The sequence below is a fragment of the Caproiciproducens faecalis genome (genome assembly GCF_019448085.1).
In the GTDB taxonomy this organism is placed as follows: domain Bacteria; phylum Bacillota; class Clostridia; order Oscillospirales; family Acutalibacteraceae; genus Caproiciproducens; species Caproiciproducens faecalis.
Map to the genome: position 1 here is coordinate 115,343 of NZ_JAGFNZ010000002.1, position 115,343 is coordinate 230,685.

Consider the following 115,343-nt stretch of genomic DNA (forward strand, 5'->3'; position numbering starts at 1 on the left):
CAGATAGCTCATTTCTTTAAAGAGCATCGTGCGGATGGGGTCCTCACCGATAAAGGCCACACTTCCCTCCAGCGCGTGCTGAGCCGCTTCCTGTGTAAAAACGGCATCCTCCAGGAAAACGGCACCGCTGTACGGATGCAGTTTTCCGTTCATGATCTGCAGAATATCTGACAAAACGGTATTGTCCATGTCGAACAGAACCGTACATTCCCCCCTGTCCACAGAAAACGTCATATTCTTCAAATTGTCCGTACAGACATTGCGAAAAGCGAGGATTTTTTCTTTCCCCTGACCGCCCGCCTCAGGAGCGGCAAGATCGGAAAATTCCCCTATATAATACGGAACCAGATTGTCGTTCTGAAATTCATTGCGGCCAAACACCCTCAATATTTTCCCGTCTTTCATCAGCGACATTCTGGTGCAAATCTTAAATGCTTCCTCATGATGGTTGCAAATATACAGGAAAGAAAAACCCTTTCGGCAGTAATACCGGAGCAGCTCATGAAATTTGACAAGGTCGGCCGCACCGATACAGTTGCTGATGTCCATGATGACAATGAGCTTCGCGCCCATAATCACGGCGCGAAGAAGCTCCACAACACATTTTTGGTAGGAGCTCAAGTGCGCCACCAGGTCATTCCCATCAATATCCGCGTCGATTTCTTCCGCAAACTGCCGGAACTGTTCGTTCAGAACACGGGGGCTGATTACATATTTCCGGAACCCCCTGCGCAGGACGAACACATTGTCCGCGACGCTCAGATCCTCGATCAGCCGGCTCTTCTGTTCAATGACGGCCACCTTGTTCATGGTCAGCGGGCTGTGCTGGTAATTGTTTACCAGCACCTCGTTGAAATAGACACGGCCGTAATGAATGGGCACATTCTGGCTGATGAGCTGAATGAGAGGTTCCTTTCCGTTTGCGTTGATGCACACCAGCCCCATAATCTCGCCCTGAAAAATATGCAGGTTAAAATTATCCAGCAGGGTCACCTCATCCCGGATGACGGTGACTCTTTCCAGCCTTAAAATTTCATTCTTCATTTTGTTTCCCCGTATCCTTTTTCAGCGGCAGAGTGATTTCCACATCTGTTCCCACGTTCAGCGTACTGTACATGCAGATTCCGTATTCTTCACCGAAAAGAAGCTTGATTCTGTTGTTGACATTGACCACGGCAATGCCGCCGTGTGCTTCGCTGTCCGGCTTGATGTAATCGAGAATCGTACGGCTCAGCTTGTCGTCAATTTCCCTGAGCCGTTCCTCCGTCATTCCGATTCCGTTGTCGGAGATGGTGATAATCAGCCGGTTGGCGGTGGTTTCGATTTTAACATGCACATTTCCGTTCCCGATTTTCCGCTCAATGCCGTGATAGATCGCGTTTTCCACAATCGGCTGAAGAGTCAGCTTCGGCAGCTTGCAGGACATGATCTCCGCTTCACTTTCGGGGTCGTATTCCACGTTGAGGCTCAGCCTTTCGCCGAAGCGGTAGCGCTGAATAATGTAGTAATTGTTGACGTTGGTGAGTTCTTCCTCCAGCGTCACCAGATTTTCCACATTGGAAATGGTATAGCGGAAGAAGGTGGCCAGTGCCTCCGTCATTTTGGACACATTTTCAAGACCTGCGTTCAGAGTTTCCCCGCGGATCCCCTCCAGGGTATTGTAAAGAAAGTGGGGGTTGATCTGGTTCTGCAGGGCAAGGTACTGCGCCTGTTTTTTGGTCGCGTTGACCAGCTCGTCCGTATTCATGATCTGCTCCACTTTTTTGGTGATCTCTTCAATTTCCGGGCTCAGGAGCACCTTCTGGTCAAAAAGGGCGTCAATCGTATAACCTGTTAAGAACAGGCGGAGAACCTTCGCGCTTTCCAGATACGGCTGATAAATCCAGCGGTAAAAGACATAAGCCATCGCGCCCAGCGCGGTATATCCGCAAACAACAAAAACCACATGTTCCCCTTCCCGCACGGCGTTCACCGTAAAAGCGGTCAGAAAGACCAGCAGAAACGCAAACGAGATCAGAAACATCCAGCCAACACGACTGGAAAGATACCTTATTTTTTTGATCTTCATATCATCAGCCCCGGATTAAGAGTAGAGTTTTCGGTATTCGTTGGGCTTTAATCCAACACTTTTTGTAAAGCTCTTGGTGAAATTCTTCAGGTCGCAGTATCCCACCTGTTCACAGATGGCCGCAACAGTCGAATTGGTTTCGCGCAGAAGTTCCTTCGCCCGGTTCATGCGGATCTCAGAAAGATAATTCACAAAATTATTGCCGGTTTCCTTTTTGAACAGCGTGCTGAAATAGGTGGGATTAAACCCGACAATTCCACTGACTTCCTCCAGGGTAATCGGCTTGCTGTAGTTTTCCTGAATATATTCCTTTGCCACACGGATCGGTTTGGTATCCGCCTGCTTTTTCTCTTCAATAATTACTTCCATGGATTCACCCACCATGACGGACAGGTACTCAAACAGGCGGTCAACGGAGCTGCAGCGGTTCGCGTGAATGCAGAACTTCTCATAAAACTCCTGTCCGTACTGAATCTGAATCTGGTTGTTGCGGAGATGAAGCAGATACATTTCACAGACGTGCTTGACCAAAGAAAAAATTTCGGCTCCGCTCAGGTTTTCCGTCTCCAACTGCTTTTTCAGCCCGGTAATGCAGTTCAGAACGGCGTCTTTTTTCAGAACCTCCACCGCCGCGCCCATTGTTTTGTTCAGCTCCGCCAGCAGCACGCCAACCCGCTGGGGATCCTTATGTATGGTTACGTCTTCAATCAGCCTGCCCGGTCCCTCAATCAGTCTTTGTCCCACGGCGTACCGAGCAACGCGGAAAGTTTCTTTCAGTTCGCCTGCGTCTTCCACCACGCTGCCCGCGCCCATTGTAAAATCGTGCTGTTCAAACGAGATTTTCTGCACCATCAGCTCGTCAAAAACTGCTTTGATCTGCTTGCGCACGGCCTTTCTGTTTTCCTCACTATAATTTAAAACGCAGTAGGTAATACTGTCGTCCAGATAGATTTCCATATCAAAGCACAGCTCTCTGAGCTGGCTGTTCAATATTCTGACGATTTTCTCTTCCAGAATATGAATGGTGTTGTTATACTCATCCTCGAACCCGCAGTCGATTTTCACAGCGCAAATCTGGAACAAGCCCGGCTGAAAGTTGTAGTGATCGTTTTCATTGATCGCTTCCACCGTCAGGTCCTGCGTTGTCATTCCTTTTTTCAGCAGCCGTTCCGTAAACAGGCTTGCTCTGAGCTTATTCACGTCGTTTTTCAGACGGCGTTTCAGCTGTTCCTCATTGTTCAGCTGTTCGGTACGTTTCAGATACCGTTCGCGCATTTTATTGAGCGCGGCCAAAAAGTCATCTTTTTTAATCGGTTTTAAAAGGTAGTCGCTCACCCCGTATTTAATTGCGTTCTGCGCATATTCAAAATGATGGTAGCCGCTGATAATAATAAAGTCCAGATCCTGATTGATGATTGTTGCGCGGCGGATCATCTCCAGTCCGTCGTAACCCGGCATCCGGATGTCCGTAATCATCAAATCCGGCAGAAGCTTCTCGATCATGTCCAGTGCTTCCACGCCATTGTGGGCGATTCCCACGATTTCCATGTCAAGCGAATCCCAGTCGATCAGCCCGCGGATTAACTGGCACACATTTTCCTCATCGTCCGCTATAATAACCTTTATCATCTCTTCCTCCTTCTGTCTGCGTGAAAAACGAATTCAGCAAGCAAAAATTTCCGACTCGATCACCGCACATATAAAATGGTAAACAATCAAATGATATTCCTGAATACGGTAGGTTTCCTGCGCGGGAACAATCAGGCTGTAATCGGCAATCCGGGCAATTTCGCCGCCGTCGCGCCCGGTCAGGGCAACGGATACCGCGCCCGCGGTTTTCGCCGCCATCAGCGCGTAGCCGACATTGGCCGCATTGCCGGAGGTGCTGATTCCGATAACCGCGTCCCCCTTTTTTGCGTAGCCCATTACCTGCTGGGCATAGATCAGCTCCGGATCCACGTCATTGCTGAAAGCCGACAGCAGCGCGGCATGAGCGTTCAGCGAAATAGCGGGAAGACCGCACTGCAGCTTTTCGGCCAGCAGTGCCCCCGCATCCCCAAAGCTTTTTTTCAGCTGATCCTGCGTTTCCGGATTCAGCGGCCTTTTCAATAGAAAACCCTTCATCAGTTCGCCGACGATATGATCCCCGTCCGCGCAGCTTCCCCCGTTGCCGCAGACCAGAAGTTTGCCGCCGTTCCGATATCCCTTCACAAGAGTCTCACAAACCTGCAGCATGGTTTCTTTCAAAGGCTGCAAATCCTGATGCAAGTTGAAAAATTCCTTACAAAATTGCTCTGTACGTTCTTTCATATCAATACTCCCATCCCAAATGATAACCGGCAACCATCAGACCGGCAATGTCCCCAACCGATTCGGAAAGCTGGCTGGGCAGGATTCTGCACGCTTTTCGGGCAGCGGGAAGCGTTTCCCGCTCGATTACTTTCCTTGTACTGGGCCAGATTTCCTCGTAGTTCCGTACAAAAATGCTTCCGATCACAATGCACTCCGGGTTAAGGATGTCCATCAGAACGGACAAACCTTTTCCGAGCTGCAGACCAACCCGCTTTAAAACTTCCAGCGCCAGCGGATCGCCGTTTTTCGCCGCTGCTCCGACCTTTGCTGCCGTTATTTCGCCGAGCTCCCCGATGCTGCCGCAAAGAGCGGGTCTATGCCCCATCTGAAATTCTTCCCGCAGCATGGACTGTGCCAGCTGGGCAATTCCCCCGCCGCTGCAGAAGCCCTCAAACGACCCCATTTTCCCATAGCCCGCCGGACCGTAGTCAGACAGCCGAATATGGCCGATTTCCCCCGCCATGTCACCGGCGCCTGCATACAGGCGGTTGTCGAGAATCAGGCCCGCCCCCAGCCCGGTGCCAAAGGTGATAAAGACCATATTGGACGTCCCTTTTCCCGCGCCCAGCTTCCATTCCGCTAGGGCACAGGCGTTGGCGTCGTTGCAAAGCCACGCGGGAATCCCGGTTTCCCGCTGAAAATACTCGGTAACGGGAATCCTGTCCCAGCCCGGCAAATTCGGAGGGGAAAGGATGATCCCTTTTCCGCTGTCCAAAGGTCCCCCGCAGCTGATTCCGATTCCCGCTATTTTCTGTCCGTTTCCTTTTTCCAGGCAGGATTTTACATCCTGCGCCAAAGCTTCCAGCATTTGGGCCGGGGAATACTCCGCTGTTTTTCTGACCTTGCACTTATGCAGGACAGCGGCGCTGCTTTCCGTTACTTCCCCCAGATTCACGGCGCATTTTGTTCCTCCGATATCGATGCCTATCGCCAGCATTCTGTTTCCTCCCGTTCGATTAACATCCTCCTCCGGCACATTTTTACCGGAGGGATTTTCCCTGTTTCATTCCGGAATGATCCCTCATTCACAGCCCTTTTCATACTCTCCTAGTATATTCTCATATAATATCATTTTCAAGAAACAAAGTTGCAGCGCCCCACTGAAACGGCGCAGTACTCCAGCGCGGTTCCTATCCGGAAAAGGCTGTGTCAAATCTTGCAAAGCGGCTTTCCCCGGAAAGTCAAGCCTTGTATCGTACGAATATTTCAGGTATAATTATTTTTCGTGTCACATAGCGGAAAGGATTGATTCGATGGACGAAATTAAAGAAATTTTTTGTGGTGACAGCTATAACCCGTTTCTCGATTACTGTGAACTTCACAACTACAAGCAGATGTCCGACCTGATAAACTGCCGGTTTGAAGAATTGCCGGAACTGATCGGCATTTCCTCCATTCTGCTCAGCCGCATCAAGGCGATCTGCATCCTTTATTTTAAAAAGCACCCGGAATGCCGTACCTTATTGAGGTCCTCAAAAGCAAAGACGAAGGCAAAAACCGCTCCCAAAACGGATGACCTGCCGGACCGTCTGCTTGTGGTTTTTCAGCAAAACGCCAACAAGCTCATCCACATTTCCGAAATTACCAAAGATCTTGGTAAAGGAGTAAAACGCAACGATATTATTCATGTGCTGGAACATCAGAGCTGGTGTAAAATTGTGGACGGCAGTACCTTTTTTTACTCCCCTACCGATTGATTCCCCGACGCAGAGTGCTTTTTGCCCTCTGCTTTTTTCTTGCACAGATGCGGAAAGAAAAAAAGCTCTCTCAGGTTGAGAGGGCTTTCTTTGTCTAAAAAATTATATTCTTCTATTTGCTGGAGGTTATTGCGGAAACAGCGCCGGAAGCCTGGCTTACAAGCTCTTTTCCGCCTGATGCCACTCCGGATACAGTTCCGGTAATCTCGCTGCCCAGGTTTTTCGTGTCAGATTCCACTTTTGACACGACGCCGGAGACGGTACTATTTAAATTGGCTCCGCTGGACGCGCCCGGCAGATACCGGCAACCGGCAAATACACTTATGATGAGAATGGTTATTGCCAATAAGAAAAATATCTGTTTTTTCATTTTGCCCCCTCCTTTCCTATTGCTATTTTCTCCATTTTTTCAAAAAAATTCAAATTGACAAAATAAGAAAAGCTTGGTATGGTTATTTTGCGAAAATGAAAATATTTTGTCACATTTTGTTACTTTAAAAAAACAATTTTTCTACCGAATATATATACATATGGGGGAGGAATGGGTTATGACACTGGAAGAAATGAAAAAATTCGACAAGAAGATCAGTTCTATTCCGGAGCCGTTCGGGAAAGGCTTTCCTTCTCTTCAGCGCGTCTTCTATGAAATGTCCGTCAAAAAAGACATTGCGGAAGACGCAGTACTGCGCGAATACCTGATCTGGAAGAAAAGTAAAAGATAATCCGCCGGCAAGCCTTCCCGACGGGACCACCTCATTAGGTCGGCAATTTCCCCTTCAACTTGGCGTTTTCAGTATCGTCGGAATTTTCACCTTCGTTCAAACTATGGGCATGTTCCATAGCTTCAGCTGCGCTGTTCCATTTACTCTCCTGTTGCCATGTTCCGGAAAGCGTATAGTATCCCACCGACCAAACTCCCGGTTCGGATTTTTGGTAAATATACATCTTATTTTCTCCTTTGTTATCTTAAAATGCAGACAATGCGTTATCAGTTTTTCCATATAGCCTTTGATTATTGATCGATTCTTCACCCATATTTTGTTCTCTAAAATTTCCCGCTTCAGCAAAATTTTATATTCTGATTAAAAGCACGGATAAGACGCCAGTTGGTGTCTTATTTTTATTTTACAGGTAATTTTTTACAATTTGAAAGTCAGAAATTCATTCTTGGGTGAGTCCGCAGCAAGCCCTCTGAAAATGCTCTTAAAAAATTGAGGAAAACGAAGAAATCCAGAGGATTTCCAACATTTTTCAGCAGCCAATTTGACCTATTCCATTATTTCAAGATTTTTTACGAAATACATTGACATTTCGAAGAATTTATCGTATTATTTATTTCACTTTGAAAAGGAAAGGTTGTGATGGTAAGGTTGGAAAATAAGCTGAAATTATACGGCTTTAACAACCTCACAAAAACACTTAGCTTCAACATCTATGATGTTTGCTATGCAAAAGGTGAGCGAGAGCAACGGAATTATATTGACTACATTGATGAGCAGTATAATTCAGAGAGATTGACCAATATTCTCTGTGACGTAACAGAGATGATTGGGGCGCATGTACTGAATGTCAGCAAACAGGACTATGATCCGCAGGGCGCCAGCGTGACGATTCTGATTACGGAAGAAGCCATGCCGGAGCATCTGGTGGATCTTTCCTGCAACCGCGGTGAAATTGACATTCTGAAAACACGGGAAACGGTGGTCGCCCATCTGGACAAAAGCCACGTTACCGTACACACCTATCCGGAATACCATCCGGACAATTCCATTGCCACTTTCCGGGTTGACATTGACGTTTCAACCTGCGGCAAAATATCCCCGCTTAACGCACTGAAATACCTGATCGGCAGTTTCGACTCGGACATTATTACTGCCGACTACCGTGTGCGCGGGTTTACAAGAGATGTTGACGGCAAAAAGCTGTTTCTTGACCACACGATCACTTCGATACAGGACTACATCGATGACGAAACACTGCAGAAATACGACGCCATCGATGTGAACGTATATCAATCCAATATTTTCCACACCAAACTGCTGATTAAGGAAATTGAACTGCAGAATTATTTGTTCAACACGGACGTGCATGAAATTCCGCCGAAAGAAAGGCTGCGGATTACCAACAGCCTTCGCCGTGAAATGATAGAAATTTTCAGCGGGGAAAATATTTATTGAGGGCAGAAGGGAAAAATACGATGGATCAACTTTCACAGAACAGTGCGCCCATTTATGAGGCACTGGAACGGTACAAGGCGATGCGCGTGCTCCCTTTTGATGTTCCCGGACACAAACGCGGCAAAGGCAATCCCGAACTGACTTCTTTTCTGGGGCAGCAGTGCCTGACGGTGGACGTCAACTCCATGAAGCCGCTGGACAACCTGTGCCACCCGGTTTCCGTCATACGGGACGCGGAGCGGCTGGCCGCTGAAGCTTTCGGCGCCCGGGACGCTTTCTTTATGGTAAACGGAACAACCTCCGCCGTACAAAGCATGATTATGAGCGTCTGTAGGGCGGGGGATAAAATCATCATGCCGAGGAATGTTCACCGCAGCGCGATCAACGCATTGGTCATCAGCGGTGCGGTTCCGGTTTATGTAAACCCCGGCATCAACAAAGAGCTGGGAATCCCGCTGGGAATGTCCCTTGAGGATGTTGAAAAGGCCATACTGGAAAACCCCGACGCCAAGGCGGTGCTGGTGAACAACCCGACCTACTACGGAATCTGTTCCGATCTTCGCGCGATTACAGAACTGGCGCACCGGCACAACATGGCGGTGCTCGCCGACGAAGCGCACGGCACCCATTTCTATTTCAACGAGGGCTCCCCTGTTTCCGCTATGGCGGCAGGAGCGGACATGGCCGCCGTGAGTATGCATAAAACCGGAGGGTCTCTGACCCAGAGCTCCCTTCTGCTGTCCAACGGCAGAATCAGCGGAGGACGCGTCCGCCAGATCATCAATCTGACGCAGACAACCAGCGGTTCCTATCTGCTGTTGTCGTCTCTGGATCTTTCACGCCGCAATCTGGCGCTGAGAGGAAAAGAAATGTTCCGGGAAGTCTGTTCTCTTGCGGAATACGCGCGCACGGAAATCAATAAAATCGGCGGATACTACGCCTTTTCCAAAGAACTTATCAACGGCGGCACGGTTTATGATTTCGACATCACCAAGCTTTCGGTGCATACGCGCAACATTGGCCGCGCGGGCATTGAAGTTTACGACATTCTTCGGGATGAATACAGCATCCAGATTGAGTTTGGGGACATCGGGAACATTCTTGCCATCATCTCTGTCGGGGACAATCTGTTCGCGATCGAGCGGCTGGTCTCGTCCCTTTCCGAAATTAAAAGGCTCTGTTCCAAGGATCGCGCCGGCATGTTTGACCACGAATATATCAATCCGGAGGTTATGATGACGCCCCAGGAGGCGTTTTACGCAGACAAAAGCACTCTTCCCATCCGGGAGAGCGCGGGCCGTATCTGCAGCGAGTTTGTCATGTGCTATCCGCCGGGCATCCCCATTCTTGCTCCGGGCGAACGGATTACTGCCGAAATACTCGATTATATTGCCTACGCCAAGGAAAAAGGGTGCATATTAACCGGAACGGAAGATTTGCAAATGGAGACCATTCGGGTGGTAAAGGAGTAATCGTATGGAATTATGGTACACGGAAGAACCTTCCGAAAACACGCGCTTTTCGGTCAGGGTAAACCGGCAGCTCTGTTCGGTGCAGACTCCGTTCCAAAGAATCGATATTCTGGAATCAGGCGAAGTCGGCCGCTTTTTAACCCTGGACGGACAGATCATGCTGACCGAAAAGGATGAATTTATTTATCACGAGATGATGGTTCATGTACCGATGGCGGTCAATCCGGGCATTCAAAACGTGCTGGTCATCGGCGGCGGCGACGGCGGCTCCGTGCGGGAGCTGACCCGCTACGGCGGCGTGAAACACATTGACCTTGTGGAAATCGACAAAATGGTGGTGGACGCCTGCCGAGAATATCTGCCGCAGACCGCCTGCAAGCTGGACGACCCCCGGGTCACCCTGCACTTTGAGGAAGGACTGCGGTTTGTGCGGACAGAAGAAAACGCCTATGACCTGATTCTGGTAGATTCCACCGACTCTTTCGGGCCGGGAGAAGAACTTTTCACCAAGGAATTTTACGGAAACTGTTACAAGGCGCTGACTGAAAACGGCATTCTGGTCAATCAGCACGAAAATCCCTATCACGAAAAATACGTTCATTCCATGAAGAGCGCCAATCAGCACCTGACCGATTTTTTCCCCGTCTGCAGAACCTATCTGGCGCATGCTCCGACTTACCCCTTCGAGCATCTGCTCTTCGGGTTTGCCTCTAAAAAATACGACCCGCTGGACTTTGACGCGGCGGGCTGGAACCGCCTTGGACTGCGGACAAAATACTACAATACTGATATTCACACCGGCAGTTTTGCGCTCCCCAACGATATCCGGGAGCTTCTAGCCGGCAATGACCGATAAAAGCCTAAAACGCGGCGGACAATTTTCGCTGTAAAACAAACTGTAAAGGAGAACAAAAAATGGATCAGCCTTTTGTAGATATTCTTTATACCCAAAACTGGGACAGCAGCACAAAATTTTCAATCAAGGTGACAAAACCGCTTCACTCGGAGGTTACCCCTTACCAGAGAATTGATTTTTTTGAGTCCGACACCTACGGCACCTTCTTCACACTGGACGGACTGATGATGGTTACCCAGAAGGACGAATTCGCGTATCACGATATGATTGCGCACGTCCCAATGGCAACAAACCCCGACATTAAGCGTGTTTTGATTATCGGCGGCGGCGACGGCGGCACCTCCCGCGAAATCTGCCGGTACAAGCATATTGAAAAAGTCGATCTGGTCGAGATTGACGAAAGGGTTATGCAGCTCTGCCAGCAGTATCTGCCGCAGACGGCGGGCCATATTGCAACGGAAACGCGCCTGCATCCGCACTTTGAGGACGGGTTGAAATATGTGAAAAACACTCCGGACGGCTCTTATGATCTGATTCTGGTGGATTCCACCGATCCCATCGGTTCCGGCGAAGGCCTGTTTACCACAGATTTTTACAGGGAATGCTTCCGTGTTCTTTCGGGCGACGGAATCCTGATTAATCAGCACGAATCACCTTATTACAATTTCCATGTAAGGGAAATGCGCAAAGCGCACCGGAAAATCAAAGAGGTTTTCCCGATTGTAAAAGTGTATCAGTATAATATTGCCACCTATCCGTCCGGTCACTGGCTGTTTGGCTTTGCGTCCAAACGGTACGACCCGATTCTCGACCATCAGGCAAAGCGCTGGGAAGAATTCGGTTTGAAAACCATGTATTACAATTCACAGATCCACGAAGGCGCGTTTGCGCTGCCCACTTTTGTGAATGAAATGCTGGCGGGCACAGACCCGAATACCCTGCCCATTTTCCCGCACAAGGACTATGTCGGATAAGAGATCTCAATGGGCCGGTAGCAATACCGGCCCATGCTTTTTCATTGATTGGAGGAATGATTGATTTGCATCCCAACAAGACGGACGCCAAAGAAATGCTTCGGTTTTTAGTGGATTTCTGCGGCGTGAGCACCATTAACGGCAGTGAGCACGGTGAAAACGACGGTGCCCGGTTCCTATACGACGGCCTGAAAGATGTGGAATACTTCAAAAACAACCCCGACTGTCTGTTCCTGCAGCCTGTGGAGAATGATCCGCTGGGCCGGTGCAATCTGGTCGCGTTTCTGAAAGCCCCCCTGCCCACCGCTAGAACAATCATTTTAAGCGGACATATCGACACGGTGGACACGGAAGTCTGCGGCAGCCTGAAGCACCTTGCTTTTTCTCCTGCCGAATACACCGCCGCCCTGCTCAAAACCGATTTAAAGGAAGAAATCCGTCGGGAGCTCCAAAGCGGCGACTACCTTGCCGGACGGGGAATCGCCGATATGAAATCGGGGCTTGCGGCACAGTGGGCCGTTCTGAAGCACTATGCCGAAAACAGGGAACTGCTCAAAGTCAACCTGCTTTGGGTACCGGTGATCGACGAAGAAAACAACGCAAACGGAATCCATGAGGCGGTACGGTATTTTAGCTCCCTGCAGCAGGAAGGATATGAACTGCTCTGCTGTATTGACAGCGAGCCGACCATCACCCCGGAAAGCAAGGAGTGCGGACGCATTTACCTTGGCACCATCGGCATGGTGACGCCGTTTGTGCTGGCGGTGGGAAAAGAAAGCCATGTGGGCGAATACGGCGAGGGGATCAGCGCGGCGCTGATGGCCTTTCATCTGGGCGTTGCGGTGGAAAACAATCCCGCTTTTACAGAGACCTTCAAAGGGAAGGACTATCCCCCCATCTGCTGTCTGAGAACCATGGATTTCCGCAAAAGCTACTCCGTTACCATCCCGAGCAGATTTGCCATGTATTTTAATTATCTGTTCGTTAAAAAAAGGCCGCGGGAAATTCTGGAGCTGATTTCCTCTTTGGCGCTGTCCTCTTCCCGTAAAGCGTTTGAACAAATCGGAAAACCCGGCGCACAGGCAAAAATCATCCCGTTTGAAGCGCTCTGCGCGGAATATGAAACGGCAACCGGGAAAAACGCGGAAGAATCCCTGCGTGAATTCCTGCTCCAGTGCCCGCGGGAAATGGACATTCAGGACTGCTGCCTGAATTTTGTCAACGAGCTGTGCGGGATTCTGCATCTGGAGGACCCCGCGTTTATCGTCGGATTTTTGCCCCCGTACTGCCCCTCCCGCGTAAATCAGCGCGAAAGCGCGGCGGAGCTGAAAATAGAATCCATTGTCCGAAAGCTGATTATGAGCCGTCAGAAAGAGCATATCTCTATTGAACTGTCGGAGGTTTACGAAGGAATATCCGATTTAAGCGAACTCGGTTTTCAGGGAGACAGCGAAGACATTACCCTGCTGGAAAAAAATCTGGTCGGTCTGAACGCCGGTGCTTCCTACAATTTTGAAGAAATGCAGAAGTTGGACATCCCCGTGGTCAATATCGGCGCTATCGGCAAGGACGCGCACAAAATGCACGAGCGCCTGTACCTGCCGTACTTCAAGGAAGTGCTGCCGCAGCTCCTTCTGGACTTTATAGAGGAGCTGCAGGCGTAAGCCGTCGCAATATTTCCGCGCGCAGCGTATTGAAAACCGCATTCAGATAATATAAAATGATTTTAATGTGATTTTAATATTTGATAAATTCCCTTTAAAGTTTTATTTGTTAGAATTTAAACATGCTCAACTGAGACGGAACCAATCTGAAAATCAACAATTGTGCAAAAAGATTCAAACAAATAATAAAGGAGAAATTTGTATGACTACACTGGAGCAGGTAGAGAAACTGCGTGAAAAGGCAAACGTAAGCTATGACGAGGCAAAAGCGGCACTGGACGCGACAAACGGCGACCTGCTGGAAGCGCTGATCTATTTGGAGAAGCAGGGAAAGGTATCGGCGCCGGCCGGCGGCGGATACTACAGCAGCGCCAGAGAAGAGGAACAGAACCCAGCTATGGGAGCGGAGCCGGTGCGGGCATACGCTGACCCAAGATATAACGGAGGAGAAACCTTTTCTTCCCTGATGAAAAAATTCGGAAGATTTCTGATGAAGATTATCCGCCTTGGCAACACCAACTACTTTGAAGTCCTGAAAGGGCCGGAAAGCAAAGCGTGCATCCCGGTTTCCGTTCTGGTACTTCTTCTGATATTCGCGTTCTGGGTCACCATCCCGCTGATGATCGTAGGGCTGTTCTTCGGTCTGCGCTACCGCTTCAGCGGCCCGAATTTCACCGGTGATACCGTAAACAACGCGATGGACAGCGCCGCAGACGCCGCGGAGAGCATTAAAAACTCCATCAATCAAAAATAACGGGAAACGGCAGGACTGACAATGGGTGCGAACATACTGATTGTTGAGGACGAAGAAAAAATTGCCCGCTTTGTCGAGCTGGAGCTTGGCTACGAGGGTTATCACACAGCAAAAGCGTTTGACGGAAGAACAGGGCTCGAACTTGCGGAAACAGGCAGGTTCGACCTTGTTCTTCTGGACATTATGCTGCCAAAGCTGAGCGGTATGGAGGTGCTGCGCAGGCTGCGCCGGACGTCCTCCGTACCGGTCATCATGCTGACCGCCCGCGACAGCGTTATGGATAAGGTCTCCGGGCTGGACAGCGGGGCAAGCGATTATATCACAAAGCCCTTTGCCATTGAAGAGCTCCTCGCAAGGATTCGCACCGCGCTGAGAAAGTCCGCCCCGCAGCCGGAAAGCACGGCGCTGGCCTGCTGCGGCGTTACACTGGACACCGCGAGCCGCACCGTTACGGTGAACGGCACACCCGTGGAACTGACCAAACGGGAGTTTGACCTTCTCCACTACCTGATGAAAAACAAAGGGCTGGTGATTTCCCGCGAAACACTGCTGGAAAATGTCTGGGGCTTTGATTTTACGGGAGAAACCAACGCCGTCGACGTCTATGTGCGGTATCTGCGCGGGAAAATCGACGACGTGTTCGGCCTGAAACTGATTCAGACCGTCCGAGGAGTGGGGTATGTGATAAAAGATGAACAGTGAACCGGTCAGCAGCCCCGCCAGCCGTCTCGGTGATAAATTTAAATTTTCCATCGTCCTGAAGCTCAACGCACGGCTTTTCCTGCGCACTTTCAGCCTGTTTCTCACCCTGAATATTGTTTTATTCATTCTCTGCGCAACAGGGCTTGCTGTGCGCAGTGAGCAAGCGGCGGTGCATACCGCCGAAATCCTAAGCAAAAGCGGGCTGCCCTCGCAGTTAGAACAGACGTGGCTGGAGGAGACCGGAATCCGTATTTCCGACCGCTTGGAAGAACCGAAAGGAATCCGTTTCGGCGTTCCCGGGTTTCTGCAGGAGCGCTTTCCAAAACTGACCGCGTCGGGTGTACGGAGCATCGTGTTTCCGGAAACCCCGGGCCTCCCCTTTGGAAAATATTTAGAAGGAATTACTTATAAAGTTACGGCTGATATTCATGGGAAAACCTACCTGATTTCCGTCACCAACGCCGTTTCCATCCGGATTATGGAATCTGCTTTCTGGGTTCTGCTCGGGCTGGAGCTGCTTCTGCTTTTGGGAGGATTATCCCGGGGAGCCAGAGTGATCCGGCAAACCCTGCGGCCGATTGAAGAATTGGCGCAAACCGCAAAGAACCTCAACACCGGTGAAGCGTTAACGCCCGAACAGCTGGAAACACTCGCGGGCAAACTGGACGGAATCAACGCCGCCAAGCTGGACACCCGGATTTCGGTGGGTGAAACGCAGAACGAACTGAAAACACTTGCGTCCGCTATTAATGGGATGCTGGACCGGATTAACGAATCCTACCGGTCGCAGGTGCGCTTTGTTTCAGACGCGTCCCACGAGTTAAGAACGCCGATTTCCGTCATTCAGGGATACGCAAACCTGCTGGACCGCTGGGGGAAAAACGATGCGAAAACTTTGCAGGAATCCATTGACGCCATCAAAGAAGAAACCGCGAACATGAAGGCGCTGGTGGAACAGCTTCTGTTTCTTGCCCGGGGCGACAACAACACCATGGCGCTTCAAATCGAACGGTTCGACCTGTCCGCCCTTGCCGCGGAGGTGCTGCGCGAAACGCAGATGATTGACGCGGGGCACGAATTTGAATCCCATCTTGTCCCTGTTTTTGTCAACGCGGACGAGGGATTAATCAAGCAGGCGCTGCGAATTCTTACGGACAACGCCATCAAATATTCTCCTGCCGGAAAGCGGATCACCCTTTCCGTTTCCGGTGAAGAAGGCCGTGCCAGGCTGACGGTACAGGATGAAGGCATCGGAATCCCGTCCGATGCGGTGCCTCGTATTTTCGACCGTTTTTACCGCGCAGACGAATCCCGCGCAAGGGCCACGGGCGGAACGGGGCTGGGCCTGTCCATTGCAAAATGGATTGCGGAACGGCACGGAGGGCATATGGAAGTTTTGAGCCGGGAGGACATCGGTACCCGAATTTCCATTGTGCTCCACGCCGCCGCAGAAAAACAAGCAACATAAAGGCAGGGGCCTCCCATCGGAGGTCCCTGCCTTTTCAACAATATCGGTTTAAGCCAATAATTTTATTATAGAATGCCGAAGAAGGAAAAGCAAGAGCCGAATAACAATATTAATAACTATTATCATTTTATACAAAAGAAATTGATTTTTAAGCTCTAAAATCTACCTTTTCAGGATAGATTAAACCGAGAAAACAGGCTATACTATAACCATAAAAAAGAAATAAATCAACAGGAGGTTCTTATTATGAATGAAAAAGATTTCAATAAAAAATTAAATTTTGCAAATGAAGAATACGAAATACCGGATGAGGCCAGCTGCTCCATGGAGTTCCCCAGTGGCTGCATTTTCAGCGAATAAGCGAAATTTCTTTTCCGCAGCATAACAGTGTATTAAGAAAGGCGGAGTGTATCATGGAAAATAAATTTATGGATGCTGTTAAAAAGCGCAGATCCTTTTACTCAATCAGCAAAGAAAAAGTGCTCTCTGATGAAGAAATTGTCGGCCTGATTCAGGACGCGGTCAAATACGCCCCCACCGCTTTCAACTCGCAAAGCGCCCGTGCGGTTGTTCTTTTAGGCAAGGAGCACGACAAGCTTTGGGAGGAGACACTGCAAATCTTGAGAGACATTGTCCCCGAGAAAAATTTCGCATCTACACAAGAGAAAATCAACTCCTTCCGTGACGGATACGGCACCATTCTTTACTTTGAGGATCAGCGTATTGTGACCGGGCTGCAGGAGCAATTCCCTCTTTACAAAGACAATTTTCCGGTCTGGTCGCTGGAATCCTCGGGTATGCTGCAATTCATCATCTGGACAGCGCTTGAGTCCAACGGTTACGGCGCAAGCCTTCAGCATTACAACCCTCTGATTGACGAAAAAGTCGCAGCCAACTGGAATATTCCGAAGGAGTGGAAGCTCCTCGGCCAGATGCCGTTCGGCAAACCAACCACATCCCCGGATGAAAAAACTTTCCTTCCCCTTGAAGACAGAGTGAAAATATACAGATAATAAAAGAAACATGGCGTCCGCTAAGCGGGCGCCATGTCTGTTTAACAGGGAATTTCCTGCTTTCTTTATCATTTCGCGGCCAATTCACGTCCGCTTTGAAAAACACGCCCAACCGGTTCGCCGATATCGAAGTACCGGGCAGCCATCATAATGGTCGGCTTGACCCGCGCGGCATCCGGCGTACCGTTCTCCAGGCACTGATCTTTCGCGTAAGCAGCGACGATCTCTCCCAAAAACATTGTGAAATCAAAGACCGGAATGGTCTGGATAACCTTACAAAGATAATTGACCGGGCATTCTTCAATCATCGGGGCATCCCCGGCTTCGTCATAAAAAGCGGAAAAAACCTGGGACTTATCCTTGGAATTTCCGGATACTATCCCGCACAGGTCGGTTTTTTCGATCAGGCCGACATCCGGGATATTCACACTGAAAAAACCGTTTTCACGGATTCCCTGTGTGATGTAATGCGTGTTTTTCAGCGATACATACAGAACGGGGCGCTGACTGACGACCCCGTATGCGCCGATGGTCGTATAACTTGGCTTTCCCTTGACAGTCGCACCAGCGATCACGGCAATATAGGGTCCGTATGGAATATTGGAAATCTTTGTTTTATTCATGCAAATCACCTTTCAAATAAAATTAACTGCGCAGTGTGGAACAGTATAGCAGATAAAATCGAAAAAGAATAGACTTTTTCTTTTGGATATGTTATCGTATTGTATAGTTATGCCCACCGGGCGGCAATTCATCGGGATGGATTGCCGCCTTTTTCATTTTCCGTCCACGCTTTCGCACCGCGGCTGACGGCGACACCTGTTTGGGCTGTCCGTGCCCGCGTGTATCTGATGATTACCGTGATATTAGGAAAGACCCGCTGATCAAGCGGGTCTTTCCTAAACTATTCTTCTGTATTTTTCAAATTGCCGACATGCTGCGCTGCGGCAGCCAGCAGAAAGTAACTTAAGCCGATTTGCTGATCTTCCATCATTTTACGGTGAAACTGATCCTGAGACAAAAATTGAGAGGTATGATAGAATTGCCCTGCATCCATTTTGGTGCCATGGTCATTTAAAAACTTCAAATGATCTCTTACAAGGTTCTGTACTCTTTCATCGGCGGCAGATATTTGGTTTCTCAATGCCTCAGACATAGCATCCATAAACCGTTTTGCTTCGGCGGCTTTCTCATTCAGCTCCCCGGGATTGATCTCCGCCGTTTTCAGGTCAATCTGATAATTTTCTTTTAGATAGTCACTTTGCGGTTTCAGTGCTTTTTCCCAGCCCTGTTGGTCGAATCCCTGAAACAAGTCCTGTTCGCTCATGGTTTCTCCTTTCAGCGCAGAACGAATGGATTTCCGGATCGTGTCGAGCAGAGAGTCGGTTCGCTGCCTTTGTGCATAAAGCAGTTTCTGCTGCCGCTTCAGGCATGTAATCCGATCGGACTCGCTCTGCAATGCTGTCTGAATTTCTCTGAGGGAAAATTCCAGTTCTCGGTAAAAAAGAATTTGCTGCAGTCGTTCCAGTTCTTTTTTCCCATAGAGACGGTAGCCGGCTTCCGTCACCCGGCATGGGAGAAGCAAACCAATTTTGTGATAATAGTGAAGAGCTTTAATTGTTACGCCCGTCATGGCAGATACTTCTTTTACCGTGTATTCCATCTTTTCACCCCGCAAACTGATAGTACTCTATGACCCAAGGGGAGAGTCAACAGGTTTTTAATCATTTTAAAAGCTTTTTTATAATCTTATTATCTCCGCCGTGCAGTCAGATGTCAAACAACCAAAATTCCTTTTATTTTTTTGGCTCCACGGGTCGGCGGCGACAGGTCAGTGAAAGACAGATTGAAATACGGCTAATTTCCTCAGAACGCAAAAACAACGCCGGTTACTCCGGCGTTGTTTTTGTGTAAACCGTTATTGGATTTTTCCGCCCTCAATCACCACGTCATCCGCAGAGACGGAGTCGCCGTATGCCGGCTTCAGTGCGGCGTCATAGGCTTCATGAATAAATTTCTCTTTTTCCAGAGCGGTCAGTTCGTTGTTGACCCAGTCAAGAAGCTCCTTGTCGCCCTTTTTCACCGCCGGTGCAATCGTGTCCTGTTCGCCTAAGGAGGAAACGCCGACCGTGTAACCGCTGTTTTCTCTGGCCCAGGCAAACAGCAGGGTGTTGTCGTGCGCGAGAGCGGCGCCGCGTCCGTCCTTCAACGCCTGAAACGCCTCGGTATTCTGGTCATATTTCAGCAGTTCAATGTCCGGATAGTTCTTCGTAAAATAAGTTTCCGCCGTTGTTCCCTTGTTGACGATCAGCTTTTTGCCCTTGAGCTGGGAGACATCGGTGATCTGGCTGCCGTCCGGGGAAACGATGCCAAGTGCAACCTTCATGTAGGGATTTGCAAAGTCAACCTTCTCTTTTCTTTCATCCGTCACGGTAAAGTTGGCCATAATCAGATCCACCTTGCCGGACTGCAGGTACTCTACACGGCTCGCGGCCTCTACAAGAACAAATTCGACCTTGCTTTCGTCACCTAAAAGGTCTTTTGCAAACCGTTTCGCAATGTAAACGTCAAAGCCCTGATTTTTCCCCTGAGCATCCACATAGCCGAAAGGAGGCTTGTCGCTGAACACCCCGACTTTGATTTTTCCATTCTTCTTAATGGTCTCCAGTGAGGACTGCTGGGCGCTCTTCTGGGAGCATCCCGCAAGTGTTCCCAATGCCAGTACAACCGCCAGCACGGCGGCAAGAATTCTGCCTGTCTTTTTCATAATTAACCCTTCTCTTCATTAAAATTAAAAATATTCAGAAACTGCTTTGCACGGTCGGTTTTCGGGTCGGTAAAAAAGAGCTCCGCGTCGGATTCCTCCACGATTTTCCCTTCATCGATAAATACCACTTTATCCGCAACCGCCTTGGCAAAACCCATTTCATGGGTAACAATCACCATGGTCATACCCTGCTTCGCAAGGCCAAGCATTACGTCGAGCACTTCACGCACCATTTCGGGGTCGAGCGCCGCCGTAACCTCATCAAACAGCATTACTTCCGGATTCATACACAAAGCACGCACAATCGCCACGCGCTGTTTCTGCCCGCCGGAAAGCTGGCGGGGAAAAGCGTCTTTTCTGTCCAGAAGCCCAATGCGCTCCAGCAGCGCTTCCGCCTGCCGGGTGGCTTCTTCCTGGCTTCTCTTCTGCACCTTCAGAGGGCCGAGCAAAATATTTTCCAGAATCGTCATATGCGGGAAAAGATCATAGCTCTGAAAAACCATCCCGATTTTCTGGCGAACCAGATGCCAGTCGGTCCCGGCAGCGGAAATGGATTGGCCGTCCAGACTGATGTCTCCCGACTGTATCGGCTCAAGGCCGTTAATACATCGCAGCAGCGTGCTTTTTCCGCAGCCGGAAGGCCCGAGAATGACGACGACCTCTCCCTTGTGGACTTTCAGGTTTACCCCGTTCAGAACGGTTCTGTCGTCATAATTTTTGTGAAGCTGATTGATTTCAAGAAGAATATCCTGTTCCATGTTCTACCTCCTCAGGACTGCCATTTTCGTTCCAGCCGCTTGGACAGGAGCGAAACCGGGTAACAGATTGCAAAATAAAGCAGGAATATGAAACCATAAATCCAGAAGGACGCCGTAGGCACCTCCAGAATGGACCTTTCTATGATCTGCTGACCCACCTTCAAGACCTCCACCACGCCGATCAATACAACCAGTGATGTGGTTTTAATCATGCGCGTGGCAAGGTTGATGGCGGCGGGCAGCAGCCGCCGTACGGTCTGCGGAATAATGATGTATTGGTAAATCTGCACATAGGTAAGGCCGAGGGCCGCACCGGATTCCTTTTGATGCTTTGGCAGGGATTCCACCGCACCGCGGACAATGTCGCCCATTTCCGCCGTCCCCCAAAGGGAAAAGACAATGATGGATACTAACTCTCCCCCCAGTTCCAGATTCAGTGTAAAGTAGAAGATAAACAGCCACACAAGGATGGGGATAATCCGTACCGCTTCCAGATAGATTCGGCACACGGAACGGACCGCTTTCCACTTCGAGGTCATCACAATCCCCAGAACAATGCCGAGAACGCCGGAAATGAAAACGGAGATCAGGGCAATCCGCGCCGTAACCAGCAAGCCGTTCAGCAGGCGGAGAAGATTGAAACCTTCAAAAACAACACTAATTCCCGAACTGTCCATAGCGCACCTTCCTTTCCAGAGCAGTCAAAAGCAGCGACACCGGCAGCAGTAAAATCAGGTAAAAAAGGACAAGCAGGGTAAGCGCTTCCTTGGTCGAATAGTACATACCGATCAGGTCTTTGGCAATAAACATCAAATCCGGCAGCGCTACCGCGCTTACAATCGACGTCTCTTTAATCAAAAAAATCGCGTTGGCTTCCAGCGCGGGCATGGAAACGGAAAAAGCCTGCGGAAAAATTACATAACGCACCAGCTGCGAACGGGAAAGCCCAATGCTGAGTCCCGATTCAATCTGTGTTTTCCCCACCGCCTCCAAGCCGCTGCGGAACGCTTCCGCCATATAGCTGCCGCCCAGAAAGGTCAGTCCGGCAACCGCGCAAAGCTCCGCTTCCAGCTTCAGACCGATCTGTGTCAACCCGTAATACAAAAAGAACAGCTGAATCAGCGACGGGGTGTTTCTGGAAATCTCAATATAAATTTTAACAATAAGGCTTAATACCGGAACCTGAAAATAAAGAATCAGGCTGCAAAAAAAACCTAAAAGGAGCGACAAGCCGATCGCCCAAACGGAAATGGTCAGCGTCAGCTGCGCCGCTTTCCAATAGAGCGGCAGGCTCTGTATGATAAAGCCAAAATCCAATGAAATCCGCCTTCCTTTTGTAGCTTAACCGAAAAGCTTTAGCAATAAAAAAAATATTAAACATATATTTTTAGTAGTTATTATATGCCCTCTTGTTGTTTTTGTCAACAGAAAAACAAAACTTCGCGGAAAAACGCCTTTAGGAAACCACTGCACCCGGCGCTTTATTTCCTGGATGACATAAACTGTTAACGAATTTTTAACAGAATACAGACCGAAATGGGATATAATACTGTTTAATCGTATTCTTGCAGCAGGCGGCTTCAGAAAGCAAGACCGCTTCATGATCGTATGGAAGGAGATCAATTCATGAATATCAGCAGAAAATCGAAAGTGCAAAAGAGGATCGTTTCCGCGGCAGTAATTTGTCTGGCTGCTATGCAGATTACAGCGGCAAACCCGGTACAGGCTCTCGGCGCACCGGATATTACCGTCAGCACGGCGTCCTCGCTGGTGGATGAAATCAAAACGACTATCGCGCCCGGACTTACCCAAAAAGAATTCATATACACCGATCAGGCAGGCAAACGGCTGACCTGCTTTACCATGGAATATAACCCCCAAATGGCCAGCGTAACCCTTTCGGCCGGTACCCCGCACGACGGGACAAAAATCGGACTCGCAACCGTGCGGGATCAGGCAAGCGCCTCGGTTCACAGCGGGAAGCAGGTCGTCGCCGCCATCAACGCGGATATGTACAATATGAGCACGGGCGACCCGTGGGGCGTAGTTGTCAAGGACGGAACAGAGATCCATTCCTATGCGCCCGTGCGCACCTGGTGGAAATTCTTCGGCGTTAAGAAAGACGGCTCACCGATCTACGGCGACCGGCAGACCTATGAGGCCAACAAGGGCATGATTCAGCAGGCGCTGGGAATTCACAGCGTTCTGGTTGACGGCGGTGCCGTTGTCAATACGGATCTGACCGCTACGCTCGCCCCCCGCAACGCCGTGGGCGTGCGCAGTGACAACTCGATTTTCTTTCTTTTGGCGGACGGCAGAAAGGATCCGTATTCCCACGGACTGACGCTGGAGCAGACCGCGCAGCTGATGAAGGATCTGGGCGCGGTATGGGCTGGAAATCTGGACGGCGGCGGCTCGTCCACCCTGATGACCAGAACGCCCGGAGAGACCGCTCTGACCGTAAAGAACCACCCCTCCGACGGATGGGAGCGCGCCGTGGCCAATTCCTGGCTCTTTATCGCGAACCCGAAACCGGACGGCGTGTTTGACTCCGCCGCGCTGACCCCTTACGACAAAACCTATTCCCCGAAATCCATTGTCCCGATTACCGCGAAAGGGCTGGATTTTTCCGGAGCCCCGACCGCTCTGCCCAAAAGCGGGCTGAGCTGGGCGCTTTCCGATTACAGCTTTGGGTCCATTGACCAGAACGGCGTCTTTTCCTCTAACGGACAGGAGGGACAGGTGCAGGCGCAGCTTTGGTACAGTGGCAGGATCGTCGGTTCCACCTATGTGGAAATCGCCACGCCGGACAATTATGTTTCTGTCGGTACCGTCACGCCGACCGCCGGAAAAAACGCGGGGCTGACGGCAACCTATCAGGGACGCGAGGTCATCCTGACCATGAACAAATCAGACTGGTAAGCTTCACACACAAAAGCGCTGCTCCGGCTTTACGCCGGAACAGCGCTTTTTCATTTGGGAACAACTGTCAGTTGCCGTACTCGCTCTGCCCATCCTTGCCGAATTTTGCACGGGCGCTTTCGGCCTGCGGATCGTGGCTGATGTGTTTCTTATCCGTTTTTGCCTGTTTTTTATCGTTGCCGCTCTTTTTGTCCTTCTGCGTATTATTCATAAAAAACCGCCTTTCATTCGTACTCAATTTTAAAGCCGGTGTGTTCTATGCAGTCTTTGATTTCCGTTTCTGTGGCCGGTTCGTTGTACTCCACCTTAACCGTTCCGGTCGTCAGGTTCACGCCGATTTCCTGGACTCCTTTAATTTTGTCCAGTGCGTTTTTGATCTGCGTTTTGCACTCTTTGTTCTGAATACCCGATACGCTGCAAAGTACTGTGTTCATTATTCTCCCCCTTATTTATGAATTACCGTTTTTTTCATGCTTGCCGTCATGCATACCCAGCTTGCGGCCGTCAACAATTCCGACATCCGCATTTTCCCCGGGTTTCATCCTTCTGAGTTCCGGGGCGTTCTTTTCCCGGTCTTTCATTCTGTTTTTATTGTTATCCATATCATAATGTTCCTCCGTTACGGTATTGCGCCGCAACTTTAGTATTGATGAAATGAAAAAATTTATACGGAACGCCTTTTCTGCTATAAACGCGAAAATGCCGCGCCGGCTCTCGCCGGTGCGGCATTTTTTCATAACGTATACTTCCTTATTTGACGGTGATTAACTCGTATTCCGAGCTGCCCAAACCAATTTTTACCGCATGCTCAATGCAGCTTTTCCAGTTGGTTTCCGGATGGGTGTCCGTAAAGTGGTCGTGATGATCGTGCGGCTTCTTCGACAGGATGCTCCCGCTGATGACCGGCTGGCGGTTGACCGCGTCGGCGCAGGCGACATCCAGCGCCACCGGATCAAAGGAAGCGAACATTCCGACATCCGGGACAATCGGAATATCATTTTCGGCGTGACAGTCGCAGTAGGGGGAAACGTCTACCACCAGACTGATATGGAACTGAGGGCGATCCTTTAAAACAGCGTACGCGTATTCCGCAATCTTGCAGTTCAGAATATCGTTTGTCTCGTCGCCCGTGGGACTCACCGCGTCAAAATTACACGCGCCGATGCACCGACCGCAGCCAACGCACTTCTGATGGTCGATCTGCGCTTTTTTGTTTTCATCGAAAGAAATCGCGTCATGCGCGCAGTTTTTGCGGCACATTCCGCAGCTTCTGCAAAGCTCTTTATCCACAATTGGTTTGCCCGCGCTGTGCATTTCCATTTTTCCCGCACGGGAACCGCAGCCCATTCCCACATTTTTCAGCGTGCCGCCAAAGCCGGTGGATTCGTGACCTTTAAAATGAGTCAAGGTAAGAAAAATATCGGCGTCCATGATTGCGCGCCCAATTTTAGCCTCTTTTACATATTCACCGTCAATCGGAACCAGAACCTCGTCCGTCCCCTTCAGTCCGTCCGCAATAATGGCCTGGCAGCCGGTCGCAAAAGGATTGAAGCCGTTTTCGTAGGCCGCGTCAAGGTGGTCCAGCGCGTTCTTTCTTCTGCCGACATACAGCGTATTGCAGTCGGTAAGGAACACCTTCCCGCCCTGCTTTTTAATCAGGTCTGCAATGACCTTCGCGTAATTCGGACGCAGGTAGGAAATATTACCCGGCTCGCCGAAATGAATTTTAATTGCCGTGAATTTGTCCTGAAAATCGAGGGTTTCAATCCCCGCTTTTTTCACGAGCTTTTCCAGCTTCTGCAGCAAATTGCAGCTCGGTGTTGCGCTGAAATCCGTAAAATATACTTTCGAAGCTTCCATCCTTTTTTCTCCTTTTCAGCTTAACGCTTCCTCTTTGCTGCCGGCCGGCAGCTGAAGCAAAATCAATTTTAGACTTATTATAACATAAGTGCTATGGAAAGAGAAATATTTTACCGTCGGAATTTTGCGTGCAGCAGAACATTCCAGCCGCCGAGATGCCGCCGCAAGAAGGTCGGTAGCATAATGTATAAAGATTCTATTAAGAAATTCATTTTTCTATATAATATGACAATATTCTGTAATCATTTTTTCCGGGTATCCGATATAAAGCATAAGAGTTTTATTGCAAAGGAGATTTATGATGTTAACACCATATGAATTATCAGAAAATCCAATCAGTGAGCAGTTTCTGCCATTCCGACTGAACAGGGAAATCTTTGCAATTGAAAGCAGATATGTGACGGCCGTTTCCGGTATGCTGAAAATTTCCCCCTTACCCGGCACCCCTGAGTACTGCAGGGGAATTGCGAAGGTGGAAGGCAAAATCATCCCCGTCATCGACATGAGCTTAAAAATGTGCAGAACCGACAGTTCCAGTCAGGATAACAGGAGGATCATTATCGTCAGTCTGGATGGGGTTCAGAGCGGATTCATCGTGGACACGCTGGTCGAAGGAGTTCCCATGAGTTTCGGCGATTCCGATGAAGACAGAATGGACTTCCCCAAAGATACGGGCCCGTATTGTAAAGGATGTATCGAAATCAGCGGAAATCCGGCAATGATTCTGGACTGCAAAAAAATCCTGATGGAAGACAGTATTTTTGATCTGGCACAGCTTGTTTCTTAGTCTTTTTTTCTTCCGTCGTTATCTCGTCTGGATTTCTTGAAGAAATACCACAGTATAAAAGCCAGCAGCAATACGGCCGCAACCGCAACGGCAACAATAGAGTAAGTACCCACATATTGTACCACGGCCTCCCATGAGGCTCCAAAAAACGCGCCCAGACAAACCAGAACAACGTTCCATAGAAATGTTCCCAGCGCGGTCAGCAGTAAGAAGACGCCGATTTTCATCTTTGCCATTCCGGCGGGGATAGAGATCAGGCTGCGCACTACCGGGATAAACCGGCAAAAAAACACCGTGAGTTTTCCTCTTCGGGCAAACCAGGCGCCCGCGTGGTGGACATCCTCTCTTTTCAGGTGAAGAACGGTACCCCATTTTCCGTCCAGCAGGCGTTCCAGCCGCGCAGGACTTACCATCCTGCCCACACTGTAAAGTACTAAGGCGCCCAAAACAGAGCCAACTGTTGCGGACAGCACCACTCCCCATATTTTCAGGTTCGTCACCGTGGTGGCAAATCCGCTGAATGTTAAAATGACCTCCGACGGAATGGGAGGAAATATATTTTCGACCGCAATCAGCAGTGCTATTCCAATATATCCGTATTGGTTTACAATCTGGATAATCCAATCCTGCATGAAATCAAACTCCTCTTTATTTTTACCTCACCTAAATCCCTTTGAAAATGTCCGGAAGCAGATTTTCCGGATGCCTTCTGTTTCATTTAAGGCAGCGCTGTAATCAATCGGATGAATATCTCTTTGCTCCGAAATAAACGAGGATACTTCCCAGAAGAATATTGAGATAATAGGTTGAAAACCGCCAAAGGGTAATGCCCGGAATGATATACGGACCGAAAAACTCCCGGAAGAACAAATAGAAGCCGCCTTCCGCACCACCGGAAGAACCCGGAAGCGGAATAAACGACGCGGCCATTGTCACAAATGTGTCCGCCGCAACCATAATGAATACCGACTCACCCTTCAGGTTAAAACTGCGGTAAACAAAGTAGGAAATCAGGCTGGCAACGGTAATCTGTACCACCGTAAAAAGAACGGCTACCAGATACAGCATATAATTTTTGCCGAAAATTCTGGAACTGTCGTGAAAAACCATGAGCTGACCGTGCACCTGATCGTAAAACTTCTGCGAAAGCTTATGCAGTTTTATTTTATCCATAAAGCGGACAACCACGCGCAGAATGGAATCTGTCAGCCGTTCATTCATCATGAACGTCAGCACAAACACAATAAAAATACTGTTTGTAACCAATCCGAAAACAGCAATAACAGCAAAATTACTCACTTTAGTCCGAAAATAATTCAGTTCAAAGGCAATGAGAAGGAAGGAATATACAAAGGTAACCCCGTGATGGACAAGCGATTTAACCGCCACGATGGAGGTAGCGGCGCCTGTTTCCATTCCCAGCTTGGTCATGCGGTACACTTCCATGGGTTCGCCCATGCCGAAAGGGGCAAGAGCGCTGTAAAAGAGCTCAACCATTCCGATGTAGAACGATTTTCCAAAAGTCCATGTTTGATCCAGATGTCTGCAGAAAAGATGCAGTACATATCCTTCTAAAAACCATCCTGCAAGGACGCCCGCTAAAATCCAGAGGAGCCAAACCGGCTGAAGTTCAGAGACGGCACGTTCCAGACTCTTCATCCCGTCTTCGGTAACCAGAAAAAAGGTCAGTATCCCTATTGAAAGAAAGATGGTTACTGCTGAAAAGAGGTTTTTCGCCATTCTGGATCGATGCTGATTCTGCATAGTATCTCCTTCAAATCTGAAATGCTGTCCCATTCATTATCAGTAACAGGAATCTATATTATACAGCAGGAATCCTTAAAAAAACAGCTAGTAATTATTAAATTTACATTAAGACTTTCTGTGCTGATTCTTAACTTTCGTTTAAAAACCAGCGAATGGCGATAGTTGGAAAACAGGGGCTTCGTAGGTCGCCGCAACGCTTGATCTCAATGATGAAAACAGATCAATGCAGAGCGGAAGACCACTTTACCCGCAGAATCAGGATCACGGCGATGACTGCGGCAGCATAATTGGAAAAGAGGTTTCCCCAGAAAACAGAGTAGAACTGCAGCACATGTTCTGTTGCCAGGATAAAAATATACCGTAAAAACCAGATGCGCAGCACACCGATTACCAGCGGCACACCGGTTCGGCCCAGCCCGATAAACGCACCCTGTACCGCCATGCAGACACCGAAGCCAACCACGGAATAAGTATAAATATGCAGCGCCCTGTTGGCAATATCCAATACGTCCGCCCGGTGGGTAAACAGAACCGTGAGGTAAGGAGACAGCGGCACAATCAGCGCAATTACAAGGACAGCCGTCACCGCGCTGGCCACACAGCCGATCAGGCAGGAGCGCTTTGCTTTTTCCGGCTGGCTTGCTCCGATATTCAGACTGACCATGGTGGTTACCGCAGAACCGAAAGCCGCGGGCAGGTTGAAGCAGACCGCGGTTATATTGTTGGCGATTCCCTGTCCGTTCAGAACCACCGCTCCGTACTTCTGGGTTTCGTTATTAATCAGGAAAAATCCCAGGTTCAGCATCAGGCTGGTGAGCATGGCGGGAACACCCACCCGAAACAGCTGCCCGATCAGCCGTTTGTCAAATCGAAAGCCTTTCAGAGTAAGCTTGTCCTCCCCTTTTCGGACAAACAGCTCGTAGAACATCCAGCCGCAGATCAGGAAATTGGCGCAGAAGGAAGAGAGCACACAACCCACTACCTCCAGTCGGAGCCAAACAACAAACACAATATTGAAAATGATTTTTAAGAACAGCATGAGCAGCATGCGGATAAAGGTAGCCTCCGGTTTTCCGGTCGCGTTTTTGATTGCGTTGTAGATGCTCTCTAAAAAGGAAAACGGCAGTACAAACGCGTACAGGCTGATATACAGCATGACATTGTGCGAAATTTCCGCGTCTACATTGGACGAAATCGGAAACGCCACCAGGGCGGACAAAGGCGCGATGCAAAAGCCGACGGTAAAGGCAAATACAACGATCTGAGCGGAGATACTCCTAACACGGTCAAAATCGCCATGCCCGTTCGCCTGACCGATAATGGCCATTGCCGCCACGCTCAGTCCCTGCGCCAGCGCCGTCATCATATTGATGACGGGTTCGCTGTAGGTAACCGCGCTTGCAACCAGCGTTCCAGCCGCGTTATTGATAAAAATCCCGTCCGTCAGCGGCATCAGGGACTGTATAACGCTCATCATCAGCGTTGGCAGCGACAGCATCATCAAGGTTTTCAAAATATTCCCGTGCAGAATCAGCTCACGCCTCTGTTCTGTACTTTGATGTAAAAATTCTAATTTCAATTCAAACCCGCTTTCTGTCTGTAAGCATTAATTTTATCATGACAAACTCCGGCTTGCAAGACAGAAAACCCTCTTTTCTCCCATTTTCCCTCTAAATTCAGACTGCTTTCCCCTAAAAAACAAATCGCGCCGGGGATGTTCCAAAACGGAATGCAAGCCCGGCGCGATTGTGCCTGAATGATTTAATTCGATTTTATCCTCATAATTTTTCTTGCAACGGTAACAAGCGGCTTATAGAGAACGCCTTCCATCTCATGGCTGACTGTCTTCAGTTCTTTGCGGATGGCGATTTTTTGCGGGCAGTGACTTTCACACTTACCGCACTGCTTACACTGGGACGCAACAGCCGGTTTGGCGGACAGCGCACCCAACGACTGAAAATACCGGCGCCGCGCCGATTTGTCCTGCATCAGGTACTTGTCGTTGTAGCAGGAAAAACATCCGGGAATATTGACCCCCGCCGGGCAGGGCATACAGTACCCGCAGCCGGTGCAGGGAATTTTCGTCTTTTCAGTAATTTCCTTTTTGACGGTCTCAAAAACATTCATCTCTTCCTGTGAGAGGGAATTGGGCTCGGCCTCCCCAGCGATGCGGATATTTTCCTCCATCTGTTCTTCGTCGCTCATACCGGACAGCACCACGTTCACTTCGGGATGATTCCACACCCAGCGCAAAGCCCATTCCACCGGAGTACGGCCTTTGTCGCAGCTCTGAAACGCCTTCGTCACCAACTCGGGCAGGTGTGTGACCAGCTTGCCGCCGCGCAGAGGTTCCATGACCATCACGGGAATCCCCATGGCAGCCGCGGTCTGCAGCCCTTTTTTGGTGGCCTGATTGTTTTCATCCATATAGTTATACTGGATCTGGCAGAAATCCCACGGATACGCCTTCAGGATCATCTCAAAATCCGTGCGGCTGCCATGGAAAGAAAACCCGATATTCCGGATCTTGCCCTGCGCTTTCAGCTCTTCCATCCATTCCAAGACGCCGAGCGAAACCAGACGGTCATATCCCGGCTTGTCGGTCAGCATATGCAGCAGATAGTAATCGATATGATCCGTCTGCAGCCGCTCAAGCTCCGTTGCGAAAATCTTCTTTGCATGGTCCAGCTTCCCGACCATAAAGGGGGGCAGCTTGGTGGCGATTTTCACCCGGCCGCGGTAGCCCCCGGCCAGAGCACGACCAAGCAGCAGCTCACTTTTTCCGTTCTGATAGATATAGGCCGTATCAAAATAATTCACGCCCTTTTCAATGGCGTCATGAATCATCTGAACGGATCTTGTTTCGTCAATCGAGCCGTTTTTGGTGGGCAGACGCATGCATCCGAATCCCAGAATGGAAAGCTCATCGCCGTTTTTAGTGTTGGTTCTTGTTTTCAATCGTTTCCCTCCGAAAGTTCCGGGGTACGGCCCCTTCTGACCGTGTTTTCCCGTTACTGCTTATTCAGCAACTCAATAAACGCTTTCATATATTCCGGCAAATCCGGCGGACGGCGGCTGGAAACGATATTGCCGTCCACAACCACCGGCAGATCGTACCAGGTTGCCCCGGCATGAATCATATCGTCCTTAATCCCCGGTGTGCTGGTGACTTTTTTACCCCGCAGAATATCTGCGGAAGCCAGCACCCAGCCCGCGTGGCAGATATGGCCGATGGGCTTCTGTGCGCGGTTCATGGAACGAACCATCTCCAGTACTTCCGGAAAACGCCTTAATTTATCCGGCGCCCAGCCCCCGGGTACCAGAAGCGCGTCATAATCCTCAATATGGATGTTGCCGAACGCATAGTCGGAAACCGCCGGAACCCCGTACTTGCCGACATACTTTTGGTTCGCTTTTTCGCCGACCAGATGCACGGTGACCCCTTCTTCCCTCAGCCTTAACACCGGGTACCACAGCTCCAAATCTTCAAAATCGTCCGAAATCAAACATACGGCCTTTAAATCTTTCTTCATGGAATTTGCCTCCTTTTCATAAATGTCTGTAATCTGCGATGGATGGAACCGACTCTCAGAGCCGGGCAGGCGTTTAAATGGTAATGAGCTTTTGATTTTCTTTCAGAATTTGCGTCAGCCCGTCGCCCCAGTAAATCACTTCTATGCCCAGCTCCAGAAGACGATCCGTAACACCGAGCTGATCGGCACAGGCTTTGCAGGCGGAAAACTTCACTCCCGCGTGGGACGCAAGCCTGATTTTTTCCCGAATGAGTTCATTTTCCGCAACAAGTTTTGCAGTCGCACCCCAAATGATAACCGTCACTTCTTTCCACCACAGATGCAGCGCGCTGTTCTGCGCATACATCAGTACCATCTTTTCAGAAGTGAGCAAATTGTCGTTTGTCCACAGGATATATAGCTTATCAGGTTCTTCCACGCCAAATCCTCCTTGTTTTTCACTATCTGCTGAATAATCTGATTATAGTCTTGCCTTCTGAATTTATCAATAATGAAACAGGGAAACAGAAAAAATTAATAAACAGGCCCCTCTTCCTCCGGAACGCTCTTTGATACACCGGCATATTTATGGTATACTGTAAAAATTAAGCCGTCCTTACGGCGAAAAAATCGGGGCGTTTAATATGGGATGTGTGGGGAATTTCATCTGGCTGATCTTTGGCGGGCTTATCATGGGTTTAAGCTGGCTTTTGGTCGGCATTCTGTGGTGCATTACCATCGTGGGGATTCCCGTTGGAATCCAGTGTTTTAAATTCGCGGAACTTGCGTTCTTCCCGTTCGGGAAAACGGTTTCTTACGGTGGAGGGGTCGGTTCGTTCCTAATGAACATCCTTTGGCTGATTTTCGGCGGTTTTGCGCTGGCGGTGGAAGCCGCCGTTATCGGCGGGCTGTTCTGCCTGACAATCATCGGTATTCCTTTCGGGCTGCAGTGTTTTAAGATTTCAAAGCTGGCGCTGATGCCCTTCGGCGCATCCGTCTGTAACTGAACAGCAAAAGAACCGGATTGCTCCGGTTCTTTTTTAATTGCTCATTCTTTTTTTCTTTCCGACAACCATGGAGACCGCAAAAAACGCCACGGCGAAACCTGCTTCAATTATCATATTGCAGTAGATGGGGGAAAGAGCGGAAAGGCTGAAACTGGATAGAGAGGCAATCTGGTTGTTCGTTTTGACATACCAGTAAGTCGGGGTAAAGCTGGCAATCTTCAAAACGGTTGGACTCAGAAGCTCCTGCGGCACAAAGACTCCGCTTATAAAACAAGGCCCCAGCGTCACAACGTTACAGACAGCGGAAATCGCGCTGCGTTCCTTCATCAGATTCCCAATGAGGAAGCTGATACTGGACATGCTGAGCGTAAACACAAAAGAGTTCAGAATCAGATAAGCCGTGTTTCCGATCATCATGTTGCGGTAATCGAACAAAAAGCAGAAACCGACCATAACCGCCCAGCAAACAAAGGTAAAAACCAGATTTGCAAGGATGAACTGCGCGTTGATTTTTCCCGCACTCAGCGGAGAACAGAAATTTCTGCGGCTGAGATTTTTGTCGTTGAACACCAGCATGATCGCGGAAATTCCCAGAACCAGTACGGAGGAAAGCGCATAAGAGAGGTAATTGAAGTAATAAACGGAAAAATCCTGATTTGCGTTTGCTTTCGTGTCTGCCGCCATAGCGACAGAGGTACTGTTTTCCAGATCGGTTTTCAAGTGCTGTACCAAATTTTCCTGCGTGATGCCGGGCACCGTTTTTACATAGAGCGCAGCCGTATTGAAATACTGATTGACCGTTAAATCAACATAGGCGTTACTGGTGGAATTCGGCACAACCGTTTTTTCAATCTGCACATTTTTGCCGCTCATAAAGCTCTGAGTAAATCCTTTGGGAATACGGATGATATAGGTGACGGAGCGGAAGTAAAGCGCGTCCTGAAGTTTTTCCGTCTCATCCGGTACTTCTACGAAATTGGCTGTTTTGGAAAGTTCCGACCGGAAGCCGTCGATCAGAGGGCTGTTTTCCTCGCTGAAAAAGGCAATATTCGTTTTGACCTGAGAAAAGCCGGTTTCCTGTGTCTTCGTGCCGTTGAGGGACAGCAGTGTGGCAAGGATTAAAAAAACGGCTATATAGATCATCATGGAAGACAGATTTTTGCGGATGATTTTCATACAGAGTCTAAAGACTGGCATATTTCTGCCTCCTTATTATGAAATAGGTTCCTGTACAGAACAGCAGCGCATACGCGCCGATCATAGCCATATTCCACCCGTACCGGGTCATAACATCATAGTAGTACAGTGAATAGAACGCGTCCGTAAGAAGGTTTACCGGGTTCAGGTAAGACAGAATGGGCGCATTCTGCGCTACAGCGTACTTTATCTCCTGAACCATCATTCCGGCTAAAAAAGAGCCGGTCATTGTGACCGCCAGCAAGACCGCAACCTTGACTCCCTCCCCCTTTTTCACCAGCGCACTGACAAAAGCGCCAAGGGAAACACCCAGAATGCTTCCTGCGAAGGTCGTCAAAAGCACTAAGGCGGTTTTTAAGCCGAAATCGATTTTCAGCCCGAAATACAGATAGGCGAGCAGCACCAGCATCTCTGAAAAATGCAGCAGAATTGCCGCGCACATGTTGTAAAGAAAGACTTTTAACTTATGCACCGGAGCAACATTGACGCGTGCCGCGCGTGTGGAAAGGTCGGCCTGAACATCCGCCACTTCCTTCAGCCCCCAGAACCCGCCGTACAGGCAGCTCATGGCAATCAGCGAATAGAAGTAATTGAGCACATTGTTCGGCTCCGCGCTGCTGCCGGAAACCTCTTTGGTGTATTCCTTGCGGTCGGAAACTTCTTTGATTAACCCGTTCCGAAGGGAAGCTGGATTCTCCCTCACAATGGAAGTCACGGCGGAAGACGTCTGGCTGTAGCTGTTGAGGAAAGCCCTGACAATGTTCTGGCTGAGCCCCGATTCCCTAACCGTCATACCGACTTTTGAATTGACCGTAACATACGCCTTGATTTTTCCGTCGGCAAGCAGTTTCTCGGCATTTTGGGGATCGGTTTCCGTAAGGTTGAAAATGCGGTCGTCCCCTTCGGATACTTCCTTCAGAACCGACCGGAACTGCTGATTTTCACGGTATTGGGCATTGTCCGCCACGGCGATATCGATGGGGTGAAAGGCTTCCGTATTGTTCAGATTTCCTAAAGCCATATTGAAAAAGGTGGCCAGTATCAGCGGAAACAGCAGAGTCCAGAACATCATCTGTCTGTCACGGATCAGGCACTTTAACCGTGCCTTAAAGATATGCAGAAACATTTCCACTCCCCCTTAATCCCTGAGCTGTTTTCCGGTGATTTCCAGAAATACATCGTTGAGAGTGGGCAGCTCTGAGTAAATTTTTCCGAAAGTAACCCCGTTCTTTTTCAGGAAATCCAGCACAGTCTCCAGATTATTCTGGCCTTTCCCGGATTTTACGACCAGAAGATGGTCGCGGTACTCCGCGGAAACAATATTCGGAAGCTTTTTCAAATCGGCCAGATTCTCTTTGCTGAAAGAGAAGGTTTCCACCGTGATTTTTTCACCGAGCGTAATCATTGCCTTTAATTCTTCCTTGGTCCCGTCGGCAATCATCCTGCCCTTATCCAGAATCATGATTCTGGTGCAGATTTGTTCCACTTCTTCCATATAATGAGAAGTATAGACAACGGTCGCGCCTTCCCGGTTCAGCCGTTCAATTCCTTCCAGAATCTTGTTCCGGCTCTGGGGGTCGACCGCAACGGTCGGTTCGTCCAGAATAATCAGTTTAGGCCGGTGCGCAATTCCGCAGGCGATGTTCAGACGGCGAAGCAGGCCGCCGCTCAGTTTTTTGGGGTAAAATTTACGGAAATCGTTCAGTCCAACAAAATCAATGGCGCTTTCCACCAGTTTTTTTCTCTCGCCTTTATCAGGGACATACAATCCGCAGAAATAATCAATATTTTCATAAACCGTCAGTTCGTCAAACACGGCGACGTTCTGCATAATGATGCCGATGTCGCGTTTAATATCGTACGCGTCCGGCGCCATAGGACGGCCGAAGATTTCAATTTCCCCTTTGTCGTATTTCAGAAGGGATAAAATACAGTTGATCGCCGTCGTTTTGCCGGAACCGTTGGGGCCGAGCAGCCCGAACACTTCCCCTTCCTTTACTTCCAGAGAAAGATGGTCCAGAGCGACCAGATCTCCGTATCGTTTTACCAGATTGTTCACCTTAATAATCATAGCGGATTCCTCCTTGTTATCATGCTTTTATTGTAGCGCATCCCGCAAAGAATTATCAGTGCTGTCTGTCAGGGCTTCCTGTGACAGATGTCATGTTCTGTATTGACTCGCGTAAATTCCAATTGTGAACCGGGGAAAAAAATGCTACTATAAAGGCACAGAACGTCCAATCATTGAGGGGAGAAAACGGCTGTAATGGATTTAATCGATAAAATCATTCTTTTGATCTGCTGCTTTGTCATCTATCTGTGTGAACCAAGCTTCGGCATGAACGTAATTCCGGTACTGGCCGCTATTGTTGTCGCGTGCTTTCTGAGTTACTTTGAGAAAAAGGCGCTCAAAGCCGCGCTGACCATCGGATTCATCGCGGCAAGTGTGTTTCTTCCCGGCCTGACGGTGTTTTTGCCGCTGATCTGCTACGATCTGCTGTTTGAAAAATTCCAATTTTTCTGCCTGGCGGCGCTGATTCCTCTCCTATTTTTGTGGCAGAATTCCGGAGCCACATTCATCGCGGCGACCGTTCTCCTTTCCCTGCTCTGCATCCTGCTGAAGCACCGCACCGCCCAACTGGAAAAACTGAAATCGGATTATAACAGCATGCGGGACACCGCGAGGGAAATGACACTCCGGCTGAATCAGCAAAACAGCGATCTGATGGAGAAACAGGATTATGAAATCAACATTGCCACCCTGAATGAACGTAACCGCATCGCGCGGGAAATTCATGACAGCGTAGGGCATCTGCTCTCCAGCTCCATCCTGCAGGTGGGCGCCCTGCTGGCAGTGAACAGCGACGAAAAAATGAAAGACAGTCTTTTAACGGTAAAAGATACTCTGACACAGGCAATGGAAAGCATTCGCTCCAGCGTACATAACCTGTACGACGAATCCATCGACCTGTACGAGCAGATGGAAGAACTGGTTCAAAAATTCACCTTCTGTGAACTGAGCTTCGACTATGACATCCACAGCAATCCGGACCTCCGGCTGAAATACGCGTTTCTAGCGATTGTCAAAGAGGCGCTGGCAAATATCATCCGGCACTCCGACGCAAACCGGGCGGGCATTACTTTCCGGGAACACCCCGCGCTTTACCAGCTGATAATAGAGGATAACGGCACCGTGAAAAATTACGACACGGGCAGCGGAATCGGTTTAAAAAACATCACCGACCGGGTGGACGCTTTTCATGGAAACATCAATATCATAACCGATCACGGGTTTAGAATCTTTATCACCATCCCAAAGGAGGCAAAGAATTGATAAGAGTATTGATTGTAGACGACGACAGGCTGGTATCGAGTTCGCTGAAAACAATTCTGGAGGCGGACGGCGGGATTGAGGTGGTCGGTACGGGCAGCAGCGGCAGTCAGGCAATTGCGCTTTACGGCGAATACCGGCCGGACATCCTGCTGATGGATATCCGTATGGACGGCATGACCGGCATAGAGGTGGCGGAAATTCTGCTGAAACAGGACCCAGGGGCAAAGATTCTGTTCTTAACCACTTTTTCCGACGATGATTACATCATCAAGGCTCTGCAGATCGGCGCCAAGGGATATTTGTTAAAACAGAACTTCGAAAGCATTGTTCCTTCCATTAAGACGGTTGCGATCGGTCAGCGGGTCTTCGGAGATGAAATCATCACAAAAATTCCGGCGATGATCGGCGACAGCTCCAAAGAAGACTTTAAGAAATTTGACCTGAGTGAAAAGGAAACGGAAATCATGACTCAGGTGGCAAACGGCCTGTCCAATAAAGAAATTGCGGAAACCCTGTTTTTAAGCGAGGGAACCGTGCGTAATTACATCAGTGTCATCCTCGAAAAACTTGGGCTCCGCGACAGAACGCAGCTTGCCATTTTCTATTATAAACATTCCTGAGCTTTCGTTTCCTCCGAATTACTCCAGGCAGCAGAAACTTCCGCTCTGCTGCTTGGTTTTCTTTTTGACTCTGGCCAGTTCCTCCGTCAGCTCCTGCATGGTTGAAAAACTGCGGGTCCGGTTGCTGACCCCCGCGACAGACAGGGAAATCAGCGGGAATTTTTCCGGCTCTCCCCGTCGGTTTTCCGCCAGAATATAGCCGTTTGCGATATCTCTGGGATTATAGTACTGCAGCACGTTTTTATCAAAATCATGAATGATATTGATGCAGAGATCAATGCCGCTGAAATTGTCCAGCACGGCAACAAAATCGTCACCGCCCACATGGCCGGCAAACTGTTTTACCGGCACATGGCAAACGATCGTCTTTGCAAGCAGCTTAATAATCGCGTCTCCGTTTTCAAAACCGTAAACGTCGTTATAAGCTTTAAAATTATCAATATCAAAATAAATGACGCTGTACGGCGTTTTCCGTTCCATACAGGACTGAATTTTCTGCTCAATCACCAGATTCCCGGGCAGACCGGTCAGGGGATTTTGATATTTCGCGTTGGCCACTTCAATTTCCGTCGTTTTTTCCAGCAAATCCTTAATGGTAACAGTTCCCAGATATTTTTCGTCCCTGGTCACCACAATAAAATCATACAGTTTTTCCGGGGAACGGGACATGGCGATGCGCGAAACGTCGCTGATCGGGGTCTGGTAACTGACCGCCAGAAACTGCCTGTCCATCAGAGAAGCGATCGGCCTTTTCTGATTCAGACTGAACCCGTACCGCCCGCTGAGCTTGAGCACCAGATTGGACTTTGTAACCACCCCCAAGACCGTACCGTTTTCCACCACGCACATGCCGAAAGACGACGGGTCTTTTTTGAGCTCCTCAAAAACATCCTCAACCTTTTTCGTGGGTGGAATGGTTTGTGTGGCTGTGCAGATATTCTGTATATAGATGTTGCTGGCCTGACTGCCCAGAACATGACTTTTTCGGCGGTTGGTTTCCTTGATAAATGCGAGCACGTCGGGCGCAACCTCTTTCATCTGCTCGTCCGGCCTCTGCAGGTAATACCCCTGCGCGTACTGCACTCCCAGATCAATCAGCGTGACCAGTTCCTCCGGAGTCTCCACTCCTTCTGCGACAAGGCTGATATTGGCCACATGAGAAAGTTCCGTCATGCTTTTTACAAGGGCAAATTTAATGCTGTCCTTGTCAATATTTCGAATGAGGTTCATATCCAGCTTGATATAGTGCGGATTGATGTCGCTGATCAGATTGAGACCGGAGTACCCCGCGCCCGCATCATCAATGGCGATTTTGTAGTTTTGATCTTTATAATGAGTGACAGCCCCGTGAAAACTTTCCATATCGGAGGCCGCGTTGCGTTCTGTGATTTCAAAAATAATATCTTCCGGAACAGCGCCGTAATTTTTCAGATATTCTTTCGTAAAGCCCTGGCGGAACTTTGTGTCGTGCATCACGTCGGGGTTTACGTTGAGGAAAAGCTTCTTTTTACTCTCCGGCTCCGTTTTCAAATAAGCCGCCTGAAGCGCCGTTGTCCTGCAGAGGAGCTCCAGATCCCAAAGGCGGCTGCTTTCCCCGGCGAATCTGAACAGATCCTCAGGATTTGCGATGGCACTTTCACAGGTAATTCTGCTTAACGCTTCATACCCCATGACGGAACCGTCGCGCAGGGATACAATGGGCTGAAAAACGGCCTTAATCCATTTCCCGTCTATGATTCTATCAAGCTCGGATTTGATTTTTTCGTCCATATTTTTCTGGATACCTCCAAAACTGAGTGTTGACTTCTGCTGGTTCCACCCGTGACGGTAAAAAGCAGGATGGTGCTTTGGGGGATGCTTGCCTTTTATTGCTATTGTATTGCGTGAAACGGCGTTATTTCATTAAAATTCGACTAAAATTTTCTAAAATTTGCAAATAATACATTAGTCTCAATTTTAACAGTATTTGGGAATAAAATCAATTATAGAGAGCAGAATATAACTGATAATTTTATGGGTTTTGGGGCAATTTTGTTGTACCGAATTTGTACTGCAGGATGTTTGACTTTTTGAAATTCCTGTGCTATGATTAATTTCTAAAAATATGATAAAAACGTTGAAAGAGACAGTAGGATTTAAACAAAAGGCAAAGCGAGCCGGTGGCAGTGAGAGGCCGGTCTGAGTCGTTTATTTTTGAAGATCACTCTTGAGTTTCAGGCTGAAAGATTTTGTCGATTAAGCTTTGGCGGCTTTCCCCCGTTACCGGGAATCCATATGACAGTATGCAGCAATAGGTGGTATAACGAAGCAAATCCTTCGTCCTGTTCGCAGGGCGGAGGTTTTTTTATTTTGGGAGGTTTCAGCAATGTACGACAAAGTACCTGCAAATTTAAATTTTGTAGAACGCGAAAAAAAGGTTGAAAAGTTCTGGGAAGAGAACAAAATTTTTGAAAAGAGCGTTGAAAGCCGCAAGGACGGGCAGACGTATATGTTTTACGACGGCCCGCCGACCGCAAACGGCAAACCGCACATCGGCCATGTTCTGACAAGGGTCATCAAGGATATGATCCCCCGTTACCGGACGATGAAGGGCTACCAGGTGCCCCGAAAAGCCGGATGGGACACACACGGTCTTCCCGTAGAGCTGGAAGTGGAAAAAATGCTTCATCTGGACGGCAAGGAGCAGATCGAACAGTACGGCCTGGAGCCGTTTATCAAGCAGTGCCGGGAAAGCGTCTGGAAGTACAAGGGAATGTGGGAGGATTTCTCCCGTACCGTCGGTTTCTGGGCGGACATGGATCATCCTTACGTCACCTATGAAAATGACTTTATCGAGTCCGAGTGGTGGGCGTTAAAACAGATCTGGGAAAAAGGCCTTTTATATAAGGGCTTTAAGATCGTTCCCTACTGCCCGCGCTGCGGGACTCCCCTGTCCAGCCACGAGGTTGCTCAGGGATATAAGGACGTCAAGGAAAAATCCGCAATTGCAAAGTTCAAGGTAAAGGGCGAGGACGCCTATATTCTGGCGTGGACAACCACCCCATGGACACTGCCGTCCAACGTGGCGCTGTGCGTCAATCCGGATGAAACCTATGTGAAGGTAAAAACCGAAGATGCCGTTTATTATCTGGCAGAAGCCCTTGCCACCACTGTACTTGGGGAAGGGTACACCGTGCTGGAAACGTACGTTGGAAAAGATCTGGAATACAAGGAATACGAGCCGCTCTTTGATTTTGTGAACCCGGACAAAAAATGCTGGTACGTCACCTGCGACCGCTACGTCACCCTGACAGACGGTACCGGCGTGGTTCACATTGCGCCCGCGTTCGGTGAGGACGACGCCAATGTCGGCCGCAAATACGACCTGCCCTTTGTGCAGCTGGTCGACGGAAAAGGTGAAATGACCAAAGAGACCCTCTGGCCGGGCATGTTCTGTAAGGACGCCGACAAAGAGGTTTTGAAAAATCTGAAACAGCGCGGGCTTCTGTTCTCCGCTCCCGCCTTTGAGCACAGCTACCCGTTCTGCTGGCGCTGCGACACCCCGCTGATCTATTACGCCAGAGATTCCTGGTTTATTAAAATGACCGCGGTCAAGGACGACCTGATCCGTAACAACAACACGATTCACTGGATTCCGGAGAGCATTGGCAAAGGCCGTTTCGGCGACTGGCTGGAGAACGTGCAGGACTGGGGCATCAGCCGTAACCGCTACTGGGGCACCCCGCTGAACATTTGGGAATGCGAATGCGGGCATAAACACTCCATCGGCAGTATTGAAGAGCTGAAATCCATGTCCCCCAACTGCCCGGAAGATATTGAGCTGCACCGTCCGTACATCGACGCGGTCACCATCACCTGCCCCAAGTGCGGCAAGCAGATGAAGCGTGTGCCGGAAGTCATCGACTGCTGGTTCGACTCCGGTTCCATGCCGTTTGCGCAGCACCACTATCCGTTTGAAAATCAGGAGCTTTTCCATCAGCAGTTCCCCGCCGACTTCATTTCCGAGGCGGTCGACCAGACCAGAGGATGGTTCTATTCCCTGCTGGCGATTTCCACGCTGATCTTTAACAAGGCTCCGTATAAAAATGTAATTGTTCTCGGCCATGTGCAGGACGAGAACGGACAGAAGATGTCCAAATCCAAAGGCAACGCGGTCGACCCGTTTGACGCGCTGCAAACCTACGGCGCGGACGCCATCCGCTGGTACTTCTACAGCAACTCCGCCCCCTGGCTGCCGAACCGCTTCCACGGCAAGGCCGTGACGGAAGGACAGCGCAAATTCATGGGAACGCTGTGGAACACCTATGCTTTCTTTGTGCTTTACGCGAACATTGACGAATTTGACGCGACCAAATATACGCTGGACAAAAACAGCCTGACGGTAATGGACAAATGGCTGCTGTCCCGCCTGAACACTTTCATCAAGACCATCGACAGCAACCTGGAAAACTACAAAATTCCGGAGGCGGCCCGGGCGCTGCAGGATTTCGTCGACGAGCTGAGCAACTGGTACGTCAGAAGAAGCCGCGAGCGTTTCTGGGAAAAAGGAATGCCGCAGGATAAAATCAACGCTTATATGACGCTGTACACCGCGCTTGTCACCGTGGCGAAGGCGGCCTCTCCCATGATTCCGTTTATGGCGGAGGATATTTACCGCAATCTGGTTTGCAAAATCGACTCTTCCGCGCCGGAAAGCGTACATCTCTGTGACTTCCCCGTAGCCGACGAAGCTCTGATTGACCCCGAGCTGGAGGAAAACATGGAGCTGGTGCTCGACATCGTCGTACTCGGCCGTGCGGCTAGAAACACTGCAAACATCAAAAACCGCCAGCCGATTGCAAAAATGTATGTCCGCTCGGAAAAGCCGCTGAGCGAGTTCTATGAGGCCATTATTCGTGACGAGCTGAACAGTAAGGAAATCCTGTTTACCGAGGATGTTTCGGACTTCACTTCCTACCACTTTAAGCCGCAGCTTAGGATTCTGGGACAGAAATACGGCAAGAAAATCGGCGAAATCCGCACCGCGCTCGCTGAGCTGAACGGAAACGCCGCAAAGAAAGAGCTTGACGCCAACGGCACGCTGACCCTTACCCTTTCGGACGGCCCAATTTCCCTGACGCCGGAAGAGTTGCTGATAGAAACCGCTCAGGCTGATAATTACGTTTCCATGGCGGACAGCGGAATCACGGTGGTCATTGACACCAACCTGACGGAAGAACTGATTGAAGAGGGCTTCGTCCGCGAAGTCACCAGTAAAATCCAGACCATGCGCAAAGACGCAGGTTTTGAAGTAATGGATCACATTGTTGTTTACGAGAAAGGAAACGACAGGATTGCGAAAATCATTTCCGACAATCTTGCCTCCATTCAAAGTGACGTGCTGGCCGACGAAGTCAGGTTCAACGAGATGGACGGCTTTGTCAAGGAATGGGACCTCAATGGCGAAACCGTGGAACTAGGCGTGAAAAAAATCTGACCATCTTAATATCATCTGCTGCCGGATAATCGGCGGCAAAGCATCAGACAGCATCAGAAAGCCGGAAAGCGTAAAACGCTTTCCGGCTTTCTTTGTGGATAGGAAGATTTATCAGGACAGCGCGTAAAGCGCCGCGCGCTTTGCGTGAATCTCCGTCGTGTCAAACAGCGGAATGGACGTATCCTGCTGCTGAATCAGGATACCGATTTCCGTACAGCCAAGAATTACTCCCTGAGCACCCTTTGCCGCCAGCTTGTCTATAATTTTCAGGTACGCGGCTTTTGATTCCTCAGAAACGACGCCGAGACAAAGCTCGTGAAAGATGATATGATTGACAATTTTTCTGTCTTCTTCCTCCGGAACAAGAACCTCTAAGTTCTTTTCCCTCAGCTTTTCCTTGTAAAAATCCTGCTCCATCGTGTAGATGGTTCCAAGAAGCGCAACCTTTCGGATTTTGTTCTGCAGCAGTTCCTCCGCCGTCACTTCAGCGATATGAAGAACCGGGATGGAAACAGCACTTTGAATCTGCCCGAGAACCTTGTGCATGGTATTTGTGCAGATGATGATGAAATCCGCTCCGCCTTTTTCCAGACTCTTCGCGGCTGATGATAGGATTTCCCCGCATTTTTCCCAGTCGCCCGCTTCCTGACATTTCTCTATTTCATGAAAATCCACACTGTAAAGCAAACATTTTGCACTGTGGAATCCGCCCAGCTTTTCCTGAACCGTTCGGTTGATGATCTGATAATAGCTGACGGTGCTTTCCCAGCTCATCCCGCCGATCAAACCGATTGTTTTCATATAGATTCCTCCTGTTTCTATTGAATAAGCCGCCTAAAGCTACTCCTCCACAAACAGCGAAGCAAACTGAAATTTCGTACAGTCCACAAGTCCTCTGTCGGTTAAACGAAGCTCCGGCAGACAGGCCAGCGGGATCAGCGCCATGGTCATAAAAGGTGATACCATGCTGCAGCCGATTTTTTCCCAAGCTTCACTCAGCTTGCCGACGATTTCAGCCATTTCCTCCACCGGCTTGTCGTTCATCAGACCCGCAATCGGGAGCGGAACCGTCCCTAAAACTTCGCCGTTCTGCACAGCGGTCATCCCACCGCCGCAAGAAATCAGCGTATTGGCGGCCAGCGCCATGTCTTCGTCGTTGGTACCGATCACCAGCAGGTTGTGCGCGTCGTGTGCCACAGTGGACGCCATGGCCCCGCATTGAATACCAAAGCCCTTTACAAAACCGAAGCCGACCTTGCCCGTTTCGTGGTGCCGCTCAAAAACCGCTGTTTTGAGCACATCCTGTTCCACGTCGGAACCAACCAGCCCGTTTTCCACCCTGAGCGAAATATGCCGTTCATAGGAACCGACTCTGGAGGGGATTACTTCAATGACACGCGCGGTCACGCAGTCCCCCTTTGCGGGAATCGCAAAGGATTCCGGCGTAATGGGATTTTTAATATGGACGGATTCCGTCGCCCATTGGGGGTAGCGGTACGGAGGAAATTCCGCGATCGGTTTTCCGCTCTCCGCGGCGACCTTGCCATTAATCAGCACCCGTGTAATGTCCAGTTTGTCCAGGCTGCCGATAAAAACAATGTCCGCACACTTGCCCGGCGTGATGGAACCCAGTTCGTGGTCCATCTGAAAGCACTGGGCGCAGTTGATGGTGACCATTTGAATCGCGGTAATTACATCAATGCCCTCTTCCACCGCACGGCGGACAATGTGGTCCAGATGCCCCTGACTGAGCAGCGTTTGCGGGTGGGTATCGTCGGAAATCAGCACCCCGAACCGGCTGTCGATTTTCTTCTCCGTAATGCTCTTTGCCACCTCATGCAGGTCGCGCCACGCGGAGCCTTCCCGCAGCATGGCGTACATTCCGAGCCGCATCTTCGCCAGCGCGTCCTGCGCGCGGGTGGATTCGTGGCAGCAGCGCACGCCGGAGGCAATATACGCGTTCAGCCCCGCTCCCGTCTCCGGCATGGAGTAATGGCCGGTCACGATTTTCCCCGTCTTGAGTGTTTCCGCTACCTCGCCGTGCATCTTCGGGTCCGAACTCAGCACACCCGGAAAATTCATCAGCTCGCCGAGCCCTACCACGCTGTCCCATTTCATAGTTTCGGCAATTTCTTCCGGGCCGATAGAGGAGCCGGTATCTTCAAAACCGGGCACTGCGGGAACACAGGCCGGCGTAGTGACCATTGTTTTTAACGGAGTCCTTTTGGAATCCTCAATCATACAGGAAACCCCGTCCAGGCCAAGAACATTGCAGATCTCATGAGGGTCCATATAGATCCCCACCGTTCCGCGGGGAATGACCGCGCGCGCGTATTCCCCCACGCTCATCATGGAAGATTCCACATGGATGTGCCCGTCCAAAAAACCCGGGGCGATATACTGACCGTCTGCGTCCAGCACCACTGTACTTTCTCCGATGCAATGCTTTGCGTCGCCGACAAGAGCGATTCTGCCGCAGGCAATGGCAACGTCGGTATCCGGCAGAATTTCACCGGTACAGACATTCACCAGTCTGGCGTTGATAATCACGGTATCAGCCGGAACGGCGCCCTGTGCGACCGCGGCAAGCGTTCTGCTCGATTCCCACAGCGGAGAAGTACAAAACTTGTTAATCATCCTAACACCCCTTTGAATGTTTTTCATTCTATATTAAACGCCAGTAAAATTCCTGTCAAGTCTGAAAGACCTATTTTACTGCCAAAAAATAAAAAAAGATGTCCTCAGCGGCCAAAACCGCCGGGACACCTGTTTCATGAATCAATGGTTCAATTGTCTTTGTCACCGAATTTCTCGTTGTAAGCGTCAATGCTTTCCTGTACAATCCGCTTCGCGTCATCCGCGCTGCGGATGTAATCCACAGCGGTCACCTTTCCTTCCAATTCTTTATAAATCGCGAAAAAGTGCATCATTTCATCAAAAATATGGGCGGGCAGCTCGTCAATACCCCGGTATTCATTGAAGGTAGGGTCTCCGAACGGAATCGCAATAATCTTGTCGTCCACAAAACCCCCGTCATCCATGGAAATCACCCCAATGGGGTAGCACTGCACCAAAGAGAGCGGCTGAACATCTTCGGAACAGAGCAGAAGCACATCCAGCGGATCATGGTCCGCCGCGTAGGTACGCGGGATAAAGCCGTAATTTGCCGGATAATGCGCGGAAGTATACAGAATCCGGTCCATGGAGAGAAATCCGGTTTCTTTGTCCATTTCATATTTTGTCTTGCAGCCTTTGGGAATTTCAATCACCGCAAAAAAGCTGTCCGCATGTATTCTGTCCTGAGAAATCTCGTGCCAAATATTCAAAAAAGTCCCTCCTGCATCTCATTTTTTCTGATAAGTAAATAAAAAGCCGATAACCCACTGTGTCAGCCACAGAAGTCATCAGCTTAAAAAGCGATTTTAGCAAACGCTACGGGAGAACTTCATTCCCTGTTTTTATCATAGCACAATCTGGAACATCCTGTCAATAAAGAGAATATAAAAGAACCGGCTGACCGTCACACCACAAAAGGCAGGAATTCCAACTAGAATTCCTGCCTCCCCAAGCTCGTATTTAATTTTTCAAATATGAGAAAATAACCAGTTCAGCTAAACTATCTTAGGGTTTCATAAAGGCATTACTGCACGAATCATTATGGGTTCCCAGACGGATCTGTTCAACTTAACCATCTCCCAATATTCATGATTAAATCTTTGCTTGCTCATGTGACTAAGGGTACTGATTCCTAAGGAATCATTCGCTGTACCCAAGACTTATTATGTGTGCATCAAGCGTTTCTATACAGCGGGACTCAACCTTTTAAAACGGTATTTTTTGTAAATTGTCTTTGAAACGCTTTGACGATTTCGACAATCGGAATGACCGAGAAAGCCAGCAGCAGAGCGACTGAATACTCCAGAAGGGAAATTTCCTCGAACTGGAAAGCAAACGCCAGCGCCGGGATATAGATGACGGCCGTGGTCAGCAGCAGCGACACAAGCATAGCGCCGATCAGGTATCCGTTATGACTCTTCATCGTAAAAATGGAGTTTCGCTGCGAACGCATATTGAAGGAGTGGAAAATCTCCGCCATCGACATGGTCAGGAAAGCCATGGTCATACCGTCGGCGCTGTTGGTAATTTCCCAGACACCGGCCTCCAGAAAATGGCCGATAAAGTAGGCGGCAAGGGTCACCATGGTGACCAGTATGCCCTGATAGGCAACATCCGTACCGAGTCCGCCGGCAAAGATGCCGTCGCGGGAATTTCGCGGGCTGCGCTGCATCAGATCCCGTTCCCCCTTTTCCATTCCAAGCGCGAGAGCCGGGAAACAGTCGGTAATCAGATTGATCCACAGCAGATGCACCGGCTTCAAAATGACAAATCCCAAAAGGGTCGCGACAAAAATAGAAAGCACTTCGCTCAGGTTGGAGGCCAGCAGGAACTGAATGGCTTTTCGGATATTGTCGTAAATCCTTCTGCCTTCTTCCACCGCGGAAACGATAGTGGCAAAGTTATCGTCCGCAAGCACCATGTCGGCAACGTTTTTGGTAACGTCCGTACCGGTAATCCCCATGCCCACGCCGATGTCCGCGCTCTTGATGGACGGGGCGTCGTTGACGCCGTCTCCAGTCATCGCGGTAATCATTCCGTTGGTCTTCCACGCGTTGACAATGCGAACCTTGTGCTCGGGCTGTACTCTGGCGTAAACGGAGTAGCTCCCAATAGAATTTTTAAGCTCGTCGTCGCTGATATCGTCCAGCTGAGCGCCGGTAATTGCCTGTGACTCATCCGTAACAATTCCAAGCTGTGTGGCAATGGCCACCGCGGTGTCCCGGTGGTCGCCCGTAATCATCACCGGCCGGATTCCGGCCGCTTTGCATTCTTTAATCGCGTCTACAACCTCGGGACGAATCGGGTCGATCATACCGGTCAGGCCGATCAGTGTCAAATTGTTTTCCAGATCGGACGGCTCAAAGGAATCGGGCATGCTGTCGTATTTACGGAATGCCGCGCAGAGTACACGCAGAGCCTTGCCCGCCATCGCCTTGTTCTGGGAACGGATTTCCTCGTGGAAGGCATCCGTCAGCGGCACAACCTGCCCGTTTTTCAGAATATGTGTACATTTTTTAATCACTTCATCCGGAGCGCCCTTTGTGTACTGGATAAAGCTTCCGTCCGTATAGGAATGGACGGTGGACATCATTTTGCGCATGGAGTCGAACGGCGCTTCTCCTATGCGAGGGCGGCTTTTTTTCAGTTCGTTTTTATCAAGCTTCAGGCTGGCGGCGTAGTTGACCAGAGCCGCTTCCGTCGGTTCTCCGGTTACTTCGCCGTCTTTGCCCAGTTCGGCGTCGCTGCACAGGGCCATTGCGGCGGCAAGCAGCGGTTCATCCTCCGAATAGTGCTCTACAACCGTCATTTTATTCTGCGTCAGCGTGCCGGTTTTGTCGGAACAAATGACCTGCGCGCAGCCGAGCGTTTCCACAGCCGTCAATTTGCGGATCACGGCGTTTCGCTTGGACATATTGGTAACGCCGATGGAAAGTACGATCGTCACTACGGTGGCGAGTCCTTCCGGAATGGCGGCAACCGCAAGGCTGACCGCAACCATGAAGGTGTTCAGGATGACCTCACCGCTGAAATCGCCGGATTTAATCAGGCTGAACGCAAAGATAAAGATACAGATTCCGACAACCAGATTGCTCAAAATTTTGCTAAGCTGATTCAGCTTGATCTGGAGCGGGGTCACGTTGTCTTTTGCGTTGGCGAGCGCGTCGGCGATCTTGCCCATTTCGGTATCCATCCCGGTTGCGACGACCACCGCTTTGCCGCGGCCGTAGACGACCGTGCTGCCCATGTACGCCATATTTTTGCGGTCGCCGAGCGGAACCTCTTTTTCCTTTTTCAGCGTCAGCGTCTGAATGATCTTATTGACCGGTACGGATTCGCCCGTCAGAGCCGCCTCTTCAATCTTCACGCTTGCACTTTCAATCATCCGGCAATCGGCCGGAACGGCGTCGCCCGCCTCCAGCAGAATCACATCGCCGGCAACCAGATCTTCGCTTTTCATGGTTACGACATTGCCGTCACGCAGCACCTTGGAGGTGGCGGCAGACATTTCCTGCAGCGCTTCAATTGCTTTTTCAGCTTTGCTTTCCTGGTAAACACCGAGCACGGCGTTTATCATAACGACAATCATAATAATAAACACGTCCGCATAGGACTCGTGCGCGTAAGACGCGGTGATACCGGAAATGATTGCGGCTACAATCAGGATGACGGTCATCGGGTCGCCAAGCTGCTGAACAAACCGTTTCAGCACGGAGACTTTCTTACCTTCGGCCAGCTTGTTTTTTCCGTCCCGCTGCAAACGGGAATCCGCGTCAGCCTGCGACAGGCCGTGCGGGCTGCTCTGAACCTGCTCAAAGACCTGTTCCAAATCTGCTAAATAATACTTCATGCGTAGTTTCTCCCTCTCATTCATTCGACTGATGATTATGGTATGTATTATCATAAAAAAAACTCATGTACAGCTTATAAAAAGCTATACATGAGTCTTGTTCATTAAGACAAGCCAGACCGAAACGGCCATGCTGTTGACTTGACACATGCGGAAACCGCATGCAAACTACTCCCTCAAGAGATATTGTTTTTTTGTTTTTTCATCATAGCATCTGAAAGCCGCCCTGTCAACAGATTTTTACAACCTGATACAAGAATTTTACAATTTCCGCCGAAATATGCCGCGAGAAGAAATTTCAAAATTGACAGAATCCGAATTCATGGAGCAGCTTTACTGAATTCTTTCTACCCACTTTTCCAGCGGTTCGCGGGCCTGTTCCGGTTTCAAGGTCGTTTTCATCACGGTCTGTATGAAGAAACAGCCGGCTACCTTCCCGCCGTGTTTCTCCACTCTCTGCGTCAGGGAATGAAAGACGGCCTGCGGCTCATGGTCGTCCGCCTGTGTGACAAACAAATAGACCTTTTTCCCGGAAAAGTCAGCCCGCTCCAAAAAAGCGTTTATAGCGGGCGTTGTCCGGCTTGCCCAGACAGGGCCACAGAGAAAAACGGAGTCGTAGCCGTTCAAGGCAAAATCCAGCGGCTTGATTTTGCTTTTCAGACCAAAAATTGCTGAACACGCAGACCTGCCGAATGAGCTGCGCGGCTTTGCCTCTTCAATTCGCTTGAGATCCCCGCCGATTAATCCGGACAGTTCCTTTGCCGCAATCTCCGTGTTCCCGGTCCAGGAATAGTAAACAACCAGATTTTTCATTTTACAGCACCCTTTCCGCGTTTTCCCCTGTATTGACAGAAACGCCGCTGTGCGTTGCGCAGGCACCTTGTATCACTTATACGAACATGTGCGGCCCTTCTGCTGATTGACATGTTTCCATGAAGATTACTTTGATTCTAGCATATCCGGAAGATTTTAGAAACATAAATTTTTGTTTCCCTGCAGAAATCACAAATCGCCTCTGCATAACAGAGGCGATTTTAAAAGGAATCAGCGTGGTACGTTCATCAGTCCGTAAAGCGCTTCGATTTTCTCCTGCGGACATTCGTCAAAATCACGCAAAGGAAAAGGGATCTTCATCTGATCGTATTTTGCAGCGCAGATTTTATGGAACGGCAGCAATTCCAGCTTTTGAAAATTAGAGTACTTCCGCGCGTCAGCGGCAATTCTCAGAATATGGTCGCGGCCATCCGTCAGCCCCGGCACAACGACATGACGAACCCAGAGCGGAACTCCCATTTCTTCCGTCAGCTCCAGAAAATTTGTCACCCGGTTCCTGTCCGCGCCGCTGTAACGAAGATAATCTTCCTTTGTAGAAAATTTCAGGTCGCACAGAACCAGATCGGTAAATTTCAGCACGGCACGGGCGCCTTCCAGACTGCCGATTCCGGCGGTGTCGAGCGCAGTGTGCACGCCCGCCGCTTTCAGGCGGCGAAACAGCTCCGCGACAAACTCCCACTGTAAAAGCGGCTCCCCGCCGGAAACCGTCACGCCGCCCTCCTTGCCGAAATAAGGACGAAAGCGAGTGACCTTCTCAAAGACCTCCTCCACGCGGAATTCCCGTCCGGAGGTGCTCCAGGTATCCGGGTTGTGGCAGTAGGCACAGCGCAGCGTACACCCCTGAAGGAACACCACGCAGCGCAGCCCCGGCCCGTCCACCGCCCCCAGGCTCTGAAAGGAATGAATGATTCCGCTCATCACATCGCCTCGTGGAACGTTCTGGAAAGGACTTCCCGCTGCTGCTGCTTGGACAGCTTGTGAAAGTTTACCGCGTAGCCGGATACACGGATGGTAAGGTTCGGGTAGCTTTCCGGGTCTTCATAAGCCTTCAGCAAAGTCTCCCTGTTCAGCACATTGACATTGATGTGGTGTGCCTTCTGCAGAAAATATCCGTCCAGAATAGAAACCAAGTTCCCGTACCGCTCCTCTTCCCCGTGCCCGAGCGCCTGCGGAACAATGGAAAATGTGTTGGAAATTCCGTCTTTGCAGACATCATACGAGAGCTTAGCCACCGAATTCAGCGCGGCCAGCGCGCCGTTTTTCTCCCGGTTGTGCATGGGGTTCGCGCCCGGCGCGAACGGCTCCCCCGCCTTTCTGCCGTCCGGGGTGGCTCCGGTCTTTTTGCCGTAGACAACATTGGAGGTAATCGTCAGGATGGAAAGCGTATGCTCGGCGCCGCGGTAAGCCGGAATTTTTTTCAATTCCTCATAGAACAGCCTGACCTGCTCCTGCGCAATAGAATCCACGCGGTCGTCGTCGTTTCCAAAGGCGGGATATTCCCCGACCGTTTCAAAGTCCGTAATCAGTCCGGTATCATCGCGGATGCACTTTACTTTCGCGTATTTGATTGCCGACAGGGAATCCGCAAGCACGGACATACCGGCAATCCCGAACGCCATGAAGCGGTGAACGTCGGTGTCGTGCAGAGCCATCTGTGTTTTTTCATAGGCGTATTTATCATGCATATAGTGAATGATGTTCATGGCGCCGACATAGGTTTTGGCCAGCCACTCGCGATAAACATCCAGCAGCCCAAGTACTTTATCGTATTCAAGATATTCCCCCTCGTAAGGGGCGTGTACAGGCGCGATCTGCTTTCCGCTTTTTTCATCTCTGCCACCGTTCAGGCTCATCAGCAGCAGCTTGGCCAAATTTGCCCGCGCGCCGAAGAACTGCATGTCTTTTCCGACCCGCATGGCGGAAACACAGCAGGCAACGGCGTAGTCGTCACCGAAAACCGGGCGCATCACATCATCGTTTTCGTACTGAATGGCATCCGTGTCACAGGAGACCTTTGCGGCGTAGCGCTTAAAGGCTTCCGGCAGCTGCGCCGACCAAAGCACCGTCAGGTTTGGTTCCGCGGAAGAACCCAGATTGTACAGCGTGTGCAGAATCCGGTATGAGCTTTTAGTAACAAGGGTTCTGCCGTCCTCGCCCATGCCGCCGACCGCTTCGGTAATCCACATCGGGTCGCCCGCAAAAAGCTCGTTGTACTCCGGGGTACGCAGATGACGGGCCATGCGCAGCTTCATGACAAAATCATCGACAATCTCCTGCACCTCTGCTTCCGTCAACAAGCCGTCCCGCAGGTCACGCTCAAAGTAAATATCCAGAAAAGTACTGACGCGTCCCAGACTCATTGCGGCGCCGTTCTGCTCCTTGATGGCGCCCAGATAGGCAAAGTACAGCCACTGCACCGCTTCCTTGGCGTTTTGCGCAGGCTGAGAGATGTCATAGCCGTACAAAGCCGCCATCTCCTTCAGGTACCCCAGGAACGTAATCTGCTGATACAGTTCCTCCAGCAGGCGGACGTTTTCCGCTTCCATGCTTCGGGCGGCTGCGTGCTGCTTGTCCTTTTTCTTTTCCTCAATCAAACGGTCAATTCCATAGAGAGCGACCCGGCGGTAGTCGCCGATGATTCTGCCCCTGCCGTAGGCATCCGGCAGCCCGGTGATGATGCCGCAGTGGCGGGCGGCTTTGATTTCATCACTGTACGCGCGGAAAACGCCTTCATTGTGGGTTGTCCGGTACTGAAACTCCTGCTCTACCTTCTCAGAAAGCCGGTATCCGTAGGCTTCGCACGCCTTGCGGGTCATGTTCAGTCCGCCAAAGGGGTTCACGCCCCGTTTGAGCGGCCGGTCGGTCTGCAGACCCACAATGATTTCCTTTTCTTTGTCCAGATAACCGGGCCGGTAGCTCGTAAGCGAGCTGACCGTCTGCGTGTCGATGTCCAGTACGCCGCCGAATTCCCGTTCCAGTTCCAGCAGATGGTTCAGCTTTTTCATCAATCCCTGTGTGCGTTCCGTAGCGGGCGCCAGAAAGGTTTCGCCGCCTGTATACGGTTTGTAGTTGGTTTGGATAAAGTTGCGGACATCAATGGTTTGCTGCCAGTTTCCGCCGTTGAAATTCTTCCATGCCTGATGGTTCATAGTTGACTCCTTCCGATTAAACAAAGCATTTGGCCGCTCTTTTCAACAAAAAAAGAGCATCACTTGGTAAAACCAAATGCTGCCCAGACGGTCGGCTGAAAGAAGCTTTTATTCCACTGTGGTGAACCCACAATTATCCGTCAGTAATAAAAGCCCTGTGTTTTTGTAATTTAATTATAATATACAGGCGCAAATTCTGTCAACAGGCTTTCTGCGATTTTCGTTTTTTCATGAATGAAATGTTAAATGAGTATAAAATTTTTCAGAAACCCCTTTGCTGTTTGTGAAAATATTGATATAATAAAGTGAAGGATTTTTTGGAAGTTATTTACAGAAAACAAATCCTATTCCGTTGAATCTGCCAAAGAGCCAGAATGCTGACAGCATCCGCGGAGGATCCCGCCGGAAATCGGTTTGCTCAAAATGGAGCGTGTAAAAAACCGCTTGGTGGACATGTTATCAACACGCCGATTTTGGACAGAAAAAATGCGGTTCCCGACAGTACCGAAAGAAACCCATCGCACGGCGTTGACACGCCGTTACCGTTAAATAATAAGAATGGAAATGAGGTTGTAAAAATGTCAAAAGTTGTTTTTTACCGTTGTGAAATTTGCGGCAACATGGTAGCGCTGATTATGAGCGGCGGCGGTACAATGACCTGCTGCGGTCAGAACATGACAAAACTCGAAGCAAACACCACGGACGCGGCGACAGAGAAACACGTTCCGGCGATCACCCGGGAAGACGGAAAAATTAAAGTGCAGATCGGCTCCACCATTCACCCCATGCTCCCGGAGCATCATATTGAATGGATTGCACTGGATACCGGCGACAAACTGGAAATCGTTTACCTGAAACCCGGCATGGACCCGAAAGCGGAGTTCAACGAGGTGGAATCCGGTACGGTTTACGAGTACTGCAATCTTCATGGTCTGTGGAAAGCTGAATTCTAAAATTTCTGATGAAAAATGGCCTTGCGGGTTTTCCGCAAGGCCATTTTTGTTATATCATCTCATTCGGCAGGATAAATCAATCTTTTGGCGGAAACAGTCCTAGAAAATCCAGGGTGGCAAAATAGTCGGCCGGAGTTTCCGCACGGCGGATAAGCTGCACCGTAGCGTCTTCTTTCAGCAGCAATTCCGCGGAACGCAGTCTGCCGTTGTAATTGTAGCCCATGGAGTGCCCGTGCGCGCCCGCGTCGTGAATAACCAGAAGGTCGCCTCTGTCAATTTTCGGGAGCATACGGTCGATCGCAAACTTATCGTTGTTTTCACACAGGCTGCCGACAATGTCGTACTTGTGGTCACAGGGAGCGTTCTCCTTGCCCATCACCGTAATATGATGGTAGGCACCGTACATAGCGGGACGGAGAAGGTTGGCCGCGCAGGCGTCTACTCCGATGTACTCCTTATAAATATGCTTTTCGTGAATCGCCTTCGTTACCAGACAGCCGTACGGCCCAAGCATAAAGCGCCCCAGCTCGGTGAAAATGGCAACGTCATTCAGACCCGCCGGAACCAGAATCTCCTCATAGGCTTTGCGGACTCCTTCACCGATTTTCTCGATGTCGGCCGGTTTTTGTTCGGGACGGTAGGGAATGCCCACGCCGCCGGACAGATTGATAAAGGAAATGCCGATGCCCGTTTTCCGGTAGATTTCAACAGCCGTACGGAACAGAATTCCGGCAAGCGTCGGGTAATAGCCGTCGTCCGTCGTGTTGCTGGCAAGGAAAGCGTGAATTCCAAAGCGCTTTGCGCCCAATTCCTTCAGCTTTACAAAGCCTTCCTCCAGCTGCTCGCGGGTAAAGCCGTATTTGGACTCACCCGGGGTATCCATAATCGCGTTGCTGATCTGGAAGGTTCCGCCCGGATTGAAGCGGCAGCAGATGGTTTCCGGAATACCGGCGGTTTCTTTCAAAAAATCAATGTGCGTAAAATCGTCCAGATTAATCAAAGCGCCCAGCTTCTGAGCCAGCACAAATTCTTCCGGCGGCGTTTCGTTGGACGAGAACATAATGTGGTGCCCGTGAAAGCCCACCGCGTCGGAAAGCATCAGTTCAGTCAGGGAGGAGCAGTCCACCCCACACCCCTCTTCCTTCATAATCCTGAGGATTTCCGGATTAGGGGTCGCCTTTACGGCAAAATATTCACGGAAGCCGCTGTTCCACGCAAACGCCTTCTGCAGTTTGCGCACGTTTTCCCGGATTCCCTTTTCATCATAGAGATAAAAAGGAGTCGGAAATTGGGCCGCAATTTTTTCCAGTTGTTCCTTATGTACAAAGGTGTTTTTCAAAACAGTTTCAGCTTCCTTTCGTTACGGTAATCAGTGTAATTTCATTTTTCAGCGCTTCTTTGAACAGTTCGATCAGATTGCGCTTCTGCGAATACAGGCAGGTGGACTCGGAACCGGCGGCGATGTCGCCGGTCAGAACGCTTCTGGAATCAACAATCAGGCGGATCTGATGCCGCTCGGTCTTTGCGTGATACACCAGTGCGCCTTCCAGTTCAAACGGCGGGTCGGTAATGACAACGACCTTCAGCCCGCGGCGCAGAGCCGAGCAAAGCTGAGGCAGAAGCACAAGGAGCGTCTGTTCGGACACGGCAAGATAAATGCGCTCTTTCGCCGTGTCCATCATATTCTTCATTTTATCCATAATATTGGATTCGCCCTTGACAGTAACGTACCCCTCGCCGGTTTCCCGGCGCTCGGGTGCCGCCTTCACCAGAAGCTCCCGGTATTCCTGCATGCGCCGGATCCGGTTGCTGCAGAATTCCCCGACGGGAACCGGAAGATAATGGGTCGCCGTGTCTTCCTCCACCAGAGCCGCGCCTTTTTCAACCAGACCGGCCAGCGCCGTGTAGGTATTGGAACGGGATATGCCGGACGCTTTCGCAGCCTCATATCCCGTCAGTTTGCCTTCGGAGCAAAGCAAAAGATACAGGGCCGATTCCTGCCGTGTAAGATTGTAATATCCCAGCAGTTCCACCAGATCCATTTTGCCGCCCTCCATATAGTGTTTCTCTATAGGAACACTATACAGCAGTTATTGAATTTTGTCAATTAATATTTCTGACTGACCGTTTCCGTATTTACCCGTAAGACCTCTGCTTCCGGGCTGACTTCCTGATTTACTTGTGCGACAGCAAAACTCCTCTTCTTCAGTTTGAATGCGCCGACCAGCTTACTGAGCATGTCCGCCTGAGCCGACAGTTCCTCGCTCGCCGCCGCGCTTTCCTCCGCCGTGGCGGAATTCGTCTGGACGACCGCAGAGACCTGGTCCACGCCGGTTGTTATCTGTTCAATAGCGGCCGCCTGATCGGACGAGGCGATATCAATTTTCACAATGGTTTCTCCCACCAATCCGACCTTGGCAGCAATTTCATTCAGTTCCTTTGCCGTATGTCCCGCTATGGCGGTACCGTTCTTTACGCTCTGAATGGAACCCTCAATCAGCGCGGTGGTCTGTTTGGCGGCGTTGGCGGATTTGCTGGCCAGATTCCGGACTTCGTCGGCCACCACGGCAAACCCTTTTCCGGCGCTGCCGGCTCTTGCCGCTTCCACGGCGGCGTTCAGCGCAAGAATATTTGTCTGGAACGCGATATCGTCAATCACTTTAATGATCTTTCCGATTTCATTGGAGGTGTTGCTGATTTCTTCCATAGAGGCAAGCATCTCACGCATTCGTTCATTTCCCTGCTCTACCTGAGTCACGGTTTCTTTCACATAGCCCGCCATTACCCTGACATTTTCCGCGGTCTCGCCGACTTTTCCGGAAACCTCGGTGACGGACGCCGCAAGCTCTTCCACGGAGCTTGCCTGCTCCGCGGCTCCCTGCGCGAGTTCCTGGGAACCGTCGGACACCTGCACCGCGCCGCTGTTGACCTGTTCGGCAGAGGTATCAATAGCTGAAAGGGTATCGTTCAGGCCGTCTGAGATTTTCACAAGCGCCTGTTTAATCGGAAGAAAGTCGCCGATATATTCCTGTGTGATTTCAGCGGTCATGTCTCCCTGTGCCATTTGGCTCAGTTTATCCGAAATATCCGCAATATACAGCTTAAAGGTATCCGAAGCGGACTGTAGGGATGTTGCAAGGGAGCCGATTTCGTCTTTGGACGAATATGTAATGTCAACATCCAGTTTTCCTTCCGCGATTCTTTCGGCGGCGTCAGCCATTTCATTGACGGGCTTGCTCAGCTTTCTGGCCAGCCAGAAGCCCCATATAATGGAAACACAGACACCAAAAATAATAACAGCAATCAGTGCAATCATCATGGTGTTGGCAAGTTGATTGTTGGAATCATTGTTCGCCTTTGCATTATTGACCCGGTTCTGCATGCACTGAGTATAATTATCGGTCACCTTAATGTTGATTTCCACCAGTTTTTTGAGACTGGTCATGGCTCCAGCGATATTCTTTTGCTTGGTTTCCTGAACAATGGCTTCAAAGGTGGGCCAGAATTCCTCATCAAACATTGTTTTGGTCTGTGTGAACAACTCTTTCGTTGCCGCTGTCGAAATGGTCGGTTCGTACTGTTTCACCGCATCATCATATTGCTTTTTATATTTTTCGGTATTTTCAGTAACCGTTTTCAGCTCTTCCGGGTTGTCATAATACAATATATAATCTCTGGACAGTCCTCTTAAACGGTCAAGATTCAAAAGGATATCCGACATGACCGGCAGCGGCACAGTCTGCTTTTCGTAAAGTTTGGTGCTGGACGCCTTCATCTGCAGCATACTATAAATTCCTGCCGCACCGACAATGGCTGTTATCAGGGATATTGCCAAAAACGATAGGATCAGCTTGTTTGCGATTTTAAGATTCTTCATGTTTCTCTCCATTTCTCATTTTACTGGATCTTGCTTTCCCACTATTCCGATTTGTCCGGGCCTTTCGCCCGCCGTCATGCTGCCACCCAGGGCGCCGTCTGCGGTTTGTCCCCCGCCGCAGCATGGTTTAATCCATCTGTTTTTTTTGCTGACTGTCCCCCTTTCCCTAAAGACGCAATCGGCCGTTCGGCCCCCTGAATGTCCGAACGGTCACATTTTTTATTCATCTTTTAATTTTTTCAATTTCTACTTCTTTTTCTAATTATCGACCAAAATATCAATTAACTTTATATTTATGTATACCATTTTTTAAAACAGACACAATATATTTGTTTTACTTATATATAGTTTACCTTTTTTTACGGCACAATTAGAATTCATATTGAAAGGGGTTGACTCAGTTGAATCGTATCAGACTACTTAGAATGAAGAATAAATTAAAGCAGCAGGAGCTATCAAAAATCATCAATGTCAGCCAGGCATCGCTTTCCGGATATGAAAACGGAAAGTATGAACCAGACAACCAAACTCTTTTGGATCTGGCCGCTTTTTTCGGGGTGACAACGGACTATCTGCTTGGAAACGATGAAATTCCCGAACTGTCTAAAAGTTCCCGAAAAGTCCCTGTGCTCAAGAGCCTTCGCCCCGAAATCCCCGCCGAATCATCCAGGGAAATCGTCGGTTATGAAGAAATCAGTGAGGAGATGGCAAAACAAGGAGAATTCTTTGCAATCAAGATGCACGGGGACAGCATGGAACCGCGCATACAGGACGGGGACACTGTCATTGTGCAAAACCGCACTGCCGTGGAATCCGGGGATGTTGCGGTTGTTTCCGTCAGCGGAGATGAAGCGACCATTAAAAAAATAGCAAAATTTGGAAGTGGAATTACCCTGATTCCCTATAACCCTAAATACGACCTGGTCTCTTACTCCAAGGAAGATCTGATAAAGCTGCCGGTCGTCATTCTGGGCAAGGCGGTGCAGTTAAGAGGAAAGTGTTAGGCAATGCGGAAAATTCATAAAATAATCGCCGCATTGGCAGCAGCCGGTGCGGTCTTTTATTATTGCTGAAGGTTTCTATTATCAGACGTTCATCGTAACAGTCAGTATTTTGCCATTTATGCTTTTAAATTTAAAGACATCAGACATCCTTCTTGAAATAGGATGTCTTCTGCGGTATAATCATGCTGAAACATCTTGTACGGAGGAATCGGCAATGAAGACAAAAGAAAAAAGCCTTGCGGAAAATATCGCGGACGATATCATCGCAAGGATTACCATTGATAAAAAATATGCGGTTGGAGACAAGCTTCCCAATGAAAACGAACTTTCCGCGGATTTAAAGGTCAGCCGAACCACTTTGCGAGAAGCCATCCGTATTCTGGTCACACACAACATTCTGGAAATCCGGCGCGGAAAGGGCACCTATGTCAAAGACAATCACGCGCTGGACGGAGGAATCGACCTGAACACCCTTTCCGCTTTTCCAATGGACGTAAAGGACTTGTATGAAATGCGCCTGATCTTTGAACCGCAGTCCGCGTATTTTGCCGCGAAGAGAGCCACCGACAAAGAACTGGAACGCATTTTGCACTACGGCAGGTTGGAAGAAGACCTGATCCTGAAAAAGCAGGACCGCACAGAGGTAGAACAGGCCTTTCACAAATCCATTGCCAAGGCGACACACAATGAATTTATGAATCGGCTGATGCCCATCCTGTATCAGGCCATTGGAAAAGGCGTGATTTTATCCAATGCCAAAGAGGAAATTGTTCAGAACACGCTGAACGACCACCGTATGATTATGGAATTTCTTTCAAATCGGGACGCACTGGGCGCCAAAACCGCCATGGAGCTGCACATTATCCACGCCATGCGCGGATTTGGAATTGCAGAAGAATAAAAGCCGCATCACTGCGGCTTTTTTATGAAAAATCCTCGAACCCGCTCCCAAAAGGTAGGCTTGTAGATTCCTATTTCCTTGTGATAGTTCCGTACCGCTTCTTTGGCTGCCTTTTCCGCCTTTTTTTCACCGCCGGATCGGAACATTCCCGGTTCTTTCACCTGCAATTCCAGATTCAAGTTATGGTTGGTATGATCTCCGTAAAACATTTAGAACCTCCTCCCATCACTTTGTTCTATATGAACATTATAATGGATATTTGAAGTTTCTTCAACCTAAAATTATAGTATGATTTGTGAATTGACATAAGACATCATACAATATATAATAAATTATACAACTACAGTAATCGGGGCCACAGGTTCCGGTTTGCTGCTGACAATAAAGAGTGAGGTGCTTGTAAAAATGAACAGTGATGCAGTAACCAAAAGTATCCCGCAGCGCGCGCTGTTTCACGCGCTGGGCCTGACCAATGAGGAATTGGAGCGCCCGATCATTGGAATCGTCAGTTCCCAGAACGAAATTGTTCCGGGGCACATGAATCTGGATAAAATTGTGGATGCCGTCAAAATGGGCGTTTCTATGGCGGGCGGAACCCCGATCGTCTTCCCGGCCATTGCGGTTTGCGACGGAATTGCCATGGGACACCAGGGAATGAAGTATTCACTGATTACAAGGGAGCTGATTGCCGATTCCACAGAGGCAATGGCTCTTGCCCACGCCTTTGACGCGCTGGTAATGGTGCCGAACTGTGATAAAAATGTACCGGGTTTGCTGATGGCGGCGGCCCGCCTCAACATACCCACGATCTTTGTCAGCGGCGGCCCGATGCTCGCCGGGCTGGTGGACGGACAGAAAACCAGCTTCTCCAGCGTTTCAGAAGCTTCCGGAGCGTATCGCGCCGGTAAGATTACAAAGGAAAAGCTGCTGGAATTTGAAAACAAGGTCTGCCCCACCTGCGGTTCCTGCTCCGGCATGTACACAGCAAACAGCATGAACTGTCTGACGGAAGCACTCGGAATGGGTCTGAAGGGCAACGGCACCGTTCCCGCCGTTTACTCCCAGCGCCTGCAGATTGCCAAACACGCGGGCATGCAGATCATGGAGCTGCTGAAAAAGAATATCCGCCCCAGAGACATTATGACGGAAGACGCGTTCCGGAACGCGCTCACAGTGGACATGGCGCTGGGCTGCAGCACCAACAGCATGCTGCACCTTCCGGCTATCGCGCACGAGTGCGGAATTTCCATTGACTTGAGCATTGCCAATGAAATCAGCGACAAAACGCCGAATCTCTGCCATCTTGCGCCCGCCGGACAAACCCACATGGAGGACCTGAACATAGCGGGCGGCGTTTACGCGGTCATGAACGAGATCAGCAAGCTGGGCCTGCTCAGAACCGACCTGATTACCTGCACGGGCAAAACCGTCGGAGAAAACATTGCCGACTGCCCGGTTCTGGACACCAGCGTAATCCGCACCGTAGAAGACCCGTACAGCAAAACCGGCGGCATCGCTGTGCTGAAGGGCAACCTGGCGCCGGACACCTGCGTGGTTAAACGCTCTGCCGTCGGGCCCGAAATGCTGAAGCACGAAGGCCCCGCCAGAGTGTTTGACTGTGAAGAGGACGCAATTGAGGCAATTACCTCCGGCAAAATTACAGCGGGCGACGTCGTTGTCATCCGCTACGAAGGCCCCAAGGGCGGCCCGGGCATGAGAGAAATGCTGAATCCGACCTCCGCCATTATGGGAAGCGGACTGGGCGGAAGCGTTGCCTTAATTACGGACGGCCGTTTCAGCGGAGCAACCAGAGGCGCGGCAATCGGCCATGTTTCCCCGGAAGCCGCCGTGGGCGGTAATATCGCTCTGGTCGAGGAAGGCGACATCATCAAAATTGACATTATGGCCAACACCATTGATTTTGTTGTCAGCGACGAGGAACTAAACAGGCGCAGAGCAAACTGGCAGCCAAGAAAGCCACGGATTACGGGAGGATGCCTGTCCAGATACGCCGCCTTGGTGACTTCTGCCAACAGGGGTGCCGTTTTGGAACTGAAGTAATCGTAAAACAAACAGAAAATGGCCGTCAACAGATTTAATCCGTTGACGGCCGCTTTGTCTTTCAGGCAGGAATCCCGCTCTACCAGAATATGCAGGCAGGAGTGCATCCGTTCCTGATTTTTTTATTTTAAAGAAGATCCAGTGTATTGATGTTCAGGCGGTAAGTAACGTCCTTGCGTTCCACAATCACCGTAAATTTTTCTTTCAGCTGGCTATCGTTCTGAATGTGAGAAAGCAATTCGCGCGTGGGGTTGACCGCAATGGGGTTCCCTACCAGCTGAAGCATGGAATAGTCGCCGTTGGTGTCCCCGTAGGCGTAACTTTGGGACAGGTCGATACCGTGCTTTTCCGCCATTTCCAGTACCGCTTTGCGTTTGCTTTGGGAATCCCACATTGGGATGATTTCCCCGTTATAAATCCCGTTGCTCCCCACCTGATAAACCGTTCCCCGGTAATCGTCCATCCCGTACATTCTGGAAACCTCGCTCACCAGCTCTATCGGCGAGCCGGAAATGGCAATGACGACATGTCCCTGCTTCTTATGCCACCGAATTCGTTCCCGCGAATAAGTATAAACCCGCTCGCCCTTTTGCTCAATCACCTTTTTTGCAATATAGGCAATGTGAAACGCGCTGGTGTTTTTGATTGTCTCCGTGTAAATATCCACCATTTTCTGCAGGTAAATATCGTAATCGCCCACACGCTTGTCCCATCTTGTAAAGGCGGGTTCCACCTCGTTGTACCATTTGCTGTTGTCAATCAGTTCGTATTTAATCATTTTCTTGAACATTTCGCTGATAAGACCTTCACGGGAGATGGTACCGTCAATATCAAAAAAAGCTGCAATTCTTTTCATGATGAATACTCCTGTTCTTATAAAATTTCGACCGGAAGTTTCCGGAGCTTTTTCGGCGACAGCCTTTTTCTATTGCTGATTCTGGTTTTTCGCCGTATTTTTCCCCTGTTTTGCTTTTTTAACCGACATATTGCTGAATTCTCCCGAAAGAACACTGATGTTACCATCCACCTCAAGAACGGCCAGATCCACTTCCTCAATTTTTGAAACACCGTGCTCACGGATTGCTTCCATAATTTCATTATTGGTCAGTTTAGCCTTAACCACATTTTTCCGTATCAGCTTTCCCCTATAAATCAGCATCAGCGTCTCTCCCTGAATCAGCCGGCCGAACCGGGGAAAATGATACAGAAACAATTTAAAAACATAATTTGTGATAAACAGGGAAGCAGCGGCAATCAGTCCGCCGACAAGGGAGGAATCGGTTCCCACCATTGCGTTTTGAACGGAGTTGCTGATTAGCAAAATGAAAACAAGATCCACAACCGAAAGCTGGGAAAGCTCTTTTTTCCCGAACAGCCGGATGCAGATGACGATAAACAGATAAACCGCGACGGTACTGATAATAATCTGAACAGTTCCATTTTGAAAAAATTTCATATGACAGCTCCTTATCCCGGAAGGAACAGAATTCTTTCCGTCACGGTTCAGTCAGTTGCTTTGGTCTTTAGCTAGGGAACGGAGGGAGGAAAAATCCACATGGCAGTAGCCGCCCGGATTCTTTTCCAGATAATCCTGATGATACTCTTCCGCCGAATAATAGTTTTGCAGGCGGCTGATTTCGGTTGCAATGGGCAGTTCGTACTTTTTCTGTTCCTGCGCGACATAGTCCCGGATGACCGGAAGATCCGCCTCATCCTGATAATAGATTCCCGTTCGGTACTGAGTGCCGATATCGTTTGCCTGACGATTGACACTCACAGGGTCTATGATTTTAAAATAGGCATCCAGCAGTGTGGAAAGGCCGACTTTTTCCGGATCATACAGAATACGAACCGTTTCCGCGTGACCCGTCTCCTTCAGATCATGGTAGGAGGGATTGGCTGTCCTGCCGTTTGCGTAGCCTACGTCGGTTTGCGCTACTCCGTAGATACGGGCAAAATAAGCCTGTACCCCCCAGAAGCATCCGCCCGCAAGCCAGATTTCTTTTAAATTGCTATGACTGTAATCCGTTCCGACATTTGGGTTTTCCGGCAGAGCGGATTTATTTTCATGTTCCATATGACCCATCCTTTCCTGTTAGGAATAAATTTCTTCTATTATAGTTAGTATAAACCGTTTTGGCAAGAATTTCATCTTCTAAGCAAAAATTTGCCCTGTTTCCGTCCGGGCAGAAATAGAGCGGACGCCTTGTGAAAGCGCCCGCCCAACGGTTTACCCAACAACCGGAAGATTCCCGGCGCGTCGGGCGATTTCCAGAAAACGTTCCTCTGCATCACCGTATCTTCCGATGATATCTTCGTGATCCATGTCCTGCAGGGTACCGATAAAATTCCATTTTCCTATCTGCGCGGTTCCGTTGTAATTCACGATTTCGTCGGTGGAATTCAGTTTTGGGCCATCCTCTGAAATAGTGTTGACCCAGCCGTCGTTCGGCCACCAGCTGCTGTCGATCACGGCACGCCCCGGTTCATTGCGCTGAAATCTGCCCAGCACCAGAGAATTCGCGCTGAAGAGCGTGTTCATCGTAAGCGGATTGGGAACCTGATGCCCCGTGATCGGGTCTTCAATACTGGCACAGGCCGCGTAAGAGAAATAATAGACATCCGGAGCGGCTTTTACCCAGCCGTTTTCTACAGCGGCACCATCCGTACTGAGATCATAAAAGCTGAAATCCTGATTGCTTCTGTTCCAGACAGAGCTGTTCCAAACCCGGTCGGCGTAATCGAGGTAGCACTCTCCGCTGCCGCGTTTCAAGCCCCACTGGTCAAGCTTGAAGTCAAAGATCAGGTTGTCGCCCAGTCCCGCCGCGGCACCCACCGAAGCAATGGCGTGTTTGGCGTACTGTTTCAGCTCATCCGTGTTAAAATCGGAAACGGTTGTGCCGTCGTGTGGGGCTGTCAAGGTTGTCAGGCTGGCAACCCACGATTTTCCGCCCAGAAAGAGCGGGCTGATGTCGGCAGTGGATACAGAGCGTTCCTCGCTGCTCCCCTGTTCGAGCAGCTGAATCAGCACGCGGGTCGTCTGCCCGCCCTGACTGTGGCCGATGAGATGAATTTTATTAATTCTTCCGCTGACGACATTGCCCCAATTGGTATAAATTCCCGGATAGCTCTTTCCGTACCGGGCGTGGCCGTACTCCTGCGAATGTGCTTTTCCGTAATCGACAGTTCCGCCTTTTATGTACGCGTAAAGTTCACACGCCCGGTCCCAGTTGCTGGAGTAAGGGCCAACCGCCGCCGTGTAAGCCGTATAGCCGGAGTTCGTCATGATTTGCTGAAGGTCGTCCGTTCCTCCCCAGTATTTGTAGCCGAGCATTTCATCCCGGCCCCAGCCGCCGTTGCCGTGACAAAGAACAATCGGGTAAGTATTCTGTCTGGACAAAACGGACGCGGACGCCGCCGGGCAAACCGACAGCACAAAGAGACACGCTAAGAGCAGCGCCCCCCATTTTCTGATTTTCAGTTTCTTTTTCATTGCAAAATCCCCCTTCCAAACATACCGGTCCGGCGGCACTGCCAACAGCTTGCTATAAGAGAATTATAAAAGCCGCCGGATAAAATTCCGAGGGCATTTTGTCAGTTTTTTAAGTGGAGTTTAAGATTCCGCGCAAGAGAGGCAAAAAAAGAGAAACCCATCGGGCCGGCGGCCCGATGGGTTCTCTGAATATGATGATAAAAACAATCAGGTGATAAACCGAAAGATAACCGCGTTAATCAGCACGCCGATGAATCCCCAGAAGGTGCCCAGAATTGCGCCCGCGAGCACATCGCGCGGGTAGTGCATGCCCATATACATGCGCGTGGTTCCGACCAGAGCGGCAAGCACATACAAAATAACGGCGGCAGCAAAGTTGGCTTGAAAATACTGCAGAAGCAGGGTGGCCATGTAAAACGCCTGGCTGGTATGCCCGCTGGGGAAGGATTTTCCCCTTGCGCGGATACCGACCACACGGACGTCTTCCAGGTAAACAAACGGTCTGGGCCGCCTGATAATGGCCTTCATCAGTTCCACGGTCAGCCACAAAGTCAGTGTTCCTAAAACAAACTCATACGCCAGATGTTCATTGACCGCAAAGTAGAGGATCAGGGCAATCGCCAAGGTCACAATCCCGTTTCCAAGCTCGGTCAGAAGAAGCATCGTGCGGTCCAGCCAGCGCGGACGATGCCCGTGCCGGTTGAAAAAAGAGAGCACATAAGCATCGATGCTCTGCCCCGTTGACCAAACCAAAGAGAGCAGCAAAAGGCAAAACACAAACAGCATGCAGATCAGGGCTGTGTTTCCGCGGATGGTGATCCACACATGTCTCCAAAAAGTATGGGGTACAAAAATAACGTAGAGAGACAGCGCGACGACAAGGACGGGCACCCAAAAAACAGGCCGGAGATGACGGATCCTGCCAATTTCCTGTTCACACCGCTTTACCGCTTTGTTATTTCTTAAATTGTCAATGCACTTCATTTTTCACCAGCAGCCGCCCTTTTTAATCTTTTCAGCTCCGGCGCTTTCGTCATCACCGCCAGAGCCCGGCGCTGCAGCTCAATGTGAATCGGCCCTTCGCCCAGCGCAACGCCGTCCGCCATCAGCTGCATGGGGGGAGTGGTTTCAATGTCCACCGTATGGGCATGAAAATGTTCAATGCCGGAATCTTCGAGCTCGCTCATATTCTTCCCCTTGAACGCGCGGCCCAGCAAATTCAGTTTGGATAAATTTGAAAATACCAGAACGTCAAGCAGTCCATCGCGAAAAGCCGCCGTTCCCCCCACCTGATAATTCCGCCCGACATACGGCATATTGGTAACCAGCACCAGATGTCCCATTCTGACAATTTCACGTTTTCCGTCCAGCGTCAGCTTGATTTTTGAAGGATTCAGCGCGACAAGGGTGGACAAAAAATCGCCGACGCGTTCCAAATGACCGTGCTGAATATCATCTCCGGCCGAAAAGAGAGACGACATCAGACCAACGGAACAGATTTCCAAAAAAGTGGAGTGTCCCCGTTCGCAGTCAATCAGACCTGTGTCTATCTTGACCCGCTCCCCTGTACGAAACAGAGCGATGGCGGACGGAATGTCACGCGGAATGTTCAGGCTGAGCGCGATGTTGTTCTGTGTTCCCGTCGGGATAATGCCCAACGTGGCGGGCAGGCCGCGCATCGCCTTTGCCACGGCGGATACGGTACCGTCGCCGCCGCAGACAATAAACAGGTTGATTCCCTGAGCCATGGTGTCCTGCACCACCTGCGCAAAATTACTGTCAGGTTCCGTCAAATATACCTCCGGCAGATACTTCCACTGCTGCAGCATGCTGATGATGTCCAGGAGCTGTACCGATGAAGCGTTTGAAGAGCCGGAAGCCGGGTTAAAGACAAGCTTGACGCGGCGGCGCCGCTTGTCCGTAAGATACGTTTGCTTTTCCATTTTGACCCCGCAAAATCCTTTCTTTCCCTTTAGTGTCTGGGGTGAGCGCGAACCGCCAGAATCGCCTGAATAACTGCCGTGACCACCTGTGCGTTGGTCTGGGGGTCAACATCCGGCGTAAGCTGACCATCCTGCAAAACCATGTATTTCGGAGGAAGCTTGTTCAGCGCCATAGCGACAATGTCCTTTTTACACCGGTCACATTTGCAGCACTGAAAGCGGGCAAGCGCTGATTCCAGTTTTTCAAGGACGACATTTTCCATGGTATTGACAAGGATGGTCGGCTGGGTGTCCATAAACGCGACGCCCACCTCCCGGCGAATGATGGTTTTATGCTGATTCAGCGGTTCCTCCATCGTTTCCCGCGCGTTCTGCTCATCATCCAGCGCATAGGAATGAGCCTCCGCACTCTGGGCTGTTTTGGCTGTTCTGGATCCGGAGGGCATCAGCATTTTATACATCAGGTCTTTATCAATATCCTTCTTTGTCTTTGCCATCAGCATTATGCCTCCTTTTTCAACAGCTCATCCGTAAATTGCAGGTAATCTTTTGCAATATTGTTTTTCGGCGAATAGTCCAGAATATTCTGCTGAATGGACTGTGCCTCGCTGATTACAACACTGCTGCGTATGTAAGAATCGAAAAGCGGAATATTCAGGTCCTGCGCAATCAGTTCCGCGGTTCCGCGGATTTCCCTGCTCAGCAGGGTTCTGGGGTTAAATTTGGTCAAAAGGATTCCGGAAATGGTCAGGGACGGATTACAGTATTTTTTAACGCGCTCAACGGCTTCATACAGCTTGGCGATTCCCTGTAAGGAAAAAATATCCGAAAGCATGGGAACCACAATCGTGTCCGAAGCGGTAAAGGCGTTGATGGTCAGGATGCCCAGTGCGGGGGGCGTGTCCAGAAGAATATAATCGTAAAAGCCGAGGATCGGTTTCAGTGCCTCTTTCAGCAAAAATTCGCGCCCGGTATTGGTAAATTCCAGTTCGATCCCGCTCAGGAGGATGCTGGAAATGATAATATCGGCTGTGTCCGATTTCTGAATGGCAAACTGCGTTTTTACGTCGCCTTTCAGGACATCGTAAATCGTCGCGCAGGTTTCGGTTTCAGCGCCGACGCTGAAGCCAAGGTTTCCCTGCGGATCCAGATCAATCATCAGAACACGAAAACCCTTTTTCTTTAATCCCGCCGCCAGACTGCAAACAGTAGTCGTCTTGCCGACCCCGCCCTTCTGATTGGAAATTGAAATAATCTTGCTCATTTTCATGTCCCCTTCGTATGAATGTCTGCAATGAAACAATTATATACATAATAGTATAGTTTTACAATATTTTCAACAAGATAAGTGTTTCCCTTCACGCCTTTCGTCCGTCATTAAGAAATTCCAGAATGAGCCGGTAAGCTTCTCTGACCTGGGAAAACACCGGCGGCAAGGAAAAGAAGCCGTGCAGCGCGCCGGGAATCCGGTGAACCTCAACAAGGTTCCCGGCTTCTTTCAAACGCAGCCCGTAATCTTCCGCTTCGTCGCGAAGCGGGTCGTATTCCGCCGTGAGAATCAGGGTGCGGGGCTGACGGCTGAAATCCTTGGAAGCCAGCGGAGCGAAATAGGGGTTCTGCAGGTCTTCGTCACTCGCCTTATACAGCTCCAAATAGTCGTGAATCCGCTTGGAAGTCAGCAGATACTTGGTTCCATTGCTCCTCACAGAGGCGTATGGCGACTTTTGCGTGTGGTCAGAGTAAGTGGACGGGTAGATCAGGATTTGGCGTTCCGGCAGAAATTCACCCCTGTCGCGGGCCATCAGCGAAACAGCCGCGGCCAGATTTCCGCCCGCGCTGTCCCCGATCAACGTGATTTTTTCCGTGGGCACCTTTAAATAATCCGTGTGCAGAAAAATTTCCCGGGCCACACGGTAGCAGTCCTCCGGTGCGGCGGGAAAACGATATTCCGGCGCCAGGCGGTAATCGACCGACACCACAGTGCTTCCGGTCATATTGGCCATATTGGCGCAGATCCGGTTATAACCGTCCACGTTTCCGGCAACCCAGCCTCCTCCATGAAAAAAAATAAGAAGGGACTGAGCTCCTTCGTCCGGGGAAAAGATTCTGACGGGGATGTTATGATTTTCATAAGACACGACATGATCCCATTTTTGATACGGAAGTTTTCCGAAATGAAGTCCCCTGACCCGAATAACGGCACGGTGAAGCCTTTTGCTTTCTTTTGCCTCTATATCCGTATAGGAAAGCGCTCTTAAAGCAACGCGCATCATTCTTTTTACCGCCACGGCTCCACAACCTTTCCCCTGTTTTTTCTTTCTTAGCCGTTACTTAGTATTCACAGTTCGGCCCATTTTATTGCCATTGAAATAAAAAGGCTGCATGGAATTGTTTTTCCATGCAGCTTAAAAAGGATGATCTATTTTTCACTATCCGGTATGTCGGAATAAAACGCAAAACGGTCTTTCCCCTGTTCTTTCGCCTTATAAAGCGCGCTGTCCGCTTTTGGGTAAAGCTCCTGATACGTTGTTCCGTCGGAAGGGTACAGCGCAATGCCGATACTGCCGGAAATTCTGTACTCCAAGTGCCCGCCTGCGTGGGTGTGATGGAATATTTCGCACATAGCCTGCGCCTTTTCCGCAATCAGGTCATCCGTGGCAATGTCACGAAGGAAAACAAGAAATTCATCTCCGCCGATACGCCCAACCACATCCGACGTGCGGAACAGTTTTTGAAGCTTTGCAGAAATATCGCAGATAACCCCATCCCCGGCCAGATGGCCGAACTGGTCGTTGATCGCCTTGAAGTTATCCACATCGACCATCATCAGCGCATGGACACCGAAGGAGTTTGAAGCCGAAAGATGATCTTCAATCTGGGACTGTGTTGCCGTCTTGTTGTAAAGGTTCGTCAGCGGGTCGCGCTGCGACTTGTCCATCAGCCTCTGCATTTCCTTTTTCTGGCTGTCGATGTTATAGGCCTTACCGACTGCTTTGCTCGGTTTTCCGTAGGAATCATACATAATCTTGGCTCTCACCCGGTGCCAGACAGGCTGACCCATTTTGGTAATGAAACGGAACTCGATTTCATGCTCCGTGTTGCCCGTACGGAATTCCTTTAACAGCGACCCAAACTGGGACAGGTCATCCTTGCAGATACTCCGATTCTGTCCGATGTCTCTAAGGAAATTAGAAATATGCGGATACTGCCCGGTAAGCGCGGTGAAAAGCGGAGAGAAATCCATGCGGTCGGTCACAATATCATACTCAAACATAATATCGTCCGAGAGATTCTCCGCTATCTGGTAGCGTTCCCGCTCCACTTCCAGCTCTTCCTGTGTCTGCTTGAGCGAGGTGATGTCCGTGTAAACGCACTGGTAAATCACCTGATTGTTCTGATTGACGGTGTGTGTTCCGCTCAGAGAAACCCAGATGACGCCGCCGTCCTTCTTCACCATGCGAAATTCCGCGGTGACGGGCCGGTTGTCTTCGATCTGCTTTTTCAGTAGAATCGCAACAAGTTGAGCATCTTCACTGTGGACGTTGCGGATTCCTTCCTCACCCGGAAGAAGCGCATACTCCTCCTTGGTGTACCCTGTCAGCTTATAGAACCCGTCGCTCGCATAGAGAAGTTTCAAATCGCCATCATACAGATACTGCGCAACGCCGCCCGGAATGCTGTTTGCAAGCGTCTGCAGCTGAGTCATGATGTCATTCGCTTTTTTATGGGCCTGTTTGGATTCGGTAATATCCACCACTACCGCATAGAATTCACGGTATCCGTTCTCGTGGGTAACGATTTTGGCACGGTTCAGCAGCCAGCGGACGGCCCCTTGCGCTGTAACAATCCGGTACTTCACTTCCGCAAAATTTTCTTTGGAAATCTGGTGATGGATGCTGTCAATCACCCGGAGCCGATCTTCCTCATACACCATGTTGTAGAAGGAATGGTCGTAGGTGCTGAGGAACTGTTCCCGGGTATACCCCAGCATCTTCAGCAAGCCGTCGCTCACAAACTGGAATTCCGCGTTTTCATCCGCGCTGAAACGGAACGCGCCGCCGGGCAGGTTGGCAACAAAGGTCTCCAGCTCCACCTTGGTGCTCTTCAACTCGTCGTTTTTTGTGCGCAGTTTTTCCCTATTCTTCCGTTCTGACAGAATAATATAGGCCGCAAGCAGAATCAGTAAAATGGCAAGCCTGACGACCAGCGAAACCGTATAGGTTAGCACTTTATTGGACCTTGACGTAACGGCATTGAGGGAAACCGTTCCGAAAAGATACCAGTCCCCCGCACCCACAGGCAAATAGGAAACATAGTATTCCCCAAGATTCGTATAGTAATGGAAATTTCCCGCCTGCCCGCTTTTCATAGCCTCTTTGATCCGGCTGATCGAAGAAGCATCCTTCAGCGCGGGGCTTGTGAGCGAAAAGATATTGTCACCGATATGCTGGGAATCCGGTGAAAGGATAATCGTACCGTCCCCCTGAATCAGCCAGCTGTTCCCTTTTTCACCGGGAATTTTCGTTTTGATAAACTCGCTGAACGATTTTGCGGGGATGATGGTGCTGACTGTACCGACAATCTTCTCTCCGCTGCGAATGGGTACTGCGGCAGCAATGCTGTTGGTTCCGTCCGTTCCGAGCCCCGGCACGACCGCAACAGCCTCCTTGCCGCTCATCGCCTGCTTAAAACAGGGCCAGCCGCCGATTTGGATTGTCTGCCCGCCCGCAAGATAGCAGGTGCCGTCAGGAAGCCCCACCGCCAGGGTGGAAAAAGAATCCGTGTCTTTCATTTGGGCAAGTAGTTCTTCCGCAGAGGTTTTGTCCAGTGAAGCCTTATCCGCACCGATTGCCTGAGCCGCCAGTTTCACGGATGAAATTGTCTTCTCCAGCTGTGTCTGGATAATCTCAGCGCTATAGCGGGTATTCGAACGCAAATCTTCCTGTACTTCTTCTTCAAAAATTCTATTAAGCAAAAATGAATATCTGCTGAAACACAGAATCATAAGCCCAACAAAAATAGCAATAACGAAAACAGCTGTTATGGGTGTATTGATTCTTCGTTTCACAGAAAACTCCTCCAAGATAACGAAATTTCCATTACTTCCCGAGCAGGTTTGCCAAAGATAATTCCTTACTCCTATTTATAATACCATAAAACAATTACAAATCAAACCATTTATTTCCATTTATCGGTAAATAATCACAATTTTCGGACTTTTTTGCCAAAATAATTTTGCGATAATAACTTTCAAATATTTCTGGTCACAGCCGGCAGACCATCCTGTTTTGCCAGCTCCAAAACGCTTTGATGGCAGGTAAAAAGAATGATTTGGGAACTTCTGCTTTCCCCGGCGTAGTCCGCAAGGAATTTCAGCCCCTGTCTGGTCCGTTCATCGTCGTACTGCAGAAAGACATCGTCCAACATCAGCGGCAGCCTAGTTCCTTCCCCGGACAGCAGCTCGGCAACCGCCAGCCGGAGCGCAAAATACGCCTGATCGACCGTACCGCTGCTCAGGTACTGCCATTCGTGGGAAACCGCGTTTTCCGCATCCTGCACATTAATATCGAAATTCTTGGAAACGATGACATTCTGATATTTTCCACCCGTGATGCTGTTGAAAATCTCCGCGGTTTTTTCGTTCAGCAGAGGGCCGAAGCTCTGGCGGATTTCATTGAATGCCTCTGTAAGCGTCTCTTTCGCAAGGCTGAGGCACTGATACTCCGACTCCTTCTCCGAAATTTCGCGATTCAGATCCTCCGTTTCCTCCTCCAGCTCGCTGACGTTTCTTTTCCCCGCAAACCGGTTTTTGATCTCGGCAGCTGTCTGAACCAGATCTTCCCTTGTTTTCTGAAGGCGGTCAAGGCAGTCAGCGCCAAGGTTCTTCAGCTGTTCCTCCTCCTGCTCGTTCAGAGGCTGAGGCAGGCTGCCCTGACACACACGGAGAATTTCCGCCCGCACTTCCCCCGCTTCCTGCTCAATCTGCCCAGGGGACTTTCCCTGTCTCTGCTCGGCAAGGTACTCCGACTGACTGTTAATTTTCTGCCGTGCGGACCGGATTTCTTCCATTCCGTTTTTCAGTTCCTGTACGCTTCCTGCCGCTTCCTCATAAGAGAAAACCGGACGGTACGCGCTTACGAACGAAAGGAAGGCATCCGTCTGTTCCCTAAGGTTTTCCTGCGCCTGTGCGGCGGCGTCTTTTGCCCGGTTCCGGTTCTCCTGCCGCATTACTTCCCGCGCCTGATAGCTGCGGTACCGCATAAGCTTTTCCTGAAGCTCCTCCGCCGTACGGCAACCCAGAGCCTGCAGCCGTGTCTGCGCCGCGGCGGCAAGGGCTGCTTCGCGCTCCGTTTCCTCCTTCAATTTTGCCTGAAGGCTGGAAAGGTCGTCCTGAAGCTGTGCCCTTTCCTCCGGAAGTTCCGACCCAATTTTCCGGACATCATCGGCAAGACCGGCAAGCTTTTCGCCGGTAAATCCCAGCCTCAGTTCCAGTTCATTTTTTCTGCGCTCCGCCGCAGTCATCTGCTCCATCGCCATACGGCAGAGTTCTTCCGCCTGTAGGGAGGAGCTCTGTGCCTGCTCCACTCTGGCAGACGCCGCCTGCCATTCTCCCGCAGCTTGCTCCCAAGCTTTTTTTGCGGTTTCTGTTTCCTGTTCCGCAGTCCTCCGCACATTTTCCAAATTGGATTGTGCCGCGTCGGTTTCCGCCTGATCCACAACAGTGGTTGCCACGGTTCTGTTTTTTGCTTTTCCAAAAGCCGCAATGGCCATTATTCCGGCAAGAAGAATTCCGGCGAAGCAGACGGGTGTCAAAAGAACGCCCAGTGCGACAGACGCCGCGGCAACCAGAACGGCGCCGACGAGCAACCCCGTCTTTATTTCATGGCCTGCTTTTTCACTGACCATCACCTGACGGGGAACAGAGGCCTGTTTCAGGCGCTCCTGTGCCATTTCTATTTTCTGCGCGGAAAGAGCCTGTACACTCTTCCAGTTCTGTTCCGCGGACTGATGCGCCGCATTTGCGCTTTCTCTGCGCTGTCTGGCAAGCTCAAATTCTTTCTTTTTCCGTTCGGAATCCTCCTGACAGGATAAATAAGACACTCTGGTCTCTTCCAGTTCGCGTGATGCTTCACGGAAATCATTTTCCAGTTCCTGCTTTTGCTGCGTCTGCTCGTTCAGCGTTTTTTCCGCTTCCGCCAGATCCGACTGCTTTTTCTGTGCTTCGGCGGCGGAACGGATGGCTTCTTTCAGGGTAAGAATCACCTGCTGGGCGTGTGCACATTCCTTGCCGTAATTTTTAACTTCTTCCAGCACCTCCGGTGATATTTCCTCAACCGGCTCACCGGCGGAAGGGTCTTCCTGCTCCAGCGCGCGCACGTTCCGGCTCCGCTCTTCCAGAAGCTCGCGCAGGGACTGAATTCGTGCGGTCATTTCTTCCGCATTCTGAATAAACGTGTCGTCAATCGCGGGATTCCCCGCGGTAAGAAGCCGGGCTTTCTCTTCGTACATCTGTATCTGTGCTTCAAATTCTTTCTGTTTCTGAATGGTTCTGTCCAGATTCTGAAGCTGAACCAGCTTCTCCTGCAGAGCGGACTGGGACTGATATTTCCGATATTCCTTCTCCAGCGCTTCTTTCTTCTCATTCAGTTCGGCGTACCGGCGCTGCATCTGTTTTTTCTCTTCCTCGTCCGACAAAGCGGAGGCGCGCTCCTGCGCGAGCTGCTCCAGCTGCTGATAGCCTTTATCCAGTATACCGATTCTGCCGCTTTTGGATTTCAGTTCATTCATAGCGGCCTGCAGGCGGGTTTCCACCCGCTTCTGAGACACGCTTTCATCCCCTGTTGAAACCAGATTCAGAAGCCGCTGGGTGATTTCATCATCCCTGTCCGCGCCGGCCATACTCCCCGCCTGTCCGATAAACACGCTCTTTTCGAACGCTGCGGCACCGATTCCGAAAAAGCGCTGTCCAAGGTCGGCACTGCCGGAGATCTTTTCCTTTTCCCCCGTCGCCGTGTTCCACAGACTGATTTTATCCGTCGCGTTGGAGGCTCCGAAAAGCCTTTCCAGCCGATAAACAATCCCGCCGTCCTCAAACGTGATGTACCCGGACATTTTGGCGCCGTCCCAGGGCTGATACTTTTTGCGCGGATTTTTGGAAAGGTCGCTGCTCCTGCCCTCCGACCCGTAAAACATCATTTTGAGGAAAGCCATAATCGTGCTTTTGCCGTCTTCGTTATTCCCGTATAAAATATGAAAACCGTCCGCCAAATCCAGCGTGTATTCCCTCAGCTTGCCGAAATGTCCGATATGAATCTGATTAATTTTCATTGCGCTTCACCTCGCTGTCAAACGCTTTCAGGCCGATGTCAAGCGCGCGGCGGCACTGTTCCTTTTGCGGTTCTCCTGACGCGGCATTGATTTTTTCCAGCATGCGGCGGACAAAAATTCCCTTTAAGGAGGTTTCCCTGGACAAAGCGCCCAGATCCGCCTGCAGGTGCGTTTCATCCTTAATTTTGACATAATACAGTTCGTTTTCCAGCCTTGCCGCAACCCCGGTGCAGTCCGGCGAATAGGAAACGTCCAGAGCACCCTCCAGAATGATTTTATAAAGATTGTCCGCATACGTTTCCCCGAACTGCTGCTGCAGTGTGTGAAGAACGACGGCCGCCGCCTCATTGTTGGCCGACACCCCGCCGATGTCCACACGCACTTCAAGGTTCTTCCTGCGGCAGACCGGACGGAAAGCAAGTTCCGCCCTGTCCTTCATCACAGTACCGATATATACGCCCTTTTCCCCAAGCTCGTCAAAGCCCCGGCCCTCCGGACAGCCGCAGTAGGCGTAAGCGGTTTTACCGCTGTGCAGGATTTCCGTACGCATATGGATATGGCCGAGCGCGAGGTAGTCCATCCCGCTGAACCGGATGCGGGACGGGGTAACCGGATTGTAATTGCTGGACTGGTTTTCGGCGACCAGATCGCCGTGAAGGACACAGATGTTCAGCAGATCATCCTCTGGCGCACCGCTTTCTCCCAGCAGAGGTTCCGTAACATAAGTCCCGGTAAATCCGGCGCCCCATACCCGCACGCCCTTGCCGGGCAGCTCAAAGCAGTCGAAGCCGGACTGGAAAATATGTACGTTTTCCGGCCAGTCCTGGTCGGCATACGGAGAGTCCAGCGAAACATAGTCGTGATTTCCCGGAGCGATGGCAACCGCTGTTTCCGGAATTTCAGACAGCGCTTTTTTCACCGACCGAACCACCACGGAATCCGGGCCGGTGCTTTCAAAAAAATCCCCGGCAATCAGAAGCAGTTCCACATTTTCTTTTCTGCAGATGGAGACGATCCCGTCAAACGTCATCAGCATTTCTTCTCTGCGCTGCCCCGCCTTGCTCCCCAGTGAGGAAAGCTCCGCGCCAAGATGCAGGTCGGCACAGTGCAGTATTTTTATCTTATTCATTCCTTCACGCCCCCGGAATTTCGTTTCCTTATTATTGTTTTCATTATATCAAAATCAGGGAGGTAAATCAATTGCCGCGCGCAGTCACTAGTGGAACAGCCGCGCCCTTCAAGCAACAGAAAAAAGCCGCCCGGGTCACTTCCCGGACGGCTTTGGCCGTTACTATTATTGGATTTCAATCCTGCGGCTTTCAGGCACTACACTTTCCAGCTTCGGCATACTGAGCTCCAGAATTCCGTCCTTGTACTCCGCGGAGATTTCATTGCACTTGATATTGGAAATATCAAAGCTGCGGGAGAACGAACCGTACCTGCGCTCCCTGCGAATGTAATTATCATTTTTCTCCTCGGTTTCATCCTTGTGCTCCGCGCTGACGGTCAGCCTGTCGCCCTCAATATCAATTTTGATATCTTCTTTCTTAAAGCCCGGCAGCTCCGCTTTCAGCAAATACTTGTCACCATTGTCGATCACATCGGTACGGAAGGAGGAAAGCCCCTGCGATATATCGCCGAAGAAGTTTTTCTCCATGTTATCAAAATAGTTGAACAAGTTGTTTTCCCTGCGTCCAAACGGCATCAAATCAAACATCATAAAAACCTCCAAATATTTATTTGTTTCGGGGAGCCTTTGCTTCCCTTGACAATTATTACTATATCCGAAGATTATGAAAAATCATCATATAAATTATGACGGATTTATTAATTTTAGCACTCCTTAATTTCGAGTGCTAAAAAAATTTTTAAAAACCGCATCGGAATGGCAATATGGCGGCTTCCATCAAAAACAAAATTCGGCCTCCGGACGATGAGGAATCGACCCGGAGACCGGAAAAACGGAATCATTCAGGCTGAGGAAATACGACTGTCAGGAACATTTTGAACGGTTGGGAAGCATAAACCGCATGCGGAACTTTTGCGGGCATGATGATGGTCTGCCCCGCCTTCAGGACATGCTTTTCGGAGCCGATGGTAATTTCGCCTTCGCCGTCCAAAGCAGTGACCATGGCGTCGCCGTTCGACTCATGGGAGCTGATTTCCTCCCCCTGATCGAACGCAAACAGCGTCAGGCTGACCGCGGGATTTTGCGCCAGCGTTTTGCTGACTACCTGACCCTGCTGATAGGTTACCAGCTCCGCCAGATTCAGCGCAGTGGAAAAATCAATATTTTTGATGTAGTTCTTTTGCATATGGCTTTCCTCCTATTTCAGCATAGCCGCCAGATCCTGCTCGGGTGTGGTAATCGGCATGATGTTGAATTTTTCTACCAGAATCTTGTAGACATTCGGGGATACAAACGCGGGAAGCGTCGGGCCCAGGCGGATGTTGGTAATCCCAAGTGACAGCAGGGTCAGCAGGATACAGACCGCTTTCTGCTCATACCAGGAAAGAACGATGGACAGCGGCAGATCGTTGACGCCGCAGCCGAAGGCTTCCGCAAGGGCGACCGCAACCCTGATGGCGGAGTACGCGTCGTTGCACTGGCCCATATCCATGATGTGCGGCAGTCCGCCGAGCGTTCCCATATCCATGTCGTTGAAGCGGTATTTGCCGCAGGCGCAGGTCAGAACAACGCTGTCCGGCGGGGTAAGCTCCACGAGCTTGGTGTAATAGTTTCTTCCCGGCTTTGCGCCGTCGCATCCGCCGATCAGGAAAATATGGCGCAGGGCGCCCGATTTTACCGCGTCAATTACCTTGTCGGCAACCGACAGTACGGTGTTGTGGGCGAAACCGGTCATCAGCTTTTCACCGCCGTTGATACCGGGCATATGCACGTCCTGCTCATATCCGCCCAGCTCCAGCGCCTTTTCAATCACGATGCTGAAGTTCTTTTTCCCGTCGACTTCGCCGATGTGCGGCATTTCGGGGTAACCGACCACCGCGGTCGTGTAAACTCTGTCTGCATAGGACGGCATCGGGCGCATCAGGCAGTTTGTTGTAAACAGGAACGGAGCGGGAACATTGAGAAATTCCTTCTGCTGGTTCTGCCATGCGGTTCCGAAATTTCCCTTCAGATGTGAGTATTTTTTCAGTTCGGGATAGCCGTGCGCGGGCAGCATTTCGCCATGAGTATAAATGTTGATGCCCTTGCCCTCTGTCTGCTCCAATAGCTGCTTTAAGTCGTAAAGGTCATGGCCGGAAACAACAATGAACGGGCCCTTTTCAATCGTATTGGTTACTTCGGTCGGAACAGGGTTGCCATAGGCTTCTGTATTTGCTTTATCAAGCAGCGCCATGCACTTGAGGTTGATCTGGCCGAACTCCATGACAAGCTCCAGAAGGCGGGCTGCGTCCTGCTCGAAATCAATGGCGGTCAGGCCCTTATAGAACCACCCGGTCACCTCGTCATCGGTATAACCCAGCACATAGGCGTGGTAAGCGTAGGCTGCCATTCCTCTCATTCCGAGCAGAAGCAGGGATTTCAGGGAACGAAGGTCCTCGTCACCGCTCCAAAGCTGCGCCATGTCCAGGTCGTCCGTGCCGCCGCAGTGGGAACTGCAGGCAGTGCAGCCGGGTGCAAGGGATGCTTTTTCCGCTTTAATCTCATTGGTGAGGGCTTCAATTGCCTCATTGTCAAAATTCACGTTGGTAATGCACATAAACAGGCCGCTCAGAATCAGTTCATCGGATTTTTTCGTTCTGCCGGAATTCCCCGCCGCTTTGGCAAGGCCGATCAACGCACCGGTCAGTTCATCCTGAAAATCGGCGGTCACGTTGCTTTTTCCGCAGACCCCCATTGTTGTGCAGCCGGTTCCTCCGGCGGTTTGTTCACACTGAAAACAAAACATTTACAAATTCCTCCTTCAATTAGTTATCTAAGATCTCACCGTCGGTAGCAATGGTAACAACGTGCCACGGAATCATTTGACCGGATTTCTGCAGGGCTGTTTTCACATGGTTGACGATTCCTCCGCAGCAGGGCACTTCCATACGCACAACGGTAATGCTTTGAATGTCGTTGAGGTTTAAAATATCCAGAATTTTTTCACTGTAATCTATGTTGTCCAATTTTGGGCAGCCAATTAACGTAATTTTATTTTTCATAAACTGATGAATATTCGCACAGGCATACGCCGTGCAGTCCGCGCAGATAACTATGTGCGCGTTTTGGAGGTACGGCGCGTTGGGCGCGACCAGCTTCAGCTGAACCGGCCATTGGCGCAGCTCCGACCGTGCGGCTGCCGGGGCGGCAGGCTGAACCGCAGCAGGTGCGCGGTCAAATGTTTTCATACGCATGGAAGGGCATCCTCCGAAATGGGGCTGCTGTGTATTCTGTTTCATTTTTTCATCGACCAGCTCCTGATCGTACTCCTCGGCCTCGCGCTCAATGATCTGAATTGCTCCGGTCGGGCACTCCGGCAAACAGTTGCCGAGTCCGTCACAGTAACTGTCACTAACGAGTGTTGCCTTTCCGTTAATCAGCTGCAGGGCGCCTTCCTGACAGGCGCTGACGCACAGACCGCAGCCATTGCATTTATCTGAATCGATATGAACTATATTTCTTTTCATTCATCGTTCCTCCGTTTGATTTGTTGACATCAGTATAGCATCTCTTTTCTGTTAATACGGTATCCGAGGCTACAAACATTTATTTTTCTAAAAATTTTTATACAAAAAAAATCGCCTGACCGAAGCCAGACGATTTTTTCTAAAGATTAGGCTGGGAAGGGAAAAATCAGAACGTAACGTCCTGACCGTAGTAAGCGCAGGTGAGAACCTTGAGCATGTTTTCCGCGTCGGTCGCTCTCGGATTGGAACCGGTGCAGGGGTCGCCGACGGCATTCACCGCAATTTCTTTGCAGTGGGCGTTGAAGTCCTCTTCGCTGACACCGTTTTCCTGATAGGTCGGAGCAATACTGAGCTTTTTATTCAGCTCACGGACAGCATCCACTAGAGAATTGGTCAGCTGCTTGTCCGTAGCGCCCGGCAGGCCGACTTCCCTGGCGATCTGCGCGTATCTTTCCATGCAGACTCTGGAGTTGTACTGGATGACGTTCGGCAGCAGGATGGCGTTGCAGCAGCCGTGAGGAATATGGAACACCGCGCCGGTTTTATGGGCAAGGCTGTGCGCAATGCCCAGCAGCGCGTTGGAAAACGCCATACCGGCAAGGCACTGGGCAATATGCATCTTGCCGCGTGCTTCGGCGTCGCCGTTGTAGGAATCAAGGATGCTGTCGAAGATGCTGGAAATGGCTTTGAGTGCAAGCGCGTCGGAAAAGTCCGAACGGGCGGAGGCAACATACGCTTCAATCGCATGGGTCAGGGCATCCATCCCGGTATGGGCGGTCAGGGTTTTCGGCATGGTCATTGGAATATCGGAATCCAGAACAGCAATGTCCGGAGTGATTTCAAAGTCAGCCAGAGGATATTTGATATCTGTGGAATAGTCCGTGATGACGGAGAATGCCGTTACTTCGGAAGCAGTTCCGCTCGTGGAGGGAATACCGACAAAGATGGCTTTCTTTCTGAGCTTCGGCATAGTAAACGGATTCTTAATATCTTCAAAGGTCTTTTCAGGGTACTCGTAGAACACCCACATTGCCTTTGCAGCGTCCATGGGGGAACCGCCGCCGATGGCAACAATGACGTCAGGTTCAAATTCACGCATCGCTTTGGCTCCGTCGTACACTCTTTCAATGGACGGATCCGGCTCAACGCCGTCATAAATAAAGGTCTGCAGTCCGGCTTCTTTCAAAACATCGTCCAGCTTCTGCAGAAAACCGGTTTTCCTCATGGAATGGCCGCCGGTAACGATGAAAGCTTTCTGATAACCCTTCAGGTTTTTCAGTTCGCTGATTGCATCGGGTCCAAAATAGATATCCCTTGGTAAAGTAAATCGAGCCATTGCGTATTCCTCCTAAATTTTTAATTGCTTAATTGTTAAATTAATAACAATCTTTGTTCGTTTATTATCATACCATGTCATCTCGTCCTTTTCAAGGGCTTTTGGCAATTTTAAATAACAATTTCTAAATGAACAGACCTGTTAGGTTTCCTGTCTGAGAAGGATCTGACAAATCATCATTCTCTTAATTAATTGAATGATGATAGTATTATTTTTTTTATTATGTTTATGTGTTTATAAAAGAGGGAACTTCACCCGGTAAAATTTTAAACCGGAACTAATTTTGCGGCTTTCCTTCTTCCGCAGAGCAGCTGTTAAAATCAGTTTGAATGACTAATTCCGGAAAATGCGGAAACAATACTGATATTTCTTTCTTGAATTCAAGATTGTTAAATTTTAGACTATAATAAATATCGTTAGCAATTTAACAATTTAGAGAAATACACGGATTATTGATGCCTTGAAATTTCTCTGCATTGTTGATTTTTTAAATGATATGATAACGGAGAGATGAAACGATGCTGAAACTGATGAGAGCCCCTTCCAAATATGTACAGGGAAAAGACGCGCTGCTGGAACTGTACGATCATGTAAACGACCTTGGCAAATCCTTTTTATTTATCTGCAGTAAGAGCGGATTTAAGGCCGCAAAGCCCAAGATTGAAAAAAGCTTTGACGGCAAAGATGCAAAAATCATGTTTGAAGTGTTCGGAGGAATCAGTTCCACCGGAGAAATCGCAAAAATGCAGAAAATCGCAAAAGACAACCATATTGACGTCATCTGCGCAATCGGCGGCGGCAGCGCGATCGACACGGCAAAAGCAACCGCGTACTACGAGAAGCTTCCGGTTGTGATTATTCCCACCGTCTGCGCAACGGACGCGCCCTGCACGGGCCTGTCGGTTATTTACCATGACGACGGAACCTTCTCCAATTATATTTTTTACCCCAAAAATCCGGACGCTGTCATTGTGGATTCCTCAATCATCGTAAACGCACCCGTGCGTTTTCTGACCGCCGGCATGGGCGACGCCCTCGGCACCTACTTTGAAGCCAGAATGTGCCTGAAAACCAATTCCCCCAGCCTTGAGAACGGGGGCATTACAAAATCGGCAATGGCGCTTTGCGAGCTTTGCTACGACACCCTTCTGGAAAACGGTTACAAGGCAAAGAAAGCGGCCGAGCAGAAAGTCCTCACCCCGGCTGTGGAAGCAATCATTGAAGCGAACACCTACCTTAGCGGCGTAGGCGCGGACAACGGCGGGCTTGCGACATCCCACTCGGTTTACAACGGCTTTACCGCGCTGGAGGAATGTGAAAAGACCATGCACGGCGAACTGGTCGCCTTTGGCACCCTTGCCCAGCTGGTTCTGGAAAACGCCCCCATGGAGGAAGTTGAGGAAGTCATGGACTTCTGCGTGTCCGTCGGGCTGCCCGTCACACTGGCGGAAGTCGGCGTAACCGATAAGACAAGGGTGATGACCGCAGCGGAAAAAGCCTGCGCGCCCGGCGAATCCATTCACAATATGCTTGGCGACGTCACACCGGAACAGCTTTATCACGCCATCCTCGCGGCGGACGCAATCGGTATGGAATACCTCGGAAAATAAATCACTGTATACGCAAAAACCGGGCTGCTAAAAAGCAGCCCGGTTTCTTTATATATTGCATTATCATGTTTCGTCGTAGAGACGGCAGGACACAAAATGTCCCGGGGACACTTCCCGCAGCTCCGGTATGTACCCGTCGCACGCGTCTGTTTTTTTGAAGCAGCGCGAGCAGAAACGGCAGCCCTCCGGGGGATTGATCGGGCTTGGCACATCGCCGGTCAGGATAATGCGCTGTTTGGATTTTGTCGGGCCAATAAATGGAATCGCAGAAAGCAGAGCCTGTGTGTAAGGATGGAGCGGGTTGGAATACAATTCCTTTTTAGGCGCAATTTCCACCAGTTTTCCCAAATACATAACGCCCACACGATCGCTGATGTGTTTCACCACGTTCAGACCGTGCGCAATAAACAGATAAGTCAGGCCGAATTCTTCCTTCAGTTCATCCAGAAGGTTCAGCACCTGTGCCTGAATCGAAACGTCCAGCGCGGAAACCGGCTCATCGCAGACAATCAGTTTTGGCTGTACGGCGAGCGCGCGGGCAATTCCGACACGCTGGCGCTGTCCGCCGGAAAACTCATGCGGGTAGCGGTTTCTCTGATGATTGGCCAGTCCGACACAGTTTAAAAGATAAGTGACCCTTTTTTCAATCTCATTGCTGGGAAGCAGCTTGTTGATTTTAATCGGCTCCGCAATGATATCACCAACGGTCATTCTCGGATTCAGTGAAGCGTAGGGATCCTGGAAAATCAGCTGAATATCCTTACAAAACCCACGCCGCTTTTCTTCGGACAGTTTCGTCAGGTCGGTACCCTCAAAAACGATCTCTCCGCGCGTGGGGGTGTAAAGATTCACCAGCATTTTTCCGATGGTGGTTTTTCCGCAGCCGGATTCACCGACAAGACCGAATGCTTCCCCCTTGTGAATAGAAAACGATACGTCGTCCACCGCTTTTAGAACGCTGGTCGGACGGCCGAAAAAGTCACTTTCCAGGTTGAAATATTTCGCAAGATTCTTGACCTCTACCAATACTTCACTCATGCTTTTCCGCCTCCTCTGGTTCATTTTCGTAAAGGAAGCAGCGTACCTTGTGACCGTTCCTTTCAATCAGCTCCGGCATTTCCCTGCGGCAGCGATCCATGCACTTATCACAGCGGTCGGAGAAAGCGCAGCCGGTCGGCATTTTCAGCGGGTTCGGCACCATGCCCTTAATCATATAGAGCGGCTCTTCGCTCTCATCCTCCAGCCGGGGAATGGAACGGAGAAGGCCGAGCGTATAGGGATGCATCGTCTCTTCAAACAGAGTTCTTACATCCGCTTCCTCTACAATTTTACCGCAGTACATGACGATGACACGGTCGGCCGCTTCCGACACGACGCCAAGGTCATGAGTGATGAGCAGAACGGCCATGTTGAATTTTTCACGCATATGGTAAAGAAGATCCAGAATCTGAGCCTGAATCGTCACATCCAGCGCGGTGGTGGGTTCGTCCGCAATCAGCAGCTCCGGACGGCACGAAAGCGCCATCGCGGTCATCACTCTCTGGCGCATACCGCCGCTCATCTGGTGCGGGTAATCTTTTGCGCGCTCCGCGGGGGAAGGAATGCCGACGATGTCGAGCATATGGACGGCGCGCTCCCAGGCTTCTTTTTTAGAGAGCTTCATATGTGTCATAATACTCTCCATGATCTGGTCTTTAATCCGGTATACGGGATTCAGAGAAGTCATCGGCTCCTGAAAGATCATGGAAATCTGGTCTCCGCGGATCGCCTGCATCTCCGACTTATTCTTTTTCAGAAGGTCTTCGCCCTTAAACAGGATCTCTCCCCCTGTTACTTCACCGGGTTCCTGTACAAGGCCCATAACCGAAAGGGAGGTCACGCTCTTTCCGGAACCGGACTCGCCCACAATTGCCAGGATTTCGCCTTTATTTAATGAGAAGCTGATATCGTCCACGGCTTTGACGGTGCCATGTTTCAGCTGAAATTCCGTTTTTAAATGGTTTACTTCAAGCAACATAAAACTTCACCGCCCCTAATTCTTTCTAAATTTCGGGTCAAGCGCGTCGCGCAGACCGTCACCAAGCAGATTAAACGCCAGAACCGTCAGGGTAATGGCAATGCCCGGGAAAATGAGCGTGTAGGGCGCGGTGAAGATAAAGCCCCTCGCTCTGCCTAACATATCGCCCCACTCAGCCGCCGGCGGCTGCACGCCAAGGCCCAGAAAGCCCAGAGCGGCGGTGTCAAGTACCGCGGTAGAGATACCCAGTGTTGCCCTGACTACAATGGAGGAAAGCACATTCGGAAGAATATGCTTAAAAATAATGCGGCTGTTTTTGTTTCCGATCACGCGCGCCGCCTGCACATAGTCGTTTTCTTTCACGGACAGAATACATCCGCGTACAATACGCGCGTATTCGGGGATGGAAACCAAACCGATGGCGATAACCGCCTTATCGATGCCCTTGCCCAAAGCCGCCATAAAGGCGATAGCCAGCAAAATAGATGGGATAGCCAGCATCATGTCCATAAAACGCATGATAATGGTATCTGTCTTTCCGCCGCTGTAACCCGCTATGGAACCCAGCACGACGCCAACCGTAAGGGAAATGGCGACCGCGCTCAGACCGACAGTCAAAGAAATCCGCGTACCGGCAATAATTCTGCTGAAAATATCACGGCCAAGCTGATCGGTTCCGAACCAGTGCTCGGCGCCCGGCTGCACAAAGCTCTTTGTCATGTCCGAAAAATTCGGATCATACGGCATAATCAACGGGCCAAAAATTGCGAGCAGCGCCAAAAAAGTGATAACAACCAAACCGGTAATCGCTGCTTTGTCCTCGCTAAGCGATTCCCACATCTCTTTTAACTGGGACTCCGGTTTTTCGAGAACGACGGCTGCCTGTGATGATTCTGTAGGCTGCTCTGCTTTCTTCTTTGTCATACAAGCTAACCTTCTTTCTTGGAAAATTTGATGCGTGGATCAATGAATGCGTAAACAACGTCTACGACAAGATTAATCAGTACGAAAATACAGGCAATCAGCAAAACCACACCCTGTACCACCGGAAAGTCCGATTTCAGGATGCACTCTACCGTATAATTGCCGATACCCGGCCAGGAAAACACCGTTTCCGTAAGAACCGCTCCGCCCAGAAGAGAGCCGAGTTGCAGGCCGATGACGGTGGTGACGGGGATCATCGCGTTGCGCAGCGCGTGGTGAGTAATCACTTTTCCTTCGGAAACACCCTTTGCCCGTGCCGTGCGTATGTAATCCTGATTCAGTGTTTCCAGCATGCTGGAACGGGTCATCCTGGTGATAATGGCCATGGAGTACATGCCAAGTGCCAGAGCCGGCAAAATCAGGTGCCTCAGCGCGTCGACGAAAGCCTCCGTATCCCCAATGGAAAGCGTGTCGTACAGGTAAAAGCCCGACGCCGCCATGGGCTGAAGAAGCGGATCGATTCTTCCTCCGGAAGGCAGGATATGCCATACCCCCGCAAACAGGATAATGAGCAAAATGCCCAGCCAGAAAATCGGCATGGAAACGCCGACCAGCGCGAGCACCATACCCGCATGGTCAAAAAAGGAGTTCTTTTTCACTGCGGAAATCACGCCGATGATGATGCCGAAAAGGGACGCGAAAATGATAGCGGCAATCGCAAGCTCGATCGTCGCCGGGAAACGAGAAAAAATCTCAGTTGTAACAGGAGTCTTTGTGTAGTATGAGGTTCCCAGGTTGCCGGTGACGGCGCCCTTGATAAAGTTAAAAAACTGGATGTAAAGCGGGGCGTTCAGACCGTTTGCCGCGCGCCACGCGTTGGCTGCTTCCACCGTCGCGTGCTGCCCCAGAACAATCGGAGCCGGATCCGGTGAAAATACCCGCATGATTAAGAACACAATGACAGAAACTCCCAGCAACACGGGAATCAGCATCAATATGCGCTTGACGATATACTTGAACATTTAAAACAACCTTTCGTTGCATCATAACAAACAAGGATGCCGGAAGTCGTAATGAACAACCTCCGGCAATTCATAGAATCATTTCAAACAGAAATCTGCGTTTTGTCTATAAACACCAGTTAGCCTTTGGAAACACCGGAAAGGAATACAACACCGGTCATGTGGTAGTAGAAATCTTTCACGTTGCTTCTGTAGCCGCAAAGAGTCTTGCCATGGGAAATCGGGAGCCAAACGGCGTCTTCGGCGGCTTTCTTTTCAAGATCCGTATAAATGTTGTTGCGCTCGTCGCCGGCCTTTGTGGCAAGTCCCTTGGCGATCAGTGCCTTGAAGTCGGCGTTGTCATAACGGGCAACGTTCATGGTCGGGTCTTTGTCAGCCATCAGATTCATAAAGTTATCCGGGTCGCCGTTGTCGCCTGTCCAGCCGTAGAAGCAGATGTCGTAATCACCGGCCTTGACCTTCTCTTTGTAGGTAGCCCAGTCATAAGCGTCGATCGTGGCTTCCACACCCGCGTTGCGCAGGTAGCCCTGAATAGCTTCTGCCAGCGCCTGGCCGTTTGCGGTGTTGTACGGTCTTGGATTGGTGTAGGTAATCATGTGAATGGTCTTTACGCCGGCAGCGGCAAGCGCGGACTTGGCAGCCGCCTGGTCAAAGGAAACCTGCTTGATGCTGTCGCTGTATCCGGGCATAAAGCTGGGCATAACGGAAGTTGCGGGATCCGCATAGCCCTGATACAGGCTCTTGACGAGCTCAGGAACATTGATTGCCTGAGAAACAGCCGAACGGGCTTTTACATCGGTGAAAGGAGCCTTGGTGGTGTTGTAAGCCAAGTAGTTGATGTTCATGCCGGGAGCTTCGTAAATCTTGTTTCCCGCGCTTTCAATCTGGCTTACGACTGTTGCGTCGATTCCGTCGATCATATCGGCTTCACCGTTGCTAAGGGCAACTACTCTTGCGGAGTTGTCTTTAATAAACTTGAAGATTACATTCTTTGTCAGAGCCTTGGTTCCCCAGTACTCATCGTTGCGTGTCAGAACAACGTTCTGGCCCTTGGTCCAGCTTACAAATTTGTACGGGCCGGTGCCGCAGGGATGCTCATTGACGTTGTTGCTGTTGTCCTGCAGGGCTTTGGGGCTGACCATCGGCGCGCCCAGGGACATGGCCAGGTTGTTCAGGAACGGAGTGCAGGCGGCTTTCATGTTGACTTTTACCGTGTTTGCATCCACAACCTCAACATCTTTGACAGAGCCGAACACAAATCCGGCATAGCCCATGTCTTCCGTTACTTTCGGAGGAATCTGGCGGTCAATGTTGAATTTAACGGCTTCCGCGTTAAAATCGGTGCCGTCCTGGAACTTTACGCCCTTTTTCAGGTGGAAAGTGTATGTAAGACCGTCGTCGCTGACATCCCAGGATTCAGCAAGGGAAGGAAGAACCTTTGTGGAGTCTTTGTCGTACTTGAGAAGACCCTCATAGATATTTACCATAATTTTTGCGGATTCACCGTCATCCACGAGTGCCGGATCCAGACCTCTTGGGTCGGAGCCCTGCGCGTAAATCAGGGTATCCTGTGCTCTGCTTTTGCCGGTATCCGCCGCAGATGCCGCGCCGCTCTGTGCCGGTGCGCTGCTCTTGCTGCCGCCCGAGCAAGCCGTCAGGCCAGCGCAGGCAATGACTGCCGCGAGAACCGCAGCCAGCAGTCTTTTACTCTTTTTCATCGTTAAAACCTCTCTTCAATCATTCTTTATCCGATTTTTGCTTTAACAGGGTTGCGCTTTTACAGAGTTGCACTGTTATGCTTTTCTGCCAAAACACTGTAAAGGGGAAAAGCAATAGGATAAAAAGACAGGCGCCTAACCCATTTCCGTCAAGCGCCTTTGCTTTAAACAAATTTATTCTATCATTTTATTTGCAAGTTTGCAAGAGGAAAGTTGCAGAATAATGCTGATAGTTTGTAGAAATAAGAGGTTCCTATGGGGCATTTGCACAAATTGCCGTAAAATATTCCTCTCAGATCGGTTTCGAGGATTTTTTCACAATCAAGCAATCCCGCAATTTTCCTGCATTTTTGGCGGAAAGACGCGGCATTTATTCACAATCAATATACAGAAACACTGATATCCGCCGCGGCTTTGGTCACCGGGTCGATGGCGTAAATCACCGCGGTTCCCCCGCTGACCGCCGTAATCTTGCCGGTGGAAGCGTCAACGGTGGCAACGCCTGTGGAAGAGGATACCCACACGAGGGAGGAAGCCTCCGCCTTACTCCCGTTCAGGGTAATATTGTCCGGCGTATATTCGCCGAATTTTGCGATTTTCACACTGCTCTGGGAAAACACCAGACCGGTCGAAGACACCGCGGGCGCCGCAGAGGTACCGGTTACGGTGACGGGCAGCGTCGCACTTGTCCAATCGCTTTCCGCAAGGGTTCTGTAATAGTACCGTATTTTGGTCGTACCGGCGGCAACGGCGGTGACGACCACATGGCCCTGTGTATCCGTGCTGGCCCGCACAACGCTGTCGTCGTCCACCCGTAAATAGATGACGCCAAAGTAAGCCTCGCTGACATAGCTGGTGTTTTGTACCAGCGAGATTTCGTTGAGTGTAACCGACGCGGCGCTGTTTTCGTCATTCAGCACGGAATCCGCAAAAGCGGCCGCTGAAAAACTCGCAAGCAGGATCGTCAGAATCGGGATCAGCACCGCGATTTTCCTATTTTTAAACATGGCAGTTGCCCTCCATTCTTCTTTTACTGAGCGGCTTCGTCTTCAAAAAGTTCGCCGTCGACAATATTGATTACCCGTTTTGCGTGGGAAGCTACATGCAGGTCGTGGGTAATCATGACAATGGTATTCCCCATCTCATTGAGCTGACTGAACAGCTTCAGCACTTCTTTGCCGGTTGCGGAATCAAGCGCTCCGGTCGGTTCGTCGGCAAGCAGGAGCTTGGGCTTTCCGACCAGCGCCCGGGCAATGGCAACCCGCTGCTGCTGGCCGCCGGACAGCTCATTCGGCTTGTGGTGAATCCTTTTGTCCATTTCCAGCATCTCCAGCTTTTCCATGGAGAGCGCCTCCGCCTTTTTGCGGGTTTCCCCTCGGATCAGAAGCGGGAGCATGGTGTTCTGCAGTACGTCGTACTTTTGTATCAGGTGATATTTTTGAAAGATAAATCCGATTTGCTGGTTTCTCAGGTGTGTCAGCTGCGCGTCGTTCATTTGATGAACCGGCTGTCCCGTCAGAAAATATTCTCCGTCCTGAAAGCTGTCCATGCAGCCGATGATATTCATCAGCGTACTTTTCCCAGAGCCGGAAGGGCCCAAAACGGCAAGATATTCGCCGGACTCCACATCGAGCGAAATATACTTGAGCACATCCAGCGTATCGCTGCCGACCTTATAGGATTTGTGAATTTGATTCATAGTAATGATATTTTCCATTTCAGGTACCCTTTCGGTTATTTTGAAACAACAGCCACCTTGACAACCGTCAGCGTTCCGTTGATTTCCTTCTGGGAAATCCGCAGCACCATTCCCGCGGTAATACTGGAAAACCCGCTGGTTCGTTTCACAGTTGTTCCCGCCGCGGCGGTACCGGCCGTTGTTTTCGTTGTGGAACCGGTTTTTGCCGAACCCGACCGGCTGCCGGCTGTTCCCGTTCCTGCCGCCGCGGCCGTACGCCCGGCTGCAGTTCCACCCGCCTGCGCGGTTCCCTGCTGAGCACCTGCCGTACCCGCTCCCTCTGCGCTTCCGGTTGCTCCCGTGCCACCCGTGCCGGAGCCAGAAAGGGAAAGGCCCACGGGAATCAGCAGCGTTTTTGTTTCGCCGGACGACATGAATTTACCCGAAGCCGTACCGCTTTCCCCCGACATGGTTCCAGTTTCCAGTTCCACTTCGTTCCCTACAATGGAAGTCACCTTCCCGATGATCTGATTCTGCGACTGCGTAGAGGAACCCCCCTGTGCACCGCTGTCTTTTACGCCCCCGCGCGTCCCTTCCTGCCGGTTTTCACGGTTCAGTCCGGATTGCGTTCCTTCTCCTGCGCTCTGTGATGTTTTCCCGGATGAACACCCGGTCAGGGCGGCAGCCGCAATCAGCAGAATCATCAGGAAGCATACTGCTCTTTTTATCATAAATGTCCCCTCCTTTTATTCCTGCTGCAAAGCTTCAATCGGTGTGAGCTGGGCCGCTTTGTAAGCGGGATAAAATCCAAAAGCCGTACCGGTCACCACCGCAAACGCCAGCGCTAAAACGCCGCTCACGGCGAGCGGTTCCACCGTCATGCCGGCCATGCGTACCGCCGGTACAAGGGCAAACCCGGCAATGACCCCGAGTACCCCGCCGAAAGTACTCATAAAGTTCGCCTCCACCAGAAATTCAAGCAGGATTTCCCGTTTGCTGCACCCGAGGGCCTTTAAAATTCCGATTTCCTGCGTGCGCTCTCTGACCGATACAAACAGCACGTTCATAATGCCGATACCGCCCACAATAAATACAATAATCGCCACGGCAATCAGCAGCATGGAAAGCGTGTTCGCCGAAGTGGTCGCCGCTTCCATTTCACTGCCCGCGTCCGTCAGGGTAAATCTTCCGCTCGGGTAATTTTCCGTCAGCACCGCCGTAATATTTGTCATAGCATCGGAAACCTCGTTTACATCCGAGGCGATTGCCGTAATAGAAGGGGTTGCCGTGCTGCCAAGTACGAATTTCTGCGCGGTAGAATAAGGAATGTAAATGGAATCGTCGGGGCTGACGCCGGAAGAGACCGTTCCCATTTCTGAAAGAACCCCGACCACCGTATAGGTTTTCCCCTCAATCGTCAGCACGTCGCCGTAGGCGGCGTAGGCACTGCCGAAAAGAGTTTTTGCCAGACTGTTTCCGATCACCGCGACCTTGCTCTTGCCGTCCTGATCGTCCTGTGTAATAAAATCCCCCTGCAGAAGCTCCAGATTGCTGATGTCCTGGTACTCCGGCAGACAACCGACAACCGTTTCATCCGTTTCCTCATCCAGATTATCCGTCAGAACCGCGCCGGTTCCGCTGATGACGATGGACGCGGAGGAAAGGTCGGGCACATAGCTGAGAATGTCGTCAACATCCGTGGTGGTAAGCGTTACCCCTTTTTGCCGGGTCATTCCGCCGCCGCCCATTTGACCGCCGGGCATCCCGCCGCTGCCGCCTGTGCTGCCGCTTCTCCGATTAGTGCTTCCGTTTCCGCCGAAACCTCCGCCGGCTGTGCCGCCGCCCATATCCCCGGGCGGCATCATGCCGGCCATTGCGTCGGCCATATCGGCCTCGGTGCTGACGGTGACGTTGATCGCGCCGACGTTCAGCGTCTTAAACTGCTCCTGAACATCGACTTCCCCGCCGTGTCCGATGGCGATCACCAGTACAATCGTCGCGGCGCCGACAATAATGCCGAGGGAAGTCAGCATCACCTTTGTTTTGTTTTCCATAATATTAATCCATACCAGATGAAGAATTTCGCTGAATCTCATTTTGTCACCGCACTTTCAACCAGTACAGTTTCTCCTTCTTTCAGGCCGCTCACAATCTCGACATACTGTCCGTTGGAAAACCCGGTTGTCACCGTTGTTTTGGTGGTGGTACCGTCCGCGTTTTTCACAAGCACGCTGGAAACACCGTTCTCAAAGGTAATCGCCTGATCGGAGACATAAAGAACATCTTTTTTCTGCTTTTTTATAAACTCGACTTCGCCGCTCATCCCTACAAAGACTTTCTTCGTGTTGGAGTCGGTCATCTTTGCCGTAACCGCGTAGGTAACGGAAGCAGACCCGCTGCGCGACGGGGAAGCGGCAATGCTCTCCACCGTGGCGGGGAAAGTCTGGCCTTCGTACGAGGTCAGCGTGATCTCCGCGTCCTGACCGATGGACAGGTCGGTGACATCCTCTTCCGAAAGAGAAACGGAAAGGCTGACCGCCGAGGTTTTGGCAATTGTTACAATGGCTTCGCCGGCCTTTACGTCACTCCCGTCGGTGTAGCCGACCGAAACGATGATTCCGTCACAGGGAGAGGTAAGGGTGCCGTCTCCGTTGATGACACTGTTGACATCGTCCAGCTCCCTTTGCAGACTGTCGTAGGTCTCCTGCTGGGTGGAAACCGCCTGCGCAAGCTGATTGACCGTTAATTCATAGGCGGATTCGGCGCCGGAGCCGTCAATCAGACTGCTCTGCAGAGTCTGCTCCGCTTCGCTCAGGCTGCCAGACGCAGATTTCTGTGCCTTTTCCAAGGCGTACTGCGCCGACTTTACCTCGCTTTGAAGCGAGGTTACCTTGGAGTCGATCTCATCGGAGGAAGCCGCTTCACTGTCGTCGTCGCTGGTGGAGCTTGAACCGTATTTGCTCCGGAAGGTTTCATTGAAATCGTCATAGGCAGAGGAATAGTTGTTATACTCCGCCGTATAAAGGGATACTTTCGATTCCAGCGATTCCTTTGCGGAAACCGTAGAGGCTATATAGTCGGCGTAATCGTTATAGGCGTCCTTGGCCGCGTCATATTCTGTTTCCGCCTCGTCCTCCCCGTCGTCCTGCGCCTTGGCCAGAACCCACGCGGAGTAAGCGGAATTCTTTGCGGATTCCAGAGAGCTGAGTCCGTCCAGAGCCGCTTTGTGGTCCTCTTCATACTGCTCCAGCTGATCCTCGTAGCTGCTCTTCGTCGTCTCTGTGTCGTCCCTCCAGGCTTTCAGCTGTTTCAGCTTGGCGTAATCCGCCGGGTAGCTTTTCTGAAGGGCAAGATATTTTGTAAGTTCGTCCTGTTTTTCCTTTAGATCCTCTTTGGCGGTGGCAATGCCGTTCTGAACCTCCGCCTTGGTCAGATATTCCTGCGTATAAGCATTGGCGGCATTTGACCTGCTCTTGTCATAAGTAACTTTAGCGGTTTTCAGTTTGCTTTCCTGATCGGCAACAGCCTGCTCAAGAGAAAGCTTTGCCTCCGCAAGCTTTGTGCGGGAATCCAGCGTCCCGTCGGTCACGCTGTTCTGATTAAGCTTTACCAGCGACTCGCCCGCTTTGACTGAATAACCCACTTTCACAAGGACGCTGTCAATGGTTACGTCCACCGGAAACGAAACCGTTTCCTCATCCAGTGCGACGGTACCGCTTTCGCTGGTTCCCACGGTCACGTCTCCCTTCGCAACCGTATACTCACGGTAGCTGGTAGTGTTTTGCGATGCCTTGATCTGATGCAGATACAGCAGAACCGTCGTCAGAACCGCTGCGCTCAACACAGTGCAGGAAGCAATGATAATGCACATTTTTTTGTGATTTCGAATCAAATCAAGTACTTTGCTTTTTATTTTGAGTACTTTTTCTTTCATAGGTGACCTCCCATTTCACGCCTATTCCCAGGCTCAGAGTCCGACTACATCCAATTATAGGAATTTAAACTTAAATAAAGTTTAAATTTCCTTCGTTTCACATAAATTTAAGCGCTCCTTCACAAGACCATCACATCAGAAAAAAGCGCTGCTGGTATAATATAGGAAAGACGGGCGGAGGTGTTCGGATGAAAATACTGCTTATTGAAAACAATAAAAAAACCGCGGACAAGATCGGAAGGCTGCTGAGCCGGAACCGTTTTGACTATTTTACCGCCTTTCGGGGTGAAAACGGCGCCGATGAAGCAATGAGCGGGATTTACGATGCAGTGATTCTGGACGTCGCCCTTCCGGACTGCAGCGGGCTGGACGTACTCCGACAGGTACGGAAATCGGGACACTCCGTTCCCATTCTGATGATTTCGCCGAAATGCGGCATCAGCGATAAAGTGCGCGGACTGAACAGCGGCGCGGACGACTTTCTGGAACGCCCTTTTGCGGATGCGGAACTGCTGGCGCGGCTCTGCGCCGTATCCCGCAGAAAGGGAGAAATGATTCCGGACAACGCGCTGTCCTTCGGCAAACTAAGCCTGAATCTGAGCACCTATGAGCTGTCCGACGCCGGGGGCCGCGTGCCCCTCTCCAATAAGGAATTTGAACTGATGAAATTTTTTCTGATGCAGGGGCACAACGTCAGCAGCAAGGAAAATTCACTGACAAAGCTGTGGGGATTTGATAACCCGACGGCGGAAAACAGCCTTGAAGTACATATTACCTATCTGCGCCACAAGCTGAAACAAATCCATTCCGGCATTCGGATTCACTGCATTAAAAATGTAGGCTACCAGCTGATACAAGCGGAAAATTAAAAGAGCAAGGCAATTGCCCTGCTCTTTTTGACTGTTTCGCATTTACTCTTTGATGATGTCTTTGACAACCTCGCCTGCCAGAATCAGCCCCGCCACAGAAGGAACAAAGGAAATGCTTCCCGGCACCTGACGGCGGATGGAGCATTTACGTTTTGTGCCCGGCGGGCAGATGCAGTGGTATTTACAGCTCGTGGCGTCGTCTTCAATGGGCGTCATCGGCGGCTCTTTGGAATACACCACCTTCAGCGAAGGGATATTCCGTTTACGCAGCTCGCTGCGCATTACCCTTGCGAGCGGGCAGACAGAGGTCTGGTAAATATCGGCGACCTCAAATTTTGTCGGGTCAAGCTTGTTCCCCGCGCCCATGCAGCTGATGATGGGAACACCGGCGGCTTTGGCCTTTTCAATCAGAATGAGTTTGGACGAAATGGTGTCGATCGCGTCCACCACATAGGAAAATTGGGACAGGTCAACGGTGTCCGCGTTTTCCCCCGTGTAAAACATCGGGAAAACCTCTACTCTGGCGGACGGATTGATTTCCAGTATCCGGTCGCGCATCACTTCCACCTTTGCCTTGCCGACCGTCTTGCGCGTGGCGATCAGCTGGCGGTTGATATTGGTAAGACAGACCTTATCGTCGTCAAAAAGCGCGATTGCGCCGATTCCGCTTCTTGCGAGCGCTTCCGCCGTGAAGGAGCCGACTCCGCCGATTCCGAACACCGCCACCGCGGATTCCTGCAACTTTTTCATTGCGGGCGCCCCCAGCAAAAGCTCCGTCCTTGAAAATTCATTTAACATTTCTTTCCCACCTGTATGTTCCGTAATAATCGATTTTATCATTGATTTCACGGAACAAATTATACCCTATCATCCGCCTGTTATCAATCAATTATTGAAATAAAACCTTTTCCTATTAAAAAAGTAATATATTGACATTTGTTTGCCGTAACAGTATTATGAAAAATAAAACAGAATTATCCGGTTAAATCCCGTTTAGCGGAAACCGGGCGGGAGAAGCGGAACAACCAGCGCATTGCGGAAAGGATGTAGAAAATGGATTTAAACATCACAAGGGATCAGGCCTGGTCCTTACTGACCGAATACAACAAGGACCCGTTTCACTTGAAGCACTCCCTCACCGTGGAGGGAACCATGAGGTATTTCGCGGATCTGCTAGGGTTTAAAGAAGAACAGGACTTTTGGGGAATCGTCGGGCTGCTGCACGATCTGGACTTTGAGCAGTATCCGCAGGAACACTGCATCCGTGAGCAGGCCATCCTGCGTGAAAAAGGCGTCAGCGAAGATATGATCCATGCAACCGCCAGCCACGGGTACCAGCTGACCGTCGATATCAAGCCGGAGCACATGATGGAAAAAGTACTGTACGCCACCGATGAGCTGACCGGTCTGATCGGCGCCGTCGCGCTGATGCGCCCCTCGAAAAGCGTACAGGATTTGGAGCTGAAATCGGTCAAAAAGAAATACAAGACACTGAGTTTTGCGGCGGGCTGCTCCCGGGAAGTAATCGGGCACGGCGCGGAAATGCTCGGCTGGGAGCTGGATTACCTGATTGAACAGACCATTCTGGCTATGCGTTCCTGTGAGGACACGGTGCAAGCCGTTTAAAGCTTTTCGTTTTTGACGACCCACCGCCACAGCACGGGCTGAATCTGCGGATAGGTAAGGTTTTGCGGCAGCGCCGCGCAAAATTGGATTTCGGCCATTTCCATATCGGCAGGCAAATCGGAAAGGGATTCCACCTGTGCGTAAAACAGCATGCCGTAAGTAGGTTTCGCATTATGTATCAGGTCGTCCTCCCCTTCCACCGAATAAATGCAGACGGGCTTGATCTGAAATTTCACCGCGCCTGTTTCTTCATACAGCTCCCGTTTCGCGGTGTCATGGATATCTTCGCCGTTCTCGCGGTGGCCTCCCGGAATCTCCCAGGTTGTCCGTTCTTTGTGGCGGCAAAGAATCCATTTCTCTCCCATGCGTGCCGCAATGACGGCATATTTAAGGCTGTCGTTCTTCACATAGTCCAAATCATGAAATCCTACTTTTACCATAAATCTTTTCCTCTTTTCAAAAATCGCTCCGTGCGGAACCCGCTGGTTCCGCACGGAGTCTTTTATTGCGACAGTTTTTGGTCCAGCTCTTTCAGATCGTAAATTGGGGGCGAGCAGGCGTTGTTTTGACAGATATAATAGGCGCTTTTCCCGTCCCTGAGCGAATATTCCCTCGTAAATTCCGCAAGCTTTGCCAGCTGCTCCGCATTTTCCGCACTTTTTACGAGTACGGTGGTGTTGGGCATTCTTTTTTTATGCAGCAGGGATTTGACCCGTTCAAAATCAGCGCCGTCCTTTACCACGCACACGATTTCCCTGGAAGGGTACAGCGCGGCCGTCATGGCCGTCAGCGCAAAGCTGTGCCCCGCCGGAAATTCCTGCGCGGCGCCCGCCATGAAGCGGAGTTGCTGATCCGCGGCCTCCTGCAGAGCCGGATTTCCGGTCAGCGCCGCCAGCTTAGTAAGGCAGAGGGACGCTGCAGAGTTGCCGGACGGAATCGCGCCGTCATAGGTTTCCTTCGGGCGGTAAATAAGCGCTTCCGCGTCGCTTGCGGAAAGATAAAAGCCGCCGCTTTCTTTATCATGAAACCGGTTCAGCATTTTCTGATTCAGTTCAGATGCCTGCTGAAGATAATCCACATCGTAGGTCGCGTCGTAAATGCTAAGCAAAGCCCATACGGTAAACGCGTAATCGTCCAGCCCGCCCATACCCGCGGCTTCTCCGTCACGGTAACGCACCCTTAGATCACCCTGCTCATCGGTCAGACTACTTTGAAGAAAACTCATTGCCTTTTCCGCCGCGTCAAGATAACGGTTATCCTCCAAAATCCGATAGGCATCGGCAAACGCCGTGATCATCAGCGCGTTCCAGGAGGTCAGGATTTTATCGTCCTTATGCAGCTTCGTACGCGTCAGGCGATATTCATACACCTTCGGAAGCAGCCGTTCGATTTCCTCATTCACACACTCGGCATTCGGGTTTCCGATCAGGTTCAGAATATTTTTTCCTTCAAAATTGCCCCCGGATGTCATACCGAAATACTCGATAAAAATGCGTCCGTCGTTTTCCCCAAAAAGGGAAACGATCTCATCCGGGGTAAAAACGTAGTATTTTCCCTCCTGACCGTCGCTGTCGGCATCCTGCGCGCAGTAAAAGCCGCCGTTTTCGTCGGTCATTTCCCGCAGAATATAGTCCATTGTCTTGACCGCGACCGTTTTATAGAAAACGTTTTGGGTAATTTGATACGCTTCCAGATACACCATAGTCAGAAGAGCATTATCGTACAGCATTTTTTCAAAATGGGGAACCAGCCATTTGTCATCTGTGGAATAACGGGAAAAACCGAAGCCCACATGGTCGAAAATCCCGCCGCGGTACATCTGCAGCAGGGTTTTTTCCGCCATCTGAAGAGTGTCCCCTTCTTTTTCCAGCATAGCATACTGAAGCAGAAACAGCAAGTTGTGCGGAGACGGAAATTTCGGGCTGGCTCCGAACCCGCCGTACTGACGGTCAAAGGTCTGCCGAAACCACGACCGGGCGGAAACCAGAAGGTCCTTTGTGAGCCTGCCCTTTTTTTTCACCGTCTGTCCCCGGAGCGCCATGGCAATGCGTTCGCCGGAACCAAGAAGCTCTTTCCGGTTTTCCCGCCATTGCTGCGCGGCAGAAGCAAGCAGATCCATCAGCCCGGGCATGGAATACCGCGACTCCTTTGGGAAATACGTTCCCGCGTAAAACGGCTTCTGATCCGGAGTCATCAGGATGGTCAGGGGCCACCCGCCGCTGCCGGTAAGCGCCTGACAGACCGTCATATAGACCGCGTCCACATCCGGCCGCTCTTCCTTGTCCACTTTGACTGCGATAAAATCGCGGTTCAGCGCCTGAGCAACCTCGTCGTCTTCAAAGCTTTCCCGCTCCATCACATGACACCAGTGACAGGTGCTGTAACCGATGCTGAGAAAAACCGGCTTATCCTCCGCTTGAGCTTTTGAAAAAGCTTCTTCTCCCCACGGGTACCAGTTCACCGGATTGTAGGCGTGCTGAAGCAGGTACGGGGATTTTTCACCGATTAAATGATTGGGTGTTTCTTTCATGGAGCATCCTCCCTTTAACGAAATGCGAATACGGTTATTGTTAGCCGCTGATTGCCGGATGATACTGTAAGCCTCAAAATTGCTCGCAGCAGATAGAACTGTATATAGCCGCTCCAGAGAATTCGATTCCCTTCTTGAATTTAATAAAAATGCGTTCTACAATAAGTATCAGCTCTAAAACAGTATTTTTGTTATAACTCCGTCATCAAAGTACTAAAGATCAAAGGGGATTTCCCGTATGATAACCGAAGCAAATAAGAAAGCACAGGATGCACCGCAGATCCTTCTTCTGTCAATTATCGTTTCTGTTTTTTGGTTTTGTCAGTATGTCTATATTCCCTATCAGTCAATCTATTTGTCTGGGATTGGCGCTACCCCCACCTTGATTGGCGTTATAACCGGCGCCTACGGATTTACGCAGCTGATGATACGAATGCCGGTGGGCGTCGCCGCAGACCGCAACAGCAGGCACAAGCGCTTCATCATGCTCGGAGTCCTCAGTGCGGGAACCGCCTCTCTGTTTCGCATCTTTCTGCCAAACGCATACGGCTTTTTCTTTGGCAACCTGCTTTCCGGCTTTGCTTCCGCAACGTGGATTTCATTTATGATCCTGTTTTTCAGCCACTTTCCGGAGGGTCAGCTTCAAAAAGCTTCCGGCATTATTATCGGCGCAAACAATCTGGGGATTTTTCTGGGCTTTGCCGCGGGAACCCTGGTCTACCGCAAATTCGGAATGCATCTGCTGTGCGTACTGAGTGCCTCCGCCGCAATCCCCGCGCTTTTGCTTTCCCTGCTGATTACGGAACCCGCTCACGAAAAAGAGATTCTGCCGGTGCGCGAGCTGCTAAAGGTATGTACGGATAAACGCCTGATTGTTTTTTCTCTGCTGGCGTTTATTCAGCAGGGAGTACAGATTTCCAGCTCCATGTCCTTTACGGCGCAGGCGGCACAGGCGCGCGGTGCCAACAGTACGCAAATTGGCCTTTGCTCCGTCATTTACATAGTCGCGGCAGTGCTCAGCTCATATTTCGCCGCTTCTGACGCAGCCAGAAAATCCGGCCCTTCCTTCTGGATTCCTTTGATCTTTGCCTGCCTGACGCTTTACTGTCTGTTAATTCCAAACCTGCCGAAAATAGAGTGGTTTTACCCAACGCAGATTCTGTCGGGGCTTTCTACGGGGATACTGCTTTCATTCTGTACTTCTGAAGCAATGAAAAACATTCCCAAAGAAAAGAATTCCACCGCAATGGGTTTTTATCAGTCGATTTACGCGGTGGGCATGACTGTGCTTCCGATTGTGACCGGCGCTTTGGCCGGTCTTTGCGGGCTGCGCAATGCCTTTTATTTTCTTGCCGGCCTGACCGCAATCGGGCTGGACGGCGCGATTGTTTACTACTATAAAAAGAAAAACACGGCATAATCATTTTGGCATTACAGAGACTCCGGCAATCAATCAAAAGAGCATGGCTGAATTAACGACCATGCTCTTTTAATACAAAAAAGTATTATTGTTTGAGATAATTAGATCGTAAATATACTACGAGTATAATTTAGTTTGTCCGAAGTTCCTTTTTAGACAAATGAGCGCAGGCACAATCATAGAATTCAATTTTATGGTTGACCTTTTCAAGATGCTTTTGCAGCTGCTGAATTTGCTCCAAGACACTTTCTCTCTGCCGGATAAAAATCTGTCGTCTTTCCTCCAGCGTTGAATCCCCTTCGAGCGAAAGATCGATATATTCCTTGATTTGTTTAATCGGCATACCGGTGCCCTTCAGACAGCAGATAACGGACAGCCATTCCAGGTCGGAATCCGTAAAAATCCTGATTCCGTTATCCTTGCGCCCAACCAGCGGCAGCAGGCCTTCTTTTTCGTAGTATCTGAGTGTGTGCGCCGTCAGATTCATTTTTTCCGCGGCCTGTTTAATCGTGTACCCCACTGTTTTTCCCCCGTTCATGATTCCTTTTATTTTTGGCAGTGATAAAATTTTATGGATATCCCCCTTGACTTAGAGTCAACATTAAGGTTTAGAATAGTATAACATATTACGGAAGGGATGAAAATCATGCTGTACAAAAAATACAGAGATACCGACTTATCTGTCTCCGCGCTGGGACTGGGCTGTATGAGACTGCCGAAAGCGGGCCCCGACACGGAAGATATCGACTACGAAAAAGCACAGGAAATTGTGGACTACGCTCTTTCCCACGGCATTAATTACATTGACACCGCGCACATGTACCACGGAGGGAAATCAGAGGAATTTGTGGGACACGCACTGAAAAAGTACGATAGAAGCAGCTATTTCCTCGCTACTAAAATGCCGGTCTGGATGGCCGAGACGCCCGCCGATGTTGAACGCATTTTTAATCTGCAGCTAGAAAGGCTCCAGACCGATTATTTTGATTTTTACCTGATTCATTCTGTTACAAAAAAACACTTTGAACGGTGCAAAGAGTTTGGAGCATATGAATTTCTGCTGCAGAAAAAGAAGGAAGGCGTAATCCGCCACCTCGGTTTTTCGTTCCATGACACACCGGAGTTTCTGGAAGAACTCTGCAGTTCTTACGAATTTGACTTTGCGCAGATTCAGCTGAACTATCTGGACTGGGATATTCAGAGGGCGAAAGAGCAGTATAAAGTTCTGGAGCGTCACCACCTGCCGTGTATTGTCATGGAGCCGGTGCGCGGCGGGGCACTGGCAAATCCCTGTGATACGGCAAACAAGCTGTTTCAAAAAGCAAGACCGGATAAAAGCATCGCTTCGTGGGCCATCCGCTTCGCGGCGTCCCTGCCGAACGTCATGACGGTTTTAAGCGGGATGTCAACCATGGACCAGATCAGGGACAATGTGGACACCATGACCGGATTTGAGCCGCTGACCGAGCTGGATGCCGAAATCGTCCGTCAGGCAGCGGAAGCCTGCAAACAAAAGGATACGATTCTCTGCACGGGCTGCCGCTACTGCATGGACTGCCCGAGCGGTGTGGATATTCCAAAAATCTTTAAAATTTACAATCAATACCAGACTTTGAAGGATATGGACACCTTCAAGGCAAATTACCTTGAAACGGCGGAATCCGAGAGGCCCAACCACTGTGTTGCCTGCGGAAAATGTGCTCGTCACTGCCCACAGTCCATTGCGATTCCGGAAAAGCTGGCCATGATCTCTGCCCTTGCCGCAAGAATTTTATAAGCGCCGATAAAAAACGGCAAAGGTAGCTCCGGTGGAAGCGGTGCCGCCGGAAGATTGGCAGGAATCCTGCTTGCATTTTTCCAAAGTCATGATATAATATTAACAATTAAGTTTTCGGTGCGCCGGATGAGACGGAGACTTCCATCTTACCGCAAACCGGGGAAAACTTTTTGACAAAGTGATCGTGCTGATTGCAGGAGGGTTCGTCCCGAATGAGAAGGCGAGAGAATAGTTGAAATTCAGGGGACACGGCTGTGTGCCTTTGTTTTGATATGCTATCCCTGTGCCTTTTCGGCACAGGGATTTTTTACGCCCGGAAAGGAGGCTATTTTATGGAATCCAGAATCGCTCTGGTCGGAATTGTAGTGGAAAACACCGATTCCGTAGAAAGAATCAACTCCATCCTTCACGAATATGGGGAGTACATTGTAGGAAGGATGGGTATTCCCTACCCTAAACGCCATATCTCGGTCATCAGCATCGTAATGGACGCCCCGGGGGACGTTATCAGCGCCCTTTCCGGAAAATTGGGAATGATTCCCCACGTCAACATCAAAACAGTTTATTCCAAGGTTTCCCCTACTCAAGAGAATGAAAACGGAGATTGTCAATGAAGGCTCTGATCGACAGGCTTTACAAGGAAAGAACGCTCAGCAAGGAAGATTTCGGCCTGCTGCTAACCCATTGCACACCGGAAAACAGCGAATATCTTTTTCAGCTGGCCCAGAGCGTTTCAAAAAAATATTTTGGGAACCGGATTTATGTCCGCGGGCTGATCGAGTTCACCAATTACTGCCGCAACGACTGTTACTACTGCGGAATCCGCCGCGGAAACTCCCGCGCGCAGCGCTACCGACTGACAAAGGAGGAGATCCTTTCCTGCTGTGAAAACGGCTATGAACTGGGCTTTCGTACTTTTGTCCTGCAGGGGGGCGAAGACCCGTTTTATACGGACGAGGACATTGCCGGTCTGGTCAGCTCCATCAAAAAAAGCTATCCCGACTGCGCCGTTACCCTTTCCATCGGTGAAAAAAGCAGAGAAGCCTATCAAAAGTATTTCGAAGCGGGAGCAGACCGCTATCTGCTTCGCCACGAAACGGCCAATGCGGCTCACTACGGAAAACTTCATCCGCAAAACCAGACGCTTCAGAACCGTATGGAATGTCTTTGGCAGCTGAAGGAAATCGGCTATCAGGTGGGTACCGGGTTCATGGTGGGCTCCCCCTTCCAGACAGTGGAAAACCTTGCGGAGGATCTGCTGTTTATCCGGCAGCTGCAGCCTGCCATGGTGGGCATCGGCCCCTATATTCCCCATCACGATACGCCGTTTGCCGATCAGCCCGCTGGAAGTCTGGAACTGACTCTGTTTCTGATCGGCATTCTGCGGCTGATGCTGCCAAATGCACTGATTCCCGCGACGACCGCGCTCGGAACCATTCACCCAAACGGACGGGAAAAAGGAATTTTAGCCGGGGCAAATGTCGTGATGCCAAACCTTTCACCCGTAAAAGTGCGGAAGAAATACGAGCTGTACGACAACAAGATCTGCACAGGCGAAGAAGCGGCTGAGTGCCGGTTCTGCCTGCAGAACCGGATGGAAAGCATTGGCTACCGGATTGTGGTCGACCGGGGAGATTTTTGTCCCGTGAATCTAAACGATTAAGGAGTTTTATGATGTATAACTGCAAATCGAAAACAGCGACTGAATTTATCGACGACGAGGAAATTCTGGACACTCTTGAATATGCGCAGAAAAACAGGCATAACCGTGAACTGATCGACTCTCTGATTGAGCGAGCAAAGGACTGCAAGGGTCTGACCCACCGGGAGGCGGCCGTGTTGCTGGAATGTGATCTTCCGGATGAAAACGAGAAGATGTTCCATCTGGCGAAAGAAATCAAACAGAAATTTTACGGCAACCGTATTGTGATGTTTGCCCCGCTCTATCTTTCCAATTATTGTATCAACGGCTGTGTGTACTGCCCGTATCACTATAAGAACAAAACCATCCACCGTAAAAAACTGACACAGGAGGAGATTGCCCGCGAGGTCGTCGCCCTGCAGGATATGGGCCACAAGCGGCTGGCACTGGAAACCGGCGAAGACCCTATAAACAATCCGATTGAATATGTATTGGAAAGCATTCAGACAATTTACGGCATCAAACATAAAAACGGAGCCATCCGCCGTGTCAACGTCAACATCGCGGCCACGACTGTGGAAAATTACCGCAAACTGAAAGAGGCCGGCATCGGCACCTACATCCTGTTTCAGGAAACCTACAACAAGAAAAGCTATGAGGAGCTGCATCCCACCGGCCCGAAACACGACTACGCCTACCACACCGAGGCAATGGACCGCGCAATGGAAGGCGGCATTGACGACGTGGGAATCGGCGTTTTATTCGGCCTGAACATGTACCGGTATGATTTTGTCGGCCTTTTGATGCACGCGGAGCATCTGGAAGCCGCCATGGGGGTCGGCCCCCACACCATCAGCGTACCGAGAATACGTCCCGCCGACGACATTGACCCAAAAAATTTCTCCAACGCTATTTTGGACGATATTTTTGCAAAAATCGTCGCTGTGCTGCGCATTGCGGTTCCCTATACCGGCATGATTATCTCCACCAGAGAATCCCAGAAAACGAGGGAACGCGTGCTGGAGCTTGGCGTTTCCCAGATCAGCGGCGCTTCCTCCACCAGTGTGGGCGGCTATGTGGAACCCGAAGAAGAGGACGACAACTCCGCGCAGTTTGAGGTCAACGACAAGCGCACGCTCGACGAAATCGTCAACTGGCTGCTGGAGCTCGGCTTCATCCCCAGCTTCTGCACCGCCTGTTACCGTGCGGGGCGTACCGGGGACCGCTTCATGACGCTTGTAAAATCCGGTCAGATTGCAAACTGCTGCCACCCCAATGCGCTGATGACGCTCAAGGAATATCTGGAGGATTACGCTTCTCCTGACACCAGAAAAAAAGGGGAAGCGCTGATTGCCAAAGAAGTGCTCAATATTCCGAACGAAAAAGTCCGTTCCCTTGCCATGGAGCATTTGCAGGAGCTGAAAGCGGGCAAACGCGACTTTAGATTTTAATAAACGAACAAGACGGAAAGGGTGCTGAAAATGAGTTTAACGGATACCCCAAGAGCCAACCGCCTTCATATTTCCATTTTTGGAAAACGCAACAGCGGCAAATCCTCCTTGATTAACGCGCTTACCCGGCAGGAAACCGCACTGGTTTCGGACGTAGCCGGAACAACCGCCGACCCGGTCTATAAATCAATGGAGATCTACGGCATCGGTCCCTGCGTATTCATTGACACCGCCGGTTTTGACGACGTGGGAGAACTTGGACAAATGCGCGTGGACAAAACGAAAAAAGTCATTGATAAAACCGACATTGCTCTTGTCATTTTCAGCGGCGAAGACATTTCGGAGGAAATCAGCTGGACAGAAACCCTGCGCAGGCAGAAAATTCCGGTCATTGCCGTCGTCAACAAGGCTGATATTCTGACCAATACCGCTGAAATTGCCGCAAAGGTTCAGAAAGCCGGCAAATTGAGTCCCATTGTGGTCAGCGCAAAGGAAAAAACGGGGATAGAAAAAATCCGCGAAGAGCTCATCCGCCAGCTGCCCGAGGATTACGAAGCCAAGAGCATTACCGGCGGGCTGGTGAACAACGGCGACCTGATTCTGCTGGTCATGCCGCAGGATATTCAGGCACCGAAGGGCCGCCTGATTTTGCCGCAGGTACAGACGCTGCGAGAGCTACTCGATAAAAAGTGTGTTGTTCTGAGCGCCACCACCGACAAGCTGGACGAAGCGCTTTCCTGCCTGAAAGAGCCGCCCAAGTTGATTATCACCGACTCGCAGGTCTTTAAAACCGTTTATGAAAAAAAGCCAAAGGCGAGCAAGCTGACTTCTTTTTCGGTACTGTTCGCCAACTACAAGGGCGACCTTCCTTATTATGTGGAAAGCGCGAGCGCAATTGACCGCCTGACGGAAAAGTCAAAAGTGCTGATTGCAGAGGCTTGCACCCACGCGCCGCTGGCAGAGGACATCGGACGGGAAAAGCTCCCCCGTATGCTCCGCAAAAAAGTCGGGGAAGCCCTGACGGTCGACATGGTGAGCGGCTCCGATTTCCCAGAAGACCTCTCCCCGTATGATTTGATTATTCAGTGCGGGGCTTGCATGTTTAATCGAAAATATGTCCTGTCCCGTGTGGAGCGCGCCCGCGCGCAGGGCATTCCCATGTCCAATTACGGGGTGGTAATCGCCTATCTGTCCGGAATTTTAGACAAGATCGATTTAAATTGCGCAGACTAAAAAAAGAGAAAGCTCATTTCAAAATGGGCTTTCTCTTTTTTTAATTTGTTCTTATTCCACTGTAATAACTGAAACCGGGCACCCGTCCTGTGCCTGAATGGCCGTGTCCTCTACCTCTGCCGGGACATCCTCCCTGTAAACCTCAGCCACGCCGTCATCGCCCATTCTAAAAACTTCGGGGCAGGTTTCTATACACAGGCCGCAGGAAATGCATCCGCTTCTATCGAGAGTCGCTTGCATAATAACATCCTTCTTTCCGGTCGAAATGACCAAATTTTTTATCGTTTTCCGTTTAAATGAGTATTACAGTATTGTCGCCTGATTGCAAAAGATTATTCTGAATTTTTTGGAATTATTTGCCGTAATATTTTCATTTACCCCATTATACACAAACCATCTGCAAAAGTAAATAAGGAATTATTACCGTTTGGTGTTGGGGCCAAGCGATACTTTTTTTGTGTTGTGCGACTGGTTTTGATTTTCCGGTTTAGTGGAACGCCCCGCGTTTTCCGCGGCAGGAATCCCGTTTGCCCCGGTCAGCCCGTTTTGGCCCTGAATTTCTTTCTCGTCCATATTTTTCCCCTCTACATCACATGGTTTTCGTTTTTTTCGGCCTGTATTTTGTAGCCGAGCCGCTGGAGCTTATCTTCAATCCGGCTCTGCTCCACTCCCGTGGTATCGTAGTCCACGGCGACTCTTCCCGTGTGGGTATTGGTACTGACGGAAATCACCCCGTGCAGGGTATCCAGTTCCTTTTTGATCGTCTCAACATCTTTCTTGTCGGTCATATTTTCCACCTGAAAATAGGCACTCGCTTTTGACATGAATCATCACCTCGCCCATAGTATTGACACTCGGGCGGTGAATATCATATTCCAACCATTTTTATTGCGCGCTTTTCATACAGTCCAAGATCGGTTCGATTGCCTTTTTGTCCGTAAAATCTGCCGGATGATCATAGCAGGCGAGCATTCCTTTTGCGTCTTTGTCGGTCTCGGGGGCTTTTTCCAGCTTCACCTTGAGCAGATTCATCAGCATTTTATCTTTCAGGTTGCATTTACTCAGGTCAAACCCGCCGCGCAAAAGGAAAAAATGAATTTTTTCTCTTGCTTCTCCGGTAAAATTGGCATTGCGAACCTCTTCAGCCGTATTGGGACGGCAGGGCGACGCGCCGACACCGAAAACAATCAGCTTTTTCCCGGCAAGCTCACCGAGATGCCCGGTAATCAGCTTTACGCCATTGATTCCGCCGGCATACAACCCGCCGCCGTAAACGACGGTGCCGTATTGCAGCAAATCTTCAAGCTTTGTTTCGCTCGTCTTCATCAGGTCGGCTCCTGTTTCCTCAGCGATCCACCTGGCGTATTTTTCGGTGAATCCGGATTTTGACCGATAAACAACAACGGTAGTTTTCATAATCTATCTTTTCGCCCCTTCAGTTTTAAATGGATAAGGATTGCTATCAATCATATTATTTTTTCCAATATTTGTCAATTAAAAATTCGGTGAAAGACTTGATTTTTTATTTCATTTCAGCCGTTTAAAACCTAGACTGTCTGAGACAATTTTGTCCTTGGTTATGCGGGACTTTTTTTCATCGTTGTTCCCAAAAATCATTGACAATAAAATAACAATATGTTATCTTTTTTGTAACCTAGAGAAGTTTTTAACAGGTAAACACAAACGAATTGCGAGGAGAAGAATCAATGGATACTCAGTGCGACCACAAGATTCTGGATGAAATACTGAAACGCCATCAGTACAAATCCGGCAACATCATTGCGATCCTGCAGGACACACAGGAGGTGTACCGTTATCTGCCTAAGGCTATTTTCCCTTATTATTCTGACCAGCTTGGCATCAGCCAGGCACAGATTTTCAGCATTGCAACTTTTTACGAGAATTTTTCTTTAGAGCCCAAAGGGAAATACGTGATAAAGGTTTGTGACGGGACAGCCTGCCATGTAAGAAAGTCGACTGCTATTTTGGACCAGCTGCGCAAGGAGCTGGGTCTTTCCGCGTCCAAAAAAACGACGGACGACCTGCTTTTTACCGTTGAAACGGTATCCTGCCTTGGTGCCTGCGGACTTGCGCCCACACTGACGGTAAACGATAAAGTCATGGGACTGATGACTCCGCAGAAAGTAACCGATTTGCTTGTAACACTCAAGGAGGATCAATCAGATGCTGAAATGTAGAGAAGATTTACAGAATATTCGCAGCCTGTACAAGGCCCGTCTTGATAAACAAAAAGTTAAAATTCTGATTTGCGCCGGCACTGCCTGTGTGGCAAACGGATCTCTTGCTTTATATGATACCTTTCTGAAGCTTATTAAGGAAAAAGGAATTAACTGCGTGGTCGATCTGGAGCACGAACCGGAAGGAGATCCGATTGGTGTCAAGAAAAGCGGCTGCCATGGATTCTGCGAAATGGGCCCGCTGGTCCGCATTGAACCGAAGGGCTATCTTTATGTTAAAGTAAAACCCGAAGACTGCGAAGAAATTCTGGAAGCCAGCGCCGTCCACGGCACCTGTGTGGAACGGCTCACCTACCATAAGGGCGGCGAAGTCCACAGGCACCAGGAATCCATTCCTTTCTATAAACAGCAAAAACGCGTGGTACTTGAGCACTGCGGACATATTGACGCCACTTCTATCGGCGAATACATAGCAAACGGAGGGTACTCCGCGCTGGAAAAAGCGCTGTTCGAGATGACCCCGGACGAAGTGCTGCAGGAAGTGGAAATTTCCAACCTGCGCGGCCGCGGCGGCGGCGGATTCCCCACCGCCCGGAAATGGTCCCAGGTAAAGCGCCAGAAGGCGGAGAATAAATACATTGTCTGTAACGGCGACGAGGGCGACCCGGGCGCGTTTATGGACAGAAGCGTTATGGAAAGCGACCCGCACAAGATGCTGGAGGGCATGATCCTCGCCGCTTACACCTGCGGCGCAAAACACGGCTATATTTATGTCCGCGCGGAGTATCCGCTTGCCGTTACGCGTCTTGGCATTGCCATTGACCAGGCGAGGGAGCTTGGACTTCTGGGCGACCATATCCTTGGCACCGACCTGTGCTTTGATCTAAAAATCAGCCGCGGCGCGGGAGCCTTTGTCTGCGGAGAGGGCAGCGCTCTGACCGCGTCCATAGAGGGAAAACGCGGTATGCCGCGCGTAAAACCGCCCAGAACCGTGGAACACGGCCTGTTTGACAGCCCGACCGTCCTGAACAACGTGGAAACCTTTGCAAACGTACCGGCAATTATTGAAAACGGCGGCCAGTGGTTCCGCGGCATCGGCCCGGAAAACAGCCCGGGAACCAAGGCGTTCGCTCTGACCGGCAACATCATGAACACCGGCCTGATCGAGGTCGCCATGGGTACCACTCTGCGCGAAGTTATTTATGATATCGGCGGCGGAATGCGCGACGGCGCGGAATTCAAGGCCGTACAGATCGGCGGCCCGTCCGGCGGATGTCTGACGAAGGAGCACCTCGACCTGCCGCTGGACTTTGACAACCTGAAAAAGGTCGGCGCCATGATCGGCTCCGGCGGACTGGTTGTTATGGACGACCATACCTGTATGGTCGAAGTCGCACGGTTCTTTATGAGCTTCACGCAGAACGAATCCTGCGGAAAATGCGTTCCGTGCCGCGAAGGCACCAAGCGGATGCTGGAAATTCTGGAACGCATCGTAGCCGGAAACGGTGAGCCGGGCGACATTGCCCTTTTGGAAGAGCTGGCGGAAACCATTTCCGCGACCGCACTCTGCGGTCTGGGCAAAACTGCCGCTTCCCCAGTGTTAAGCACGATTAAGTATTTCCGCGATGAATATGAGGCTCATATCATCGACAAACGCTGCCCCACCAAAAACTGCCAGAAACTCAAAAAGATTTATATAGACGCATCCCTGTGCAAGGGCTGTTCCAAGTGCGCGCGGAACTGCCCCGTAGGCGCGATTACCGGCCAGATCAAGTCGCCGTTTGTAATCGACAGTGCAAAATGCATCAAATGCGGCGCTTGTGTGGAAGCCTGTGCTTTCCACGCGGTAAAGGAGGACTAAGTAATGAGCGGAGAATTTATGCTGATTGACAATATCCCGGTGGAAATAGAGGGTGAAAAGAACCTGCTCAGCCTCATCCGCAAAGCGGGAATCGAACTGCCGACCTTTTGCTATCATTCCGAGCTTTCCGTTTACGGAGCCTGCCGCATGTGCATGGTGGAAAACAAGCGCGGCGGTATGGAAGCCGCCTGTTCCACCCCGCCCCGCGCCGGAATGGAGATCTACACCAATACGCCGAAGCTGAGAAAATACCGCAAAATGATTTTGGAACTGCTGCTGTCCGACCACTGCCGCGACTGCACGACCTGTGAAAAAAACGGAGAATGCAAGCTGCAGGAGCTGGCGGAGCGTTTCGGAATTAAACAGATCCGCTTTAAGAATACCGCGGAAAACCCGAAGCTGGACACCTCTTCTCTGTGCATCATCCGCGACACCAACAAATGCATTCTCTGCGGCGACTGCGTGAGAATGTGCAATGAGGTGCAAAACGTAGGCGCCATCGACTTTATGTCCAGAGGCGCGAAAATGACGGTCAGCACCGCGTTCCATGTCCCGATTGCGGACTCCAACTGCGTCGGCTGCGGCCAGTGCGCCGCCGTGTGCCCCACCGGTGCGATTGTGGTGAAAAAAGATACCGACAGCGTGTGGGACGCTCTGAGCGACCCGGACACCAAGGTCGTTGTGCAGATTGCCCCCGCCGTGCGCGTCGGCATCGGCGGCAAAATGGGCCAAAAGGCCGGAGAAGACCTGATGGGCAAAATCGTCGCCGCCCTGAAACGCATGGGTGCGGACGAAGTGTTTGACACCGCCACGGGAGCTGACCTGACCGTAATGGAAGAAGCGAACGAACTGTTGGAGCGCCTTGAAAAAGGCGGAAAACTGCCGCTCTTCACCTCCTGTTGCCCGGCCTGGATTCAGTACGCGGAGAAAAAGCATCCCGAACTTCTGCCCAACATTTCCTCCTGCCGCTCTCCTATGGAGATGTTCGGCGCCGTTCTGAAAGAAGAATACAGGCATTCCAGCCGCCGTGTAGTCAACGTTGCCGTCATGCCCTGCACCGCCAAGAAATTTGAGGCTGCAAGGGAAGAATTCAAAAAAGACGGGGTTCCCTATGTGGATTATGTGATTACGACCCAGGAACTGATTCAGATGATTAAGGAATCCGGCATCTATTTCTCCGAGCTGGAGTCGGAAGCCATTGATATGCCGTTCAGCAACCGGAGCGGCGCCGGCGTGATCTTCGGCGTTACCGGCGGCGTAACAGAGGCGGTCATTCGCCGCCTTGCCGAAAACAAGTCCACGACCCAGCTGCGCGCGATTGCGTTCAACGGAGTCAGAGGGATGGAGGGCACCAAAGAAACCGTGGTTCCCTACGGTGACCGTGAGCTGAAAATTGCAATGGTCAGCGGACTGAAAAATGCGGAAAACCTGATTCAGCGGATCCAGAGCGGCGAAGCAAGCTACGATTTCGTAGAAGTCATGGCGTGCCCCGGCGGCTGTGTCTGCGGAGCAGGACAGCCGATCACCGACCTGCAGGGTAAAAAGAAGCGCAGCAGCGGCCTTTACGCCGCCGATAAGATGTGCAGCATCAAGCGTTCGGAAGAAAACCCGGTCGTCATGTCGCTCTATTCTGATTTACTAAAAGGAAAAGTACACGAGCTTCTCCATGTGGAATACGAAGAGAGGAAGCGGTGATTTCAATGGTTATCAGTGTCTGCATTGGAACGGCGTGTCATCTGGAAGGCAGCTATAACGTGATTGCTGCTTTTCAGCAGATGATTGAAAAATACAGCCTGCATGACAGTGTGAAAATCAAAGCGGCCTTTTGCATGGGACACTGCACCCATCAGGGGGTCTGCGTGAAAATTGATTCCGGAGAAGTACAAAGCGTAACCGGAACAACCGCTAAGGAATTTTTTGAAGAACATGTGGTCGCGGCCCTGAAACCGCAGAACTGATCTGGACATAAAAAAATTGGCCGAAGCCTAAAAGGCTCCGGTCAATTTTGATTTCACCTGGCTTTTTCAAGAAAAACACGAACGTTTTCTTCTTCCCTTTCCCGATTTGCCTTCAGACGGCCAAGCCGGTCGCACAGGCCCAGCAGGGCAATATCCTGCGGAGAGGTCTGCTCCTTCATTTGCTTTAAATCCGCGAAAGGAAGGTTGTTTACCACAAATAGCAGCTGCATATGCCAGCGGACAAGAGCGGTCACTTTCTCAATGAATTTCTCGTCTTTGCTGAACTGCTTGAAAAATTCCGCCGTCATTTTTTCGCCCAGCTTGTCATGGTCATAGGAAGTAATTTTCCCTCTCCGAATTCTGGTCGTGCCCGGTTTGCCGACGTCATGCAGCAGCGCCGCCCACATAAACGCCCTTGCGTCGCTGCTTTTCTCCTTCACCTTCGCGGCTTCGTCCACCACCAGCATCGTGTGGTTCCAGACGTTGCCCTCCGGATGGTGCTCCGGCGACTGCTCAGCATTTTTCAGGTCGTGCAGCATGGCAAACGGATACTCCCGCAGAGCGGAGGTCTTATCCAGCTCATCGAAATACAGCGAAGGCTTTTCGTCTGCAAGCAGATGCTGTTCCATGGATTCAAATAAACTCTGTTTCATTTCCATTTTCTTCTCCGCCTTCCCGGCGTTTTCTACTGTCCGTCCCCCGCCTGTTTCAAGGCGGCGGTAATACGCGGAACTTTTTCAGAGCGCCTGTTTTTCCAGTTCTAAAAGCCGCACTTTCAGTTCCATGCCCCCGCCGTAACCCACAAGCGAACCGTCCGCCCCGATGACACGGTGGCACGGGATGATGATCGGAATCGGGTTCCGGTTGTTGGCCATTCCCACCGCGCGGAATCCTTTCGGGCTTCCGGCGCTTTCGGCAATTTCCTTATAGCTGCGTGTTTCTCCGTAAGGAATGTCGCACAGGCATTTCCACACTCTGCGCTGAAAATCCGTACCGGATGGGAAAACCGCAACGGTAAACTTCTTCCTGCGTCCTGCCAGATATTCCCGCACCTCTTCGGCCGCCTGACGGAGCAGCTGTGTTTCAAGAACCTTCGCATCCCGCGGAACAGGTGCACCTTCAAAACAAAGGTCGGTAATTCCCTCGCCGTTTTCGGCCATCGCGATCCGCCCGATCTCCGTATCATAAAAAAACAAATTTTTCACCGCGCCCATCCTCTCTATTATAACTGCCGTTCCTGATTTTATCCTTATCTTACATAAAATTGCTTTTCAGTATGTTCTCTATTAGAATATATAAATTCCTTTCCTCTTGGAGCGTACGGGAATTTGTGCTATACTAAAACACAGGGAGTGATTTTATGAAAAAATACGTCGGCTACGAAAAGCTGAGCAAAAAAGAAAAACGGGCGATGGATCTTTCGAAAAGAACAACATGGGGCCCGTTAAACCCAGTCACCAGAAAACCGGAAAATCCGAAGGCTTACCGCAGAAAAAAGGTTCAAAAAGGAGTGGATTACGAGCTCCGATTTGAACCTTTTATTTTTTATTTTAATTTTTCCCACTGTTCTTCTTTGAAGCCCACCAAAACGGTGTCTCCGTCCACAAAGATCGGCCGTTTGACCAGCATTCCGTCCGTGGAAAGCAGAGTGAACTGTTCTTCCTCACTCATGGACGATAGCTTTTGAGAAA

111 protein-coding genes and 2 riboswitches (2 of these 113 running past the window's edge) are annotated in these 115,343 nt (G+C 50.3%); of the genes, 34 read left to right on the plus strand and 77 right to left on the minus strand.

Translation table 11 applies throughout. The features are described from left to right. The 5 genes in view from J5W02_RS04900 to J5W02_RS04920 are tightly spaced (at most 33 nt apart) and all read right to left on the minus strand, a layout consistent with a single transcriptional unit that may run on beyond the window. Window positions 1-1,044, minus strand: partial view of an ATP-binding cassette domain-containing protein gene (locus J5W02_RS04900; RefSeq protein WP_219964566.1) — the 5' portion only. Its footprint begins 438 nt before the window's first position; the window shows 1,044 of its 1,482 coding nt (coding positions 1-1,044); it begins with the start codon at window positions 1,042-1,044; the stop codon falls past the left edge of the window. Then, window positions 1,034-2,068: a sensor histidine kinase gene (locus J5W02_RS04905; RefSeq protein ID WP_219964567.1), complete on the minus strand. Its 1,035-nt coding sequence runs from the start codon at window positions 2,066-2,068 to the stop codon at window positions 1,034-1,036. The genes J5W02_RS04900 and J5W02_RS04905 overlap by 11 nt, the downstream gene beginning before the upstream one ends. Window positions 2,069-2,083: 15 nt before the next feature. Next, on the minus strand, window positions 2,084-3,697 hold the full coding sequence (locus tag J5W02_RS04910; protein WP_219964568.1) for a response regulator transcription factor: 1,614 nt from the start codon (window positions 3,695-3,697) through the stop codon (window positions 2,084-2,086). A 33-nt stretch (window positions 3,698-3,730) separates the two neighbouring features. After that, window positions 3,731-4,378, minus strand: coding sequence for a D-sedoheptulose-7-phosphate isomerase (locus tag J5W02_RS04915; RefSeq protein ID WP_219964569.1), 648 nt, complete (start codon window positions 4,376-4,378; stop codon window positions 3,731-3,733). A gap of 1 nt (window position 4,379) precedes the next feature. Further along, on the minus strand, window positions 4,380-5,357 hold the full coding sequence (locus J5W02_RS04920; RefSeq protein ID WP_219964570.1) for an ROK family protein: 978 nt from the start codon (window positions 5,355-5,357) through the stop codon (window positions 4,380-4,382). A gap of 316 nt (window positions 5,358-5,673) precedes the next feature. On the opposite strand from J5W02_RS04920, the gene J5W02_RS04925 reads away from it, so the two are divergent. Then, the gene (locus J5W02_RS04925) at window positions 5,674-6,117 is read left to right on the plus strand and encodes a hypothetical protein (RefSeq protein ID WP_219964571.1); all 444 of its coding nucleotides are present in this window, start codon (window positions 5,674-5,676) and stop codon (window positions 6,115-6,117) included. Between the two features lie 112 nt (window positions 6,118-6,229). Here the strand turns inward: J5W02_RS04925 and J5W02_RS04930 are convergent, their stop codons facing one another. Next, a complete protein-coding gene (locus J5W02_RS04930) occupies window positions 6,230-6,487 on the minus strand; it encodes a hypothetical protein (protein ID WP_219964572.1) in 258 nt (85 codons plus the stop codon). A gap of 178 nt (window positions 6,488-6,665) precedes the next feature. Here J5W02_RS04930 and J5W02_RS04935 point away from each other — a divergent pair, with 178 nt between their 5' ends. Further along, window positions 6,666-6,839: a hypothetical protein gene (locus J5W02_RS04935; RefSeq protein ID WP_219964573.1), complete on the plus strand. Its 174-nt coding sequence runs from the start codon at window positions 6,666-6,668 to the stop codon at window positions 6,837-6,839. Window positions 6,840-6,873: 34 nt separating this feature from the next. On the opposite strand, the gene J5W02_RS04940 is transcribed toward J5W02_RS04935, so the two are convergent. Beyond that, entirely contained in the window at window positions 6,874-7,062 is a 189-nt protein-coding gene (locus tag J5W02_RS04940; RefSeq protein ID WP_219964574.1) for a hypothetical protein, read from the minus strand. A 413-nt stretch (window positions 7,063-7,475) separates the two neighbouring features. Here J5W02_RS04940 and speD point away from each other — a divergent pair, with 413 nt between their 5' ends. From speD to J5W02_RS04985, 9 genes are all read left to right on the plus strand, one after another. After that, window positions 7,476-8,294, plus strand: a complete 819-nt coding sequence (gene speD / locus J5W02_RS04945) for an adenosylmethionine decarboxylase (RefSeq protein ID WP_219964575.1) — start codon at window positions 7,476-7,478, stop codon at window positions 8,292-8,294. Between the two features lie 20 nt (window positions 8,295-8,314). Beyond that, window positions 8,315-9,766 carry an aminotransferase class I/II-fold pyridoxal phosphate-dependent enzyme gene (locus J5W02_RS04950; RefSeq protein WP_219964576.1) on the plus strand — a complete coding sequence of 484 codons (1,452 nt, stop codon included), beginning with the start codon at window positions 8,315-8,317 and terminating at the stop codon, window positions 9,764-9,766. Window positions 9,767-9,770: 4 nt separating this feature from the next. Then, complete coding sequence (speE, locus tag J5W02_RS04955) at window positions 9,771-10,622, plus strand: polyamine aminopropyltransferase (protein ID WP_219964577.1); 852 nt, start codon at window positions 9,771-9,773, stop codon at window positions 10,620-10,622. Window positions 10,623-10,681: 59 nt separating this feature from the next. Beyond that, the gene (speE, locus tag J5W02_RS04960) at window positions 10,682-11,596 is read left to right on the plus strand and encodes a polyamine aminopropyltransferase (RefSeq protein ID WP_219964578.1); all 915 of its coding nucleotides are present in this window, start codon (window positions 10,682-10,684) and stop codon (window positions 11,594-11,596) included. 56 nt (window positions 11,597-11,652) lie between these two features. Further along, entirely contained in the window at window positions 11,653-13,260 is a 1,608-nt protein-coding gene (locus tag J5W02_RS04965) for a M20/M25/M40 family metallo-hydrolase (RefSeq protein ID WP_219964579.1), read from the plus strand. Window positions 13,261-13,462: 202 nt separating this feature from the next. Further along, on the plus strand, window positions 13,463-14,014 hold the full coding sequence (locus J5W02_RS04970) for a UBA domain-containing protein (protein ID WP_219964580.1): 552 nt from the start codon (window positions 13,463-13,465) through the stop codon (window positions 14,012-14,014). A 21-nt stretch (window positions 14,015-14,035) separates the two neighbouring features. Continuing rightward, a complete protein-coding gene (locus J5W02_RS04975; protein WP_219964581.1) occupies window positions 14,036-14,716 on the plus strand; it encodes a response regulator transcription factor in 681 nt (226 codons plus the stop codon). Further along, on the plus strand, window positions 14,706-16,184 hold the full coding sequence (locus J5W02_RS04980; protein ID WP_219964582.1) for a sensor histidine kinase: 1,479 nt from the start codon (window positions 14,706-14,708) through the stop codon (window positions 16,182-16,184). Before J5W02_RS04975 ends, J5W02_RS04980 begins: the two co-directional genes overlap by 11 nt. A 413-nt stretch (window positions 16,185-16,597) precedes the next feature. Further along, window positions 16,598-17,197, plus strand: a complete 600-nt coding sequence (locus J5W02_RS04985; RefSeq protein WP_219964583.1) for a nitroreductase family protein — start codon at window positions 16,598-16,600, stop codon at window positions 17,195-17,197. 68 nt (window positions 17,198-17,265) lie between these two features. On the opposite strand, the gene J5W02_RS04990 is transcribed toward J5W02_RS04985, so the two are convergent. The 6 genes from J5W02_RS04990 to J5W02_RS05015 all read right to left on the minus strand — a co-directional run bounded on the left by J5W02_RS04990 (window position 17,266) and on the right by J5W02_RS05015 (window position 22,045). Further along, window positions 17,266-17,820: a flavin reductase family protein gene (locus J5W02_RS04990; protein WP_219964584.1), complete on the minus strand. Its 555-nt coding sequence runs from the start codon at window positions 17,818-17,820 to the stop codon at window positions 17,266-17,268. A 281-nt stretch (window positions 17,821-18,101) separates the two neighbouring features. After that, window positions 18,102-18,860, minus strand: coding sequence for a MerR family transcriptional regulator (locus J5W02_RS04995; protein ID WP_219964585.1), 759 nt, complete (start codon window positions 18,858-18,860; stop codon window positions 18,102-18,104). 255 nt (window positions 18,861-19,115) lie between these two features. Next, entirely contained in the window at window positions 19,116-19,964 is an 849-nt protein-coding gene (locus J5W02_RS05000) for a cysteine ABC transporter substrate-binding protein (protein WP_219964586.1), read from the minus strand. 2 nt (window positions 19,965-19,966) lie between these two features. After that, window positions 19,967-20,722 carry an amino acid ABC transporter ATP-binding protein gene (locus J5W02_RS05005; protein ID WP_219964587.1) on the minus strand — a complete coding sequence of 252 codons (756 nt, stop codon included), beginning with the start codon at window positions 20,720-20,722 and terminating at the stop codon, window positions 19,967-19,969. Between the two features lie 11 nt (window positions 20,723-20,733). Continuing rightward, window positions 20,734-21,399: an amino acid ABC transporter permease gene (locus J5W02_RS05010; RefSeq protein ID WP_219964588.1), complete on the minus strand. Its 666-nt coding sequence runs from the start codon at window positions 21,397-21,399 to the stop codon at window positions 20,734-20,736. Beyond that, a complete protein-coding gene (locus J5W02_RS05015; RefSeq protein WP_219965270.1) occupies window positions 21,380-22,045 on the minus strand; it encodes an amino acid ABC transporter permease in 666 nt (221 codons plus the stop codon). Before J5W02_RS05015 ends, J5W02_RS05010 begins: the two co-directional genes overlap by 20 nt. 285 nt (window positions 22,046-22,330) lie before the next feature. Here J5W02_RS05015 and J5W02_RS05020 point away from each other — a divergent pair, with 285 nt between their 5' ends. Continuing rightward, entirely contained in the window at window positions 22,331-23,644 is a 1,314-nt protein-coding gene (locus tag J5W02_RS05020; protein ID WP_219964589.1) for a phosphodiester glycosidase family protein, read from the plus strand. Between the two features lie 67 nt (window positions 23,645-23,711). Here J5W02_RS05020 and J5W02_RS05025 read toward each other — a convergent pair whose 3' ends face one another. From J5W02_RS05025 to J5W02_RS05040, 4 genes are all read right to left on the minus strand, one after another. After that, window positions 23,712-23,855 carry a CPC_1213 family protein gene (locus J5W02_RS05025; protein WP_219964590.1) on the minus strand — a complete coding sequence of 48 codons (144 nt, stop codon included), beginning with the start codon at window positions 23,853-23,855 and terminating at the stop codon, window positions 23,712-23,714. Window positions 23,856-23,868: 13 nt separating this feature from the next. Continuing rightward, a complete protein-coding gene (locus J5W02_RS05030; RefSeq protein WP_219964591.1) occupies window positions 23,869-24,078 on the minus strand; it encodes a heavy-metal-associated domain-containing protein in 210 nt (69 codons plus the stop codon). A gap of 15 nt (window positions 24,079-24,093) precedes the next feature. After that, window positions 24,094-24,246, minus strand: coding sequence for a hypothetical protein (locus J5W02_RS05035; protein WP_219964592.1), 153 nt, complete (start codon window positions 24,244-24,246; stop codon window positions 24,094-24,096). Between the two features lie 148 nt (window positions 24,247-24,394). Further along, the gene (locus tag J5W02_RS05040) at window positions 24,395-25,504 is read right to left on the minus strand and encodes a DUF362 domain-containing protein (RefSeq protein ID WP_219964593.1); all 1,110 of its coding nucleotides are present in this window, start codon (window positions 25,502-25,504) and stop codon (window positions 24,395-24,397) included. A gap of 298 nt (window positions 25,505-25,802) precedes the next feature. Here J5W02_RS05040 and J5W02_RS05045 point away from each other — a divergent pair, with 298 nt between their 5' ends. Further along, a complete protein-coding gene (locus tag J5W02_RS05045) occupies window positions 25,803-26,291 on the plus strand; it encodes a chemotaxis protein CheW (protein ID WP_219964594.1) in 489 nt (162 codons plus the stop codon). Here J5W02_RS05045 and J5W02_RS05050 read toward each other — a convergent pair. From J5W02_RS05050 to J5W02_RS05075, 6 genes are all read right to left on the minus strand, one after another. After that, window positions 26,288-26,923: a DedA family protein gene (locus J5W02_RS05050; protein WP_219964595.1), complete on the minus strand. Its 636-nt coding sequence runs from the start codon at window positions 26,921-26,923 to the stop codon at window positions 26,288-26,290. The two genes, J5W02_RS05045 and J5W02_RS05050, sit on opposite strands and share 4 nt — an antisense overlap. Before the next feature lie 103 nt (window positions 26,924-27,026). Continuing rightward, a complete protein-coding gene (locus tag J5W02_RS05055) occupies window positions 27,027-28,031 on the minus strand; it encodes a lysylphosphatidylglycerol synthase transmembrane domain-containing protein (RefSeq protein WP_219964596.1) in 1,005 nt (334 codons plus the stop codon). A gap of 247 nt (window positions 28,032-28,278) precedes the next feature. Further along, window positions 28,279-29,571 carry an MATE family efflux transporter gene (locus J5W02_RS05060; RefSeq protein ID WP_255575577.1) on the minus strand — a complete coding sequence of 431 codons (1,293 nt, stop codon included), beginning with the start codon at window positions 29,569-29,571 and terminating at the stop codon, window positions 28,279-28,281. 248 nt (window positions 29,572-29,819) lie between these two features. Further along, window positions 29,820-31,016, minus strand: coding sequence for an aldo/keto reductase (locus J5W02_RS05065; RefSeq protein ID WP_219964597.1), 1,197 nt, complete (start codon window positions 31,014-31,016; stop codon window positions 29,820-29,822). Between the two features lie 53 nt (window positions 31,017-31,069). Then, window positions 31,070-31,591: a type 1 glutamine amidotransferase domain-containing protein gene (locus tag J5W02_RS05070; RefSeq protein WP_219964598.1), complete on the minus strand. Its 522-nt coding sequence runs from the start codon at window positions 31,589-31,591 to the stop codon at window positions 31,070-31,072. A gap of 73 nt (window positions 31,592-31,664) precedes the next feature. Next, window positions 31,665-32,009, minus strand: coding sequence for a DsrE family protein (locus J5W02_RS05075; RefSeq protein ID WP_330659684.1), 345 nt, complete (start codon window positions 32,007-32,009; stop codon window positions 31,665-31,667). Between the two features lie 205 nt (window positions 32,010-32,214). On the opposite strand from J5W02_RS05075, the gene J5W02_RS05080 reads away from it, so the two are divergent. Further along, a complete protein-coding gene (locus J5W02_RS05080; RefSeq protein WP_219964599.1) occupies window positions 32,215-32,577 on the plus strand; it encodes a YccF domain-containing protein in 363 nt (120 codons plus the stop codon). 33 nt (window positions 32,578-32,610) lie between these two features. Here the strand turns inward: J5W02_RS05080 and J5W02_RS05085 are convergent, their stop codons facing one another. From J5W02_RS05085 to J5W02_RS05095, 3 genes are read right to left on the minus strand one after another with little or no spacing between them, the layout of a single operon-like run. Then, window positions 32,611-33,774: an ABC transporter permease gene (locus J5W02_RS05085; protein ID WP_219964600.1), complete on the minus strand. Its 1,164-nt coding sequence runs from the start codon at window positions 33,772-33,774 to the stop codon at window positions 32,611-32,613. After that, the gene (locus tag J5W02_RS05090; protein ID WP_219964601.1) at window positions 33,761-34,900 is read right to left on the minus strand and encodes an ABC transporter permease; all 1,140 of its coding nucleotides are present in this window, start codon (window positions 34,898-34,900) and stop codon (window positions 33,761-33,763) included. The genes J5W02_RS05085 and J5W02_RS05090 overlap by 14 nt, the downstream gene beginning before the upstream one ends. Before the next feature lie 12 nt (window positions 34,901-34,912). Next, on the minus strand, window positions 34,913-35,845 hold the full coding sequence (locus J5W02_RS05095) for an ABC transporter ATP-binding protein (RefSeq protein WP_219964602.1): 933 nt from the start codon (window positions 35,843-35,845) through the stop codon (window positions 34,913-34,915). Window positions 35,846-36,040: 195 nt separating this feature from the next. Between J5W02_RS05095 and J5W02_RS05100 the strand changes: the two genes are divergently transcribed. Then, window positions 36,041-37,108 carry a sensor histidine kinase gene (locus J5W02_RS05100; protein WP_219964603.1) on the plus strand — a complete coding sequence of 356 codons (1,068 nt, stop codon included), beginning with the start codon at window positions 36,041-36,043 and terminating at the stop codon, window positions 37,106-37,108. Beyond that, window positions 37,108-37,728 carry a response regulator transcription factor gene (locus tag J5W02_RS05105; protein WP_219965273.1) on the plus strand — a complete coding sequence of 207 codons (621 nt, stop codon included), beginning with the start codon at window positions 37,108-37,110 and terminating at the stop codon, window positions 37,726-37,728. Before J5W02_RS05100 ends, J5W02_RS05105 begins: the two co-directional genes overlap by 1 nt. 18 nt (window positions 37,729-37,746) lie before the next feature. Here the strand turns inward: J5W02_RS05105 and J5W02_RS05110 are convergent, their stop codons facing one another. After that, window positions 37,747-39,498 (minus strand): GGDEF domain-containing protein, encoded by a 1,752-nt coding sequence (locus tag J5W02_RS05110; protein WP_219964604.1) that lies wholly within the window; start codon window positions 39,496-39,498, stop codon window positions 37,747-37,749. A 595-nt stretch (window positions 39,499-40,093) separates the two neighbouring features. Between J5W02_RS05110 and ileS the strand changes: the two genes are divergently transcribed. Further along, window positions 40,094-43,204 carry an isoleucine--tRNA ligase gene (ileS, locus tag J5W02_RS05115; RefSeq protein WP_219964605.1) on the plus strand — a complete coding sequence of 1,037 codons (3,111 nt, stop codon included), beginning with the start codon at window positions 40,094-40,096 and terminating at the stop codon, window positions 43,202-43,204. Between the two features lie 111 nt (window positions 43,205-43,315). Here the strand turns inward: ileS and J5W02_RS05120 are convergent, their stop codons facing one another. The 7 genes from J5W02_RS05120 to pflB all read right to left on the minus strand — a co-directional run bounded on the left by J5W02_RS05120 (window position 43,316) and on the right by pflB (window position 53,653). After that, window positions 43,316-44,005: an aspartate/glutamate racemase family protein gene (locus J5W02_RS05120; RefSeq protein ID WP_219964606.1), complete on the minus strand. Its 690-nt coding sequence runs from the start codon at window positions 44,003-44,005 to the stop codon at window positions 43,316-43,318. Between the two features lie 39 nt (window positions 44,006-44,044). Continuing rightward, entirely contained in the window at window positions 44,045-45,841 is a 1,797-nt protein-coding gene (ade, locus tag J5W02_RS05125) for an adenine deaminase (protein ID WP_219964607.1), read from the minus strand. A 149-nt stretch (window positions 45,842-45,990) separates the two neighbouring features. Next, entirely contained in the window at window positions 45,991-46,530 is a 540-nt protein-coding gene (locus J5W02_RS05130; protein ID WP_219964608.1) for an inorganic diphosphatase, read from the minus strand. Between the two features lie 62 nt (window positions 46,531-46,592). Beyond that, window positions 46,593-46,666, minus strand: a riboswitch (Fluoride riboswitch). Between the two features lie 352 nt (window positions 46,667-47,018). Continuing rightward, window positions 47,019-49,670, minus strand: coding sequence for a cation-translocating P-type ATPase (locus J5W02_RS05135; protein WP_219964609.1), 2,652 nt, complete (start codon window positions 49,668-49,670; stop codon window positions 47,019-47,021). A 333-nt stretch (window positions 49,671-50,003) separates the two neighbouring features. Next, window positions 50,004-50,483: a flavodoxin family protein gene (locus J5W02_RS05140; RefSeq protein WP_219964610.1), complete on the minus strand. Its 480-nt coding sequence runs from the start codon at window positions 50,481-50,483 to the stop codon at window positions 50,004-50,006. Window positions 50,484-50,714: 231 nt separating this feature from the next. Then, window positions 50,715-51,422: a pyruvate formate-lyase-activating protein gene (pflA, locus tag J5W02_RS05145; RefSeq protein ID WP_219964611.1), complete on the minus strand. Its 708-nt coding sequence runs from the start codon at window positions 51,420-51,422 to the stop codon at window positions 50,715-50,717. After that, on the minus strand, window positions 51,422-53,653 hold the full coding sequence (gene pflB, locus J5W02_RS05150; protein ID WP_219964612.1) for a formate C-acetyltransferase: 2,232 nt from the start codon (window positions 53,651-53,653) through the stop codon (window positions 51,422-51,424). The genes pflA and pflB overlap by 1 nt, the downstream gene beginning before the upstream one ends. A gap of 74 nt (window positions 53,654-53,727) precedes the next feature. Continuing rightward, window positions 53,728-53,811: riboswitch (ZMP/ZTP riboswitch) on the minus strand. Between the two features lie 420 nt (window positions 53,812-54,231). Here pflB and J5W02_RS05155 point away from each other — a divergent pair. Continuing rightward, the gene (locus tag J5W02_RS05155; RefSeq protein WP_219964613.1) at window positions 54,232-54,606 is read left to right on the plus strand and encodes a desulfoferrodoxin family protein; all 375 of its coding nucleotides are present in this window, start codon (window positions 54,232-54,234) and stop codon (window positions 54,604-54,606) included. 76 nt (window positions 54,607-54,682) lie between these two features. Here the strand turns inward: J5W02_RS05155 and J5W02_RS05160 are convergent, their stop codons facing one another. From J5W02_RS05160 to J5W02_RS05175, 4 genes are all read right to left on the minus strand, one after another. Further along, window positions 54,683-55,945, minus strand: a complete 1,263-nt coding sequence (locus J5W02_RS05160) for a diaminopimelate decarboxylase (protein WP_219964614.1) — start codon at window positions 55,943-55,945, stop codon at window positions 54,683-54,685. A gap of 7 nt (window positions 55,946-55,952) precedes the next feature. Beyond that, window positions 55,953-56,648, minus strand: a complete 696-nt coding sequence (locus tag J5W02_RS05165) for a TrmB family transcriptional regulator (RefSeq protein ID WP_219964615.1) — start codon at window positions 56,646-56,648, stop codon at window positions 55,953-55,955. 65 nt (window positions 56,649-56,713) lie between these two features. Next, complete coding sequence (locus J5W02_RS05170) at window positions 56,714-58,483, minus strand: methyl-accepting chemotaxis protein (RefSeq protein WP_219964616.1); 1,770 nt, start codon at window positions 58,481-58,483, stop codon at window positions 56,714-56,716. A 74-nt stretch (window positions 58,484-58,557) separates the two neighbouring features. Next, window positions 58,558-58,710 (minus strand): hypothetical protein, encoded by a 153-nt coding sequence (locus tag J5W02_RS05175; RefSeq protein ID WP_219964617.1) that lies wholly within the window; start codon window positions 58,708-58,710, stop codon window positions 58,558-58,560. Window positions 58,711-58,884: 174 nt separating this feature from the next. Here J5W02_RS05175 and J5W02_RS05180 point away from each other — a divergent pair, with 174 nt between their 5' ends. After that, a complete protein-coding gene (locus J5W02_RS05180) occupies window positions 58,885-59,487 on the plus strand; it encodes a LexA family protein (RefSeq protein WP_255575579.1) in 603 nt (200 codons plus the stop codon). A gap of 214 nt (window positions 59,488-59,701) precedes the next feature. Then, the gene (locus J5W02_RS05185; RefSeq protein ID WP_219964619.1) at window positions 59,702-60,388 is read left to right on the plus strand and encodes a FadR/GntR family transcriptional regulator; all 687 of its coding nucleotides are present in this window, start codon (window positions 59,702-59,704) and stop codon (window positions 60,386-60,388) included. An 8-nt stretch (window positions 60,389-60,396) separates the two neighbouring features. On the opposite strand, the gene J5W02_RS05190 is transcribed toward J5W02_RS05185, so the two are convergent. Then, window positions 60,397-60,597 (minus strand): hypothetical protein, encoded by a 201-nt coding sequence (locus tag J5W02_RS05190; protein WP_219964620.1) that lies wholly within the window; start codon window positions 60,595-60,597, stop codon window positions 60,397-60,399. 196 nt (window positions 60,598-60,793) lie between these two features. Here J5W02_RS05190 and ilvD point away from each other — a divergent pair, with 196 nt between their 5' ends. Then, entirely contained in the window at window positions 60,794-62,449 is a 1,656-nt protein-coding gene (ilvD, locus tag J5W02_RS05195; protein WP_219964621.1) for a dihydroxy-acid dehydratase, read from the plus strand. Window positions 62,450-62,576: 127 nt separating this feature from the next. On the opposite strand, the gene J5W02_RS05200 is transcribed toward ilvD, so the two are convergent. The 17 genes from J5W02_RS05200 to J5W02_RS05280 all read right to left on the minus strand — a co-directional run bounded on the left by J5W02_RS05200 (window position 62,577) and on the right by J5W02_RS05280 (window position 82,184). After that, window positions 62,577-63,305 carry an HAD family hydrolase gene (locus tag J5W02_RS05200; RefSeq protein WP_219964622.1) on the minus strand — a complete coding sequence of 243 codons (729 nt, stop codon included), beginning with the start codon at window positions 63,303-63,305 and terminating at the stop codon, window positions 62,577-62,579. 69 nt (window positions 63,306-63,374) lie between these two features. Then, window positions 63,375-63,905 (minus strand): DUF421 domain-containing protein, encoded by a 531-nt coding sequence (locus J5W02_RS05205; RefSeq protein ID WP_219964623.1) that lies wholly within the window; start codon window positions 63,903-63,905, stop codon window positions 63,375-63,377. 51 nt (window positions 63,906-63,956) lie between these two features. Next, window positions 63,957-64,526, minus strand: coding sequence for a peptide-methionine (S)-S-oxide reductase MsrA (msrA, locus tag J5W02_RS05210; RefSeq protein ID WP_255575580.1), 570 nt, complete (start codon window positions 64,524-64,526; stop codon window positions 63,957-63,959). Between the two features lie 153 nt (window positions 64,527-64,679). Further along, the gene (locus J5W02_RS05215; protein ID WP_219964625.1) at window positions 64,680-65,942 is read right to left on the minus strand and encodes an esterase/lipase family protein; all 1,263 of its coding nucleotides are present in this window, start codon (window positions 65,940-65,942) and stop codon (window positions 64,680-64,682) included. A gap of 207 nt (window positions 65,943-66,149) precedes the next feature. Continuing rightward, entirely contained in the window at window positions 66,150-66,926 is a 777-nt protein-coding gene (locus J5W02_RS05220) for a phosphatase PAP2 family protein (RefSeq protein WP_219964626.1), read from the minus strand. After that, on the minus strand, window positions 66,923-67,885 hold the full coding sequence (locus tag J5W02_RS05225) for a diacylglycerol/lipid kinase family protein (protein ID WP_219964627.1): 963 nt from the start codon (window positions 67,883-67,885) through the stop codon (window positions 66,923-66,925). The genes J5W02_RS05220 and J5W02_RS05225 overlap by 4 nt, the downstream gene beginning before the upstream one ends. A 29-nt stretch (window positions 67,886-67,914) precedes the next feature. After that, window positions 67,915-68,382, minus strand: a complete 468-nt coding sequence (locus J5W02_RS05230; RefSeq protein ID WP_219964628.1) for a late competence development ComFB family protein — start codon at window positions 68,380-68,382, stop codon at window positions 67,915-67,917. Between the two features lie 5 nt (window positions 68,383-68,387). Further along, the gene (locus J5W02_RS05235; protein ID WP_219964629.1) at window positions 68,388-69,149 is read right to left on the minus strand and encodes a ParA family protein; all 762 of its coding nucleotides are present in this window, start codon (window positions 69,147-69,149) and stop codon (window positions 68,388-68,390) included. A 94-nt stretch (window positions 69,150-69,243) separates the two neighbouring features. Next, entirely contained in the window at window positions 69,244-70,173 is a 930-nt protein-coding gene (locus J5W02_RS05240; RefSeq protein ID WP_219964630.1) for an alpha/beta hydrolase, read from the minus strand. A gap of 131 nt (window positions 70,174-70,304) precedes the next feature. Next, window positions 70,305-72,860, minus strand: a complete 2,556-nt coding sequence (locus J5W02_RS05245; RefSeq protein WP_219964631.1) for a diguanylate cyclase domain-containing protein — start codon at window positions 72,858-72,860, stop codon at window positions 70,305-70,307. Window positions 72,861-73,135: 275 nt separating this feature from the next. Further along, window positions 73,136-76,213: an ATP-binding protein gene (locus tag J5W02_RS05250; protein WP_219964632.1), complete on the minus strand. Its 3,078-nt coding sequence runs from the start codon at window positions 76,211-76,213 to the stop codon at window positions 73,136-73,138. Next, window positions 76,203-77,342, minus strand: coding sequence for a metallophosphoesterase family protein (locus tag J5W02_RS05255; RefSeq protein ID WP_219964633.1), 1,140 nt, complete (start codon window positions 77,340-77,342; stop codon window positions 76,203-76,205). The genes J5W02_RS05250 and J5W02_RS05255 overlap by 11 nt, the downstream gene beginning before the upstream one ends. Window positions 77,343-77,507: 165 nt before the next feature. Next, window positions 77,508-77,933: an Hsp20/alpha crystallin family protein gene (locus tag J5W02_RS05260; RefSeq protein WP_330659686.1), complete on the minus strand. Its 426-nt coding sequence runs from the start codon at window positions 77,931-77,933 to the stop codon at window positions 77,508-77,510. Window positions 77,934-78,180: 247 nt separating this feature from the next. Further along, a complete protein-coding gene (locus J5W02_RS05265) occupies window positions 78,181-78,528 on the minus strand; it encodes a cupin domain-containing protein (protein ID WP_219964634.1) in 348 nt (115 codons plus the stop codon). 12 nt (window positions 78,529-78,540) lie between these two features. Next, entirely contained in the window at window positions 78,541-80,127 is a 1,587-nt protein-coding gene (gene hcp / locus J5W02_RS05270) for a hydroxylamine reductase (RefSeq protein WP_219964635.1), read from the minus strand. A gap of 19 nt (window positions 80,128-80,146) precedes the next feature. Continuing rightward, window positions 80,147-80,848, minus strand: coding sequence for an ATP-binding protein (locus tag J5W02_RS05275; protein ID WP_219964636.1), 702 nt, complete (start codon window positions 80,846-80,848; stop codon window positions 80,147-80,149). Between the two features lie 166 nt (window positions 80,849-81,014). After that, window positions 81,015-82,184 (minus strand): iron-containing alcohol dehydrogenase, encoded by a 1,170-nt coding sequence (locus J5W02_RS05280; protein ID WP_219964637.1) that lies wholly within the window; start codon window positions 82,182-82,184, stop codon window positions 81,015-81,017. A 518-nt stretch (window positions 82,185-82,702) separates the two neighbouring features. Between J5W02_RS05280 and J5W02_RS05285 the strand changes: the two genes are divergently transcribed. Next, a complete protein-coding gene (locus J5W02_RS05285; RefSeq protein ID WP_219964638.1) occupies window positions 82,703-83,794 on the plus strand; it encodes a glycerol dehydrogenase in 1,092 nt (363 codons plus the stop codon). 63 nt (window positions 83,795-83,857) lie between these two features. Here the strand turns inward: J5W02_RS05285 and J5W02_RS05290 are convergent, their stop codons facing one another. The 10 genes from J5W02_RS05290 to J5W02_RS05335 form a co-directional block, all read right to left on the minus strand. Next, complete coding sequence (locus tag J5W02_RS05290; protein ID WP_219964639.1) at window positions 83,858-84,832, minus strand: ABC transporter ATP-binding protein; 975 nt, start codon at window positions 84,830-84,832, stop codon at window positions 83,858-83,860. Further along, window positions 84,825-85,811, minus strand: a complete 987-nt coding sequence (locus J5W02_RS05295; protein ID WP_219964640.1) for an ABC transporter ATP-binding protein — start codon at window positions 85,809-85,811, stop codon at window positions 84,825-84,827. Before J5W02_RS05295 ends, J5W02_RS05290 begins: the two co-directional genes overlap by 8 nt. Before the next feature lie 15 nt (window positions 85,812-85,826). Beyond that, window positions 85,827-86,735, minus strand: coding sequence for a nickel transporter permease (nikC, locus tag J5W02_RS05300; protein WP_219964641.1), 909 nt, complete (start codon window positions 86,733-86,735; stop codon window positions 85,827-85,829). Between the two features lie 5 nt (window positions 86,736-86,740). Beyond that, on the minus strand, window positions 86,741-87,757 hold the full coding sequence (locus J5W02_RS05305) for an ABC transporter permease (protein WP_219964642.1): 1,017 nt from the start codon (window positions 87,755-87,757) through the stop codon (window positions 86,741-86,743). Between the two features lie 119 nt (window positions 87,758-87,876). Further along, window positions 87,877-89,475 (minus strand): ABC transporter substrate-binding protein, encoded by a 1,599-nt coding sequence (locus J5W02_RS05310; protein WP_219964643.1) that lies wholly within the window; start codon window positions 89,473-89,475, stop codon window positions 87,877-87,879. A 380-nt stretch (window positions 89,476-89,855) separates the two neighbouring features. After that, a complete protein-coding gene (locus tag J5W02_RS05315; protein WP_219964644.1) occupies window positions 89,856-90,482 on the minus strand; it encodes a hypothetical protein in 627 nt (208 codons plus the stop codon). Window positions 90,483-90,505: 23 nt separating this feature from the next. Continuing rightward, a complete protein-coding gene (locus J5W02_RS05320; RefSeq protein WP_330659688.1) occupies window positions 90,506-91,174 on the minus strand; it encodes an ABC transporter ATP-binding protein in 669 nt (222 codons plus the stop codon). A gap of 35 nt (window positions 91,175-91,209) precedes the next feature. Continuing rightward, the gene (locus J5W02_RS05325) at window positions 91,210-91,884 is read right to left on the minus strand and encodes a hypothetical protein (protein WP_219964646.1); all 675 of its coding nucleotides are present in this window, start codon (window positions 91,882-91,884) and stop codon (window positions 91,210-91,212) included. A gap of 15 nt (window positions 91,885-91,899) precedes the next feature. Then, window positions 91,900-93,249, minus strand: a complete 1,350-nt coding sequence (locus tag J5W02_RS05330) for an ABC transporter permease (protein WP_219964647.1) — start codon at window positions 93,247-93,249, stop codon at window positions 91,900-91,902. Beyond that, window positions 93,246-95,087: an efflux RND transporter periplasmic adaptor subunit gene (locus J5W02_RS05335; protein WP_219964648.1), complete on the minus strand. Its 1,842-nt coding sequence runs from the start codon at window positions 95,085-95,087 to the stop codon at window positions 93,246-93,248. Before J5W02_RS05335 ends, J5W02_RS05330 begins: the two co-directional genes overlap by 4 nt. A 188-nt stretch (window positions 95,088-95,275) precedes the next feature. Here J5W02_RS05335 and J5W02_RS05340 point away from each other — a divergent pair, with 188 nt between their 5' ends. Then, window positions 95,276-95,956: a response regulator transcription factor gene (locus tag J5W02_RS05340; RefSeq protein ID WP_219964649.1), complete on the plus strand. Its 681-nt coding sequence runs from the start codon at window positions 95,276-95,278 to the stop codon at window positions 95,954-95,956. 42 nt (window positions 95,957-95,998) lie between these two features. Here the strand turns inward: J5W02_RS05340 and J5W02_RS05345 are convergent, their stop codons facing one another. Then, window positions 95,999-96,754 (minus strand): tRNA threonylcarbamoyladenosine dehydratase, encoded by a 756-nt coding sequence (locus J5W02_RS05345; protein WP_219964650.1) that lies wholly within the window; start codon window positions 96,752-96,754, stop codon window positions 95,999-96,001. Window positions 96,755-97,009: 255 nt separating this feature from the next. On the opposite strand from J5W02_RS05345, the gene J5W02_RS05350 reads away from it, so the two are divergent. Continuing rightward, window positions 97,010-97,582, plus strand: coding sequence for a hydrolase (locus J5W02_RS05350; RefSeq protein WP_219964651.1), 573 nt, complete (start codon window positions 97,010-97,012; stop codon window positions 97,580-97,582). Here the strand turns inward: J5W02_RS05350 and J5W02_RS05355 are convergent. Both J5W02_RS05355 and J5W02_RS05360 read right to left on the minus strand, forming a co-directional pair. Further along, on the minus strand, window positions 97,579-98,022 hold the full coding sequence (locus J5W02_RS05355) for an NUDIX hydrolase (protein WP_219964652.1): 444 nt from the start codon (window positions 98,020-98,022) through the stop codon (window positions 97,579-97,581). The two genes, J5W02_RS05350 and J5W02_RS05355, sit on opposite strands and share 4 nt — an antisense overlap. Window positions 98,023-98,084: 62 nt before the next feature. Further along, a complete protein-coding gene (locus tag J5W02_RS05360) occupies window positions 98,085-100,112 on the minus strand; it encodes a thioredoxin domain-containing protein (RefSeq protein WP_219964653.1) in 2,028 nt (675 codons plus the stop codon). Window positions 100,113-100,350: 238 nt separating this feature from the next. On the opposite strand from J5W02_RS05360, the gene J5W02_RS05365 reads away from it, so the two are divergent. After that, entirely contained in the window at window positions 100,351-101,532 is a 1,182-nt protein-coding gene (locus J5W02_RS05365) for an MFS transporter (RefSeq protein ID WP_219964654.1), read from the plus strand. A gap of 130 nt (window positions 101,533-101,662) precedes the next feature. On the opposite strand, the gene J5W02_RS05370 is transcribed toward J5W02_RS05365, so the two are convergent. Next, the gene (locus tag J5W02_RS05370; protein WP_219964655.1) at window positions 101,663-102,052 is read right to left on the minus strand and encodes a MerR family transcriptional regulator; all 390 of its coding nucleotides are present in this window, start codon (window positions 102,050-102,052) and stop codon (window positions 101,663-101,665) included. A 126-nt stretch (window positions 102,053-102,178) separates the two neighbouring features. Between J5W02_RS05370 and J5W02_RS05375 the strand changes: the two genes are divergently transcribed. From J5W02_RS05375 to hydF, 5 genes are all read left to right on the plus strand, one after another. Beyond that, window positions 102,179-103,309: an aldo/keto reductase gene (locus J5W02_RS05375; RefSeq protein ID WP_219964656.1), complete on the plus strand. Its 1,131-nt coding sequence runs from the start codon at window positions 102,179-102,181 to the stop codon at window positions 103,307-103,309. A 332-nt stretch (window positions 103,310-103,641) separates the two neighbouring features. After that, the gene (locus J5W02_RS05380; RefSeq protein ID WP_219964657.1) at window positions 103,642-103,923 is read left to right on the plus strand and encodes a TM1266 family iron-only hydrogenase system putative regulator; all 282 of its coding nucleotides are present in this window, start codon (window positions 103,642-103,644) and stop codon (window positions 103,921-103,923) included. Then, window positions 103,920-104,972: a [FeFe] hydrogenase H-cluster radical SAM maturase HydE gene (gene hydE / locus J5W02_RS05385; protein ID WP_219964658.1), complete on the plus strand. Its 1,053-nt coding sequence runs from the start codon at window positions 103,920-103,922 to the stop codon at window positions 104,970-104,972. The genes J5W02_RS05380 and hydE overlap by 4 nt, the downstream gene beginning before the upstream one ends. Before the next feature lie 11 nt (window positions 104,973-104,983). Then, window positions 104,984-106,402: a [FeFe] hydrogenase H-cluster radical SAM maturase HydG gene (hydG, locus tag J5W02_RS05390; RefSeq protein WP_219965275.1), complete on the plus strand. Its 1,419-nt coding sequence runs from the start codon at window positions 104,984-104,986 to the stop codon at window positions 106,400-106,402. Window positions 106,403-106,432: 30 nt separating this feature from the next. Beyond that, window positions 106,433-107,635: a [FeFe] hydrogenase H-cluster maturation GTPase HydF gene (hydF, locus tag J5W02_RS05395; RefSeq protein ID WP_219964659.1), complete on the plus strand. Its 1,203-nt coding sequence runs from the start codon at window positions 106,433-106,435 to the stop codon at window positions 107,633-107,635. Between the two features lie 51 nt (window positions 107,636-107,686). Here hydF and J5W02_RS05400 read toward each other — a convergent pair whose 3' ends face one another. The 4 genes from J5W02_RS05400 to J5W02_RS05415 form a co-directional block, all read right to left on the minus strand. Continuing rightward, window positions 107,687-107,875, minus strand: coding sequence for a ferredoxin (locus J5W02_RS05400; protein ID WP_219964660.1), 189 nt, complete (start codon window positions 107,873-107,875; stop codon window positions 107,687-107,689). A gap of 180 nt (window positions 107,876-108,055) precedes the next feature. Further along, window positions 108,056-108,208, minus strand: a complete 153-nt coding sequence (locus J5W02_RS05405; RefSeq protein ID WP_219964661.1) for a hypothetical protein — start codon at window positions 108,206-108,208, stop codon at window positions 108,056-108,058. Window positions 108,209-108,219: 11 nt separating this feature from the next. After that, complete coding sequence (locus tag J5W02_RS05410) at window positions 108,220-108,459, minus strand: heavy-metal-associated domain-containing protein (protein ID WP_219964662.1); 240 nt, start codon at window positions 108,457-108,459, stop codon at window positions 108,220-108,222. A 61-nt stretch (window positions 108,460-108,520) separates the two neighbouring features. Then, window positions 108,521-109,051: a flavodoxin domain-containing protein gene (locus J5W02_RS05415; RefSeq protein WP_219964663.1), complete on the minus strand. Its 531-nt coding sequence runs from the start codon at window positions 109,049-109,051 to the stop codon at window positions 108,521-108,523. Between the two features lie 290 nt (window positions 109,052-109,341). Here J5W02_RS05415 and J5W02_RS05420 point away from each other — a divergent pair, with 290 nt between their 5' ends. Genes J5W02_RS05420 through J5W02_RS05435 form a run of 4 tightly spaced genes read left to right on the plus strand, consistent with a single transcriptional unit; the run spans window position 109,342 to window position 113,652 of the window. Then, window positions 109,342-109,833 carry a complex I 24 kDa subunit family protein gene (locus J5W02_RS05420; RefSeq protein ID WP_219964664.1) on the plus strand — a complete coding sequence of 164 codons (492 nt, stop codon included), beginning with the start codon at window positions 109,342-109,344 and terminating at the stop codon, window positions 109,831-109,833. Then, the gene (locus tag J5W02_RS05425) at window positions 109,820-111,694 is read left to right on the plus strand and encodes an NADH-quinone oxidoreductase subunit NuoF (RefSeq protein ID WP_219964665.1); all 1,875 of its coding nucleotides are present in this window, start codon (window positions 109,820-109,822) and stop codon (window positions 111,692-111,694) included. The genes J5W02_RS05420 and J5W02_RS05425 overlap by 14 nt, the downstream gene beginning before the upstream one ends. Before the next feature lie 3 nt (window positions 111,695-111,697). Further along, complete coding sequence (locus tag J5W02_RS05430) at window positions 111,698-113,389, plus strand: [FeFe] hydrogenase, group A (protein WP_219964666.1); 1,692 nt, start codon at window positions 111,698-111,700, stop codon at window positions 113,387-113,389. A 5-nt stretch (window positions 113,390-113,394) separates the two neighbouring features. After that, window positions 113,395-113,652, plus strand: coding sequence for a (2Fe-2S) ferredoxin domain-containing protein (locus J5W02_RS05435; protein ID WP_219965276.1), 258 nt, complete (start codon window positions 113,395-113,397; stop codon window positions 113,650-113,652). 53 nt (window positions 113,653-113,705) lie between these two features. On the opposite strand, the gene J5W02_RS05440 is transcribed toward J5W02_RS05435, so the two are convergent. The 3 genes from J5W02_RS05440 to J5W02_RS05450 all read right to left on the minus strand — a co-directional run. Beyond that, window positions 113,706-114,305 carry an HDIG domain-containing metalloprotein gene (locus J5W02_RS05440; RefSeq protein WP_330659690.1) on the minus strand — a complete coding sequence of 200 codons (600 nt, stop codon included), beginning with the start codon at window positions 114,303-114,305 and terminating at the stop codon, window positions 113,706-113,708. Between the two features lie 84 nt (window positions 114,306-114,389). Continuing rightward, window positions 114,390-114,857 (minus strand): methylated-DNA--[protein]-cysteine S-methyltransferase, encoded by a 468-nt coding sequence (locus J5W02_RS05445; RefSeq protein WP_330659691.1) that lies wholly within the window; start codon window positions 114,855-114,857, stop codon window positions 114,390-114,392. Window positions 114,858-115,197: 340 nt separating this feature from the next. Next, window positions 115,198-115,343, minus strand: the end of a protein-coding gene (locus tag J5W02_RS05450) for an arsenate reductase family protein (protein WP_219964669.1). 205 nt of this gene lie beyond the right edge of the window; 146 of the gene's 351 nt are visible here — the last part of the coding sequence; its start codon lies off the right edge, out of view; its stop codon occupies window positions 115,198-115,200.

Coding starts and splice junctions, on each gene's coding strand:
- J5W02_RS05350 (WP_219964651.1), top strand. CDS start 97,010: ATGGATTTAAACATCACAAGGGATCAGGCCTGGTCCTTACTGACCGAA.
- hydE (WP_219964658.1), top strand. CDS start 103,920: ATGAAGGCTCTGATCGACAGGCTTTACAAGGAAAGAACGCTCAGCAAG.
- J5W02_RS04930 (WP_219964572.1), bottom strand. CDS start 6,487: ATGAAAAAACAGATATTTTTCTTATTGGCAATAACCATTCTCATCATA.
- J5W02_RS05360 (WP_219964653.1), bottom strand. CDS start 100,112: ATGAAAGAAACACCCAATCATTTAATCGGTGAAAAATCCCCGTACCTG.
- J5W02_RS05025 (WP_219964590.1), bottom strand. CDS start 23,855: ATGAATAATACGCAGAAGGACAAAAAGAGCGGCAACGATAAAAAACAG.
- J5W02_RS05330 (WP_219964647.1), bottom strand. CDS start 93,249: ATGAGATTCAGCGAAATTCTTCATCTGGTATGGATTAATATTATGGAA.
- J5W02_RS05140 (WP_219964610.1), bottom strand. CDS start 50,483: ATGAAAAATCTGGTTGTTTACTATTCCTGGACCGGGAACACGGAGATT.
- J5W02_RS04990 (WP_219964584.1), bottom strand. CDS start 17,820: ATGAATAAAACAAAGATTTCCAATATTCCATACGGACCCTATATTGCC.
- J5W02_RS05420 (WP_219964664.1), top strand. CDS start 109,342: ATGGATACTCAGTGCGACCACAAGATTCTGGATGAAATACTGAAACGC.
- J5W02_RS05000 (WP_219964586.1), bottom strand. CDS start 19,964: ATGAAAAAGACAGGCAGAATTCTTGCCGCCGTGCTGGCGGTTGTACTG.
- J5W02_RS05100 (WP_219964603.1), top strand. CDS start 36,041: ATGGATTTAATCGATAAAATCATTCTTTTGATCTGCTGCTTTGTCATC.
- hcp (WP_219964635.1), bottom strand. CDS start 80,127: ATGTTTTGTTTTCAGTGTGAACAAACCGCCGGAGGAACCGGCTGCACA.
- J5W02_RS05320 (WP_330659688.1), bottom strand. CDS start 91,174: ATGAATCAAATTCACAAATCCTATAAGGTCGGCAGCGATACGCTGGAT.
- J5W02_RS05050 (WP_219964595.1), bottom strand. CDS start 26,923: ATGCAGGATTGGATTATCCAGATTGTAAACCAATACGGATATATTGGA.
- J5W02_RS05235 (WP_219964629.1), bottom strand. CDS start 69,149: ATGAGCAAGATTATTTCAATTTCCAATCAGAAGGGCGGGGTCGGCAAG.
- J5W02_RS05205 (WP_219964623.1), bottom strand. CDS start 63,905: ATGAAATTTTTTCAAAATGGAACTGTTCAGATTATTATCAGTACCGTC.
- J5W02_RS05010 (WP_219964588.1), bottom strand. CDS start 21,399: ATGGACAGTTCGGGAATTAGTGTTGTTTTTGAAGGTTTCAATCTTCTC.
- J5W02_RS05045 (WP_219964594.1), top strand. CDS start 25,803: ATGATGTTAACACCATATGAATTATCAGAAAATCCAATCAGTGAGCAG.
- J5W02_RS05295 (WP_219964640.1), bottom strand. CDS start 85,811: ATGTTGCTTGAAGTAAACCATTTAAAAACGGAATTTCAGCTGAAACAT.
- J5W02_RS05155 (WP_219964613.1), top strand. CDS start 54,232: ATGTCAAAAGTTGTTTTTTACCGTTGTGAAATTTGCGGCAACATGGTA.
- J5W02_RS04965 (WP_219964579.1), top strand. CDS start 11,653: ATGATTGATTTGCATCCCAACAAGACGGACGCCAAAGAAATGCTTCGG.
- J5W02_RS05190 (WP_219964620.1), bottom strand. CDS start 60,597: ATGTTTTACGGAGATCATACCAACCATAACTTGAATCTGGAATTGCAG.
- hydF (WP_219964659.1), top strand. CDS start 106,433: ATGAGTTTAACGGATACCCCAAGAGCCAACCGCCTTCATATTTCCATT.
- ade (WP_219964607.1), bottom strand. CDS start 45,841: ATGATTAACAAGTTTTGTACTTCTCCGCTGTGGGAATCGAGCAGAACG.
- speE (WP_219964577.1), top strand. CDS start 9,771: ATGGAATTATGGTACACGGAAGAACCTTCCGAAAACACGCGCTTTTCG.
- pflB (WP_219964612.1), bottom strand. CDS start 53,653: ATGAACCATCAGGCATGGAAGAATTTCAACGGCGGAAACTGGCAGCAA.
- J5W02_RS05055 (WP_219964596.1), bottom strand. CDS start 28,031: ATGGCGAAAAACCTCTTTTCAGCAGTAACCATCTTTCTTTCAATAGGG.
- J5W02_RS05280 (WP_219964637.1), bottom strand. CDS start 82,184: ATGGCTCGATTTACTTTACCAAGGGATATCTATTTTGGACCCGATGCA.
- speE (WP_219964578.1), top strand. CDS start 10,682: ATGGATCAGCCTTTTGTAGATATTCTTTATACCCAAAACTGGGACAGC.
- J5W02_RS05415 (WP_219964663.1), bottom strand. CDS start 109,051: ATGAAAACTACCGTTGTTGTTTATCGGTCAAAATCCGGATTCACCGAA.
- J5W02_RS05030 (WP_219964591.1), bottom strand. CDS start 24,078: ATGAACACAGTACTTTGCAGCGTATCGGGTATTCAGAACAAAGAGTGC.
- J5W02_RS04925 (WP_219964571.1), top strand. CDS start 5,674: ATGGACGAAATTAAAGAAATTTTTTGTGGTGACAGCTATAACCCGTTT.
- J5W02_RS05405 (WP_219964661.1), bottom strand. CDS start 108,208: ATGGACGAGAAAGAAATTCAGGGCCAAAACGGGCTGACCGGGGCAAAC.
- J5W02_RS05005 (WP_219964587.1), bottom strand. CDS start 20,722: ATGGAACAGGATATTCTTCTTGAAATCAATCAGCTTCACAAAAATTAT.
- J5W02_RS05230 (WP_219964628.1), bottom strand. CDS start 68,382: ATGGCAAAGACAAAGAAGGATATTGATAAAGACCTGATGTATAAAATG.
- J5W02_RS05425 (WP_219964665.1), top strand. CDS start 109,820: ATGCTGAAATGTAGAGAAGATTTACAGAATATTCGCAGCCTGTACAAG.
- J5W02_RS05285 (WP_219964638.1), top strand. CDS start 82,703: ATGCTGAAACTGATGAGAGCCCCTTCCAAATATGTACAGGGAAAAGAC.
- J5W02_RS04980 (WP_219964582.1), top strand. CDS start 14,706: ATGAACAGTGAACCGGTCAGCAGCCCCGCCAGCCGTCTCGGTGATAAA.
- nikC (WP_219964641.1), bottom strand. CDS start 86,735: ATGACAAAGAAGAAAGCAGAGCAGCCTACAGAATCATCACAGGCAGCC.
- J5W02_RS05020 (WP_219964589.1), top strand. CDS start 22,331: ATGGAAGGAGATCAATTCATGAATATCAGCAGAAAATCGAAAGTGCAA.
- J5W02_RS05260 (WP_330659686.1), bottom strand. CDS start 77,933: ATGATGTTTGATTTGATGCCGTTTGGACGCAGGGAAAACAACTTGTTC.
- J5W02_RS05175 (WP_219964617.1), bottom strand. CDS start 58,710: ATGAATAAAAAATGTGACCGTTCGGACATTCAGGGGGCCGAACGGCCG.
- J5W02_RS05265 (WP_219964634.1), bottom strand. CDS start 78,528: ATGCAAAAGAACTACATCAAAAATATTGATTTTTCCACTGCGCTGAAT.
- J5W02_RS05430 (WP_219964666.1), top strand. CDS start 111,698: ATGAGCGGAGAATTTATGCTGATTGACAATATCCCGGTGGAAATAGAG.
- J5W02_RS05200 (WP_219964622.1), bottom strand. CDS start 63,305: ATGAAAAGAATTGCAGCTTTTTTTGATATTGACGGTACCATCTCCCGT.
- J5W02_RS04935 (WP_219964573.1), top strand. CDS start 6,666: ATGACACTGGAAGAAATGAAAAAATTCGACAAGAAGATCAGTTCTATT.
- J5W02_RS05090 (WP_219964601.1), bottom strand. CDS start 34,900: ATGTTTCTGCATATCTTTAAGGCACGGTTAAAGTGCCTGATCCGTGAC.
- J5W02_RS05355 (WP_219964652.1), bottom strand. CDS start 98,022: ATGGTAAAAGTAGGATTTCATGATTTGGACTATGTGAAGAACGACAGC.
- pflA (WP_219964611.1), bottom strand. CDS start 51,422: ATGAGCGGAATCATTCATTCCTTTCAGAGCCTGGGGGCGGTGGACGGG.
- msrA (WP_255575580.1), bottom strand. CDS start 64,526: ATGGAACATGAAAATAAATCCGCTCTGCCGGAAAACCCAAATGTCGGA.
- J5W02_RS05165 (WP_219964615.1), bottom strand. CDS start 56,648: ATGGATCTGGTGGAACTGCTGGGATATTACAATCTTACACGGCAGGAA.
- J5W02_RS04920 (WP_219964570.1), bottom strand. CDS start 5,357: ATGCTGGCGATAGGCATCGATATCGGAGGAACAAAATGCGCCGTGAAT.
- J5W02_RS05315 (WP_219964644.1), bottom strand. CDS start 90,482: ATGTTTAAAAATAGGAAAATCGCGGTGCTGATCCCGATTCTGACGATC.
- J5W02_RS04995 (WP_219964585.1), bottom strand. CDS start 18,860: ATGGAATACACGGTAAAAGAAGTATCTGCCATGACGGGCGTAACAATT.
- J5W02_RS04910 (WP_219964568.1), bottom strand. CDS start 3,697: ATGATAAAGGTTATTATAGCGGACGATGAGGAAAATGTGTGCCAGTTA.
- J5W02_RS05305 (WP_219964642.1), bottom strand. CDS start 87,757: ATGTTCAAGTATATCGTCAAGCGCATATTGATGCTGATTCCCGTGTTG.
- J5W02_RS05135 (WP_219964609.1), bottom strand. CDS start 49,670: ATGAAGTATTATTTAGCAGATTTGGAACAGGTCTTTGAGCAGGTTCAG.
- J5W02_RS05380 (WP_219964657.1), top strand. CDS start 103,642: ATGGAATCCAGAATCGCTCTGGTCGGAATTGTAGTGGAAAACACCGAT.
- J5W02_RS05290 (WP_219964639.1), bottom strand. CDS start 84,832: ATGAGTGAAGTATTGGTAGAGGTCAAGAATCTTGCGAAATATTTCAAC.
- J5W02_RS05345 (WP_219964650.1), bottom strand. CDS start 96,754: ATGTTAAATGAATTTTCAAGGACGGAGCTTTTGCTGGGGGCGCCCGCA.
- J5W02_RS04915 (WP_219964569.1), bottom strand. CDS start 4,378: ATGAAAGAACGTACAGAGCAATTTTGTAAGGAATTTTTCAACTTGCAT.
- J5W02_RS05310 (WP_219964643.1), bottom strand. CDS start 89,475: ATGAAAAAGAGTAAAAGACTGCTGGCTGCGGTTCTCGCGGCAGTCATT.
- J5W02_RS04985 (WP_219964583.1), top strand. CDS start 16,598: ATGGAAAATAAATTTATGGATGCTGTTAAAAAGCGCAGATCCTTTTAC.
- J5W02_RS05225 (WP_219964627.1), bottom strand. CDS start 67,885: ATGGAAAAGCAAACGTATCTTACGGACAAGCGGCGCCGCCGCGTCAAG.
- J5W02_RS04950 (WP_219964576.1), top strand. CDS start 8,315: ATGGATCAACTTTCACAGAACAGTGCGCCCATTTATGAGGCACTGGAA.
- J5W02_RS05085 (WP_219964600.1), bottom strand. CDS start 33,774: ATGCCAGTCTTTAGACTCTGTATGAAAATCATCCGCAAAAATCTGTCT.
- J5W02_RS05410 (WP_219964662.1), bottom strand. CDS start 108,459: ATGTCAAAAGCGAGTGCCTATTTTCAGGTGGAAAATATGACCGACAAG.
- J5W02_RS05070 (WP_219964598.1), bottom strand. CDS start 31,591: ATGAAGAAAGATTTAAAGGCCGTATGTTTGATTTCGGACGATTTTGAA.
- J5W02_RS05375 (WP_219964656.1), top strand. CDS start 102,179: ATGCTGTACAAAAAATACAGAGATACCGACTTATCTGTCTCCGCGCTG.
- J5W02_RS05110 (WP_219964604.1), bottom strand. CDS start 39,498: ATGGACGAAAAAATCAAATCCGAGCTTGATAGAATCATAGACGGGAAA.
- ileS (WP_219964605.1), top strand. CDS start 40,094: ATGTACGACAAAGTACCTGCAAATTTAAATTTTGTAGAACGCGAAAAA.
- J5W02_RS05185 (WP_219964619.1), top strand. CDS start 59,702: ATGAAGACAAAAGAAAAAAGCCTTGCGGAAAATATCGCGGACGATATC.
- J5W02_RS05275 (WP_219964636.1), bottom strand. CDS start 80,848: ATGAAAAGAAATATAGTTCATATCGATTCAGATAAATGCAATGGCTGC.
- J5W02_RS05220 (WP_219964626.1), bottom strand. CDS start 66,926: ATGAAGTGCATTGACAATTTAAGAAATAACAAAGCGGTAAAGCGGTGT.
- J5W02_RS05040 (WP_219964593.1), bottom strand. CDS start 25,504: ATGGAAGCTTCGAAAGTATATTTTACGGATTTCAGCGCAACACCGAGC.
- J5W02_RS04975 (WP_219964581.1), top strand. CDS start 14,036: ATGGGTGCGAACATACTGATTGTTGAGGACGAAGAAAAAATTGCCCGC.
- J5W02_RS04940 (WP_219964574.1), bottom strand. CDS start 7,062: ATGTATATTTACCAAAAATCCGAACCGGGAGTTTGGTCGGTGGGATAC.
- J5W02_RS05340 (WP_219964649.1), top strand. CDS start 95,276: ATGAAAATACTGCTTATTGAAAACAATAAAAAAACCGCGGACAAGATC.
- J5W02_RS05080 (WP_219964599.1), top strand. CDS start 32,215: ATGGGATGTGTGGGGAATTTCATCTGGCTGATCTTTGGCGGGCTTATC.
- hydG (WP_219965275.1), top strand. CDS start 104,984: ATGTATAACTGCAAATCGAAAACAGCGACTGAATTTATCGACGACGAG.
- J5W02_RS05255 (WP_219964633.1), bottom strand. CDS start 77,342: ATGAATAAGATAAAAATACTGCACTGTGCCGACCTGCATCTTGGCGCG.
- J5W02_RS05095 (WP_219964602.1), bottom strand. CDS start 35,845: ATGATTATTAAGGTGAACAATCTGGTAAAACGATACGGAGATCTGGTC.
- ilvD (WP_219964621.1), top strand. CDS start 60,794: ATGAACAGTGATGCAGTAACCAAAAGTATCCCGCAGCGCGCGCTGTTT.
- J5W02_RS05170 (WP_219964616.1), bottom strand. CDS start 58,483: ATGAAGAATCTTAAAATCGCAAACAAGCTGATCCTATCGTTTTTGGCA.
- J5W02_RS04905 (WP_219964567.1), bottom strand. CDS start 2,068: ATGAAGATCAAAAAAATAAGGTATCTTTCCAGTCGTGTTGGCTGGATG.
- J5W02_RS05435 (WP_219965276.1), top strand. CDS start 113,395: ATGGTTATCAGTGTCTGCATTGGAACGGCGTGTCATCTGGAAGGCAGC.
- J5W02_RS05440 (WP_330659690.1), bottom strand. CDS start 114,305: ATGAAACAGAGTTTATTTGAATCCATGGAACAGCATCTGCTTGCAGAC.
- J5W02_RS05250 (WP_219964632.1), bottom strand. CDS start 76,213: ATGAAAATTAATCAGATTCATATCGGACATTTCGGCAAGCTGAGGGAA.
- J5W02_RS05400 (WP_219964660.1), bottom strand. CDS start 107,875: ATGCAAGCGACTCTCGATAGAAGCGGATGCATTTCCTGCGGCCTGTGT.
- J5W02_RS05215 (WP_219964625.1), bottom strand. CDS start 65,942: ATGAAAAAGAAACTGAAAATCAGAAAATGGGGGGCGCTGCTCTTAGCG.
- J5W02_RS04970 (WP_219964580.1), top strand. CDS start 13,463: ATGACTACACTGGAGCAGGTAGAGAAACTGCGTGAAAAGGCAAACGTA.
- J5W02_RS05035 (WP_219964592.1), bottom strand. CDS start 24,246: ATGGATAACAATAAAAACAGAATGAAAGACCGGGAAAAGAACGCCCCG.
- J5W02_RS05325 (WP_219964646.1), bottom strand. CDS start 91,884: ATGATAAAAAGAGCAGTATGCTTCCTGATGATTCTGCTGATTGCGGCT.
- J5W02_RS05365 (WP_219964654.1), top strand. CDS start 100,351: ATGATAACCGAAGCAAATAAGAAAGCACAGGATGCACCGCAGATCCTT.
- J5W02_RS05335 (WP_219964648.1), bottom strand. CDS start 95,087: ATGAAAGAAAAAGTACTCAAAATAAAAAGCAAAGTACTTGATTTGATT.
- J5W02_RS05120 (WP_219964606.1), bottom strand. CDS start 44,005: ATGAAAACAATCGGTTTGATCGGCGGGATGAGCTGGGAAAGCACCGTC.